Consider the following 114,643-nt stretch of genomic DNA (forward strand, 5'->3'; position numbering starts at 1 on the left):
TCACTCCACCCCGGACCTACGGTCCGACCCTCCCCCTCAAGGGGCGGGTAAGGAAAGTCGGCGCCCGAAGCTACGAGGATGCTGGAGACGCCAAGCAGCAGAAGCGGCGGACGAAGGGCAAGATGGGCCGGCTGGGGCGGTAGGGACCGACATGACGGCTGCGAATAGACGGCGGTCACTCGGCCTCGGGAATCCCGAAAAACACCTCCCCCTTGAGGGGGGAGGTCGCCGCAACGCGGCGGGTGGGGGTGACCCGCCAAAACCTCAAACCATCACCCCACCCCGGACCTTCGGTCCGACCCTCCCCCTCAATGGGAGGGTAAGGAAGGTCAGCGCCGGGAGTTATGAGGATGCAGTTGTAGCCTTGAGGATCAAAAAACCTAAGACTTGCCAAACGTAAGACTCAACTTTAAAGCGAATACGACGATTGGGGGGCTGTTAGTGACGGTAAAGAGATTTAGCGACTACATTAAATCAATAGAGAAATTTAGAGACGAAAGAGATACCGAATTTTGGTACCGAGGGCATAGCTCAACTTCTTATAAGCTTGAACCCTTCACTCATCGCAACAGAACACCGGAAGATAAACCGAAGATCGGGATTGCGGAGCAAGAAACTTATGATGAGTTTGTGCGCCGTTCCCCGCTGTTCGATGGTCAAAGGCGCGATCAGTGGGATCTCTTGTTCCTAATGCAACACTATCGAGCCCCAACCAGGCTCCTCGATTGGACCGCCAGCCCGCTGGTAGCCCTGTATTTTGCGTTGATGACGCCCGACAAGAAAGACCCAGCTGTTGTTTGGTGTTTCGATCCTGCTGCGTGGAATGGCATTGTCCTCAGCGACATCAAGGAGCCTCCTCGTATCTTCACAACTGACGACAGCTTGGTGAAACAATATCATCCCGCTCACAAGGACAAAACTAGTCGCAACGAACCTCTAGCAATTCAAGGGATTATGAATAATCCGCGGATAAATGCACAGAAGGGTCGGTTTGTGATTTTCAGCTCGGAGCCAAAACCACTTGAGGTTTTCGCAACAGATTACAAAGTCAAAGAAAACGGCAAAATCTTGGGTAAGATCGAAGTTTTACCTGAACATAAGGAAAGGCTTCTGAAAGACCTAGAACGGTATGGGATTACTTACTCTACAATTTTCCCAGATCTCGAAGGTCTGGCCTTAGAGATACGCAGACGATTTGGAGCGAACCATGTTTGAGATTCAGCACCAACACTTTAAATCTGCTCGGTATTGGTTTAGCCGTCGCGACCAAATTGACATGAATCCGCCATACCAGCGGAAAGGTAACCTGTGGAAAGTGCAGGACATGCAGTCGTTGATAGATACTATGATCAATGGCTACGACATGCCAAAACTCTATGTGGCTGATTTTACGACGCTCAAATCAGACATGAACAAAGCCGGCATGCGTTACGCCGTGATAGACGGAAAGCAGAGGCTCCAAGCAATCTTCGATTTCTTGTCCAACAAATTCGCCTTGTCTGAAAACTTCATCCTTGAAGAGGATTCCGATGTAGATCTGGCCGGCCTCTACCACAAGGACATTGCAGAAAACTACCCTCTACTCGCCGAGCGAGTCGAGGAGTTCCCAATGCCGATCATCCACGTAGTGACCGACGAGCCGCTCAAAATTAGAGAACTATTCCTTCGCCTCAATAAGGGTGTTGTGCTCACAGGACCGGAAAAGCGCAATGCGATGAAGGGCAACGTACCGGCATCCATTAAAGAGGTGTCTGAGCATGAATTCTTTCAGATCTGCGTATCTTACAAAGACACGAGAGGCGAAAACCAAAACAATGCCGCAAAAATATTATCGTTCGAACTAAATCGTGACGTTACAGAGACGAAAAGAGTTAACTTAGACAAAATGGTGGCCGAGTACGCAGATAAGGCAGGAGAGCTCAACCTTGCAGTTCAATACTGCGATGAAAACCTCAGTAAGATGGCTGTGGTTTTTGGGGAGCGCGACAAGTTACTTAGGTCAGCAGGTAGTGTTCCAGCATTTTATTGGTTCATACGCTCGATCGATGACGACAGGTTAAAATTGACTAGGCCATACCTCGAAATATTTATGAACAAAATTGGTGGAAAACCAGCACCTGCAATTCTAACAACCAATCAGGTTGCACAATACAAAGGGCTTTTACGCAATATCAACGATCGCGGATCGCATGAGGAGCGGGTTAGGATTTTGATAGCCGGGTTCGCTAAATGGATAGAATTGCCTCGAAAGCGAGGGTAGTGAGTGTACTACCATAATGCTTTTTCGATCCGGTGATTTCAGGGCAGGATGGCGAGGCGACGAATGTGCGTCTCGGGCCGCTCAAGGGAAGCGGCGACCGCGTCGAACTCGATGTGTTCTTCCGCAATTTTGGGCCGGTCACGCTGCATTACACGCTCGTGCGCGAAAACGGCGGCTGGAAGGTGGATGACATCGAAAACCGCAAGGGTGAGGTCAAATGGGGCCTGCGCGAGTTGCTCGGCGGCCACTAGATCCGCGCGGGGTTGCAGCGCCAGCCTCCGCCGCCAGCCAAAGCGCCCGCACATCCCCATACACCATCACCACCCGCATTCACCCTCCATCAACCCCTTCCATGCGATACCTTCTTCACAACGAAGATGGAGCACAGCCACGATGATTGGCTTCAAGAACACCCACAATCAGCCCGTTTACGTCAACCAGGCTCAGGTCCTTTACGTCACCACCTATGAGGAAGACGTCTCGGTGATTGCGCTAGCGGTCACGGGTGCCGGTGGCAAACCGGTGACGATCCATGTTCGCGGCAGCGTCGATCTCGTGCAGTCGAAACTGGCCGGCACCGCGCCGCGCTGAGCGGCAGCTTTTCGCGCCGAGGGCGCAACGCCCGCTTTTCCGGTCCTTAGAAGCGCCTCGAGAACAGCGCTTTTGTTTGCGCTGCGGCGGATTTTGGCGCACCGACCTACTAAATTTCAATGACTTAACGCATGTTACATCCTCACGGATTTTTTCCGTGCCTATAATGCTGCGTTCCGTCGCGGATACACCGGGAGGCGTCCCGGCGAGGCGGAACCGGCGCGGGCCATGGGGAAAGGACGCAAAACCCCATGCTCCGGGTCCGCGGAAAATGGTCTCCCTCCGGCGACACGGGGGAAACAGGCGGGTCACGGACCGACCGCCGGTTTCCGATGCCCGAAAGAGCGCGCCGGATGTGCCTGTGCGGCACACAAGGTGGCCCGCCGGGTGGTTTCGCCGGATTCCTGATCCGTCGGAAGCACCGGGAAGCCGGCGGCGGACAACCGCCCGGCCGGGTCATTGCAGAGAGACCGGAGTCGCGGGCAAAAACCGCCGAACGGGGTGCCGAAAGGTGTCACCTACAATTTTCTATATCGAGGCAGCTTCCGGCGCCCCGTCCGAATTTTTCATCCCTCGATCGCCAAGGCACACGTCTGCCCGGCGAGGCGGATCATCCGAAACCGGACAGGAGAAGCACCATGTCTGTCGAAATCACGCATATCGAGACCCATCTGGCATGCTGCACGGCAGAGATACTGGCCTTTCCGCAGGCCTGTCTCCGGCGCGAATGCCGTCGCGCCAACCGATGCTTGCATGTCAATATAGACACCGGCGCCCCTGCCTGTCTGATCAATTTCGGCCCCGACTACCCCGAAAGCTTTACCCTGATCTACCTCATCGCGCTTGCCGCCCGCGCCGATCTCGGCCGGCAGGGCATGATGTTCGCATCGCCCTCCGCCATCGAGCGTGAATTGCAGGATGCCTGTGTCGAGGTCGCCCGAAACGCGCTACCGGACGAGGATGCCAAGCGATGGATGGCGGCCTACCGGGCCCGCGAAAAACTGCCCCCGCCAACCCTGCCATAACGCGGACCGAGGATAGAAAAAGCCCGCCGGGCCGACATAGAGGACAGGAAGCGAAGCTTCTTACAGCGCCCGCTCAATCGCCTTCGCCGCCTGCCAAAGCCCCTCCATCCGCTCCAGCGTCGCAGCCTCCAGCGTCTCGCCTGATTTCTGAAGCACCGTCTCGATATGGCTGAAACGTCTTCGGAATTTCGCATTCGTCCCGCGCAGCGCCGTCTCCGGATCGGCGTCCACATGGCGGCCGATGTTGACGAGGGCAAAGATGAGGTCGCCGAGTTCGTCGGACACTTTTTCGGGCTGCCCGGCCGCCAGGGCCTCGCGCAGTTCGGCAACCTCCTCCTCGATCTTGTCGAGAATCGGGCCCGGTTCCGACCAGTCGAACCCGACGCGGGCGGCCTGCTGTTGCAGCTTCACCGCCTCGCTCAGCGCCGGCTGGGCCCGGTGTACGCTGCCGAGAAAGCCGGATTTGGCAGTCTCCGTCGTGCCGCGCAGCGCCCGCCGCTCGGCCCGTTCGCGCTTCTCCTCGGCCTTGATCGCATCCCACTGCAGCTTCACGGCGCCGGGCGTATCCGCATCGGAGCGTGCAAACACATGCGGATGCCGGCGGATCATTTTGGTGGTGACGGCCTCGACCACGTCGCCGAAGGCGAAGGAACCGGCCTCCTCCGCCATCCGCGCATGAAACACGACCTGCAAAAGCAGGTCGCCCAGTTCCTCGCGCAGATCGTCCATGTCATGCCGCTCGACCGCATCGGCCACCTCGTAGGCCTCCTCGATAGTATAGGGAATGATCGTCTCGAAACTCTGTTCGAGGTCCCACGGGCACCCGGTCACCGGCGTGCGCAGCGCCGCCATGATCTCGATCAGGCGGGAAATATCCTTCGAAGCATGCATGCCGAAATCCTTGGCCTTCAATTGAGCGGTATCGTGTTGTCAGCCTTGCCGGCCTGATAGCTCTGCGACAGCAGCTGGTAACGCTGCCGGATCCGCTCCGCCCGGGCCTTAAGATCGGCCCGAACGACGTCGTCCACCTCGGCCTCGATGAGGTCGGCGATGAAGTAGGAATTCCAGAAGGCGTTGGCGCGACGGTAGCCGCCGGGCTCCAGCCCGAACACCTCCTTCAGAATCTTCAGGTCATGCGGAATGGCGAACGCGTCACGGCTGTCCTCGTGGCTGAAGAACGAGTAGAAATTGTCGAACCCCGCCCAGGTAATCGCCGACATGCACATCGTGCACGGTTCGTGAGTCGAGAGGAAAATCAGATCCTTGGCGGAAAGTCCGGAATCAATCTCGTAGAAGCGCTTCAGCGTGTGCACCTCGCCATGCCAGAGCGGATTTTCCAGCTCGTTATTGGTCTCGGCAATCACCAGCGAAAGATCCGACTTGCGCAGGATCGCCGCTCCGAACACCTTGTTGCCGGCGGCAACGCCCGTTTGGGTCAGAGGCAGGATATCGTGCTCGATGACATCGAGAAGTCGGGAAGCAATGGTCATGGTGCACTCATCTCCAGGTCTGCCGCAGAGCGAACTTGTACGGTTGTAGGGTTATGGCTGTGCAGGGCTGCACACAATGAACGGAAGGTTGGCGGTGGCTTTTGCTCAAGAAGCGAGCGAACGGGAAACAGAAATACCGGGCGCTCCGGCCTTTTGCACATCCATTTCTTCAATTATGCCACCGCATTGTGGATATTCAGGTTCATATGATGCAGGATAATCGCATGTCTCAGAGCCTTCAACGCCTGTCGGTCTTCCCGGCGTTTTTTCGCGTGCGCGGAAAAAACGTTGCCGTATTCGGCAACGGCGACGAGGCCTATGCCAAGGCGCGGTTGATCGCCAACACAGACGCGACGATCGTCGCCTATGCGGATGATCCGCAGGCCGATTATGCCGCATGGCTAGCCCAGAACGGAATAGAACCGATCCGCGAAACCTTTGCCGCCGGTCAGGTCGCAGGCGCCACGCTCGTGTTTGCCGCAACCGGCGATCAGGCGCTCGACCAGACCATCGTCATCGCCGCCCGCGCGCACGGCATTCCGTCCAACGCCGTGGACCAGCCCGATCACTGCGATTTCTTCACGCCGGCACTGGTCAACCGCGCCCCGCTCGCCATCGCCATCGGCACCGAGGGTGCTGGTCCGGTGCTTGCCCAGATGATCCGTGCCCGTATCGATCAGATGCTGTCGCCATCGCTCGGCAAACTTGCCTCGCTTGCGACCGATTACCGCGATGCCGTCGAACGCATGGTGCCACGCGGCGTCTCGCGTCGCATCTTCTGGCACCGGTTCTTCTCCGGCGACGTTGCCGATGCCGTTGACGCCAACGATCATACCGCCGCACGCCGCGCCGCAGATGCTCTTCTGTCAGTGACCGGCAAGGCCGACGGCAAGATCTGGCTGGTGGGTGCCGGTCCTGGCGCCGAGGATCTCCTGACACTGCGGGCCCAGCGCGTGCTGATGGAAGCGGACGCGATCGTCTACGATGCGCTGGTTCCTCAAGCGATCGTCGATATGGGCCGCCGCGATGCGGAACGTCTTTCGGTCGGCAAGCGCAAGAACTGCCATTCCAAGAGCCAGGAAGAGATCAACCGCCTGCTGCTCGATCTCGGTCGCCAGGGCAAGCGCGTCGTGCGCCTGAAAAGCGGCGATCCCTTGGTCTATGGCCGCGCCGGCGAAGAGATGGCTGCCTTGCGCGAAGCCGGCATCGCCTATGAGATCGTGCCCGGCATCACCTCGGCCTTCGCCGCGGCTGCCGATTTTGAACTGCCGCTGACGCTGCGCGGTGTCGCCTCGTCGCTGATCTTCACCACCGGCCATGATCTCACCGGCAAAGCCCTGCCGGATTGGGCAAGCCTTGCGATCTCCGGCGCCACCATCGCCGTCTATATGGGCCGCACGGTCGCAGCATCGGTCGCCGAACGGCTGATGCAGGCCGGCGTATCCCCGCTCACCACCGTCGCCGTCATCGAGAATGCCAGCCGCACCAACCGCAAGCTGTTCCACGGGGTCCTCCAGGAACTGCCGGCGCTGGAGACGCGGGATGATCTCGATGGCCCGGTTATGGTGATTATCGGCGAGGCCGTCGCTGGTGCGAATTTTGAGAAGTCCGAACCGCTTTCCGCCTTTGCAAGGACGGAAGAGCGGACAAGCATTGGAGTGGAATAATGGCCGACAAGGTTCTGACTGCCAACCGCCTGTCCGATGGCATCGCCGTATGGCTCGATGCCGCCGGCCGCTGGACGGAAAACCTGCAGGACGCGCTCGTGGCGCGCCACGCGGAAGCCGTCTCCTCTCTGGAAGCGATCGGCAAGCGTGACTTTGCCGAAAACAAGGTCGTCGACGTCAATGTCATCGATGTCGAGGAAACCGAAGGAAAGTTGTGGCCGACGCGTCTTCGCGAACGCATCCGTGCACAGGGCCCCACAATGGATTACGCCGCCGGCTACAGCCACGCCGATCCGGCATTCATCGCAGTCTGATACCGAGAGTTCAGGAACATCATGTATCGTTACGACGAATTCGACCACGCATTTGTATCAGGCCGCGTGGAGCAGTTCCGCGATCAGGTGGAGCGCCGCCTGTCCGGCGCGCTTGCCGAGGATGCGTTCAAGCCGCTGCGCCTGATGAACGGCGTCTATCTCCAGCTGCATGCCTACATGCTGCGCGTCGCCATCCCCTACGGCACGCTGAATGCAAAGCAGATGCGGATGCTGGCGCATATCGCCCGCAAGTACGACCGCGGCTACGGCCATTTCACCACCAGGCAGAACATCCAGTACAACTGGCCGAAACTGTCCGACACGCCGGATATCCTGGCCGAACTCGCGACTGTCGAAATGCATGCGCTGCAGACGTCCGGCAACTGTATCCGCAACGTCACGGCCGATCATTTCGCAGGCGCTGCAGCCGATGAAGTGGCCGATCCGCGCCCTTACGCGGAAATCCTGCGCCAGTGGTCGTCGGTGCATCCGGAATTCTCGTTCCTGCCCCGCAAGTTCAAGATCGCCGTGACCGGCGCCGAGCGAGACCGCGCCGCGATCCAGGTGCATGACATCGGCCTGCACCTCAAAAAGAACGACAAGGGCGAGATCGGCTTTGCCGTCTATGTGGGCGGCGGACAGGGCCGCACGCCGCTGATCGCCAAGAAGATCCGCGACTTCCTGCCGGAAGAGGATCTCCTCTCCTACACGACCGCCATCATGCGCGTGTACAATCTAAACGGTCGCCGCGACAACAAGTACAAGGCCCGCATCAAGATCCTCGTGCACGAAACCGGCGTCGAGGAACTGACCCGTCAGGTGGAAGAAGAATTCCAGCACCTGCAGGGCACCGAGCTGAAACTGCCGGAACAGGATATCGAGGCGATCACCGCCTATTTCGCACCGCCCGCGTTGGCGAACCGCGCCGAGGGCTGGAAGGAACTCGCCAGCTGGAAGCGGCAGGACGAGAACTTTGCCCGCTGGGTGGATCAGAACGTTCAGCCGCACAAGCATCCGGACTACGGCATGGTCACCATCTCGCTGAAGCCCATCGGCGGCATTCCGGGCGATGCGTCCGACGTGCAGATGGATGCGATGGCCGATCTGGCCGAAGAATTCGGCCATGACGAGATCCGCATCAGCCACGAGCAGAACGTCATCCTGCCGCATGTGGCGCTGGCCGATCTCGAGCCGCTTTATCGCGCCCTCGCCGCCCACAATCTGGCAACGGCAAACTCCAACCTGATTACAGACATGATCGTCTGTCCCGGCTTGGATTACTGTGCTCTGGCGAACGCCCGTTCGATCCCGGTCGCGCAGGAAATCTCCACACGCTTCGGCTCCCCGGAGCGGCAGGCGGAAATCGGTGAGCTGAAGATCAAGATCTCCGGCTGCATCAACGCCTGCGGCCACCACCATGTGGGCCATATCGGCCTTCTGGGCGTCGAAAAGAAGGGCACCGAACTCTATCAGATCACGCTTGGCGGTTCGGCCGACGAGAACACCTCGATCGGCGAAATCATCGGTCGCGGCTTCGAGCCGTCGAAGGTGACGGACGCGATCGAAACCATCGTCAACACCTATCTCGGTCTCCGCCAGGGCCAAGAGGAAACCTTCCTCGCTGCCTATCGCCGGGTTGGGCCGCAGCCCTTCAAGGATGCGCTCTACGGTGATGCGAAGGCGGAGGCGGCGTGATGGCGAAGATCTGGAGAGAAACCGGCTTCGTCGCCAACGACCCCTGGGTCATCGAGACGGAAGAGGTAAAGGCCGAGGGCGAACAGAAGCCGCTGCTTCCGCTTGCCGAATTCATCGAGAAGGCGGAAGCCAGCAACGATGTCGGTCTCGGTGTGCTGATCAAGCCCGCCGACGACGTCCGGAAGCTTGAGCCCTATCTCTACCGCATCGAACTGGTGGCGGTGGAGTTTCCGGCCTTCAGCGATGGCCGCGCCTTCAGCCACGCGTCGCTTTTGCGCGATCGGCTGGCCTACAAGAACGAGTTGCGCGCCGTGGGCGATGTGCTGATCGATCAGGTCCCGCTGATGCTGCGGTGTGGCATCGACAGCTTCGCGGTCACCAACGCAACGGCGCTGCAGCGTCTGGAGGAAGGCCGCCTGCCCGGCATTGACGTCCACTACCAGCCAACGGCCCGTCCTGCGGAGCCAGGCGAAGGCTATAGCTGGCGCCGCCGCTCTGTGCCGGCTTGAAAAGCTGACCTCAGAAGACATATTTTCTAAGCGATCGGCCAGAAAGCGCGGCCGATTGCTTCATAAGCGCGGCTCGATAGTGTATTTCGCTGCTGCGAAACCAATCTGACCGAGTAACGGACGAGACTATGAACGCACCTGCCAAGACCGAAGAGTTTGCCGTGAAGATCCCGGATGGAGTCTACGCCGAAACCGTGCTTTCGGTGGAGCATTTCACGGATCATCTGTTCCGCTTCCGCATGACACGTCCGGCAGGCTTCCGCTTCCGGTCAGGCGAGTTTGCCATGATCGGCCTGATGGTCGGCGACAAGCCGATCTACCGCGCCTATTCGATTGCCAGCCCCTCCTGGGACGAAGAGATCGAAATCTTCTCGATCAAGGTTCCGGATGGCCCGCTGACGTCGCATCTGCAGGCGATCAAGCCGGGCGATACGGTATTGATGCGCAAGAAGCCGACAGGGACGCTGGTGCTCGACGCGCTGACGCCCGGCAAGCGTCTCTACATGTTCTCGACAGGCACAGGCATCGCGCCGTTCGCAAGCCTGATCCGCGATCCGGAAACCTACGAGAAGTTCGATGAGGTGATACTCACCCATACCTGCCGCGAAGTGGCGGAACTGAAATACGGGTTCGACCTGATGGAAGAGATCCGTAATCACGAGTTTCTCTCCGAAGTCGTCGGCACCAAGCTGAAGCACTATCCGACCGTCACCCGCGACGCGGCTTATCCCTATCAGGGCCGCATCACGGACCTGATCGACAACGGCAAGCTGTTCACCGATCTCGGCGTACCGCCGCTCGACCCCGCTGTCGACCGCGGCATGATCTGCGGCTCGGCTGCGATGCTGAAAGACACCAAGGAACGGCTGGAAAATGCCGGCCTGACCGAAGGTGCCAACAACAAACCGAGCGAGTTCGTCATCGAACGTGCATTTGTTGGATGATCTTCTGAGATATCGGTTTAAAAGACAGGCCTAATGATTTGATTATGTATGCCGCGATCCCCGAACTAAGCTGGGAATCGCGGCATCTCTGTTTCAGCCGATCGACTTCTGCGATGGCGCGATTTCCTTGTGGTAGATCGCGAAGACGGCCACGGCGATCAGCGCGACGCCGCCCCCAACGAGATGCGAGACCGCATAGCCTCCCTGGCTAACCACATAGCCGGCAACGACGTTGCTGAGCGATGCGCCGAGGCCCTGGACCGTCATCAAGCTCGCAAAGCCGACATTGAAACGGCCTGTACCCTTGAGGATGCGTTCAACCGCGACCGGTGTGACGATGCCAAGCAGCCCGGCACCGACGCCGTCGAGGATCTGGACGGGCCATACCACCCAGAAACCGTCAAAGCTGCCGGCGATCAACCCGCGGATCGGCAGCGCTGCAAGCCCGATCGCAAGCGTCGCGGCAAGGCCAAGCCTTCGGATCAGGAACGGCGTCACGACCGCGACAGCCACCATCGAAAGCTGGGCGATGCCTGTGATGATCGCCGTGGTCCGGAATGGTGTTCCGAGTTCGATGGCAAACTGCTGGGCGATCAACCGGCTCATCGGCGCGTTGCCGAAGTGGAAGATCATCAGGATCAGTGCAAGCAGAATAAGTCCCCGGCTTTTCAGAAGCACACTAAAACCGGATGGCGCCTCCGCCGCGCTAGCGTCTGCTCCGCTGCCGTCGTCCGCCGCAAGGCCGCGGGCGACCTTGTGATCGATGCGATCAGGATCGATCATTGCGACTGCCGCAAGAGCACCGAACGCCGTCGCGATCATCAGCCAGATCATGCCACCCTGGCCGAACAGCGAGATGATGACGTAGACGGCAAACAGCGAGGCGAAATTGCCTGTGTGGTTCCAGAACTCGTTGCGAGCGATCTGTTGCGAAAACAGCTTCTCGCCGACGAGACCCAGCGTCAGGCCGGCCAGTGCCGGACCGATCACGGCGCCGACGACGGCGGTCCCGATCTGACCGATCCAGACAATTGCCGGATTGGGGGAAAGAAGCGTCACCAGCGCTGCAGCGGTGACCACCACGACCGGAATGGCAACGAGCGCCCGTTTCCACGACGTTCCATCGACCAGCGCCCCACAAAGCGGCGTTGCGGCAAGCCCGATCAAACCACCGACCGTGGCGATCAGGCCGAGTGACATCGATGACCAGCCTTGCGTCGCAAGGAAAGCATCAAGAAACGGCCCGAGCCCATCACGCGCATCGGCTAGAAAGAAATTGAGGAGGCAGAGCGCCGCCAGAGATCGGTCGGAGAAGATGCGCGGTGGATTGCCACCCGCAGATTTGTGAAGAACGGATGATGTCATCAGGAGCGAACCTTAGCTGGAGAGCGCAGCCTAAATGCATCCGCCAAGCTTTGGTTGCTTCCGCCGCCCGTGAATTACGCGTAAACCCTATTTAATACTCAAATATTGTCAGTGTGTTAGCTTCGCGCCACGAAGATGAATACGTATCACAATGGAGCGTTACTGGACTGGCGTTTTCCGACATAGGTTCACAAAGCGAATTACCATCCGTATGGAGGGAAATACGCTCCCGCGAACCTTCGCAGCAGCTACAGGGAATGAAGAAGGAGCGTCTTACCGCTCCCACTCTTCCTTGTCCGGCTTTGCGCCGTTCCCGAGCCTGCGCTCCAGTTCAGAAGCCTGCCGATCCGTGAGTTTGACGACCAGCGTCACCGAGCCGTCCTCATTGTCCTCACGCTCGCTCACCACGGCATTGCCGTAGACCCAGGAGACGAGTGCCAGCTTATCGGCCGGGATCACGATCTCGGCCTCGGTCAGCACGCCGGAAAGCCGGTTCGAGACTTCATCGAGCAGTGCCTCGACGCCTTCGCCTGTGATCGCCGAGACGGCCATGATGTTGGCGCGCCCCTGGGCACGCTCGAACAGCGCGTCGTGGCTTTCCGGGTCGAGCCGGTCGATCTTGTTCCAAACCTCGATGATGCGCTTCTCGCTCTCCTTCTCGTCGATCCCGAGATCGGCGAGGATGCGCAGCACGTCAGCCGACTGGGCGGCATTGTCAGGGTCGGACATGTCGCGCACATGCAGCACGAGATCGGCTTCCAGCACCTCTTCCAGCGTCGCGCGGAAGGCGGCGACAAGGTGGGTCGGAAGATCGGAGATGAACCCGACCGTATCGGACATGATGACGGTGCGGCCATGCGGCAGCTTCATCCGGCGCAGCGTTGGATCGAGCGTCGCAAACAGCATGTCCTCGGCCAGCACACCGGCGCCGGTAATGCGGTTGAACAGCGTCGACTTGCCGGCATTGGTATAGCCGACCAGCGCCACGATCGGATGCGGCACCTTGCGGCGTTTGGCGCGGTGCAGCTGGCGGGTCCGCACGACCTGTTCAAGCTCCCTCTCGAGCTTGATGATCTTGTCCTGCAACTGCCGTCTGTCGGCTTCGATCTGGGTTTCACCGGGACCGCCCATGAAGCCCGCACCACCGCGCTGGCGTTCAAGGTGGGTCCAGGACCGAACGAGGCGGCCCTTCTGGTAATTCAGGTGAGCGAGATCGACCTGCAGCGTGCCTTCCTTGGTGGAGGCACGGCGGCCGAAGATTTCCAGAATGAGGCCGGTGCGGTCGATGACCTTGGCGCCCCATTCCTTCTCGAGATTGCGTTGCTGGACAGGTGTCAGCGGATGATCGACGATGACGAGCCCGGCATCCTTCTCGTCGAGAAGTGCCTTGATCTCTTCGATCTTGCCGGTGCCCATCAGCGTGGCGGGCCGCGGCTGACCGACGGTCACGATCATGCCTTCGGCGATCTCGAGATCGATCGCACGGGCAAGGCCGGTCGCTTCTTCAAGACGGGCTTCGTTGGATCGCTGCGGCGCGGCAGGTCTTGCGGGCGCAGGCGTGGCTGTCGCCTCACCCTGCCCGCTGCGTGCCCGGCTCTGTTTCAGCACAGGCACGATGACGACAGCGCGCATGTCGTCCCGGTGCTTTTCGGCTTCCGGGACTATTGATTCGTTCGAGGTATCGCGATTGGAGATTCTATCGATCCTTAAGCAGCGTTTTCTTCTGTCTCGAACATCTGCATCGGCTGGCCCGGCATGATGGTGGAGATAGCGTGCTTATACACGAGCTGCGAGTGTCCGTCACGGCGTAGAAGCACACAGAAATTGTCGAACGAGGTCACGACGCCCGTGAGCTTCACCCCGTTGATCAGGAATATCGTCAGGGAAATCTTCTGTTTGCGGACTGTGTTGAGAAACAAATCCTGCAGGTTCTGAGAACGTTCCGCCATAGCGTCGCTTCTTTCTTTCTTGCCGGTCATTGCCGGAAGCTGATCAAAATTTCTAGAGTTGAGCGGGAAACGCCCTCGTGTTTCCCTTCCCCTGACAGTCTGGTTATCAAATCGCCGTCTTCTCCGCAATCGCGAAAAAAGCGTCCCTTATATCGCTTGAGACGGTGCCTGGATGGCCGTTCGCGACGGGCTTACCATCGACCTCGACGACCGGAACGCAAATGCCGGTTGCGGATGTCATGAAGGCCTCGCGGGCGCCATGCATTTCGTCCACGGAGAACTCCCGCTCGACAAAAACCAGGCCGAGCTTCGCCGCAACGTCGATCGCCGTGGTGCGGGTAATGCCCTTCAGGATCCCATGCTCCGCCGGCCGCGTGACGAGCTTGCCATCCGGCGTGACGATCCAGGCATTGGCCGACGCACCTTCCAGCACCATGCCGTCGCGCGTCATGAAGATCGCGTCATGGGCACCCGCATCACGGGCCTGCTGCTTGGCAAGAACGTTGGGCAAGAGGCCGACAGTCTTGATGTCGACTCGATCCCAGCGGTTTTCAAGGAGCGTGATCACCTTGATGCCGGTCGCGTATTTCTTGGCAAGCAGAGACGGATCGGTGCTTTTGGCGGTGATCGTGATGGTTGGAGCCGTGCCCTCCGGCGGGAAGAAATGGTCCCGCTTCGCCGCACCGCGCGTCACCTGCATGTAGAAGATGCCGTTGCGAACACGGTTGCGGCGCAGCACCTCCCGGATGACGAGGGTGAGCGCCGCGCGGCTCATCGGCTGGACCATGCGCAACTCGGACAGCGACCGGTCAAGCCGGTTCAGATGCCGCGTCAGGTCAACGATCAGCCCGTCCCGGACCTCGCAGACTTCGTAGACACCATCGGCGAACTGGAAACCGCGGTCCTCGATGTGAACCGCAGCCTCGGAGTGCCTGACATACTGACCGTTGACGTAAGCGATACGCATGCTGATCCCTTACACTCCCAGCGACTTCAGTTTCCGGTGCAACGCCGAGCGCTCCATGCCGACGAATTCCGCGGTACGCGAAATGTTGCCGCCGAAGCGGTTGATCTGCGCGACGAGATAGTCGCGTTCGAACATTTCGCGTGCCTCACGCAGGGGCAGCGTCATGATGTGGACATCGCCCTTCGATGAGACTTTCGGCAGCATGTCGCCGAGATCGGGCGGCAGCATATCCGCAGAGATCGCCGTATCCGGACCGTCGGTGCGGGCAAGGATCATCAGCCGTTCGATATTGTTGCGCAGCTGGCGGATGTTGCCCGGCCAGTCATGCGCCTGCAGGACCGCCATGGCATCGTCACCGATCTTGCGGGCGCGGATGCCCGCCTGCTCGGAGATCTGGCGCATGAACATATCGACGAGGAACGGAATATCCTCCCGCCGTTCGGCCAGCGCCGGCACCTTGACCGGCACGACAGCGAGGCGGTGATAAAGATCTTCGCGAAACGCACCTTCGGCAATCAGGCTCTCGAGATTGAGGGCCGTGGACGAGATGATGCGCACATCCACCTTCACCCGCTTGGAACCGCCGACGCGCTCGAATTGCTGATCAACAAGCACGCGCAGGATCTTGTTCTGCGTCTCGCGCGGCATTTCGCCGATCTCGTCGAGATAGAGAATGCCGCGATGCGCCTCTTCCAGCGCGCCGATCTTGCGCGGCTGGCCCGGCCCGCCCTCGGTCCCGAACAGCGCGATCTCCATGCGGTCAGGCGTGATCGTCGCGGCGTTGAGCGCCACGAAAGGCCCCGTCACGCGCGAGGACTTCTTGTGGATCATCCGTGCCACAAGCTCCTTGCCGGAACCGGAAGGGCCAAGGATCATGATGCGGCTGTTGGTGGGCGAGACCTTCTCGATCGTCTGGCGAAGCTGCGACACGGCAACCGACGTGCCAACCAGTTCGGCAGCATCCCCGGTACGGCGCTTCAGCTCGGTCACTTCGCGCTTCAGCTTGGAGTTTTCGAGCGCCCGCTCGGCAATCAGGATCAGCCGATCGGCTTTGAACGGCTTTTCGATAAAGTCGAAGGCACCGCGCTTGATGGCCGAAACTGCCGTCTCGACATTGCCGTGTCCGGAAATCATGACGACGGGGAGGTCCGGGTGACGGGACTTGATCTCCTCGAGGAGCGCGAGCCCATCGAGCCGTGATCCCTGCATCCAGATATCGAGAAAGACGAGCCGTGGCACACGGTCGGATATCGTCGCAAGCGCGCTGTCCGCATCGTGGGCCGTTCGCGTTTCATGGCCTTCGTCGGACAGGATCCCCGAAACGATGTCACGAATGTCGGCCTCGTCATCGACGACAAGAATATCAGATGCCATATGCCAGTTCCTTATCGTTATTATCTGTGTTGGGCTTTGCCACCCGCTCGACATGCGGCAGCAGCACCCGGATCATGGCGCCCTTGCCATGATCGAAATCGTTGGGAGCATCGTGAAGCTCCAGCTGTCCGCCATGCTCCTCGATGATCTTCTTGACGATCGCGAGGCCAAGGCCCGTGCCCTTCTCGCGCATCGTCATGTATGGCTCCAGAATACGGTGCCGGTTTTCGGTCGGCAGTCCGTTGCCGTTGTCGATGATATCGACGACGAACGTGTCCCGGCCTTTTTCGAGAGCCGCGCGGACCATGATCTTGCGGCCGTCGCGCTCTTGATCGCTCGGCACCGCCTCGATCGCCTCGACTGCATTCTTGACGAGGTTTCCGAAAGCCTGGCCCAACATACGGGCGTCGAACAGACCTTTCAGCGGCTGATCGCCAAGCTCGCGGATGAAGTCCACATGTGTCTCACCCATTTCGCGCAGGAAGATGGCATCGCGCAGGATATCGCGCAGGTCCGCATCTTCCTTGGCCGGCTTCGGCATGCGGGCAAACGAGGAGAATTCGTCGACCATGCGGCCGATATCACCCACCTGGCGCACGATCGTATCGGTGCACTGGTCAAACACAGCCCGGTCGCTGGCGTCGATCTGCTTGCCATAGCGGCGCTTCAGGCGCTCGGCTGAAAGCTGGATCGGGGTGAGCGGGTTCTTGATCTCGTGCGCGATACGCCGCGCCACATCCGCCCAGGCGGTGGAGCGCTGAGCGATCACGAGGTCGGTAATGTCATCCAGAGTGATGACATAGGCATCCTGCGGCGAACGCTGCTCTTCACGGGTGACCTGCACGGACAGCGTCCGCTCGGTGCCGTTGCGCATCAGGTTGACCTGCTTGCGGAAATCCCCACGCGAGCGGGCGGTCGCCTCGGTCAGCACATGGTCGATTTCAGGCGCGACGTCATCCAGCGTCTTGCCCATCAGCTCCTCGGCAGGCGCACCGAGAAAGTCTTCCGCCGTCGGATTGACGATGGTGATGCGGCGGTCGGCCTCGACGCCGATGACGGCAGCGGTCACGCCCGACAGCACGGCCTCGATAAACCGGCGGCGGTCGTCGACCTCGTCCTTGGCCTCGAGAATTTCATCGCGCTGGCTGCGGATCTCGGAAATCATCTTGTTGAACGTGCGCGACAGGCTGCCCACGTCGCCGTCGACAGTGCGAACCGGGACGACCACGTTGAGATTGCCGGTCGCGACGCTGTCTGCCGCACTGATCAGCAGCCGGATCGGCCGCACGATACGGTCGGCGACCGCGATGGCGGCCCAGATGGCGGCCAGAAGCACGATCAGCGCAAACCCGAGATAGAGCACGGCGAAGGCGACCTGCAGCGACATGCGGCCCGCTTCCATCGCCTTGTATTCGGCGGTGTTCTCCTCCATCAGCCGCATCGCGTTCATCACGCGCGGATCGACGGCCCGGATCGTGTAGAGAAAGGCGCCCGGGATCGTATCGATCTTGATGACGGCGCCAACCAGGTTGGTGATGCCGGGCGGGATCAGCGTCGGTTGGCCGGACGCGGCACTTTTCAGCGCATCCTGCGGAATGGCCGGAAGCGGCTTTTCCGTCTTGATGTCGGCTTGCGCGACCGCCTGGCCATCTTCCTGAACCAGGAAGGCGCCGAGCAGACCACGGCCCCGCGCCTGACGGGTCAGCAGATCGATGAAACCGGTGCGGTCGAGATAATACATCGCCCGGTTCCGCTCGAGGTCGTTCGACATCGAGACGGTCTGGCCCTGAAGGTAACTTGCGTTCTCCATCATATAGGCTCGTGCAACGTCCTGCGACGACTGCACGATCGACTGCGTGCGAAGCGAAAACCAGCGATCGAGACCGACGCTCAGCGTCAGGCTGGCGAAAATCGCAACCAGCACGGCGGGCGTGATCGCCACGAACGAGAACAGCACGACGATGCGCACATGCAGACGGGCCGCCGCACGCCCACGACGTCTGGCCTTTACCAGTCGTCCGACCTCTCTGCCGATCAGGTAGACAAGGCCGAGAATGAACAGCGAGTTGATCGCGGCGGACGCGATCACGACATTGGTCGTCGGCGCGACCGGCGTCACGCCCAGCAGCACGAACAGCGTCAGTGTGGCGCAGATCAGTGCACCACCGGCAAGAAGCAGGCCCGGCAGCGCGAAGGATGCACGCCGATCGTGGACCACAGCTGCCGGCTCCGTTTCGGCCGACTGCGTTGCAGCGCCATCCGTCATCGTTAAAACCCCGGCCTTCGTGGCGTGGCCGGTGCGGATATCTCATCCGGACGCAGACGCCAGTCATTCATTTGCAACGAAAACTCGCGCTGCTCGGGCCGAGCCTGGAGGCTCAGCCTGAAGCGTAAATCTGCGTGATGTTTAAGCAACGCTTTGTGGCGAAAATGCAACGATGAAGCAGAAGTGTCAAGCGATTGTGGCGAACGGAAATGACAGGACTACGCGCCGCGGGAGCTGCGATAGACCGAAACGCCCAGTTCGCGGATCTTCTTGCGCAGAGTATTGCGGTTGAGGCCGAGGAGATCTGCTGCCTTGATCTGGTTGCCACGGGTGGCCGTCAGCGCGGCAAGGATCAATGGATACTCCATTTCCGTCAAAACCCGGTCGTAAAGACCTGGCGGCGGCAGGTTTTCGCCGAAACCGGCAAAGTATGACCGCATGTTCTCTTCGACCGCCTGGGCAATGGTGAGAGACCCTGAACGGGCCGTCATCTTGTCGATCGGGCTATCCGGCACATCGGAGCGAAGCTCCGTTTCGATGATCTCGCGGGTGATCACATCCTGTGGATAAAGCGCCATCAGGCGGCGCACGAGGTTTTCCAGCTCGCGGACGTTGCCCGGCCAGGCATAGGCCTTCATCGCATCCAGCGCTTCCGTTTCGAAACGCTTGCCGTCGAGGCCCTCCTTCTCCGCCATCTGCATGAAATGGCGGACAAGATCGGGAATATCTTCGGCGCGATCTCTGAGAGGTGGCAGGCGCAAGGGAACGACGTTGAGGCGATAGTAAAGGTCCTCGCGGAACAGACCCTGGTTGATGAGTTGCTTCAGATCCTTGTTTGTCGCGGCAACAATGCGGACGTCGGTGCGGATCGGCGTTCGGCCACCGACCGTCGTGTATTCACCCTGCTGCAGAACACGAAGAAGCCGTGTCTGAGCATCCATCGGCATGTCGCCGATCTCGTCGAGGAACAGCGTGCCGCCCTCGGCCTGTTCGAAACGGCCGGTGGAGCGGTTCTGTGCGCCGGTGAAGGCTCCCTTCTCGTGGCCGAACAGTTCCGACTCGATCAGATCGCGCGGAATTGCCGCCATGTTGATCGCGACGAACGGGCCGTTGCGGCGCTTGCCGTAGTCATGCAGGGCGCGGGCGACCAGTTCCTTGCCGGTGCCCGACTCGCCGGTAATCATCAGCGTCAGGTCGGTCTGCATCAGACGCGCCAGAACGCGGTAGATTTCCTGCATCGCCGTCGAACGGCCGACCAGCGGCATGCCGTCCTGCGTATCGTCGTCGAGGCGGGCCGGCTTGCGCTTCGGCTCGGCCAGCGCCCGGCCGATGATGGCGATCAGCTCGGTGAGGTCGAACGGCTTCGGCAGATAGTCGTAAGCGCCCTTCTCCGAGGCCTTGATGGCGGTCATGAACGTGTTCTGGGCGCTCATGACCAGTACCGGAAGATCCGGCCTCGCCTTCTTGATGCGCGGCAGGAGGTCGAACGCGTTCTCGTCCGGCATGATCACGTCGGTGACGACAAGATCGCCCTCGCCGGCGGAAATCCAGCGCCATAGCGTTGCGGCATTCGATGTAATGCGGACGTCATAACCGGCGCGGGTTAGCGCCTGGTTGAGAACCGTGCGGATGGCTGCGTCGTCGTCTGCGACAAGGATCGTGGCAGTCATTAATCGCTTCCTGTGAAGTTCAAGGCGCGGCCATCGCCGCCTTCTTCCTTGTGCATGGGCATAAGAACGCGGAATATCGTCCGGCGCGGCTGGCTGTCGCATTCGATGATGCCGCCATGGGCACCAATGATCTTAGCAACCAGCGCCAGACCAAGGCCGGAACCGTTCGTCTTGGTGGTGATGAAGGGGTCAAACAGATGCGGCAGGATATCGGCCGGCACGCCCGGACCGTTGTCGATGACGCAAAATTCCAGCGGCAGCGAGATCTTCTCCCGCGTGCCGGCAACCGACAGGCGGATGCCCGGCCGGTAGGCGGTGGTCAGCATGATCTCCGCATCCGGCTGATCACCCACCGCTTCGGCGGCATTCTTGATGAGGTTCAAAAACACCTGCACCAGCTGGTCGCGGTTCGCATAGACCGGCGGCAGCGACGGATCGTACATTTCCGCGATTTTGATGTCGCGTCCGAACCCGGCCTTGGCGATGGCCTTCACGTGATCGAGCACGGAGTGGATGTTGAGCGCCATCCGGTCGATCGGACGCTCGTCGGAAAACACTTCCATGCGGTCGACCAGCGACACGATGCGGTCGGTCTCGTCGCAGATGAGCCGGGTCAGTGAGCGGTCTTCGTCCGGCACGACCGACTCGAGGAGCTGGGCCGCGCCGCGGATGCCGGATAGCGGGTTCTTGATCTCATGCGCCAGCATCGACGCAAGGCCGGTGACCGATCGCGCCGCAGCCCTATGGGTCAGCTGGCGGTCGATCTTGTCGGCCATCGAGCGTTCCTGGAACACCACGACGACAGACCCCGGTTCGCTGACGACAGGAGCCACATAGAGGTCGACCAGCTTTTCCTGTCCGAGCCGCGGCGACGACAGGTCGACACGGTACTCGTTGACGGGCGCCTTGCGCTCGCGCACCTGATCGATCAGCGCAAGAAGCGGGCTTCCGAACGGAATGAAACTCGAGATCGTGTTCTTGGCCAGATGCGAGGCGCTGGAGCCGAAGAACGACTCGGCTTCCCAGTTGGCAAATGCGACCCTGCCATCGGCATCGACAAGAATGACCGGGTTCTGAACGGAATTGAGAACCGCCATGGCCAGCGCTTGTCCCTGCGCGGCATCGGGTGCGGTAGACTTCGTCATGCTGCCTTCCTTTGTGACGCATCGAACGTCCCATCGAGCAGTGCGGCCGACATCCTCTTCGAAACGTCGGTCGTGTCCTTCGAGATCATGATTGCGCCCTTCTGATCTGCCGGCAGGTTCGGCGCGAACCGGTCGAGATACCAGCCGAGATGTTTCCTCGCGTGCCGAAGCCCGGCCTCGCGGCCGTAAAGCTCCAGCATCGCTTCGTAATGTTCAACGACGATGACAGCCATCTCCTCGCGGCCCGGTGCAGAAGCGCCGGCAAGCCATCCGATATGCCAGGGACGACCCTGTGCGCCACGTCCGACCATGACCGCATCGGCGCCTGAACGCCGGATGATCTCGGCCGCATCTTCCGGCGTCTCGACATCGCCGTTGGCGATCAGCGGGATCTTGATCTCATCGCGAACCGCACGAATGGCATCCCAGTCCGCCTTGCCCTCGTAGAACTGCATGCGGGTGCGGCCATGGATGGTGATCATCCGGGCACCGGCCTGTTCGGCACGGCGCGAAATTTCCGGTGCGTTGATGGTATTCTCGTCCCAGCCGAGCCGCATCTTGACGGTGACAGGCACGCTGACCGCCTTGACGGTCGCCTCGATCATCGACAGCGCGTGATCGGGATCGCGCATCAGCGCGGAACCTGAATAGCCACCGGTCACCTTTTTGGCCGGACAGCCCATGTTGATGTCGATGATATCAGCACCGTTGGCTTCGGCGATCTTTGCCGCCTCCGCCATCCAGTGCGCCTCGCGACCGGCGAGCTGCACCATATGCGGCGTGATCCCCGTTCCCTGCAGGCGCGACCAGGATTCCTCGCGGTTCATCACCAGCTCGCGGCTCGCCACCATCTCGGTCACGACCAGACCCGCACCGTGACGCCAGGCAAGCGTGCGGAACGGGAGATCGGTGACGCCGGACATCGGCGCCAGGACGACCCGATTACGGATGGCGACTGGCCCGATATGAAAAGATGAGGATAGATCAGGGAGCGACAAATGATGATCTTTCGGGCAGATAATTCTTCTGCACTATTTTTATTCAGAAGTCATGCGTTTGCCAAGGGCAATTCACGAGCTGCGTTATTTTTAAGCGACGTGCTGGAATTAAGGCTTTTGGTCCTATAGTTCTGCGGCTGTCAACCTCCCACCAATTTCCGAGGGCTCATGGACGGCGAGATCTTCAAGATAGCCATCGTCATCGTGGCCGCTGGCCGCGGAGAGCGTGCGGGTGCGCCGGGAGACGGGCCAAAACAATATCGCCATATCGGTGGCTTGCCAGTCATTCATCATACGCTGCAGAAATTTCTGACCTGGCCAAAGAGCGGCCCGATCGTCGTGGTCATCCACCCGGAAGACGAGGCGCTCTACGCCGCCTCGACGGACGGACTTGGCGGAGCCGAGAACATCATTGTCACCTTCGGCGGCGATACAAGGCAGCGCTCCGTCTACGAGGGCCTGCGGGCGATTGCGGCAACGGAGGCGACCCACGTGATGATCCATGACGCGGCCCGCCCTTTCGTCGACCACGCACTGCTGGATCGCATTGCAGAGGGCTTTGCCGCGGGCAATGACGGAATCTTGCCGGCGATGGCGGTGACCGATACGCTGAAGCGTGGCGGATCGGACGGGCTGGTGCACGAAACGGTTTCGCGGGCGGGGCTCTATGCGGCCCAGACACCGCAGAGCTTCCGTCTCTCGGAAATCCGCACCGCGCATGAAAAGGCCGCAGCCCTTCGCCACGACGACTTCACCGACGATGCCTCGATCGCCGAATGGGCGGGCCTTGCCGTGACGATTGTGGAAGGCTCCGTCGACAATATCAAACTGACACTGAAGCGGGATATCGACATGGCGGACGAAAAACTCACTCAGGGCAACCCTGCCGAACACTACTTGCCGGATGTTCGCACCGGCAATGGCTACGACGTCCACCAGCTCGTGTCCGGCGACGGCGTGACGCTGTGCGGGATCTTCATTCCGCACGATCAGAAGCTGAGCGGCCATTCGGATGCCGACGTGGCGCTGCATGCGCTCACCGACGCGCTGCTTGCCACTTGCGGCGCCGGCGACATCGGCGACCACTTCCCGCCCTCCGATATGCAGTGGAAGGGCGCGGCCTCACGGATCTTTCTTGAGCACGCCGCGAAGATCGTGCGCGAACACGGCGGCACCATCATGAATGCCGATGTGTCGCTGATCGCGGAAGCCCCCAAGGTCGGTCCGCATCGTCAGGAAATGCGCGAAAAGCTCGCCGAAATCCTCGGCATCTCGCTCGACCGCTGCTCGGTCAAGGCGACGACCAACGAGAAGATCGGATTTGTCGGCCGTGGCGAGGGGATCGCGGCGATTGCCACAGCCACCGTCGTGTTCGGCTCGGTGAAGGCATGAGCCTGTTTCCGGACGATATCGAGGCACAGGCCCGCCGCATCATCGAGACGCTTTCAAAGCGCAAGCTGATGGTCTCGACGGCAGAATCCTGCACAGGCGGCCTGATCGCCGGAGCGCTGACCGAGATCGCCGGGTCGTCGGCGGTCGTTGATCGCGGCTTTGTCACTTATACCAATGACGCGAAGACAGACATGCTGGGAGTGCCCTCGTCGGTGCTTGCAACACACGGCGCCGTCTCAAGGGAAACTGCCCTGTTGATGGCAACTGGCGCCCTGTTCCGCTCCCGCGCCGATCTCGCTGTTGCCGTAACAGGCATAGCAGGCCCCGGCGGCGGCTCGGCCGAAAAGCCAGTCGGGCTGGTCCATCTCGCAGCGCGCGGCCGGAACGGAAAGATCCTGCACCGGGAGATGCGCTATGGCGACATCGGCCGAACCGAGATCCGGATTGCGACCGTCAGGACAGCGCTGGAGATGCTGCTGGAGGCGGCGGCCTGAACCTGACCCCAATCAGGCGTAGATCTTGTCCGCGCGCGCTTCGAACGCTTCAGCAAACATGCGGAAGGCGCGGTCGAACATCGAGCCCATCAGAGCGCCGAGAATCATGCTCTTGAATTCATAGTCGATGAAGAAGGCAACGGTGCAACCGTCGGAACCGTCCGTCGCCGGCTCGAACCGCCAGCGGTTATCGAGATACTTGAACGGACCTTCGATATATTTGACATCGATCGCCTGCTCCGCCGGATGCAGCAGGACCTGGGTCGTAAAAGTCTCACGAATCGCCTTGTAGCCGACGGTCATGTCGGCAAGCAGCAACTCCTTGCCGTCACGTTCCTTGCGGGAACGGATCGACAGCGCTTCACAAAGCGGCAGGAATTCCGGATATTTCTCGATGTCGGCGACCAGCGCGTACATCTTCTCGGGACTATGCTTGACGGGGCGTCGTATTTCGAACTTGGGCATGTCGTGGAGTTAATCGCGCACAGGCAGAAGATCAAGAAGCTGACGCATGTGTCGGTGCGATTTCAACATCAGGCGCGCCCAAATCCTGCGCTCTCGCTGTCGTCCAAAAAAATGGCCCTGCCCTCTGGCGGGTTGTTGCTTCAAGGCATATCTGGGACGTCGCCGCTCGGCTCGATAACGGGACGTCGAAAGATTAAATAATTTTAATGTCTCAGCAATGAAGTTGTAATGATCCGCGGGATCAATCCTGCGTATAACGCTTCACGGGAGATGACTGGCCTTTACCTGTCGGAAAGACGCATTCCATGGATGACTTCACGCAAATGATCAAGCTGCTCGAATCCGCCAAGCAACTGGCCGATATGAACCAGCTCCCCATGCTCGCCTATTTTGTGGAAATGGCGAAAGCCGAGACACGCGGACATCGCACGACGCTGCGCGAGCGCCGCCGCGGGCAGGACAAGAACCAGGATAAGATCGAGAAGATTCAAGCGGCCGAGTGATCGGCCGCCAGACCGCAGAAGTGCGGATTACACCGCTGCTGCGAGCAGCTTGCGGGCGCGATTGGCGCGCAGACGGGCGAAATCATCGCCTGCGTGATGCGACGACCGCGTCAGCGGGCTGGACGCCACCATCAGGAAGCCCTTCGTATAGGCCACGGTCTCGTAGGACTTGAACTCCTCCGGCGTCACGAAACTCATCACCGCATGATGCTTGCGGGTCGGCTGCAGATACTGACCGATCGTCAGGAAGTCGACGTCGGCGGTCCGCAGGTCGTCCATCAGCTGCAGCACTTCGTTGCGCTCTTCGCCGAGGCCGACCATGATGCCCGACTTGGTAAACATCGTCGGATCCAGTTCCTTCACCCGCTGCAGCAGACGAACCGAGTGGAAATACCGCGCACCGGGGCGAACCGTCAGGTAGTTGCCAGGAACCGTCTCCATATTGTGGTTGAAGACGTCAGGCTTTGCGGCAACAACGCGCTCGAGCGCGCCCGGCTTCTTGAGGAAGTCCGGTGTCAGGATTTCGATCGTCGTCAACGGTGACGCCGCACGGATCGCCCAGATTACCTTTTCGAAATGCTCGGCACCGCCATCGGCCAGATCGTCACGATCGACCGAGGTGATGACGACGTGGCTGAGGCCCATCTCTTTGACGGCCTTTGCGACATTCTCGGGCTCTGACAGGTCGAGCGCGTTCGGCTTTCCTGTCGAGACGTTGCAGAACGCGCAGGCGCGCGTGCAGATCTCGCCCATGATCATGAACGTGGCGTGCTTCTTGTCCCAGCACTCGCCGATATTAGGGCAACCCGCTTCTTCACAAACAGTGACGAGCTTGTGCTCCTTCACGATCGAGCGGGTTTCCTGATACCCCTTAGAAACCGGAGCCTTGACACGGATCCATTCGGGCTTGCGCAGCACTTCGGTATCGGGCCGATGCGCCTTTTCCGGATGGCGGACACGCTTCTCATCGCCCGTTGCAGGGGTGATGAGGTTTATCCTGTCGAGAATGGTGACCATAAATTACTGTCCTCAACCGCCTTGAATGCGGGTACCGTCAACGCCTGACGAGTTTTGCGACAAATAGCAAAATGCACGAGCCGACGAAACCCTGCACGAGGTAACCCAGCCAACCGCTGGCGACATGGATGTTGGCCGCATTGAAGATCGCGTTGGCAATCACCGCGCCGACGATGCCGATCACGATATTCATGAAGATGCCGAAGCGCATATCCATCAGCTTGCCGGCAAGCCAGCCTGCCAGGCCTCCGATGATGATTGCTGCAAACCAGCCGACGCCCATGTCTTACTCCGTTCAAACCTCTTCAGCAGATATGGGCGGCGAGCCGCCCATATGCAATCCGGGCTGAGACCTAAGCGTTCAGGACGCGGCCATAGGCATCGAGAACGCTTTCCTTCATCGATTCCGAAATCGTCGGATGCGGGAAGATGGTGTGCATCAGGTCTTCTTCCGTCGTCTCGAGGTTCATGGCGACGACGAAGCCCTGGATCAGTTCGGTCACTTCCGCCCCAACCATATGCGCACCGATCAGCTCGCCGGTCTTCTTGTCGAAGATCGTCTTGACCATGCCCTGGTCCTCGCCGAGCGCCACGGCCTTGCCGTTCGCCGCAAACGAGAAGCGGCCGACACGGATCTCGCGGCCCTGCTCCTTGGCCTTGGCTTCCGTCAGACCAACCGACGCGACCTGCGGATTGCAATAGGTGCAGCCCGGGATCTTGCTCTTGTCCATCGCGTGTACGTTCGGCAGGCCGGCGATCTTCTCGATGCAGACGACGGCTTCATGCTCGGCCTTGTGCGCCAGCAGCGGACCGCCGGCAACATCGCCGATCGCGTAGATACCCTCGACATTGGTCTTGCCGTAGCCGTCGATGACGATGAAGCCACGGTCGGTCTTCACGCCGACAGCCTCAAGGCCGATATTCTCGATATTGGCCTGCACGCCGACAGCCGAGATCATCCGGTCTGCGGTAATCTTTTCCGACGTGCCGTCCTTCTTCTCGATCGTGGCCGTGATCGAGTTTGCACCCTTCTCGACCTTCGAGACCTTGGCTTCGAGGTGGATCTTGATGCCCTGCTTGTCGAACTGCTTCTTGGCGAAGGCCGAAATCTCGGCATCCTCGACCGGCATGACCTGGCTCATGATTTCGACCACGGTCACGTCGACGCCCATGGTGCGGTAGAAAGACGCGAACTCGATGCCGATCGCGCCAGACCCCATGACGAGCAGCGACTTCGGCAACTCTTCCGGCTTCATCGCTTCGAAGTAGGTCCAGATCAGCTTGCCATCGGGCTCGATGCCCGGCAGCGCACGCGGACGGGCGCCCGTGGCGACGATGACGTGCTTGGCGTTGTATGTGCCCTCGCCCAGCGTGTTCTTGGGCACCGGACCCTGCGGCTGCACGATCTCCTTGGTGATCTTGCCGACGACGATTTCGGCCATCTGCGAACCGGATGCCGGCTTGGTGACCTTGGCTTCACCCCAGATGATATCGATCTTGTTCTTCTTGAACAGGAAGCCGACGCCGCTGTTCATGCGGTTGGCAATGCCGCGCGACCGCGCAACGACCGCCTTGACGTCGGGCGTGATCGTGCCTTCCAGCGTCAGGCCGTAATCCTTGGCATGCTGCGCGGTGTGCAGCACGTCGGCGGTTCGCAACAGCGCCTTGGTCGGGATGCAGCCCCAGTTGGAGCAGATGCCGGCCAGATGCTCGCGCTCGACGACGGCAACCTTCATGCCCAGCTGGGATGCACGGATCGCGGCGATATAACCGCCCGGACCGGCGCCGATAACGATGAGATCGTAGGACTGAGCCATTGTTTCCTGCCTTTGTCTTTTTAAGTCTGTGCCTGCGGCGACCATCGATACGCGGCCTGCCGATGTGAATTCTTGGGTCAGATGCCGAGCATCATCCGGACGATCGGCTCAAGGCCGCGGCCGATGGCGCGGGTGTCTTCAGCGGTCAGGTGCACACCGTCGAGCGGGCTGGTCTTTGCGACCGATCCCGCATCGAAGAAGCCGCACCCGAGCTCGTCGGCGAGATCGCGATAGAGCGAGGCGAGCATCGACGACTGCTCGATCCCGCCCTGGAACATCGCCGAAAAGATCGGGTCCCCGGTCTCGCAAAGCGGCGGCGGCGAAACGATCAGCACGTCAGGTGCATCATAGTCGAACGACCATTCGTGATGGCGGATCAGTGCGACCAGCCGCTGGATGCCGGCCCGCGCCGCATGCGCCGTGCCGGCGATCACTGGCTTCATGTCGTTGGTGCCGAGCATGATGACGACCAGATCAAGCGGCATGTGGGTGTGGAGGACGGTCGGAAAATTTCTGACGCCGTTGCGATCGCAATCGGCGAGGTTATCATCATAGCCTGTCGTGCGCCCGTTCAGGCCCTCGGCAATCACCGTGACCTCGTCTCCGAGTGCGGCGCCGAGCACGCTCGTCCAGCGATCCTCGAACGCGTGACGGCCGGGACCGATGGGGTCATATCCCCAGGTGAGACTGTCGCCGAAGCAGAGAACGGTTTTCATAGTGTCCATACGCCCAGTCATTCCCTGCCGACCTGTCTCTGTCGAGCTCAGGTCCCCTTCATCAGCGTCTCGACCTTGCTTTCCAACTCGGATATCCGCTCCTCGAAATCACCGGTCATGAATTTCGAGAGCATCGTATCGGCGGTCAGCGCATTGCGAATACTCTTCTGGCCGATCTCAAGCTTGTGCAATTGCTGTTTTACGGCACCGAGTTCACCGCGTATTTCATGCATTTCACCGCGTATTTCACGCAGCATGGGCATGATCATATCTACCGGTTCATTCGCCATCGACGTGCTCCTGAGCGGGCCGTATTCCGCTCCATCAAATATGGTGGAGCAGCTTACAAATGTCACGCATCAAGCGCATTCGCGGATGGGAACGGCCGCGACATAGGCCGCGGCCGAGAGTTTTTTTAAACCAGCATGCCCATCGGGCTTTCGATGTAGCGCTTGAAGGCCGAGGCCAGCTCTGCGCCGAGCGCGCCGTCGATAACGCGGTGGTCGAAGGCGAAGGTTGCCGTCATCACCGTGCCGACTTCGATCTTGCCGCCACGTACGACCGGCTTTTCGACACCGGCGCCAATGGAGACGATCGAGGCCTGCGGCAGATTGATGATCGACGTGAAGTTGGAGACACCGAACATGCCGAGGTTGGACACCGACGTGGTGCCGCCCTGGTATTCTTCCGGCTTCAGCTTCTTGTCGCGGGCCCGCTTGGCGAGATCCTTGACCTCGTTGGAGATGACCGACAGCGTCTTCGTCTCGGCCTTGCGGACGATCGGCGTGATCAGACCATCCGGGATCGAGACCGCGACGCCGACATCCGCATGCTTGTGCAGGACGCGGGCAGAAGACGTCCAGGAGGCGTTCGCCATCGGAACGTCGCGCAGGGCCAGCGCCATCGCCTTGATGATGAAGTCGTTGACGGAAAGCTTGAAGGCCGGAACCTCACCCTTTTCCGTCTTCTTCACCGGCGCGGACGCATTGATCTCGGCGCGCAGCTTGAGCATGGCATCGAGTTCGCAGTCCATCGAAACGAAATACGACGGAACCGTCTGGGTCGACTCGGTCAGGCGCGAGGCGATCGTCTTGCGCATGCCGTCATGCGGGAGCAGCTCGTAGGAGCCTTCCGCAAACAGCTTCATGATGCTGTCGTCCGACGGACCCTTTGCCATCGGCGCGGCTGCAGCCTGAGCGGCACCAGCCGTTGCCGAAGTCGCTTGAGACGGAGCGGCCTTTGCACCGCCGGAAGCGGCAGCCTTTTCGATATCGGCCTTGACGACACGGCCATGTGGGCCGGTGCCGGTAACGCCGGTGAGATCGAGACCGGCTTCCTTGGCCATGCGACGGGCAAGCGGTGAGGAAAACACGCGCTTGCCATCTTCTGCCTTCGGAGCAGGCGTCGAGGGTGCCGGAGCAGCATCCGTCAGCGGCTTGTCGGCGTTGGCTTCGGACTTCGGTGCTTCGGAAGCCTTATCCGCGGGAGCGGCTTCTGCCTTTGGAGCTTCTGCCTTGGCCGCTTCTGCCTTTGGAGCCTCGCCGCCAGAAGCGGCGGCCGAAACATCTTCGCCATCTACGGCAAGGATGGCGATCAGGGCGTTGACCTTGACGCCTTCGGTGCCGGCCGGAACCACCAGCTTGGCGACAACGCCTTCATCGACGGCTTCGACTTCCATCGTTGCCTTGTCGGTCTCGATTTCGGCGATCACGTCGCCGGACTTGACCGTATCGCCTTCCTTGACCAGCCACTTGGCGAGGTTGCCCTCTTCCATGGTCGGCGACAGGGCAGGCATGGTGATGTTGATAGGCATGTTAATCCTCCGCCCACACAAGTTCAAACTGGGCAAGTTCGTCAGGATGTTCCGTCAGCCGGGTGACGTCCTCAGGCGTCACTTCGATGTAACCGGCAACGTCTTCAAGCCAGCCGTCGACTGCACCAATCACGCCAATCTCTTCGCGCGGGACACCGACGATCACCTCGGTGTCTTCGGTCTTGACCAAGGCCCAGAACACAATTCTTTCAAAGACCGGGTTGTTCTTGGTGCCGATCACTCGGAACCAAGAACCGGAAACCGGCAGAATCTGCTTCACAGAAGATTTCGGCATCACCCGGATCCTTACTTGTAGCAGACGGTCTTCACCGCCTGAACGACTTCACCGACATTCGGCAGCGCCAGCTTTTCAAGGTTGGCGGCGTAAGGCATGGGCACGTCCTTGCCGGCGATCGTCAGGATCGGCGCATCGAGATAGTCGAAGGCCTGCTGCATGACGCGGGTGGCAATCTCGGTACCGACCGAAGACTGCGGATAGCCTTCCTCGACGGTGACCAGACGACCCGTCTTCTTCACCGATTCGATCACGGTCGGCAGGTCCATCGGACGGATGGTGCGAAGATCGATCAGTTCGACATCGATGCCGTCCTTCTCGAGTTCGGCAACCGCCTTCGTGGCATAGGCCATGCCGATACCGAAGGACACGACAGTGACGTCCTTGCCCGTCTTGTGGATACGCGCCTTGCCGATCGGCAGAACGAAATCGTCCAGCTTCGGCACTTCGAACTGCTGTCCGTAGAGGATCTCGTTTTCCAGGAAGATGACCGGGTTCGGATCGCGGATCGCAGCCTTCAAAAGACCCTTCGCATCGGCAGCCGTATAGGGCATGACGACCTTGAGGCCCGGGATCTGGCTGTACCAGGCGGCATAGTCCTGGCTGTGCTGCGCGCCGACGCGGGCAGCGGCACCATTCGGACCACGGAACACGATCGGCGCACCCATCTGGCCGCCGGACATGTAGAGCGTCTTGGCAGCCGAGTTGATGATGTGGTCGATCGCCTGCATGGCGAAGTTGAACGTCATGAACTCGACGATCGGCTTCAGGCCGGCCATTGCAGCACCGACGCCGACGCCGGCAAAGCCGTGTTCGGTGATCGGCGTATCGACGACGCGACGCGCGCCGAATTCCTGCAACAGGCCTTGCGTGATCTTGTAGGCGCCCTGGTATTCGGCGACTTCCTCACCCATCACGAACACATCGCCATCGCGACGCATTTCTTCGGCCATGGCATCGCGAAGCGCTTCGCGAACCGTGGTCATCACCATTTCGGTGCCGGCCGGAATGTCCGGATCGGCAGCAATTTCGATCTTCGGCTGGGCCGGAACCTTGGCGTCAGCAGGTGTCTCGTCCTTGGCTTCGCGGGCCTTGCCGCCGGCCGCATCGGAGGTCGCCGCCGGAGTGTCGGCATCGGCCTTCGGAGCATCCGCCTGGGGCGCGCTTTCCTGTGCAGGCTTGTCAGCCTTCATGTCGTCGGCGGTTTCGCCTTCGCCAAGCAGGATTGCGATCTTGGTGTTGACCTTGACGTTCTCGGTGCCGGCCTCGATCAGCAGCTTGCCGATCACGCCTTCATCCACAGCTTCCACTTCCATGGTCGCCTTGTCGGTCTCGATTTCGGCGATCACGTCGCCGGAGGTGACCTTGTCACCCTCTTTTTTCAGCCACTTGCTGAGCGTGCCTTCTTCCATCGTGGGAGAAAGCGCGGGCATCAGGATATCGATTGGCATTGAGGTTCCCTCCCCGCGATCAGAGCAGAATGTCGGTGTAGAGCTCGGATACATCCGGCTCCGGATCGTTCTGGGCAAAATCTGCAGAATCCGAGACCACGTCACGGATATCCTTGTCGATCGCCTTCAGTTCATCCTCGGTCGCCCAGCCACCGTCGAGGATGCGCAGACGCACCTGTTCGATCGGATCCTGCTCGGAGCGCATCTTCTGCACTTCTTCCTTGGAACGATACTTCGCCGGGTCGGACATCGAGTGACCACGGTAGCGGTAGGTCAGCATTTCGAGAATGATCGGACCCTTGCCGGAACGGCAGTGAGCGAGCGCCTCGTCGCCGGCGGCCTTGACGGCGCGCACATCCATGCCATCCACCTGGATGCCGGGAATGCCGAAGCCGGAGCCGCGCAGCGAATAGTTCGACTGCGCCGTCGCGCGGGCGGTCGATGTGCCCATCGCATAACGGTTGTTCTCGACGATATAGACGATCGGGAGCTTCCAGAGAGCAGCCATGTTGAAGCTCTCGTACACCTGGCCCTGGTTGGCAGCGCCATCGCCGAAATAGGCGACCGATACGCTGTCATTGCCGCGATAGGCATTGGCGAAAGCAAGACCGGTGCCGAGAGACACCTGCGCGCCGACGATGCCGTGGCCGCCATAGAACTGCTTTTCCTTGGAGAACATGTGCATCGAGCCGCCCTTCCCCTTGGAATAGCCGCCGCGACGCCCCGTCAGTTCCGCCATCACACCACGGGCACTCATGCCGGTTGCCAGCATATGGCCGTGGTCACGATAGGCGGTGATGACCTGATCGCCCTCTTTCTGCGCCATCTGCATGCCGACGACGACAGCTTCCTGGCCGATATAGAGGTGACAGAAACCACCGATGAAGCCCATGCCGTAAAGCTGGCCGGCCTTTTCCTCGAAGCGGCGGATGAGCAGCATTTCGCGATACGCGTGCAGCTCGTCATCCTTGCCGAAGTCCGACATATTCTTGCCGGTAAAATCCTTTGAAACGTTCTGGGTTGCAGACTTTGCCGCCGTTTTGCGGCCGGACGTAGACGCGGTTTTAGCTTGCGCCATCGATCCCTCCCTGTGTGCTGCTCTTTGTAAAGGGGACATCATGTCAAAATGACGCACCCTGGTTTCGGAGCGTAACATAGGGAAGAAAGCACGGACCAGCAATGCCATAATTGCATGGCTCACATCCAAATTAAATCACTGATATCGTTGCTGAATTGTGAAATTAACCAGCTTGTGGTTAATTTAGAAGTAGTTGTTGAAGATGACGATCTCGTCGCGCTTGGAGACGTTGAGCTGGTAGCGGGCGATCTCGTCGAGCATGTCCTTCTCGAGAGACCCGTCGCTCATCAGCTGGACCTGACGCTCCAACGCCTTGCGACCGTCGGTCAGCCTTGTCAGTTCGGCAACCCGCTCGATCCGCCGCTTCTCGAATTTCTCCGTCGCGATCAGCCCGAGTTCGCCATGCACGGAATGATATCCGAAATAGGAAACGAATGCGATCGTGATGGCAGGCAGGACGAAACGACCGAATTTTCTTTTCTTGTGATGCTTGGTCCACATGCTCACGAGACGCCTACCCATTACGCTAAACTGGATCAGGATCGATCCGAACTGCGAGAGAGAATCGCAGAACTTGCTTAAGCAATGGTTGACCGGGGAGCCTCGACCGGCGACTTCACCCGCTCGACGTCACCCAGAAATGCGAAAGGCCGGAGCTTTTGGCTCCGGCCTCCGTTTCAATCTGCAACAATCGCTTAGTTGACGGCCTTGTCAACCAGCTTGTTCTTGCCGATCCATGGCATCATGGCGCGAAGCTTGGTGCCGACTTCCTCGATCTGGTGCTTGTCGTTCATACGGCGGATGCCCTTGAAGCGGGCGCCACCGGCACGGTATTCCTGCATCCAGTCGGACGTGAACTTGCCGGTCTGGATATCGGTCAGAACCCGCTTCATCTCGGCCTTTGTCTCGGCGGTGATGATGCGCGGACCGGTGACGTATTCGCCCCACTCGGCCGTGTTGGAGATCGAGTAGTTCATGTTGGCGATACCGCCTTCATAGATCAGGTCGACGATCAGCTTCACTTCGTGCAGGCATTCGAAATAGGCCATCTCAGGCGCATAACCGCCTTCGACCAGCGTTTCGAAACCGGCGCGGATCAGTTCGACGAGACCGCCGCAGAGAACAGCCTGTTCGCCGAACAGATCGGTTTCGCACTCTTCCTTGAACGTGGTCTCGATAATGCCGGACCGGCCGCCGCCAACGCCACAAGCGTAGGAGAGAGCGATCTCAAGCGCATTGCCGGACGCGTTCTGGTCGATGGCAACGAGGCAAGGAACGCCGCCGCCCTTCTGGTATTCGCCACGAACCGTATGGCCCGGGCCCTTTGGTGCGATCATGACGACGTCGACCGAAGCCTTCGGCTCGATCAGGCCGAAATGGACGTTGAGGCCGTGGGCGAAAGCGATGGCAGCGCCGTCGCGAATGTTGCCGGCGATGTCGGCCTTGTAGATGTCTGCCTGCAGCTCGTCGGGAGCCGCCATCATCATCAGATCTGCCCAGGCGGCAGCTTCGGCAACGGTCATGACCTTAAAGCCATCGGCTTCGGCCTTCTTGACGGTCGGCGAATCGGCACGCAGGGCGATGACGACATTGCTGGCACCACTGTCCTTCAGGTTCAGCGCGTGGGCGCGACCCTGCGAACCGTAACCGATGATGGCAACCTTCTTGGACTTGATGAGATTGAGATCAGCATCCCGATCGTAATAAACGCGCATCGTATGTTCCTTCCCTATGAACGTAACTGTTGTTGATGATTAGCGGGCCGCGGAGGTGCGTGACACCTCCAGCGGCTGTTTCTCGGTGCGATACAGCGACAGAAAGGCATCGATGGCTCTTTCCGCCTGACGTGCAGTATCCTTCAGCCCGGGTTCGCCGAGCAGCATGCGGACATGCAGGTCGGAGACGATCAGGCCGTAAAGCGTATGATAGGCGGCATCCGCGTTGTCGAACCGCAGGAGCCCTACCCGTTTGCCCGCATCGATCAGCGCCATGGCGCGACGATCGATCTGGCGGCGGCCGTGCTCGACCAGCAGCTTGCCGAGCTTGGATCCGTTCGGTCCGGCACCCGGTCCCGACTGGCCGATCGCCAGCCGGTTGAGCGCCAGCGACACATCGCCGGATAAAACCTCCAGCAGATCGCGTGCAAAAAGTTCGAGATGATCCCGCAAAAGCTCGGCACTCAGCCGCTCGCCGGACCGCTCGAACGTGCGGACCTTGGCGGCCTGGTGGGCGATCATCGCCGCCAGCAGGCCTTCACGGTCGCCGAACCACTTGTAGAGGCTTTCCTTCGAGCAGCTTGCGGCGCGCGCAAGCCCGGATGTGGTGAGCGCCTTCTCCCCGCCTTCGACGAGCAGACGCAGCGCCTGCTCCAGAACCTCGTTCTGGCGCGGCGAAAAGTCGGGCATGTCTGCGGTTTCGGTTCTCACGGCTCACCTCTGAAGTACCGTACGGTACGGTTCTGCCGGTATAAATGATTTCAGATGCCCGTCAAGTGCTTCTGGCGGGTCCTGTGAATAAGATGCGGGAAGAGTTTGGTCGGCCAAGCCGGGAGAGAACTCTCGCTAATCCGCGTCAGCCGGCGGACGGCTCACGCACTGAGCTGATGTCACGGCTCGGCGACATGCCGTAGAGACGGCCATATTCGCGGCTGAACTGGGACGGGCTCTGGTAACCGACACGGTGGCCGGCATTGCCTGCATCCAGCCCGTCGACCAGCATCAACCGGCGCGCCTCGTGAAGGCGGAGATGCTTCTGGAACTGGACAGGCGTGAGAGCCGTCACGGCCTTAAAGTGATGGTGGAACGAGGACGGGCTCATTCCCACGTGATCCGACAGATCCTCGATCTTGAGCGGACGATGGAAATTTGATCGCAACCAACTGACGGCTCGTGCGATTCTGGAACTCTGCGTTTCCGACATGGCCATATGGACAAGCCTTGGCCCATCGGGCGAGGTCAGCAGGCGGTAGAAGATCTCCTGTTCGATAAGCGGCACCATCGCAGCGATATCGGATGGCGTATCAAGCAACCGCACCAGTCTGGTTGTCGCATCGATCAGATCAGGCGACGCATGGTTGACCGTCAGCCCGCGGTATCCCTCGCTTGCCAGAGAGTCTGGCTGGAAGTTGATACGGTCGAACAATTCGTGCAGCCGCTCCATCTTCAGATCGAGGCAGAGGCAGTAGTAGGGAATATCGCCGCTGGCCTCCACCACCCAGGACGCGACGGGCAGATCGAGCGAGGTCAGCAGATACTGGCCGACGCCATAGCGATACGTCTCACGGCCAAGCGTCAGGCTCTTGGAGCCCTGTAGCACCAGCGTGTAACTGGGAGAATAGGCCGTATGAAGCGGCGCTGTTGGAGCCGAACATCGGTGCAGCCGCAACCCTTCGATCGCAGTCGTGCCGTCATTGCCTTCGACCGCATGCCGGGCAGCGAGTGCCGTCAGTTCCTGATAGGGCATGAAGGAAATTGTCATGAAGTCTCACCACCGTCGCGCGTTCCGGCACTGACATGGCAAATCCATATCAGGCACAAGACAGAGGTAGTATCCGAAAACGGAATTTGTAGGATCGTGCAAGAAGCTTGCAGGATCGATCTAACGCTTGTGACGACAGATCGGCATAGTCCGGCAGTTGATTTCAACTGAAAATGAATGGAGTTTTCCATGGCTATTGCACGAGGCTATGCCGCGACCGACGCCACCAAGCCGCTCACACCGTTTACCTTCGAGCGCCGCGAGCCGAACGAAGATGACGTCGTGATCGATATCAAATTCGCCGGCATCTGCCATTCCGACATCCATACCGTCCGCAACGAATGGAAGAACGCCGTCTACCCGATCGTTCCCGGTCACGAGATCGCCGGCATCGTTACCGCCGTCGGTTCGGCCGTCACCAAATTCAAGGTCGGCGACCGCGTCGGCGTCGGCTGCTTCGTCGATAGCTGCGTCGGCTGCGCAGCGCGTGATGTCGACAACGAGCAGTATATGCCAGGCCTCGTCCAGACCTATAACGATGTCGATACGTTGAACGGCAATGCGGCCACCCAGGGCGGCTATTCCGATCACATCGTCGTCAAGGAAGGCTATGTCCTGTCGATCCCGGAAAATCTTCCGCTCGACGCTGCCGCTCCGCTGCTGTGCGCCGGTATCACGCTCTATTCGCCGCTCCACCATTGGCAGGCTGGCCCTGGCAAGAAGGTCGCGATCGTCGGCATGGGCGGTCTCGGCCATATGGGCGTCAAGATCGGTGCCGCGATGGGCGCTGATATCACCGTCCTCTCGCAGAGCCTCTCCAAGAAGGAAGACGGCCTGAAGCTCGGCGCCAAGGAATATTACGCGACGAGCGACGCGGAAACCTTCACCAAGCTTGCCGGTACCTTCGATCTGATCATCTGCACCGCAGGTGTGGCGATCGACTGGAACGCCTATCTCGGCCTGCTCAAGGTCAACGGCTCGATGGTCATCGTCGGTGCACCGGAGCATGCGATCCCGGTTCATGCCTTCTCGCTGATCCCGGGCCGCAAGAGCCTGTCGGGTTCGATGATCGGCTCGATCAAGGAAACCCAGGACATGCTGGATTTCTGCGGCAAGCACGACATCGTTTCGGAAATCGAGATGATCAAGATCCAGGAAGTCAACGAAGCCTATGAGCGCGTGCTGAAGAGCGACGTGCGCTACCGCTTCGTCATCGACATGGCATCGCTCGACGCCTGATCCGTTTGGTATAGTGCACTGACAGGGGCGGTCTTCGGGCCGCCCTTTGTGTTAGCGAAGATCGCCCGCGTCGAACTTCGACCGTGCCGCCCTGACGTTGGCGTGGTTGCTTGCCGCCCACGCAAGCACTGCCGAGAGTGGTTCAAACAGCGAGTAGCCTAGCGGCGTCATCCGGTATTCGACGCTTGGCGGCTTGGTCGGAAACACCTGCCGATCGATGTAACCGTCGCGCTGCAGATCCCGCAGCGTCTGCGTCAGCATCCGCTGGGAAATATCGGGCACAAGCCGCCGCAGCTCGCCGAACCGGTACGGCTTTTCCGAAAGCGCCTGAAGAATGAGCGTCGACCACTTGCCTGCGATCTGGTTCATCACGTCCCGGACCGGACAGTTCCCGGCATCCCAGGTTGACGTGTCACAGGGTCGCTCAGCCAGCGTCGGCTTGCTTGCGGTAACGGCCATTGCGGTGGTTCCCTTTTGGTAACGATCTCCCTCAAACCTGCCTCCTTTACAGGAGGTCGTCAATTCCTATTCTAGTGTTAGTCTCTTTTTGAGACCAACAAAGATAGGAAACGCAGGATGACCAAACTTCTCGTCACCGGTGCCGCCGGTCAGCTCGGCCGCGCCGTTCTTCATCACCTCCTGGAGACATCGAACGTTTCTGCAGGCGATATCGTTGCCGCCAGCCGTGATCCATCCAAACTGTCGGAGCTTGCGGCCAAGAGTATCGAAACCCGCAAGGCGGATTTCACCGACGAAGCCGGGCTGGTAGAGGCGTTCAAAGGGATCGATCGCGTGCTGATCATCTCGACCGATGATCTCGCCACGCCGGGTGGTCGCCTCAAGCAGCACAAGGCTGCCGTTGCCGCTGCAGATAAGGCCGGCGTAAAGCACATCCTCTACACGTCTATGCCGAACCCGGACAGATCGCTGGTGAGCTTCGCGCCGGATCATCTCGGCACCGAGGAGGCCATCAAGGCGACGGGGCTGTCCTACACGATCCTGCGCAACGCCTGGTACGGCGACAATTATCTGATGTCGATGCCGCATAACCTCGCGACCGGCACCTGGTACACGGCCATGGGCGACGGCAAGCTTTCCAACATCGCGCGCGATGACTGCGCCCGCGCCGCCGCCGCAGCGCTCGCCAATCCCCCGGCCGGCAACAGGACGGTGACATTGACGGGCTCGGAAAGCCTCAGCGCGGACGAGATCGCAGCACTGGTTTCGAAGGTCACAGGCAAGCCGCTTGCGGTCGTCAAAGTCACCGAGGAGCAACTTGCAGGCGGAATGGCCAATGCGGGGCTTCCCGACTTCCTGATCAAGATGCTCGTATCCGCCGACGCCAATATCAAGGCGGGCAACTTTGATCTGGTGACCGACGATTACGAGACGCTGACAGGTGCAAAGCCCCAATCGCTTGCGTCCTATTTAGACAGCCGCAAGGCCGACCTCACCGCGTAAGACAACAGGCGACCTAGTTCCGGTATTTAGTTGACTCAGTCAACTAAATACCGGAACATCTATCCTCCTGGATGGGAGGATCATCATGTCTAGAGCAGAGACCTTCGAGGCAATCCGCGCCTTCAACCGCTTCTACACCAACAAGCTCGGCGTGCTGTCGAAGGGGTACCTCGATACCGACCACACGCTGACGGAAGCGCGTATCCTCTACGAGATCGGCGCGAGCCAAAGAATTTCGGCCACCGAGCTCAACCGTGAACTCGGGCTCGATCCTGCCTATCTCAGCCGCATCCTGAAGAAATTCCGCGAAGCAGGCTTTCTCGAGAGCGAACCCGACCCGTTGGACCGGCGCAGTCAAATCCTGACGATTACCGCGCCGGGGAAAGCGGAATACGAAATGCTCGGCACGCGATCGAGAGCGCAGATCGCCCGCGAGCTTTCCGGCGTCAGCGACGGTGATCGAGACAGATTGGTCACCGCGATGGCTACCATCCACGGCATCCTGGCAACCACAGAGCGCTCCACGGCACCGGTCGTGATCCGTGAACACCGAACCGGCGACATGGGCTGGCTGATTGAGGCGCAGGCGGTTGCCTATACGCGGGAATACGGGTGGAACGACCGGTTCGAAGGTCTCGTTGCCGAGGTGGCGGGACGGTTCATCCAAAACTTCAATCCGGACAGGGAGCGGTGCTGGATTGCCGAGACAGACGGACGCCGCATCGGCTCGGTTCTGGTCGCCGACGCCGGCCAGAACATCGCCAAGCTGCGCGTCCTTTATGTCGATCCTGCAGGCCGTGGCCTCGGCCTTGGCAGGACCCTTGTCGAGCACTGCATCGCCTTCGCGAAGGCGGCAGGCTATACCAAGCTTTCGCTGTGGACCAATGACGTGCTGAAGGCTGCCCTTCACATCTACGAGGCCACCGGCTTCACGCTTGTCGCCGAGGAGAGACATGCGATGTTCGGCCCGGAATGCATTGGCCAGACCTGGGAACTCGATCTGACGGACGTACCACGCGCCGATGTCTGAGATCGTGCTTGGATCCCTGGATCACGCCCGAGGATCCATACCCTGCCAGACGATCAGGACTCGTCCTTCAGCGTTTCCTTCTGGGTGATCAGCCGCGCGCTATGCTGGCCGGACAGATAAATCCACAGCCAGCTCCAGGCGACGGCGGCGCGTGATCTCGTGCCGATCAGGAAGTAGATATGGGCAAGCCCCCAGATCCACCAGGCAAGTCCGCCGGTCAGCTTGAACTTGCCGAAATCGATCACCGCCGCACGCTTGCCGATGGTTGCTAGACTGCCCTGATGGCGATAGTGGAACGCCGCAGGCACAGGCTTGCCGGCGAGCCGCGTCTTGATCACCTTCGAGACGTATTCGCCCTGCTGCTTGGCGGCCGGCGCGATGCCGGGCACCGGCTTGCCGTCGTCCTGCGAGACCAGCGCGGTATCGCCGATGACAAAGATCTCGGGCTGCTCGGGGACTGACAGATCCGGACCGACGACGGCGCGCCCTGCCCGGTCCGCCGACGCGCCGATCCAGCGCGCTGCGGGCGATGCCTGAACACCGGCTGCCCAGATCACCGTCTTGCAGGGAATGAACGCGTCGCCAACGGTGACGCCTTCCTCGGTGATCGCGGTGACGGGCTTGCCGGTATGAACCTCGACGCCGAGCTTTTCGAGCGCCGTCTTCGTGTAAGCCGACAGATCCTCGGTGAAAGCCGGCAGCACGCGTGGACCTGCCTCGATCAGCATCACCCGTGTTCGGGTCGTGTCGATCTTGCGGAATTCCTTCGGCAGCACCTTGTTCGCGAGTTCCGCGATCATGCCGGCCATTTCCACGCCTGTCGGACCGGCGCCGATGATCGCGAATGTCAGCTCGGAATCCAGCTCCGACGTCTTTTCCGCCATCTCTGCCCGCTCGAATGCGAGCAGGATGCGGCGGCGCAATGTCGTCGCATCCTCCAACGTCTTCAGGCCGGGCGCGACACTTTCCCATTCGTCGCGGCCGAAATACGCGTGGCGTGCGCCGGTTGCGAGAACCAGCGTATCATAGGGCACCATACGGCCGGACGCGAGCTTCACCGTCTTCGCACCCTTGTCGATCCCGAGAACTTCATCGAGCACCGTCGTGACATCGCGCCGATCGCGGAACAGCCTGCGGATCGGCCATGCGATTTCCGACGTGGCGAGCACCGTCGTCGCGACCTGATAGAGGAGCGGCTGGAACAGATGATGGTTGCGACGATCGATGAGCGTGATGTCGGCATCGGCACCTTTCAGCCCATGCACCGTCTGCAATCCCCCGAAACCTCCCCCGACGACGACAACTCTATGCTTGCTCACGATGGATGCTTCCCCGAATGACGAATGACAATGAAATGCTGCAGCGCAATATGATGCAGGTCTTAATCAAGTTCTCAGTCAACGGAACTGCGGCACTTTGTCCATCTGCCTTTTGTGCAAGGCAGGGAGCCGCCTGATGCAAGGCATTCAGGCGCTCGATAGCGCCGCTTGGGGGCAGCATCCGACCCGTCGCCTTCACGCGGTTACAAGCCTGCCGTGACGGCACCAGACGTTGACAGCCTCATGGTCGAAGAGAGAGCCGCGGCTGCGGGTTCAGTTAGATCGTCTGACCGCAGGCGCGGCAGAAACGACGCACCGTCTCGGCCATTCCGTATTCCAGCGCATCGGCCGTCAGCCCGTGGCCGATCGAGACTTCGGCAAGCGCCGGAATGCGCTTCACCAGCGCGGGGAGATTGTCGACCGTCAGGTCGTGCCCGGCATTGACGCCAAGGCCTTGCGCCAATGCAGCATCCGCAGTCCTGCCCAACAGCTCGAGAAACTCGATGCCGCGTTCCGGATTGTCGAAACAGCCGCCATAGGGACCGGTATAAAGTTCGATCCGGTCGGCGCCGGTCGCCTTGGCAAGCTTTACTGCCTCGACATCTCCGTCACCATCGGCAAACAGCGAAACGCGCATACCGCCCTTTTTCAAGCGCGCCACGATCGGCTTCAACATTTCGCCTGTCGCACGGAAATCGAAACCGTGGTCGGACGTCGCCTGGGCCGGATCGTCAGGCACCAATGTCACCTGCTCCGGCTGGATACGTTCGCACAGTGCCAGGAAATCCTCGCTCGGATAGCCTTCGATGTTGAATTCCGCATCTGGGAATTCGTCGTCGATCAGGGCGCGCAAAACCGGCAGATCGGAAAAACGGATATGGCGCTGGTCGGGACGCGGATGAACCGTCAGTCCGGATGCCCCGGCCTGCAACGCAATCCGCCCCAAAGCTTCAACGCTCGGCCACGGAAGATCGCGGCGATTGCGGAGCATGGCGACAGCATTGAGATTGACGGAGAGCGTAGTGGTCATGGCAGCGTCCGAAGCGAGAAATGTCAGCCTGCTTTTAGGACATGCGCAGCGTGTTGACCACCGTTTGGGAACATTACGTAGAAAATAGATCTTTCCGATACGTAAGCATATTATAATCTACAAAAATCCGGAGTAGTAATCGTTAAAACTTTACGTACGGTGTCTTCATGCAGAATTCGCCAAGTCGGCAAGATGCGGCACATGAGGCCGGCGAGGCGAATTCTGCTGTCACGATCAATCGGGTCCGCATTCCTTTCACCGAAGATCATCCGCTCATCATGACGCATAAAGCGGCCTGTGGATGCAATCGAGCAGGACCAGCTAGCGACCGAAGGATCCGATGCGAAGCGACCTGTTTGATGCACCGAGCCAGACTTCCCAGCCCTCCTGCCTGTTGTCGCCGGAATTCCTGGCGATCAGATTTTTCCCGCAAATCCAGTTGCCGTTCGAGCTGCCGGATCAGCCTGTGCCGATTGCCGACGTGGCGGACCTGTTCGGCGTAACGCACCGGACACTGCATTTCTACGAGGAAAAAGGGCTGCTGGTCGCAGGCCGTGCAACGGGACGCGGAACGGCCCCGATGCGGGTTTACGCATCAGATCAGATCCGTCGCATGGCAGTTATCACGGCCTGCCGCGAGGTCGGCATCGGCATCGTGATGATCCAGGACCTCCTGTCGGAGCTGGCAGGAGCCGCCAGCCAGGCCAAGGCCGACGACATCTTCAGTACCGCACTTCAACAACGCAAACGGGAGATGACCGCAGAGATCTCCCAGATCCGGCGGCAGATGCAGCAGATCGAGACCCTGGTGTCGCAGGACACCGACGACCGTGCCGAGACCAGCCGGACTGCAGCCTGTCCGCCGCTTGCCGATATCGAACGCCGATGCCTGTCGTTGATGAGCGATGGATATTCCGCATCAAGGATAGCCCGCGAGCTTGAGATTGATCTAGACGAAATGCGCCGAATCGAGATCGCGCTGATCGACAAGTTCGAGGCGAGCAACCGTTTTCAGGCAATCGCCAAGGCACTGGTGGCCGGTGTCGTCCTCAACTGAAGCGCTCTAGCGGACGATCGTCAGCGTTTCGGCAGCACGGGTGATCGCCGTGTAGAGCCAGCGCTCACGCGTATCGCGAAAGGCAAAACTCTCGTCGAACAGAACGACGTTCTGCCACTGTGAACCCTGCGCCTTGTGGACGGTCAGCGCATAGCCGTAATCGAACTCGTCATAGCGTTTGCGTGTCGACCACGGAATTTCCTCGTCGCTCTCAAACGCGGTCTTCAGCAGCTTGATCTTGGCTGCACCGCGATCCATGTCGTCGTCTTCCGGGCGGATCATCAGATTGATACCGGGCTTGACGGTTTCTCGCGATGAACTCATCACCTGCCACAGAGACCCGTTCAAAAGGCCCTTGACCTGATCGTTGCGAAGGCAGACCAGCTTGTCGCCGGACTGCGGGTAATCGGCGGTAAAGCCCTTCAGTTCGCGAAGGCGCTGGTTGTAGCGCTTGCGGGTCCGGTTGGTTCCGACCAGAACCTGGTCGGCCTCCATCACCAGTTCCTGCGTCACCTCGTTGCGGGAAATGACCTTCGCCTTGCCGTAATCGCCACGCATGATCTCCTTGCCTTCGCGCACGGTCATGGCGAGCTGGATGATCGGGTTGTCCTGCGCCTGGCGATGGATATCGGTCAGCAAATAATCCGGTTCCTGTTCGGTAAAGAACCCGCCGCCTGTGACCGGCGGCAGCTGGCCGGGATCACCCAGAACCAGAACAGGCGTGCCGAAGCTTAAGAGGTCACGCCCCAGCTGTTCGTCCACCATCGAGCATTCGTCGATGACGATCAGTGCAGCTTTGGTGAGCGGGCTCTGGCGATTGATTGAGAACATCGGCGACACGGATGTCTTGCCGGTTTCCTCGTTTTCAACCTCTTCCTCGCCCCGGGGGCGATAGATCAGCGAGTGAATGGTTTTGGCATTGCGCGCGCCGCGCGACCGCAGAACCTGCGCCGCCTTGCCGGTAAACGCGGCAAACAGCACGTCGCCATCCACATGCTCGGCGAAATGCTTGGCAAGCGTCGTCTTGCCCGTGCCCGCATACCCGAACAAACGGAAAACCTGGCTACGGCCTTCCTTCAGCCATTTCGAAACAGCCTTCAAGGCCTCGTCTTGTTGCGGCGCAAATTGCATGGCCGCGACTTGGCAGGATTCTGCCTGTCAGCGCAACTGAAAAGAACGAAAGATGAATCGAAGCCGGGGGATGAAGAAGGTGCTTCAGGCGCCCAGCGCGTATTTCCGGACATTGCCCGACTCGGCGGACTCCATCTCATGCTTGGCCGCACGGGCCAGAAAGCCGGATCGGGTAAATCCATTCGCCTCGGCGAAAGCGTCGATCGACGCAAGCATGTCTTCGGGAAGCGTGATGTTGATGCGAACGGCCTTTTTGCCCTCGGTCTTGAGCGAAACAAGGATGGCGACACCGTCCCTGTTGTCCTGGTTTTCCATCACCGCATCAAGCGAAGCCGGTTCCGGAATGGCATCGCCATCTTCCAGCAATCCTTCGACATGCAACGCCAGCGCTTCCTCAGCCATGCGCCGCGCCTCATCCAGATCCCGACCAGCGGTGACAACACCGGGGAAATCCGGGAAGGAAACGCCGAAATCGCTGTCGGCACCCTTATGAATCAGTGCGATATAATTGCGCATGGCTTACCTCAAAGTTAGTCCGGCTTGCTTCTCGATGCTCTTGAGCGTTCCGACTGGAATATCTTGCTTCGGGTGAGGAACAGTTACCCGACCAAGCTTCCTTGGATGCTTGAACTGGACATGACTGCCCTTCCTGGCGACCTCGTACCAGCCATCAGCCTTCAACGCACAGATGATGTCGCCACTCTTCATGGAATATCTATACACACTTGATGTGTATTTTCAAGGTGCCTGTTGTCAACTCTGTCGGTGCGGATCGTTCCTCAGCTCGATCGGCATGCCATGCGGCGTGGCTTCCGCCGCGCGCTGCCAACTCTGCTGCAGGCCAAGGATCGTCGCTTCGTCGGCGACCTGTTTTTCTGCGAGAAGGTCGCAGAGCGCTGCAACCCAGCAGTCGAAATAGTCGCTTCCATCCTCTGCCCTGCCGGGCTGATGGACCTGGCCCGACAATGCCGCTGCCCATTCCGGCCAGGTAAACACGCCGCGCTCGTGCAGATGCACGGTCATCGCGAAGGCTTCAGCCGTCCAGGGCTCGGGGAAGACCGGATCACCCTGCGGTGACACCGGCAAGCCCGGCGAATGCGCAAGGTCGGTTTTGCTATCGCATCGAGTTTCAGAAGCGCTCAAGATAGCTCTCCCAGGCGTCGATGGAGACGGTCAGCGTCGGATCGGCGCCCTCGCCCCAGATTTCTGACGCATCGAAAACGACGGTATAGACCCATTGCGGGTTTTCGCCCTTGCCATGGGCATTGTCATCCGGGAACACGAAAGCGCCCTGCACCGCCTCGACCACGCCGGTCTTGGCGCGTGCGTAACGCGGCAATCGCGTGTGGGTCTCCGGGTTGAAGTTTTTCGTGCGGACACGATCGCCCGCGGCAAAGGCTGGCCTTGTCTCCAGCGGCCGGTCGCACGGCCCGCCTTTGGAAAGCACGCCCGCAACCATCTCGGCTTTCAAGATGCGTTTGGGCACCGCCGGTTCGACCTGTTTTGTGCCCGAGGCAATTTCCGCGCTGGTCGCAAAACCGTGCCGTTCCAGAAGCACTTCCAGCGCCCGGGTCCAGATCTCGTAATAGCTGGCCGAGAGATAGCTCGCCGATGGGATATTCTCGCGCGCATGCCGGCTTTCATCGATGTTCCATGCGCCAAATGCACCGCAGGAGAGCGTCAGGCCCAGCACGCGGCGTTCCCAGTCCGCATGGAAATAGGGCTCGTTGCTGTCAGGTGCCACCAACCCGAAACCCATCTGTCCGCCAAGGTCGTGCGGGCCGTTCATGACGGCACCCCTGCGATCGCGGTACCGATCATCGCGTCACGGCTGACCAGTGCGGCAAGCGCTTGCTCGTCCAGCCCGTCCGTCCCGTCAGGTCGTTCAGGAATGACGAGGTAGCGCAGTTCCGCCGTCGAATCCCAGACGCGGATCTTCGTCTCCTGGGGAAGAGCCAAGCCGAATTCGGCCAGCACGCCGCGTGGATCGATCACCGCACGGGAGCGATAGGCCGGCGCCTTGTACCAGGTCGGCGGCAGGCCAAGCACGGCCCACGGGTAACAGGAGCAGAGCGTGCAGACGATGAGGTTATGGGTCTCCACGGTGTTGAACACGGCGCGCATATGCTCGCCCTGACGACCGGCATAGCCGAGGCTGGCGATCGCCGCCGTCGCATCTGCCTTCAGCCAGTCTGCAAATGCCGGATCGCTCCACGCTTTCGCTACCACGCGGGCGCCGTTCTTCGGCCCGATCTTCGTCTCGTAGGTCTCGACGATCGCATCGACCGCTTTCGGGTCAATCAGGCCCTTTTCGACCAGCACCGTTTCAAGCGCCCTTACCCGCGCCTGCATGTCGGTGTAGCGGTTGTCGTGGTCGTGAAAGTGACCGTGAGCGTGGCCATGGTGGTCGTGGTGATCGGTCTCGTGATCTTCGTGCATGGCGGGACCTCATGATCGCTGCGGGATACCTTTGCCAACGTCCGCATCGAGGAGATGCAAACGTTGTCGTCGTCGGTTCAGCGTATGCGCCTTCCTCATGCCCGGCAAGCCTTTGCCGCCACCGGACGAACCGGAGGCTTGGCATCACGGCAGAGCGCCTTATCTGACATCAGATCACTCATCAGCGAGGTCGAAGATGCCCGATATTCCAACCGTCACCCTGCCCTCGGGCATCTCGGTTCCAGCCCTTGGCCTCGGAACGTGGAAGATGGGCGAGGCCCCGAACGACGCGAAGGCCGAGATCGAAAGTCTGCGCCGCGGGCTCGACCTTGGCATGACACTGATCGACACGGCGGAAATGTATGGAGAAGGCGCTTCGGAAGAGCTCACAGGAAAAGCCATCGACGGCCGACGCGACGAGGTGTTTCTGGTCAGCAAGGTCTATCCCTGGAATGCCAGCCGCCGCGGTGTGATCGAGGCCTGCGAGGCCAGTCTCGAACGCCTGAAAACGGATCGGCTCGACCTCTACCTTCTGCACTGGCGCGGCGAGCATCCGCTCGAAGAAACCGTCGCCGGGTTCGAGGAACTGCGCCGCGACGGCAAGATCGGCGCCTGGGGTGTCTCCAATTTCGACATCGCCGACATGGAGGAACTGATGGCGGTGCCGGATGGACGCAACTGCGCGACCAACCAGGTTCTCTACAATCTGTCGCGCCGCGGCATCGAATACGATCTCTTGCCCTGGTGCCAGGAGCACGAGATTCCGGTCATGGCCTATTCCCCGATCGAACAGGGACGGATCCTGCGCAATGCGGAACTGATCCGCATCGCCAAAGCCTACCAGGCAACGCCGGCACAGGTGGCGCTCGCTTTCCTGCTGGAGCGGGACAAGGTGATCGCGATTCCAAAATCCTCGACGGCGTCGCGCGTCGAGGAAAATGCCGGTGCTGCCGACCTTGAGATCAGCGACGAGGACTGGGAAGCGCTCGATGCCGCCTTCCCGCCGCCGGAACGCAAGCAGCCGCTGGAAATGCTCTAGTCGAGGTCTAGCTGACGACGCTCGGCGACGAGCGTCTCGATCGCGGTAAACACGTCGATTTCGGCAAAGCTCTTCGTGTCGCGATAGACCGGGTAGAGGCCGAAGGCTGCCGCTGCCAGCTGATCGATGGTGGGACGGGCGGTCCGACGAGACAGCGTGGCCTGCGCGCCCTCACCGAGGTGATCTTCGGTCAGGTCCCAGCCCGCATAGAACGGACCGGCATAACACCGCACCGGCTTTTCGCGCAGGAGCGCGTCCAGCCCGAACTGGCTGGAGACTGTCCAGACTTCATCCACCACATCGAGAATGGAGGCAACCGAGACTGCATCCGACAGGAGAATCACGCCGGATGCTTTCGCTGCCAGTTCGGTCAGATAGCCCTTGCGGAAGCCGGCCATCACATCCGGATGGGTGCGCACCACGCATTGAGCACCGCTCGCGATCGCATCCTTGAGCATCCGCGAAAAGCTGTCCGGCGAGCCGCCCGCCATCGGCACCGAAACATCGCCGAACACCTGGTCAACCAGAAGGATGCGCTTTCGCAGCGATCTCTCGAGTTTCAGCTCCCGATGCGGCAGGTTGTTGTATTTCGACAGCTTTTCAGAAACCAGCGCAGTGCGGATATCACTGCCCAGGGATGCAGCATCCCAATCGTCGGCAGCTCCCGCGATTACCTTTTCCAGGCGCGAGGGAACGGCGGCCCTCACCGGCATGCCGAGGTCGTCGATCTGGATCGAAATCGGCAGCGTGTTTTGCTTGCCGAGCCCGACCGAACGCAAAAACCCGTCTTCGAGATACCAGCTCGGCAGGCCGCGCAGCGCAGCAATCAGCCGCGCCGCCTTTGCCGGAGCGCGACCGCCCCACAGAACGATCCCGCCGATTCCCGGCCGAAGCGTCGGTTCAAGCGCCTCGACACCGAAGTAATGCCGCAGGAAGGGCTGCGACTGCCGGACATAGAAGGTCGCACCGATGCGCGTTCCAGGTTTCGGCAGCCAGTCCTTTTGCAATGGAATATCCCCGGCGCGGCGGCCCGACACTTACATGCCCTGCGAGCCGCGGTTCATCGCGGCGATGCCCGTGCGGCAGATCTCGATCAGGCCGAGCGGCCTGATGACCGCAACGAACTGATCGATCTTCGACGACTTGCCGGTGATCTCGAAGATGAAGTGCTCGATCGTCGCGTCCACGACCTTCGCCTGGAACGCGTCGGCGAGACGCAAGGCCTCGGCTCGTTGATCGCCGTGGCCAACCACCTTGAGCAATGCCACTTCACGTTCGATGGGCCGGTCCTGGCCGAGATCGCGCGCTCGGACCGTCAGGTCGAGAACCCGGTGGACAGGCACGATGCGCTCGAGCTGCGCTTTGATCTGCTCAAGCACGGTCGGCGTTCCGTTGGTGACGATCGTGATGCGCGATAGGTGCGCTTCATGCTCGGTCTCCGAAACCGTCAGGCTTTCGATATTGTAGCCGCGGCCGGAGAAAAGCCCGATGACGCGGGCAAGAACCCCCGGCTCGTTGCTGACGAGAACCGAAAGCGTGTGGCTCTCGACCTTGGCGGTCTCGGGCTGGAAGAAGTAGGCAGAACCGGTCGGCTGCAGATGTGCATTCATGGTCTCAGGTCCGTTTCCTCAGAGATAGGTTCAGGACGCCAGCCCTCCGCTGACGCCCCAGATGCGCCGATCAAACCAGCTGACGGCCCTTGGCGTCGATCGCGGTTGCAACAACTTCGTCGGTCGCCTCGTCCGGCAACAGCATCTCGTTATGGGCTTTGCCTGACGGGATCATCGGGAAGCAGTTGGCAAGGTTTGCGACACGGCAGTCGAAGATGACTGGCTGCCGGATTGCGATCATCTCGGCGATCTTGTCGTCCAGCTCCTTCGGATCGTCGCAATACATGCCGACAGCACCGTAAGCTTCCGCGAGTTTGACGAAGTCAGGCATCGCTTCCGTATAGGAGTTCGACAGGCGGTTGCCGTGAAGCAGCTGCTGCCACTGGCGCACCATGCCCATATACTGGTTGTTCAGGATAAAGATCTTGACCGGCAGATCGTGCTGGATCGCGCAGGACATTTCCTGGATGCACATCTGGATCGACGCGTCGCCGGCAATGTCGATGACGAGCGCATCGGGATGCGCGACCTGAACGCCGAGAGCTGCCGGCAGGCCGTAACCCATCGTGCCGAGACCACCCGATGTCATCCAGCGGTTCGGCTCTTCGAAACCGAAGAACTGTGCCGCCCACATCTGGTGCTGGCCGACCTCGGTCGTGATGAAGGTCTTGTGACCCTTCGTCGCCTCGTAGAGACGCTCGACCGCGTATTGCGGCATGATGACGTCGGTCGAGTTCTTGTAGGAAAACGACTTGCGACCCCGCCAGCTCTGGATTTCGCTCCACCAGTCGGAGATCTGCGCCTTGTCCTGCTTTTGCGGCAGGGCGCGCCACAGGCGAACCATCTCTTCCAGAACATGACCGACATCACCGATGATCGGGATCTCGACGCGGACATTCTTGTTGATCGAAGACGGGTCGATATCGATATGGATCTTGCGCGAGTTCGGCGCAAACGCATTCAGGCGTCCGGTGATGCGGTCGTCGAAACGCGCACCGACGCAGACCATGACGTCGCAGTCATGCATCGCCATGTTGGCTTCATAGGAACCGTGCATGCCGAGCATGCCGAGCCAGTTCTTGCCCGATGCCGGATAGGCGCCGAGCCCCATCAGCGTCGAGGTGATCGGGAAATCCGTCAGCTCGATCAGCTCGCGCAGCAAACGCGACGCTTCCGGGCCGGAATTGATGACGCCACCGCCAGTATAAAGGATCGGCCGACGGGCCGAAGCCATCAGTTGAACGGCTGCCTCGATTGCCTGCATATCGCCGGCAAGCTTGGGCGCGTAGCTCTTGTTGGCAGGCGTCGCGCCTGGTGGCGTATAGGTGCCGGTCGCAAACTGGATATCCTTCGGGATATCGACAACGACAGGACCCGGACGGCCCGACTGGGCGATACGGAACGCTTCGTGGATGACACCAGCCAGCTGGTCGACGTCTTTGACGAGCCAGTTGTGCTTGGTGCAGGGGCGCGTGATGCCGACCGTATCGGCTTCCTGGAAGGCATCCGAGCCGATCAGGTTAGTCGGAACCTGGCCGGTCAGACATACGAGCGGGATCGAATCCATCAGCGCGTCCTGCAGCGGTGTAACCGCGTTGGTGGCGCCTGGACCTGAGGTGACGAGCATGACACCAACCTTACCGGTCGAACGGGCATAGCCTTCGGCAGCATGGCCGGCGCCCTGTTCGTGGCGGACGAGGATGTGCTTGATGTCATCCTGCTGGAAGATTTCGTCATAGATCGGCAGGATCGCGCCGCCGGGATAGCCGAAAATATGCTCGACGCCGTTGTCCTTCAGCGCCTTCAGGACGATCTCTGCGCCCGTCATCCTGTTATTCGTATCCGTCATCATCGTCATCCGTTCACTTCTGGATTTACCGGCGGCTCCTCCGAGCCGGTTTGAAGACATAAAAAAAGGCCCCTTGAGGAGCCTGTCTTTCCGCGCATGGGTGGCTATCGCCGGACGGTTACACCGTCCTGCCCATGCGCGTTCCCACCACGATAAGTGCGTTCGAAATCTTCATGGCCGTGAGTGTTAGCCGGATATGCCCCATTCGTCAACGCAGACCGTCAGCAAAAACGTCATCTCATTGAGATCGCTCGCAGTTCACGCCGAAAGTGACGAGGTCCTACACAAGTTGTTAAGCCGGCAAGGCTACAGTCGCAAGATTGGAGGAACCTGATCTCCATATCACCTTTCGATTGCCACCCCATTTGCAGGGCCGTTACTGTTGTTGAACAACGACCTTCACCGTTCGATCTCTGCCGGGGAGCAAGAGCGTCGCGATGCCCAGAAAATCGGTAACCGGATGCTGGGCCGTGTCGTCGCCTGCAACGGCTCGCATGCGACGATCGCAGCTGTCGCCGAGCATGGCGACACCGATCTCACCGAACTCTGGTCCGTCGGCCGGCTGATCTCCATTTCCGTCGGCAGCAACCGCGTCGTCGCGCTTGCCTATTCGATGCAATCTGGCGAACGCCAGTGGGCGGAAGGTGAAGACACGAAATTCCACATCGAAGTCGAGCTGCTCGGCGAGGTCCGTGTCGGGCATGATGGTCGCGAAGAGTTTTCGAGCGGCATTTCCGCCTACCCCTATCTCGGCGCCATTGCCCATCGTATCCGCTCGGCCGACCTTCTGCGCATCTACGATGCCGGCAAGAACGATACGTGCACGATCGGCAAGCTCAGCCAGGATGAAAGCATCGATGCGGCAATCCATGTGCCTTCAATGCTGTCGAAGCATTTCGCCATCGTCGGCTCCACCGGCGTCGGCAAGTCGACAGCCGTTTCGCTTCTCCTGCACAAGGCGATCGAAGCTGACCATCGGCTCCGCGTTCTGATCCTCGATCCGCACAACGAATTTGCGGCAGCCTTTCCCGATCATGCGGTCGTTATCGATACCGACACGCTCGACCTGCCTTTCTGGCTGATGCGCCTTGAGGAATTCTCGGAGGTCATTTTCCGTGGCCGCCCGGCTATCCCCGAAGAGCTCGACATCATGCGCGACCTCATCCCGGAAGCAAAACGCGCTTTCAAGGGCAGCGATTCGGGCCTGATGCGCCGCTCGGCTTCGGAAAAAAGTTCGCTGACCGCCGATACGCCCGTCCCTTACCGCATGGCCGATCTGCTGGCCCTGATCGACGAACGGCTCGGCAGGCTGGAGGGTCGCTCCGACAAGCCGTTCCTGCGCGCTCTGAAAATGCGCATCACGTCGGCGATCAACGATCCGCGCTATCATTTCATGTTCTCCAACAACACGATCCAAGACACGATCATGGAGACGATCGCGCATATCTTCCGCATTCCCGGCGACGACCGGCCGATCTCGACGTTCCAGCTTGCCGGCATCCCATCGGAAGTCGTGAACTCTGTCGCCTCTATCCTCTGCCGCATGGCGTTCGAGCTTGCGCTCTGGAGCAATGGCGCAATTCACATGCTCGTTGTCTGTGAGGAAGCGCACCGCTACGTACCGGCAGACCGGGAGCTCGGGTTTGCACCGACCGTGCAGGCCATCTCCCGCATTGCAAAGGAAGGCCGCAAATACGGCGTTTCCCTTGGCATCATCACGCAGCGCCCAGGCGAGCTTGACCAGACGATCCTGTCCCAGTGTTCGACGCTGTTTGCCATGCGCCTGTCGAATGAGCGGGATCAGGTCATCATCAAGTCGGCGATCCCGAATTCGTCGATCTCGACGACGAGCTTCCTGTCGTCGATCGGCAATGGCGAGGCAATCGCGTTCGGCGAGGCCATCTCGGTTCCCATGCGCATGCGCTTCTCACGCGTCGAGAAACGCTATCTTCCAAAGACCAACAGTCTTGCAAACAAGGGCAGCGAAGAAACGCCCGACACGGTTGATCTGCGTTCGATCGTGTCCCGCATGCGCTCGGTCACAGCGCCGGAAATCTCATCGTTCCAGCAGAGCTATTCCGCCAATCCACCCGCCCCGGAGGCAGGTCTGCCGATCCCGCCCGAAGACAGGCAGGCTGTGCCGTCCGCCGATGACGCGGAACTGAATGACTGGCGGCGTGAAATCGGCAGCGGTATACCGCCGCTCGATGCGCCTGCCCCGCGCTCGCCGGAACCGCCCTCGTTGGCACCCTACAGATCCGACATGCTACCGACCCCGCGTGCAGCGGAGCGGCTTGCACCGCGCTTCCCGGAACGCGACAGGCCGGTTGAGCGCTTTGCCGAGCGTCCCGCGGAGCGTCAGACCGACCGGCTCACGGATCGCCCGCCCGCCATTCACGACCGTTTCGCCGATCTTCGTCGGCAGGTTTCGTCCGAGACCCCTCGACCAGGCTCGCCGTCACTGGAACCGCGTCCGAACGCATTCCTGCGGCGCGAAGCTCCGCCAAGGGAAGGTTCGTTGCGCGATGGCCTTCTCAAGAAGCCGCTGAGCAGTCTCTACGACAAGGACTGATCGCGAGCGAGCGCCCTCACGTTGCGAGGCGCTCCCAGCTTTCGTCCATCTGGTTGCGGAACCAGGTCATCTGACGCTTGGCGTATTGCCGCGTCAGCGCGGAGCCACGCTCGATGACCGCGTCGCGGGTCATCCGTCCCGCGAGCATTTCGCCGATCTCCCGCACGCCGATCGCCTTCATGATCGGCAGGTCCGGGGCCGGATCGCAGGCGAGCAGCGATTCGACCTCCTCGACTGCGCCCCCATCCAGCATCTTGACGAAGCGGGCATTGATACGATCGTGCAGGATCTTTCGATCCGGCAGAACGACGATTTTGCGCGCTCGCAACGGATCGATGATGACCGGGCCTGCCTTGCCCTGAAACTCGGTGATGGATCGGCCTGTTTCTTCCAGCACCTCCAGTGCCCGCAGGATTCGCTGTCCGTCCATCGGCTTCAGATTGGCGGCCACCGCCGCGTCACGTGCCGATAACTCCGAGTGAAGCGCCTGCGGTCCCTCCTCCTTGAGCCGCAAGCGCACACGGCACCGAATATCCTGGGAAATCTCCGGCATGTCCGACAGACCGCCCGTGAGCGCCTTGAAGTACAGCCCCGTGCCGCCGACGAAGACCGGAATCCGCCCCTGTTCTTTCAAGACCGGCATGAGTGCGGATACGTCCCGCTGCCATTCGCCCGTCGAATAGGCGTGCGTCGCCGGCACATGCCCATAGCGGTAATGGGCGATGTCCGCGGTCTCCTCCTCTGACGGACGCGCGGTGATGATCCTGAGCGTGTCGTAAACCTGCATGCTATCGGCGTTGACGACGACGCCGCCGCATTCGCGTGCCATGCGAATGGCAAGCGCCGACTTGCCGCTGGCAGTCGGCCCGGTTATCAGGATCGCATCAGTATTTTGCATAAGGTCGGTCATATGGCTTTCGTTGCCACGCTCATTGCCCATCCGTCAAACCCCGTTCTCACTCCGGCCATCGCCGAACGGGCCGCCGAAGCGGTCAACGCCTCCGGTCTGTACTGGCTGGCAGACGGGATCGCCTGCGATATCGCCCTTCGCGACGGCACCGATCCGTCGGCTGCGGAAGAAACACTCCGCGGCTTGATCGGCGAGGAGCGGATCGATGTTGTGGTGCAGCAGGCGGAAACCCGGCGCAAGTCGTTCCTCATCGCAGACATGGATTCCACCATGATCGGCCAGGAATGCATCGATGAACTCGCCGACGTCGTCGGTTTGAAGGACAAGGTGGCGACGATAACGGCACGTGCCATGAACGGCGAGATCGCATTCGAGCCGGCGTTGAGAGAACGGGTGGCGCTCTTGAAAGGCCTGCCGATCGGCGTCGTCGACGAGGTCATCGAGAAGCGGATCACGCTGACATCGGGTGGACCGGAACTGATCGCGACGATGAAGGCGAAGGGTGGTTACACGGCGCTCGTGTCCGGTGGCTTTACCGTTTTTACGAGCCGCATCGCCGCAATGCTCGACTTCGACATCAACCGCGCCAACATCCTCCTCGAAGAAAACGGCATCCTGACCGGCGAAGTCGCCGAACCCATCCTCGGCAAACAGGCCAAGGTGGATGCATTGGAAGAGATCGCCCGCGAACTCGGCATCACCCCTGATGATACGATTGCTGTCGGCGATGGCGCAAACGACCTTGGCATGCTCGGCATCGCAGGCTCCGGCGTGGCCCTCCACGCCAAGCCCACTGTTGCGGCCCAGGCCAAGATCCGAATCGACCACGGCGACCTGACCGCGCTCCTCTATATCCAGGGCTACCGGAAGACGGATTTCGTCATTCCCGGCTGAGGCTCCACAGAGGGATGAGCAACACCATGCAGCCGCAGCCTATCGCAACCAAGCTCCTTGAAACTTCACGCCTCGTCCTGCGCCGCTGGCTCCCCACGGACCGGGACTTGTTCCGCGAAATCAACGCGGATCCTGACGTGATGGCGTTCTTCCCGTTCCGTCGCAGCCACGACGAATCGGATGCGTTCCTCGGGAAGCTGAACGACATGTTTTCCGAAAACGGGCTTGGCTTTTACGCGCTCGAACTCAGGGAAACCGGCGAGCCACTAGGGTTTTGCGGGCTGACCTATGCCAATATGCCGGGGATTTTTCCGGCCGAAACGGTGGAGATCGGCTGGCGTCTGGCTGCCCGTTACTGGGGCAATGGCTATGTGACGGAAGCGGCAGAAGCGCTTCTCGATTTCGCCTTCGTAGAGAAGGACATCAAGGCCGTCGTCTCGTTCGCCGTAGCGGACAATAACCGCTCGACGGCTGTCATGAAGCGCCTTGGAATGCATCGGGCGGCCGGCATGGATTTCGACCATCCGCGCGTGCCGGAGACGCATCCCCACCTCAAGCGCCATGTCGTCTATGCAATGACACCGGAGGAATGGACAAGGCGGAACGCCCGCCTTGTCGAGGAAGCCTGAACTCTCAGGCTATTCCAGCGGAAGTGCCACGAACCGCAGGTTTCCGGTCTTGTCGGCCACCATGACATGCGCGTTGCGGCGGCCTTCCTTCTTCAGCACGTCGAAGCGCTTGGCGACCTCACCCGGGTTCTCGACGAAGTCCTGGGCGATTTCGACCACCACGTCGCCGGCCTTGAAGCCCTTGGCAGCGGCAACCGAACCAGCCTTCACCTCGGACACCACCACGCCCTCGACGCTTTCCGCGATCCCGAACGTCTTGCGGTGCGCCTCATCCAGCACGCTCAGCGTCATGCCGTAAACCGTAACGGGCTCGCTGCTTTTCTCGCCGGCGTCCGGGGAGCCGCTGTCATTCTTGCCCTGGTCATCCGGGGACTGATCGTCAGGGCTTTGTGCGTCTGGCGACTGTCCATCGGGTGCTGCCGGCTCATCGCCATCTGCGGCATCGGCCGTATCATCGAGTTGCCCGAGCGTGATGCGGACGGTCTGCTCCTTGCCGTCGCGCAGCAAACGCACCTCGACATCCTTGCCCACAGGGCTTTCGGCAACAATCCGCGGCAGATCGCGCATCGAACTGACCGACTGTCCGTCGAAGGCGAGCACGACATCGCCCGACTTGATTTCACCGTTCTTGATCGGACCGTTTTCAACGACGCCGGAAACCAGTGCTCCACGGGCCTTGTCGAGCCCCAGGCTCGCCGCGATATCGTCAGTCACGGGCTGAATGCGGACACCGAGCCAGCCGCGGCGCGTTTCGCCGAACTCGATCAGCTGATGGACGATGTTTTCCGCAAGTTCTGTCGGGACGGCAAAGCCGATCCCGATCGAGCCGCCGGAGGGCGAAATGATCGCCGTGTTGATCCCGATCACCTCGCCGCGCATATTGAACAGCGGTCCGCCGGAATTGCCCTTGTTGATCGCCGCATCCGTCTGAATGAAGTTGTCGTAGGGCCCTGCATTGATGTTTCTGCCGCGTGCGGACACGATGCCGAGCGTCACCGACCCGCCAAGACCAAACGGATTGCCGATTGCCATGACCCAGTCGCCGATCCGGATCTTTTTGGAATCACCGAAGGGAACGGCCTTGAGCGGCGTCTTGGACTCGACCTTCAGCACGGAGAGGTCGGTTTTTGTGTCGGTGCCGACCAGGCGAGCCTTCAGCTTACGGCCATCCGGGAAAATCACCTCGATATCGTCGGCGCCTTCGATAACGTGGTTGTTCGTCACCACATAGCCGGAGGAATCAATCACGAAGCCGGAGCCGAGCGAAGACACCTTCTGGTTTCCGCCCTGATTGTCCTTGTCGTCGAAAAAGTCGTCGAAGAATTCCTGGAAGGGTGAGCCCTCCTGGATCTGCGGCTGCGGGCCGGCACCCTGGTCCTTGACGCTCTGCGACGTCGAGATGTTGACGACGGCGTCGAGCAGGCCTTCCGCCAGATCGGAGATCGGCGCTGGACCGGCGGGCACCGCGGACTGGCTGACCGGAGGTGGCGGATTGAACTTGTTGCCGGCTGGCGCTGGTGGCGCGGGCAGCATGCCGCCGGGCTGAGTGGCCGGCTGGCTGTTAGCCTGTGGAGCCGGCGCCTGTCCCGGAGGTGCCGGGGCTTCCCCCTGCGGAGCGGGCGCCTGTCCCTGAGGCGCTGGCGCCTGTGGACGAGGGGCCGGGGCCTGGACCTGCTGCGGCTGGGCCGGGCCTTGCGCCAGTGCCTGAAGCGGACTGACCATGACGGCAACCACTAGACCGAGGCTCACGGAACCCTTCAAGGACGATAGTTTCGAATGGCCCATTGGCATCCTCGTTTTCTGTCACGGTGTCTGCCGCGGCAGAAAAGCATCCGTGCAACCCACAACGTTACGCATTGATAACTCGCGCCCCGTTCTGAAGAAAGCATAGGGCGGAATAACGGCCGGGAAAATTACCTTTTCGTGAAACCGCGACCATCAGCGAACATGGATGTGGATGACGGGTGAAAAGGGCAGTTGCGAAAAGGGCGGCCATGACAGGCCGCCCTTTTCTTAAGTGCTTAGTTCGTCGGTTGCGCCGGTGCCGGCTGGGCTGGCGTCGGCTGGGCCGGTGCAGGCCGTCCCGCTGCAGGCGGCGTTACCACGCCGTCCGACGAGTTGAAGAACCGGAAGAACTGTGAATCAGGCGAAAGCACCAGGGTCGTATCCTTCCCGGCCATCGAGGCGACATAGGCGCGCATCGACCGGTAGAACTGGAAGAACGACGGATCACGCTGGAACGCTTCCCCAAAGATGCGGTTACGCTCGGCATCGCCCTGACCTCGGATGATTTCCGAATCGCGCTGCGCTTCCGAGACGAACTCGACAACCTGGCGGTCGGCGATAGCACGGCGGCGCTGGCCTTCTTCGCTACCACGGGCGCGGATGAGTTCCGCTTCCGCCAGACGCTCTGCCCGCATGCGAGCAAACGTCTGCTGCGAGACTTCCTGCGTCAGATCGGTTCGACGGATGCGGACATCCTGGATCTTGACGCCAAGCGTTTCGGCGGCAACGTCGAGATCACGCTTGACCTCGGTCATCATCGACGCACGCTCTTCGGAGAGTGCTTCAGTAAAGCTGCGCAGACCGTAGACGCGGCGCAGACCGGCGTCGAGACGCGTGCTGATACGCGATTCGGCAGACACGCGATCGCCCGAAACCGCTTCCCGGAAACGCTGCGGATTTTCGATCCGGTAGATCACGAACGCGTCGACTTCATAGAAGGCGCCGCCGCGGACCTGAACGCGGATATTGTCGAGATCCAGGCGAAGTGCGCGGTCTTCGATATACTGAACGCGATCCGCATCGGCAAAGGCGAAGGGAAGCTTGAAATAGATCCCCGGCTCGTTCTTCACGCTCTGGATTTCACCGAAGCGAAGCACGAGCGCCTGCTGCCGTTCGTTGACGACGAAGACCGACGAGTAGACGAGGAACAGGAGAACGGCGAGACCGATCAGGAAAGCGGGCAATTTGTTCGAGATCATCAGTTGCCCCCCTGTGCGGCTGCCGGCCGGTTGATTTCATTGAGCGGCAGATAAGGGACGACGTTCTGACCCTGCTCGATGATGACCTTGTTGGAGTTCTTCAGAACGTTCTCCATGGTCTCGATGAAGATGCGTTCGCGCGTCACGTCCGGTGCGTTCACATACTGGTCGTAGATCGACACGAAGCGCTGCGCTTCACCCTGAGCTTCGTTGACCGTCTGGTCACGATAGGCGGACGCCTCTTCGCGGACCTGCGCGGCCTGACCGCGGGCGCCACCAAGCTTCTGGTTGGCGTAGCGATTGGCTTCCTCGACGATACGGTCTTCGTCCTGCTCGGCGCGCTGAACCTCTTCGAACGCGTCTGCCACTTCACGCGGCGGCGCTGCATCTTCGATCGGCACGGCGTTGATGGCAATGCCTGCGCCGTAACGGTCCATCGTGCCCTGAATGATGTCGCGCACCTGCGTCGACATGCCTTCACGAGCGTCGCGGAAAATATCCTGAGCCGGACGGCGTCCGACGACTTCGCGCATGGCGCTGTCTGCAACCTGCTGCAGCGTCTGGGCCGGGGCTTCGACGTTAAAGAGATAGGCGCGTGGATCGGTGACGGTGAAGAGGACCGAAAACTGGACGTTGACGATATTCTGGTCGCCGGTCAGCATCCATCCGGCATTCGAATTGGTGGCACTGCTGCGCGCACCGATATTCTGCTGCTGCTCGGTGACCTTGACGATCTCCACCGTTTCGAACGGCCAGAGATGGAAGTGAAGGCCCGGCATGGACAGTTCTTCCTTGGGCTTTCCAAACCGAAGTTCGACGCCCCGCTCGTCCGGCTGAACCGTATAGATCGATTCGAATGCCAGGAATGCGAGAACGGCCAGAAAGACGACCGCGACTGCTCCGCCGTTGAAACCACCAGGCATAAAACCCTTCAGCCGGTCTTGGCTGCGCCGCAGGATGTCTTCGAGGTCAGGCGGTCCGCCATTTCCCCCTCCGCCACCACCGCCGCCGCGCGGACGGTTCGGGCCTTGTCCCCAAGGTCCTTGATTGTTACCGCCGCCGCCGCCGCCGCCCCATGGGCCGCCGCCGCCATTCTGATTGCTCCAGGGCATCAAAACCTCTTTGTTAGTGCTACTCCCTAACCGGTCGCCTGTCCGAGCCGCCTGAAATGCAGCAGCTCGCGGTCCGTGCCCCCGGTCATGCCGTTATAAGTATCGGAAGAGCCGCTTTCAACGCAGCTTCAATAACTTCCCGGTGTTCGGTAACGAATTATGTCACTTTGGCATCGATCGGCGGCTGTAGACAGCAAAACGGGTGGCAAAGCTGTCGCGCTCGCCGGCCGGGACGAGGATCTCCTCGATCTTTTCGTACACGGTTGGATCGATTGCTGGAAACATCGTATCACCGTCTGCAATATCCGCTTCCACATGGGTCACGTAAAGTCGGTCTGCCAGATCGATTGCTTTCGCGTAGATTTCGCCGCCTCCGAGAATGCCGACCTCTCCGGCACCGGTCGCTGCAGCGATCTCCCTCGCCCTAGATATCGCCTGCTCGAGGGACGCCGCCGTCTCCACACCCTCGACCGAGAGATCGCGATTGCGGGTGACCACGACATGCGGGCGGCCGGGCAGCGGCTTGCCGCCGAAGCTGTCGAGCGTCTTTCGTCCCACCACCATCGGCTTGCCGAGCGTCATCGCCTTGAAACGCTTGAGGTCGGTCGACAGCCGCCAGGGCATGTCGCCATCTCTGCCGATGACATTGTTGCGCGACACCGCGACGAAGATTGCGACCGGAACCGCCATCAGACTGCGATCGGTGCTTTGATGCTAGGATCAGCGACGTAATTCTCCAGCGCAAAATCCTCAAAGCGGAAGGAGAAGATGTCCTTCACATCAAGATTGATGCGCAGTGTCGGCAGCGGCTTCGGCTCGCGCGTCATCTGCAGCTGCGCCTGTTCGAAATGATCCGAATAGATATGCGCGTCGCCAAGCGTATGCACGAAATCGCCAAGCTTCAGCCCGGTCACCTGCGCCACCATCATGGTCAGGAGCGCGTAAGAGGCGATGTTGAACGGAACCCCCAAAAATATGTCCGCCGACCGCTGGTAGAGCTGACACGACAGCCGCCCCTCCGACACGTAGAACTGGAACAGGCAATGGCAGGGCGGCAGCGCCATGTCGTCAACCTGTGCAGGATTCCAGGCTGTGACGATGTGCCGGCGCGAGTTCGGGTTGACCTTCAGGTTCTCGATCAGGTTGGCGATCTGATCCACATGACCGCCATCAGGCGTCGGCCATGAGCGCCACTGATATCCGTAAACCGGACCGAGATCGCCTTTTTCGTCTGCCCATTCATCCCAGATGGAGACACCATTTTCCTTGAGATAGGCAATGTTCGTATCGCCCTTCAAAAACCACAAGAGCTCATGGATGATCGAGCGCAGATGCAGCTTCTTGGTGGTGAGGACCGGGAAACCCTCGTTCAGATCGAATCGCATCTGGTAGCCGAAGACCGAGCGGGTACCGGTCCCGGTGCGGTCGCCGCGGTCGGCGCCAGTCTCCATCACGTGCCGGAGAAGGTCGAGATACTGCTTCATAGGTCTTCCGCCGATTGGTCGAGATCGTCCTACATAATAGCACGAAGCCTACTCACCAATCACCTCCCCGTCACCGGCGCGGCTTTTCCAAGCTTTTCACGTTGATGATAGGAATATGACGAGACCTCTTTTCATCCGGTTCGCAAACCCCTATATCACTCGTGCCGGACTTCGGTTCGGATATGGCGATAAACGGTCGATGAAATAAGCCTATTGGACCCGGGGGCGGTACCCGGCGCCTCCACCACAAACCGGTCGGTCAATCTAGACCGGCTTGTGATGGGGGCGAAATAGGATCGACAAGGGTGTAAAGATCGAACTTTTGCTCGGCATGATACCGCCGTTATCGGGTCACAAGTGTAGTTGCAAATGACAACAACGCTAAGGGTTACGCTCTCGCTGCCTAATGGCGGTGCGGGAAACCCGAACTAAGTCCTTACGGTTAGCCCCGTAAGGCGGGGTCCGGAGGCACCTGGCAACAGAAGCCTTCACCTTCGCTCCCCGGTGGAATATCATGACATGACTCGACGCCGAAGCGGACTTCCCCGCGGGCGCGTCTCGTGACATAAGCGGCGTTTGAAGAGCAATAGAAAGACAGGATCGCATGGGGCAGGATCACATCCGCTACGATATTCTGGCACAGGACGCCCTCCGCGGCGTTATCCGCAAGGTTTTGTCCGAGGTCGCGGCAACCGGCAGACTGCCGGGTGACCACCACTTCTTCATCACATTCCTGACCGGCGCACCCGGGGTACGAATCTCTCCGGCGCTGAAGTCGAAATATCCGGAACAGATGACGATCGTCGTCCAGCACCAGTTCTGGGACCTCAAGATCACCGATACGCTGTTTGAAATCGGCCTGTCGTTCAACGATACGCCGGAACGCCTGGTCATCCCGTTCAACACGATCCGCGGCTTCTACGACCCGTCCGTGAATTTCGAACTCGAGTTCGAAGTGCCGATGGTCGAGGAAGGCGAAGTCTCCGCCGAGATCACCGCAATCCCGGTCGATCCCACGCCAAAGGTTGTGGATGCGGATGCCGCCACCGGCGAGGACAAGAAGGAAGGCTCCGTCGTCTCCCTCGATTCGTTCCGCAAGAAGCAGTAGGCAGACCCGATGAGCGCCGAGATCGTCAACCTTCGGCAGTTTCGCAAAGGCAAGGCGCGTTCGCAAAAGGACGCGGCTGCCGAACAGAACCGCATCAGCTTTGGCCGCACCAAGAGTGAAAAGCAGCTGACGACGGCCCTCAACGAAAAAGCGGGGAAAACCCTCGATCAGGGCAAGCTCGAAAAGCCTTCTCCGGAAACGGACGAACGGCGTTAAGGCTTCGTTAGGCTGACTCATGGCAACGGCTTGACCGTGCGCATGCGACATCCTCAATTGCGCTCCATCAATCACCATGAGGGTGACGGGGCCTACACTTGATCCGAAAACATTCTGCGACCCTGCACGGTCATCGAACGAGTTTTTCGCTGGAAGATGAATTCTGGCATGAACTGAAATCCATTGCTGCCAAACGCGGCATCAGTCTGGCCGCCTTGATCGCCGAGGTCGACGACGGTCGTTCGGAAGACAACAATCTTTCCTCTGCACTCCGCCTGCATGTGCTGCGCTGGTTCAAGACCTCGCTGGCAGACTGTCTTGCCGGGCTGCCAGCCAGGCGCTGACGGTCAGCGTCCTCCCGCCCCCCATTTGCTCTGATCAGCGTGCCGCCGCACTCACGGCTGCACGCCCGGCAAACTTGGGTTTGAGGAGCGACCCGTACCCGAAGGCTGCTCCTGGAAAAGGTCGCCGGCGGGTGGCATCGTGAACGGCGCCGGCGCCGATGGCTGCTGGTTCTGCCTTTGGATTTCCCGTTGCCGCTCCTGCTGGAGCCGGGCTGCTTCAGCGCGCCTTGCTGCCTCCTGCCGTTCGGCTTCCTGGCTTCTGCGTTCTGCCTCCGCCGCCTCCTGGCGTGCCCGCTCCTCGGCCTCTGCCGTCACGCGTGCCGCCTCCCGTTCCACGCCACGGAACGTGTAGAGCGCGACTTCGCGGCGCAGCCGCTGTTTCTCGAGCACGCTTGCCTGCAGCGTCTCGACGCGGCGGCGTTCCTGTTCGAAGGCCCGCAGTGACAGGAAGTTTGCCATTGCGGCCATATCGATGCGCTGTTCCGGCTGCTCGAGCGATCCGGAATAACCGAGCGTGACAGTCGGTTCTCCGCCCGCCACAGCCTCTTCACCCGCATCGTAACGGACCGACAGCCCGGCATCGATGCGGCTATCGACAAAGTCGAGCACGCCCTCAGCCGAGACCTGTGCGGCGCCGGCCGTTGCGGTAAAATTCTGAACCCGTGCGGCGCCGCCGGTAATCGTCATCGGAATGGTGACGGACCCGAGCCGGGTTGTCCCTTTCAGGACCTCAGTTGTCACGATCGGTTGAACCGCTGCCTCGTTGACCTCGCCCTGCAGCCTGTCGGCACCGGCAAGTATCGGCGCGAGCGCATCCGGATTGATCCCGGCAATCTCGAAATCCTTGAGGCGCATCTCGCCGGAGCCGCTGACGCCATGCATGAGTTCGTCCATGCTCTTGCCAGTCGCCTCGATGCTGACAGTGCTGTCCAGCTTGCCCGTCGCGACCGGTGTGCCGCCCTTTTGCCAGACGAGCGGTGCGAGATCGGCGTTTTCGACCTGCAGCCTTGCCTGGACGATGCCGGTCGCATCGCCGTTCGACATCATCAGCCGTCCGGACAGATTTCCGCCCTGCCAGGTACCGGAGGCGTTGTCGATCGTCAGACCACCGGCTTTGCCGTTCACCCTGCCCGAAAAACCGGTAATTGTTCCAAGCGCATCCGCCCGGAGCGTTTTTGCCGACAGATTGATGCCGACATCCGTCGATCCAATCAGCGGCGTGGCGAACGGCGTCTTTGATGGGGCGCCTGTCACGCCATTCTCCATCGGCCCGAATACCGCCTCGCCCATCCAGGCAAGATCGATCGCGTCGACAGACATGTCGCCGGTAACAGGCAGGCCGGGAGCGCGGCGATCGGCGGATAGCGATCCACCGACAGTGTTTCCGGCAAGATCGCCACTGAGGCCAGAGACTTTCACGGCATCTGCCGAAAGCTCGACATCAGCCGCGAGATTGACAGGCAGTCCGCTGCCGAACTGCGGCAGGCTGACACCGGTGACCAGCAGATAGGGCTCGATATCGGCGCTCTTGAGCGACACCCGCGCCCGCCCTTCGCCAAATCCGGCATTCTGGATATTCACGTCGCCGGCCATCAGCAGCGACGTCTTGGGCGTCGTGAAGCTCAGTTCGGTGGTGGCCGCGTGCTGTTCCTTTTGCTGCAATGTCAGCGCCAACCGTCCCGCGCCGTCACCATCGAAAGGCAAGGGATCGAGACCGGCTTGACCGAGCAGGACCGTCGCCTTCGGGTTGGCAAGCGATGCAGACAGCGTCATCGCGTTGCCGGCCGTGAGATCGAAGATGCCGGGCAGCTTCAGATCGGCATCGACCGTGCTGCCATTCGCCTTGCCGCGCAGCTTGATATTCGCACCGCCAAGACCGCTACCGCCGAGTGAAATATCGGCGATCAGATCCGAATCCGCATACCAGCTGCCGTTGCGGGCCAACCGGTCGAGCAACGGATGATGCGGCAGCCGATCCCGCAGCATGGTGATGAAAGACGTGGGGTCCGGTGAACGGAAACTGACCGACCCGGTCCCGGCGTAGGAAACCAGCGAGCCCTCGACCCTGCCTTTGGCGGACAGGGTGGCGCCCTCGATATCTCCGACAGTCAGCCGCTCCAGCGACAACACGCCCTCGGCCACGCTAAACGCGGTATCGACCTTGGTTGCGACGACGCCTAGAGCCGTCAGCCGGTCGGCCTTGAGGCTTGCTGCGACCCGGTGGTCGAGCACATCCTGACCGGCATCGTCGCCGGTGACCAGCGACGCGAGCGCGCGCATGGCGTCGATATCGATCTCGTTGCCGGCAAGCGCCATGGAAAGGCTTGGCGCCTGGCCATTCGGCGACTGGCGCTCCAGCCGACCCTTAAGCGTTGCAGGCCCTATCCCAAGTTCCAGAGCTTCGAACCGCTGAAGTTCCGGCGTGAGGTTCACCTTGGCCGAGAAGCCGGCGTTTTTCAGCTGCCGGATCGCAGGATCAACGCTGCCGGACAGCCAGTCGGCAAGGCCGGAGGGCTGTGTCGACGCGACCAGCATGTCGCCGACGAAAGCGGTTCGGTTTGCAAGGTTGAGATTTCCCTTGGCCTCCAGCTGGGTGCGGCCCGGCAGGGTGGCAGTCACGTTGTCGACGGCCCAGCCGCGCCCGGCCGGTCTAACGTCGAGATGGATGTCGCGGATCGTTGTGTCGTTGAAGACGATCGCCGGCAGCTTGAGGTTGACCCTTCCTGGCACCTGCGGGATCGGGATCGACGCGACCATCTGCACGAAGGCATTGAGGCGGCGCTGCGCGGACGCGGCCGGATTGCGACCCGTCTTCGCCTGGGGGCCATCGCTCAGGCGGTTGACGTCGATCTGCTGGCCATCGGCCGTCAGCAGGAATTCTGGCTTCGGCCCTGTATCGAGCGTTGCCTCGCCGGTGACGATGTAAGGGTTTTCCTTCGGACCGACTTCGACCCGGTATTGCGGAATGCGGGCGCGCTCGCCGGTCAGCTCGAAATCGCCGGACACGCGCGGACCGGGCGGCGGCGCCTTGACCGGCTCGGACTCGTCTTCTTCCTGCAGGAAGGCAAGGTTGAACTTGCCGTTGTAGCTGGGCTTGTTGTCGACTGCGGCAAGTTCGCCATCGAAATCGACCACGACCGGATGGGCATCCGGCCAGACGCGCAGCCGCAACGGAATATGCCGTCCCTCGGCCGCGGCTTCACCGCTTGTGAGGCTGAAGCGGGCCTCCTGGCCATCTAGCACCGCATTGCCCTCGCCCCGCCATGGCCCGGCCAGCGTCCCGGCCGACAGGTCGGTGGACAGTCCGGTCATGTGGCGGATCTGGCCGTTGCGATCGTCGATGATCTCGATTTCGCCACCCATGATATGGACGTCTTCGAGAATGACGCTGCGCGCCGCGATCGTCGGGCGACTGCCGCGCAGCCATTCGAACGTGCCGTCCTTCAGAATGCGGAAACGCACCTTTGGCTTCTCGATGCGCATATCGAAAATGCGGGCCTCGCCGGAGAGAAACGGCGCGAGTTCCATATCCATCGAGAATTGCGCCACCTGCACAAGCGGCTGGCCATCGACGTCCTGGCCGACGCGCACGTCATGCAGTGTAACCGACGGAAATGGGAGTATCCGCGCATCGACCGAGCCGTGGACGGCGACCTTCTTGCCGAGCAGACGGCTGGCCTGATCCTCGAAAGCGACGCGGAAGCTCGACCAGTCGACAAAGAAAGGCACCAGCAGCGCCGCAAACAGCGCCGCTACGACCAATCCGCCCAAAGCCAACATGATGCGTCCGAGCACCGGCCTATCTCCCTGTTTCTACGGCAAGAGTAGTTCCACGCGCCGGACTGGCAAGTCAATCATTGGGGAGTGTTATTCCGCGATGCGGAAGATCTTTCCCGGATTGAAGAGGTTTTGCGGATCAAAGCCTTTCTTGATCGACCGCATCAGCTCGACGGCACCGCCCAGTTCCTCGTCGAGATAGGACATCTTGCCCTGCCCGACGCCGTGTTCGCCGGTGCAGGTTCCGTCCATCGCGAGAGCACGGCGGCTCAGGCGTCCCGTAAACGCCTCGACATTGGCAACGGAAGCCGGATCCTTGTCGTCGAAAAGCACGAGGACATGGAAATTGCCATCGCCCGCATGGCCGACGATCGGTGCCAGAAGCCCCGCGTCGCGAATATCGGCCTGGGTCTCGGCGACGCATTCCGCCAGCCGCGAGATCGGCACGCAGACATCGGTGGAAAGGCCGTTGAGCGACGGATCGAGCGCCCGGCCTGCCCAGTAGGCATTGTGGCGGGCGTTCCACAGCTTCGTGCGTTCCTCGGCATTGGCAGTCCAATGGAACTCGTCGCCGCCGCAGTCGGAGGCAATCTCGGCGAACTGTTCCGACTGGATGCGGACCGTTTCTTCTGTGCCGTGAAATTCGAGAAACAATGTCGGCTTCTCGGGGTAGGATAGGCCCGAATAGGCATTGCAGGCGCGGATCTGCACGTCGTCGAGAAGTTCGATACGGGCAACCGGAATGCCCATCTGAATGGTCATGATGACGGCATCGCAGGCGGCCTCGACGCTTGGGAAGGCGCAGACGCCGCCGCCGATCTTTTCCGGAATGCCCTGAAGCTTCAGCGTCACCGAGGTAATCACGCCGAGCGTGCCTTCGGAGCCCACGAATAGCCGGGTCAGATCGTAGCCGGCCGAGGATTTGCGGGCGCGACGCGCGGTGCGGATCTCTTCGCCATCGGCGGTAACCACGGTCAGTGCCAGGACATTGTCCTTCATCGTGCCGTAACGCACCGCGTTGGTACCGGACGCACGGGTCGACGCCATGCCGCCGATCGTTGCGTTGGCACCGGGATCGATCGGAAAGAACAGGCCGGTATCGCGCAGTTCGCGGTTCAGCTCCTCACGCGTCATCCCCGGCTCGACGGTGACGTCGAGATCTTCAGGGCTGATGCGAAGGACTTTGTTCATGCGGCTGAAATCGATCGAAATGCCGCCGGACGGCGCATTGACCTGACCTTCCAGCGAAGAACCGACGCCAAACGGGATCATCGGAACCCGATGCTCGCCGCACACCTTCACCACGGTCTTCACGTCGTCGCTCGTCTCGACGAACACGACGCCATCGGGAAGCTGGCCCGGAAGATAGGTGGTCGTGTGGGCATGCTGTTCGCGGAACGACTGGCCGGTCTGGAACCGCTCGCCGAAAGCCTGTTTCAAGATACCGAGGACCGCGGCAATGCCCTCCTCGTTCCGTTGGCCTGCCTTCACGTCGCGAATTGCCATGCTACGTCTCCTCAAGATGCTAGGGCTTGGTTAGGAGACACGGCAAGGTTTGTCCAGAACGAACAATCCCGCATCGGTACGGTAGCTTATCGCGCGAAGCGGCGAGCCCCGGCGACACAGAGGATGACGGCAAATGTCACGACGATCATCATCGGGCTGATGCTTTCACCGAGCAGCAGGGCGGCAAGCACGAGGCCGAAGAATGGCTGCGTCAGCTGCAACTGGCCGACTGCCGCAATGCCACCCTGCGCCAGCCCGCGATACCAGAAGATGAAGCCGATCAGCATGCTGAAAAGCGAGACATAGCCGAGGCCAAGCCATGCCGGCATGCGGATTGCGGAGAAATCCGGCGGCAGTTGCGTAACCGTGATGACTATCATGACAGGCAGCGACAGAACAAGCGCCCAGCAGATCACCTGCCATCCCCCGAGCGTCCGCGACAGGCGGCCACCTTCCGCATAACCGAGGCCGCAGACGAGAACCGCGGCAAGCATCATGCCGTCGCCAAAGGGTGACGCCATCACACCCTGCGACAGCGCAAAACCGGCAACGCACGAGCTTCCGGCAATCGCGAAGATCCAGAATGCCCGCCTCGGTCTCTCGCCACCGCGAAGAACCGCAAAGCATGCCGTCGCCAAAGGAAGCAGACCGATGAAGACGATCGAATGGGCCGATGTCACGTGCTGGAGTGCCAGCGCAGTGAGAAGCGGAAAGCCCACCACGACGCCGAGCGCGATGACGACAAGAGACACGAGGTCGCGGCGCGACGGCCACGTTTCACGAAAGATGAGGAGGATGCAAAGTGCGAGGAGGCCGGCAATCGCGGCGCGGGCAACGGTAAGAAAAACCGGATCGAACTGCGTGACGGCAACCCTTGTCGCCGGCAGCGAGCCGCTGAAGATGATCACGCCGATCATGCCGTTGATCCAACCTGAAAGAGAACGATCCATAAGCCTGCACACCCCTGCCAAAAACCTTCGACGCTTATGCGCGCAAGCCTCTGGCAGCGACAGCTACACTCAGGTACGATTTGACAAAATTGTAATGGTGCATGAGGCAGTACGGATGGACTTGGGGACGCAAGGTGGGCAGAAGGTCGCAATGGTCGTTTCGACCATCCGGCAACGGATTTCCGGGCGCAGCCTTGTGCCCGGGGCAAAGCTTCCCTCCGTGCGAAGCCTCGCGGCGACGCTGAAAGTGTCCACCTCCACCGTCGTCGATGCCTACGACCGGCTGACGGCAGAGGGCGTGATCACCTCCCGCCCCGGCTCCGGCTTTTACGTTGCCAACCAGACGGCACCCCTGTCGCTCGCGCAGATCGGTCCGAAGCTCGACCGCGCCGTTGATCCCTTGTGGGTGTCGCGGCAATCGCTCGATGTCCGGCGCGATGGCCTGACGCCGGGTTGTGGCTGGCTGCCACCATCCTGGTTACCGGACGAAACCCTGCGGCGATCGCTTCGCACGCTGTCCCGCGGCGATACGGCAACGCTTACGGACTATGGTTCTCCGCTCGGCCTGACACCGCTTCGAAGCCTGATTGCGCGCAGAATGGGAGAGCGCGGCATCGAGGCGTCACCCGACCAGATCGTGCTGTCCGATTCCGGCACCCAGGCAATCGACCTTCTCTGCCGGTTCCTGATCGAGCCCGGAGACACCGTCCTCGTGGACGACCCCTGCTACTTCAATTTCCAGGCGATCCTGCGCGCCCATCGCGCCCGGATCGTCGGCGTGCCCTATACGCCGAACGGGCCTGATCTCGACGCTTTCGCAAACGTCCTCGCTGAGCACCGCCCTCGCCTCTACATCACCAATTCGGCGGTCCACAATCCGACCGGGGCAACGCTTAGTCCCGTCACGGCGCATCGCGTTCTGAAACTTGCCGAACAGTTCGGCCTGACGATCGTCGAGGACGATATCTTTTCGGATTTCGAGCATACGCCGGCACCAAGGCTGGCTGCCTTTGACGGTCTTGACCGGGTCATTCATATCGGCAGCTTTTCGAAAACTCTCTCCGCTTCGGTCCGCTGCGGCTTCATCGCCACCAAGCGGGACTGGATCGAGGGTCTGACCGACCTCAAGATCGCGACCTCGTTCGGCGGGCCATCGCTTGCGTCCGAACTGGTCTACCAGGCGCTGAGCGATGCCAGCTACCGCAAGCATCTGGATACGATCAGGGGGCGGCTCGCCGGCGCAAGGGTCGAGGTATCGGGACGGCTGAAGGCGATCGGCATCGTGCCGTGGATCGAGCCGCAGGCAGGCATGTTTCTGTGGTGCCGGCTGCCCGATGGTCTCGATTCCGCCGACGTCGCACGGGCGGCATTGAAGAACAACATCGTGCTCGCCCCGGGCAATGTCTTCAGCCCGTCGCAATCAGCGACGAGTTCCATGCGCTTCAACGTGTCGCAATCGCTCGATGGACGGATCTACGACGTCCTGAAGCAGATTTTCGCCGACATGCGGAACCCCGAAACCGTTGCCTGAAGGCAAGCCCTTACTCGGCTGCCATCAGCTGCTGCTCTTTCGTATCGTTGGCGCGTCCCTTCCGGGCGCTTTCCAGCTCGTCCTGCAGCCGCTGTTCCTCGTGCACCTGTGGCTTGGAGAAGCGGGCGATCAACAAGTATGCGACAGGGGTGATGTAGAGCGTCACCATGGTTGCCATGCCGAGGCCACCGACGATCACCCAGCCGAGCGCGATACGGGCTTCGGCACCGGCGCCCTTGGCAAGAACAAGAGGCACGCCGCCGATCACGGTGGCGATCATCGTCATCATCACCGGTCGAAGACGGATCGCGCACGCCCGCTCGATCGCCTCGCGGCAGGACGCGCCCTCGTTGCGCAGATGGTTGGCGAACTCGACAATCAGAATGCCGTTTTTCGCCATGACCCCGACAAGCAGCACAAGCCCGATCTGGCTGTAGACGTTGAGACTGGAGCCGGTCAGAACCAAGGCGAAGGCAGCGCAGGCAAGTCCCAGCGGCACCGTGGACATGATGATGATCGAGGACAGGACACTTTCGAACTGCGCCGCAAGCACCAGGAAGATGATGGCGATCGCAAAGCCGAATGTCAGCGCCATGCCGCTCGAGTTTTCCTTGAGTGTCGCAGCCTCTGCCAACGGTATCAGACGTGATCCAGCTGGCAGGAGCGGCTGCGCAAGCTCGGTCGCCGCCTGGACCGCCTGACCGAGCGAGACACCGTCCTTGAGGCTGGCCGAGAAGGAGACTGCCGCAAGCCGCTGTTCGCGGTTGAGCCTCGGCGCCACGGCCCGTTCCTCGAGCGTCGCGACGGTGGAGAGCGGCACCATGCGGCCATCCTTGGCCTTCAGAAAAATGTTCTCGAGATCCGTCGGGTCATCGATCGGACGCGTCGTCGATGTCAGCTTGACCGGCGTCGCCTCGCCGTCGACAAACACGTCCACCACAGATCGGCCTTCGAGAAGAGACTGCAGCGACGTGCCGAGATTGGTGATGTCGATTCCGAGATCCGATGCCCGCTCACGGTTCACCGACACGAAGATCTGGGCCTGCGTCGGCTCGTTGTTGAGACGCGGCGTATCGAACAATCCGCTCGCGCGAAGCTGGTCCACCAGTTTCAGTGCGGCGGCCGTCAGCTCTTCATGATTGGTGCCGACCATCGCCATCTGCAACCCGTTGCCGGCACCGCGGATACGCAGACTGTTCTGCTGCGTCGCGAAGGCGCGAAGCGAGGGCACGGTCGCGGTGGCCGCGTTGATATCGCGCACGATATCGGCCTGGCTGCGCTCCCGCTCGGACCAAGGCGCGAGGGTCAGAACCATGAAACCGTTATTGGTGGCGCCACCCTGCCCCGAGATCGAATAGATGTTCTGGATCTCGCCGGACGCCACGAGCGGCTGCAGTTTCTCTTCGATCTGCTGCAGCTTGTCGCGCATATATTGCAGGCTGATGCCTTCCGGCGCCGTCGCCCGCAGCATGACCATGGCCCGGTCTTCCGGTGGTGTCAGTTCGCTCTTGACCGTCTTGAAGGCCATATAGCCGGCACCGCCAAACAGCAGCGCAAAGACGATGACGATCGCCGGCGCGCCAAGGCAGGCATGCAGCGTCACCCGGTAGAAATTGGCAAACAGGCTACCGAACCGGCCAAGCAGGCCGTCGTTCTTTTCCTGGATCGGTTTCGTCAGCATGCGCGAGGCAAGCATCGGGCAAAGCGTGAGCGCCGTGACCGAAGACAGCGCGACGGCAAACGCCAGAACGAACCCGAACTCGCGGAACAGGCCGCCCATCTGGCCGGGCAGAAACGACAGCGGAATAAACACGGCGGCAAGCGTCGCGGTCGTCGCCAGCACCGCGAAGAAAACCTCCTGGGTGCCGATCACGGCTGCCGCGCGCGGACCCATGCCTTCCGATCGTCGTCGCACGATGTTTTCAAGAACGACGATCGCGTCATCCACCACAAGGCCGGTCGCAAGAACGATCGCCAGCAGCGTCAGAATATTGATCGAGAACCCGACGGCATAGATTGCGACCAGCGTACCGATCAGCGCCACCGGCATGGTAAGCGCCGGGATCAGCGTCGCCTTCCAGTCGCGCAGGAAGAGATAGATGACGGCAATGACGATCGTGCCCGAGAGCGCCAGCGCGATCTCGACCTCGTGCAGCGCGCCTTCGATGAAGACCGCATCGTCACTGGTGATGGCAATGCGCGTGCCCTCGGGCAGCGTCTTCTGAAGATCGGCGACGGCGGCCCGTACACCTTCCGAGATGCTGAGCGTGTTCGATTGCGCCTGGCGCAGCACGCCAAGACCGACGCCCGGAACGCCGTTCGATCGCAACGCCGTCGTGCCGTCGTCCGGCCCGAGCATCACGGTCGCCACATCGCGCAGCCTAACATTGTTGCCCAGCATGACGTTTTCGAAGTCTTCGGGCTTGGTCAGGCTCGCCGTCGCGCGCACGACAATGTCCTGCGTCGAGGATTCCAGCGACCCGGCGGGCACGTCGAGCGCAGCCGTCGATAGCGCCTCCGAGAGATCTGCAATCGTCAGCCCACGACTGGCAAGCGCCGTCTGGTTCACGTCGACGCGGAAGACCTTTTCCTGGTCGCCGTAGAGTTCCACGTCAGCGACGCCGTCAACCGACGCAAGCCGGTCGGACACCTCGTTATCGACGAGAAGCGTCAGGTCTTCCATCGACAACGAGTTGGACGTAACGGCAAGCCGCATGATCGGCTGGCTGTCGGAATCGGCCTTGATGATGCGCGGCTCGTCCACGTCGTCAGGCAACTGGCCGGTGACACGACCAAGCGCATCACGCACGTCGTTGGCGGCCACCGCAAGATCGGCGGTGTCGTTGAATTCCAGCGTGACACGGCTCTGGCCGAACTGCGATTCCGATGAAACGGCCTTGAGGCCGGCGACCCGGGCAACCGCGCCCTCGATGATATCGGTCACTTCCTGGTCCATGGTCTGGGCAGAAGCGCCGTCATAGGTGGTGCGGATGGTGATGACCGGCTGGTCCACATCCGGCAACTCGCGCACCTCGACGCCGGCAAGAGCGGCAAGGCCTGCGACGACGAGGAGCGTGTTGAGAACCGCGGCAAGGACCGGCCGCCGCACAAAGAGCGCGGTAAAGCTGTTCTGCTTTCCGGAAGACTGGCCGGACGACCCGTTGTTATTGGCGTTACCGCTGTGGCTGCTGCTCATCGGCTGGCGACCTCCGGCGGCTTTTCACCGGCAATGCGGACGGCACCATTTTCCCGGACCCGTTGCAACCCTTCGGTTGCCACGACATCGCCATCCTTCAGATTGGCCGAGACGAGGATCGCATCGGGATTGCGCTGGATCACCCTCACCCGCTCCTTGACCGATTTGTGATCGACGATATGCCAGACGAACGAGCCTTTCGCATCCCACTGGACTGCAAGCGGATCGACGCTTGGAAAGGTCTCGCCCGGAAACCGCATCGTCACGCCGAAAGACATGCCGGCGCGGAGTTCGTCGTCAACATTGGGAATTCTGGCACGAATGCGGATCGTACGGCTTGCCGGATCGACCCTGTTGTCGACGGCCTCGACCGAACCCTCGAAGGTGCGGCCTGGACGCGAGACGGAGGCGGCCTCGACCGGCATGCCAGGCTTGACCTGGACCGCGAAACGCTCCGGCGCCCAGAAATCCACCAGCAGCTCGGTACGGTTGTCGATCGTCACGATATTGCTCGCGGTCGTGACGTTGTCACCGATATTGACCGCGACGATGCCGACGATCCCATCGATTGGCGCAACGACCGAGCGACGCTTCACCGCCAGTTCGGCGTTGGTGACCGTCAGCTGCGCCGTTTCGGACGCAATCTGCGCGTCGAGCACGTCGAGACGGGAGAAGCTCTTGAGGTTCCGGTAAGTATCGGATTTCTCGCGGGCACTGCGCAACACCACCTGCGCCTGATCGCGCAGGATGATCTGCTCGTCGTCATCGAGCTGCGCAAGAATCTGGCCCTTTTTGACCATGTCGCCGGATTTGACGAGGATCTCGTTTACGGTGCCCGTCGCCTGCGGCATCACGATAACCGACTGGATCGCCTCGCCGTCACCGATCGCCGACAGTCTGTCGTTGACCACACCGGTTCCGACGGGTCTGGTTGCAACCAACACCACCTGGCTCTCACCGCCGCCCCGCTGCCCGCCGCGCGATGACGAAGCCGGTGCGCCCGCAACCGTTGCGGCCGCCGGCTCGGCGACATCAGGATTGATGGAAGTCACCACTCCTGCGGGAACGCCCATCGAAATCAGTGACCGCCCGGCATCTGCCGACAGGTAGACCCAGAGACAGAGCCCTCCGAGCAGTACCGCAACCGACATCAGAAGCTGGTTCCAGATCCGCATTCATTCCTCGCAAGTCTATCGATAAGTGGTGCAAGTATCCCCGTTTCGCGCCCAACTGGCAAGGTCGAGGAACCTACCTTACTGTTTTGTAACATCACGCGATTTCACGGATGTGTCAGAGCTTCAACGACACGGATCCGGACGATTCCTAGGGGAAACATAGGAATGAAAAGAGAACATCGGCTGGTCTTTCGAGCCCGAATCACTACATTGGCCGGATGAGTAACAGTTACGACGACATCCCTTTCTTCGATGAGGAGCCGGAGCCCGCCCCCCGCAAGGCGCGAGGCGAAGACCAATCGGACCAGCGCCCGGTGCCGGCATCGGCTGGCAACCAAGGTTCTGCTCCTGTTCCTGCTGGTGGTTCCGGTGGTTTGGGGATCGCGGCGCGGGCCATGGCGGCGCGCGGTGGCAACCGGCCCTCACCCGACTATATGACGGGCCTTAACCCGGAACAGCGCGAAGCGGTCGAGACCTTGGATGGTCCCGTTCTGGTTCTGGCCGGCGCCGGAACCGGCAAGACCCGCGTGCTGACCACCCGCATCGCCCACCTGCTGGAGACCGGCCGCGCCTATCCGAGCCAGATTCTCGCCGTGACCTTTACCAACAAGGCTGCGCGCGAGATGAAGGAGCGCATCGGCGTTCTCGTCGGCGGCGCCGTCGAAGGCATGCCGTGGCTCGGCACGTTTCACTCGATCGGCGTCAAGCTGTTGCGGCGCCATTCGGAGCTGGTCGGCCTGCGATCCGATTTCACCATCTTAGACACCGACGACGTCGTGCGCCTGATCAAGCAGCTCATCCAGGCGGAAGGTCTTGACGACAAGCGCTGGCCGGCCAAGCAGTTCGCCGGCATGATCGATGGCTGGAAGAACAAGGGCCTGTTGCCGCCCGACATTCCGGAAGGCGACGCCCGAGCTTTTGCCAACGGCAAGGGCCGCGAACTCTATGCCGCCTATCAGGCCCGCCTGCGCACGCTCAACGCCTGCGATTTCGGCGACCTTTTGCTGCACCCGATCGCCCTGTTCCGCAAGGCACCGGATCTGCTCAAGGAGTATCACCAGCGGTTCCGCTATATCCTCGTCGACGAGTATCAGGACACCAATACGGCCCAGTATATGTGGCTGCGTCTGCTCGCTCAGCGTCCGAAGGACGTGCCGCAAAACGTCTGCTGCGTCGGCGACGACGACCAGTCGATCTATGGTTGGCGCGGTGCCGAAGTGGAAAACATCCTTCGCTTCGACAAGGATTTCCCGGGCGCCAAGGTCATCAAGCTTGAGCGCAACTACCGCTCGACAGAGCACATCCTCGGCGCTGCCGGCCATCTGATCGCCCATAACGAAGGACGCCTCGGCAAGACGCTGTTCACCGACCGGGTCGATCCCGAAGATGAAAAGGTCATCGTCCACGCCGCCTGGGATAGCGAAGAGGAAGCCCGTGCCGTCGGTGAGGAGATCGAGCGGCTGCAGCGCGGCGATGGTCGCAGCGATGCCAAGAAACACGCGCTGAACGACATGGCGATCCTGGTGCGCGCCTCGTTTCAGATGCGCGAGTTCGAAGACCGGTTCGTGACGCTCGGCCTCAACTACCGCGTCATCGGCGGCCCGCGCTTTTACGAGCGGCTCGAGATCCGCGATGCGATGGCCTATTTCCGCATGGTCTGCCAGCCGGCCGACGACCTTGCCTTTGAGCGCATCGTCAACACACCAAAGCGCGGCCTCGGCGACACGACCATACGCTACCTGCATGACAGCGCCCGCGCCCGCGATGTGCCCATGCTTCAGGCCGCAAGCGAAATGATCGAGACCGACGAGCTGAAGCCGAAGGCCCGCAAGGCCCTGTTCGATGTCGTGCAGAATTTCCGCAACTGGCAGGCACGTCTCGAAACCGTGCCGCATACGGAACTGGCCGAGCAGATCCTCGAAGAGTCGGGCTATACCGACATGTGGAAGAACGACAAGACCGCCGAAGCGCCGGGGCGGCTGGAAAACCTCAAGGAACTGATCCGCTCGATGGAGCAGTTCGAGAGCATGCGCGGCTTCCTAGAGCACGTCTCGCTCGTCATGGATGCCGAGACCAACGAGAACCTCGATGCCGTCTCGATCATGACGCTCCACTCGGCCAAGGGTCTGGAATTCGAGACCGTGTTCCTGCCCGGCTGGGAGGAAGGCCTGTTCCCGCACCAGCGCGCGCTGGACGAAGGCGGCCGCTCCGGGCTGGAGGAGGAACGCCGCCTCGCCTATGTCGGCATCACCCGCGCGAAACGCCGCTGCCATATCTGGTTCGTCTCGAACCGGCGTATTCACGGCCTGTGGCAATCCACAATGCCCTCGCGCTTTCTTGATGAACTGCCGCCGAGCCATGTCGATGTCGCGGCATCGGAATCCTCAAGCTTCGGTGGCTATGGCGGCCGCGGCGGCTACGGCCAGTCGCGCTTCGACAAGGCGGATGCCTTCGCCGGCAACTCCTATTCGACGCCCGGCTGGAAACGCGCCCAGGCCAACAAGACAGATGCCACCCGCGACAACTGGGGCAGCCGCTCCGGCCACGCCGTGGAACGCATCGGCTACGGCGAAAGCGGCCCCCGCGGCCGCACGATCGACGGCGAGCTGGTCGCCAAATCGACAACCGACACGCCGTCGAAATTCACCACCGGTGACCGGGTCTTCCACATCAAGTTCGGCAACGGCAATATCACCGCGATCGAAGGCAACAAGCTGACGATCGAGTTCGACAAGGCAGGGCAAAAGCGGGTGCTGGACGGGTTCGTGGAGAAGGCGGGCTGACGAGACGTCTACTCACTCGCAAACGAGGGTCGTGACCATGATGAGGGCTTTAGAATTCGATGAATGACATCTCCCTCAGCAACAGCGACGTCGTCGAACTCACCGCATGGCGCCGCCGGCTTCATACCATGCCTGATGTGTCCGGTGAGGAAGTGGAAACCGCTCGCGAGGTGGTGCGGTTTCTGTCGGAGACCGGTCCGGACGCGATCGTTGAGGGTCTGGGTGGCGCCGGCGTCGCGGTCGTCTACGACAGTGGCCTGCCCGGAATGACGGTGATGCTGCGGGCGGAGCTCGATGCTCTTCCGATCGAGGAACTCGGCGACCCCGAGCACAAGTCGAAGGTATCGGGAAAAAGCCATATGTGCGGCCATGACGGGCATATGGCAACGCTTGCGGCGGTCGGCCGCGCGCTCGGACGTCGGCGGCCAGCGAAGGGTCGTGTCGTTCTCCTGTTCCAGCCGGCGGAGGAAACCGGCGCCGGGGCGGCAGCGGTCCTTGCCGACGACAAGTTTCGGGACCTGACGCCCGATATCAGCCTGTCCCTGCACAACATGCCGGGCATCCCGCTCGGCCACGTTCATCTGAAGGACGGCCCGACCAATTGCGCGTCGCGCGGCATGAAAATCATCCTGACCGGCAAGACTGCCCACGCGGCATGGCCAGAGACCGGGATCTCGCCGGTTTCGGCCGTGGCCAGGCTGCTGCCAGCCCTGAGCGGTATTTCGGCAGGCTCTGTCGAAAACGACGACCTCGTGCGAGCGACCGTGACCCACGTGACGATCGGTGAACTCGCGGCGGGCATTTCACCGGCGCATGGGGAGATCTGGGTGACGCTGCGCACCTCGACGGATGATCAGATGTCGGCGCTTGTCGAACAGGCGGAGACAATGGCGAGAGATGCGGCTGCGGCGGATGGGCTGGCCCTGGCCTTGTCCTATCAGGATGTGTTCGGCCACTGCATCAACCACCCCGCTGCAGCCGACATCCTGAGGGCCGCGATGGATGCCGAGAGCGTGCCGCACGTCGCTGGGCAAGCCTATCGCGCCTCGGAGGATTTCGGTCGCTTCGCTAAGGTCTCGAAATCGGCCATGCTGTTTCTCGGCGCCGGCGAAAGCCACCCTGCCCTGCACAACCCGACTTATGATTATCCCGACGATCTGATTGCGATCGGCGCGCGCATCTTCCTGGCCGCAACGCGGCAGACGCTGGGCTGACAACGAAAAACGGAGCCTAAAAGGCTCCGTTTTTTGTTGAGTTTAATCAGGCGTCTTTGTTGCCGAACAGCTTTGCCATGATGCCGCCGCCGCTTGGGCCGGCGCCGGGGCGCTTGCCATCCCACTTCGGCACGATGATCATGTGGGTGATTTCGCCGCGCTGGAAGGCCTTCAGGAACTTGTCGTAGTCGGCGAAGGCCACGCAACCATGGCTGTCGCCGCGAACGCGAAGCAGGAAGCTGTGGGCGAGAAGACCCGTGCGGCCCTGCGGCGCCTTGCCGTCGGTCGGCGTCAGGCGGATTGCCGCAACACCGTGGAACAGCGATTCGCGCATCGAGAGCTTGTAGGTGCCCGGAGGTGTCGGGCCGCGCATCTTCACATGCGTGAACTTCGGGTTGTCGCGCATGCTGCCGATGCCGGAATGGGCCTCGAGCTTGCTGCCGTTCGGCATGATGACCACGCCGTTGGTGATGTCGTAGATCGCAACCTTGGTCCCAATGCCCGGCCACTTCGGCGAACCCTGCGACGGAGCGAGAGGCTCTTCGCGCATCGGGTTGTTCGGCTTGGCAAAGGCAAGCACGGTCGGCTTGTCGTTATCGTTGTCGCCACGGCCAGGCTTTTGCGGTGCGACGGCTGCGATTGCGGCAAGTGCATTCGGCTTTTCAGGCTTGACGGAAGCGACGGCCATGGAAGCGCTGGTGGTGGCCGCACCGGGACGCAGGACCGGCAGTGGTCCGGCTTTCGGCAGCGCCTGGGCGAGAGATGTCGGCGCAGGTGAAGGTAGCGGCGTCGCCTGTTCGGCAATCGCCACCGTATCCTCCGACATGCTTTCCGGCAGATCGCTTTCGAGCGACGCCAGTTCCACCGGCTTCATCGTGTTGAGTTCCGCCACCTCTGTCGCCGGCTGAACCTCCTGGAGAATGTCGGGCATTGCGCCCAGAGCTTCGCTACCGCGTGGCGCTACGACCACAAGACTTTCCATGGCAGAACCGAGAGCGGACTTGATCTGGTCGGAGCCGGGCCGCAGCTTGCCAAGGGCCGCAAACTGCTGTTCGGTTTCGGCGTGACGGGCAGCCTTTGCCATCGCGAGATGCATCGACTGACGAACGCTTGCGTCATCCGGACGCTGTGAAGAGAGAGCAGCAAGCTGCGCTCCTTCCAGACGACCGCGCTTCGGCTCGGCCGGCGCGCTGCCTGGAAGGCGAGAGAATTTCGAAATATCGAGATTGCGGTCCGCAGTGCGCGCCGATGCAGCCACGAGATGCTCGCGCGCCGTTGGTGGCGCAAGCAGGGCCGTTTCGAACCTGATGCTGGGGGCAGACTTGACCGAGGTCGCGACCGTGACCATCGAGGCACCAACCAGCGCCGCTACGGTAAAGCCGACGCCAAGCGCCATATTCGTCATGAGTGAGCGGGACTTCTTGCGGCGCGCCTGCGCCGAGGATGCTTTCGATGCCGCTTTGCGACCGTTCTGCTTCGAAGCTTTGGATTCCAACTGACGCGCCATTACTCGTTACCCGAACCGTTACTCACACCGGCAAGAACCGCTTTCGCAGTCTTGCCCGCAAGATCAAAGCGGACTGAGAAAGCAGACAGGATCTGCTCATCGCCGCCAATCGACTGCATATGAGAATGAACGATTATGGTAACCAATGTCTTTACGCCGCCCCGATTTGGTTTCGGTGGTGCACTTAAAAGCGCATACCGCCGGAAGTTAAGCAGAAATGCGGCAAAGGGGTGTTCGACCCTGCCCGCAAGTCCGGTGTCTAGCTCGTCGACTGTTGCTGTTTAGCGACAAAAGTTAACAAACTCAAGGCTTACACCGGTTTTTAACTGGTGCGACATTTGAGGTACGAAATCGCACCCGCAATTTTGAGGGGGTAAGATGCGGCAAGCCAGAGCCGAAGTGTGGCGACACTCTGTCTGAACCCACATGCGAAAATGGGCGCCTCTGTGGAGGCGCCCATGGATCGTGGAGTTTTGAAGGGATGCGGTGAACGGCTCAACCGTCGGCCCGGCGAATGGACCGACCTTCCATGAAGAAGAAAGGCCGCAATTTCACACCCAGCACATTTCCGGCAAACGCCGCGACTGCCCAGAGATAACCATGCAGGCTGCCGGACGCGATGCCGGAGAAATAGGCTCCGATATTGCAGCCATAGGCGATTCGCGCACCGTAGCCGAGCAGCAGACCGCCGACGACGGCCGCAAGGATCGAACGCAGCGGAATGTCGAGGCTGGGAGCAAACTTTCCGGCCAGCGCCGCCGCCAGCATGGCGCCCGCGATGAGGCCGAAATCCATGACGGATGTGACATCGGCAAACACGCTTCCGGCCAGAGCCTTGGCATTCCCCGGCTGCTGCCAGTAGGCCCAGGCTGTCGGATCAAAGCCGATCGCCTGCGCGCCCTTCGCACCCCAGAGCGCGAAGGCGGACGTGATCCCCCAGGGACGGCCGGCGATTGCGAGCGTCGCGAAATTGAGGATGACGAGTGCAATCGCGCCAGCCACCAGCGGCCACGGACCACGCAGATAGCGGGCAAGACCATGCCGTGGCGAAGGTGGTGCCTGTTCAAGTGCGCCGTTGCGCCGCTTCTCGACGACCACAGTGATCGCGGCGATCGCCGCAAAGATGGCAAGCGATACCGCAATGCCGCCAAATGCACCGAAGGTCTGGAACAGAGACGTCGGCGGCAGCGAAGGAAGACTGACCCACCAGTCGAAGTGGATGGTGGCGAGAACCGAACCGACGATGAAGAAGAACAGGGTCACCAGCATGCGCGCATTGCCACCACCGGCGGTAAACAGCGTGCCGGATGCACAACCGCCGCCAAGCTGCATCCCGATGCCGAACATGAAGGCGCCGACGATCACGCCGATACCGGCCGGCGAAATATTGCCACGCACCTCGGTGCCGAACAGCACGCCGTTGGATAGAGCCGGGAAAAACAGGATGACGGCAAGCGCCAGAAGAATCATCTGAACGCGAAGACCCCGGCCCCGGCCCTCCGCAATGAAGACACGCCAGGCAGACGTGAACCCAAAGGCCGCGTGATAGAGCGCGATGCCAAGCCCGCCTCCGATGAGGAAGAGCGCACCTTGGGCTGGACCATAAGCGAGGCCGAGCGCAACGGTGCCGACAACAAGCACGATGAGAGCGCCGAGACCGGGAAAACCGATCGGCGGCAGGCCTTCAGCCCGCGTTTCTAGCGAAGACGACAGTGACATGGGAGGAACTCCGTGAAGATGACCTCTAGATAGGGTTGTGGTCCGCATCCGACGAGGAATCACGTTTCAACATTCGGCTCGAAACCGGATTGAGATTTCAGATCCGTCAGCAAAAGCGATCGAGTCATCTTCAGACATCCTAGAAACCGCGGAGATCAGATGACCGCAGAACCTGCCACCAAGGCCGACCGTTTCGTCACAAATGATTTGGAGCGACGATCGTGTTGGGCAGAAGAGGCTTGATCGATGCCGCCATGCTTGGCATCTTCGTGTGACAAGGAAGAACCACTCGTGAGGACGATCTATGAAAGCGCTGCTCCTGATCGACATCCAGAATGGCTTCTGCCCTGGCGGCAACCTCGCTGTTGCCCACGGTGACGACATCGTGCCGATCGCAAACAGCCTCATTTCCGACGGCGGTTACGATGTGATCGTCGCCTCGCAGGACTGGCATCCCGCCAATCACGGCAGCTTCGCCTCCCAGCATCCGGGCAAGAAACCATTCGACATGGGCGAGCTCTCGGGCCAGCCGCAGGTCATGTGGCCGGATCACTGCGTGCAGGAAACACCGGATGCGGAATTCCATCCGGATCTCGATATCGGCGCAGTCGATTATATCCAGCAGAAGGGCGAAAACCCTGCAGTCGACAGCTATTCCGCCTTTCGCGACAACGACCAGGCCGCCCTTACCGGCCTTGCCGGTTACCTCCGGGCACAGCAGATTACGGAGCTTGACGTTTGCGGTCTCGCCACGGACTACTGCGTGAAGTTTTCAGCCTTGGACGCTGTCGAAATGCTGCCGGACGTCAAAGTGCGCTTCATCGAGGATGCGAGCCGCGGCATAACACCCGAGGGCGTCAGGGCTGCCATCGAGGAGATGCGCGCCAACGGCGTCGGCATTATCAAGAGCAGCGAGATTCTCGCGGACTGACGCACTCCGCGCCGCCGATCGTTCAGCAAAATCGATACACGCATCAACGCAATTCGATTGTCACCGGGCGCTCACGTGCATAAACGAAGCATTGCACGCGCACGCATCGGAAGACTCATGAGTTTCAGCGAACCGATCACCACAAGCGGCCAGATCAGGAACGGATTGAAGAAGGGCTTCGTCATCGTCCTCTCCTCAGCCCCGTTCGGCATCCTGTTCGGAGCGATCGCCATCGACAACGGTTTCAGCATGGCGGAAGCGGCGCTGATGAGCGCGTTTGTTTTCGGCGGTGCGAGCCAGTTGGTCGGGATCGAACTGTTCGGCCACCATGTCGCGGCCTGGATGATCGTGCTCTCGGTGCTCGCCGTCAATTTCCGCCACGTTCTCTATTCCGCGGCAGTATCGCCGATCCTCGGCCGTTTTCCGCTGCTAAAACGCGGGCTTTCCTTTTTTCTGCTGACCGATCCGCAATTTGCCGAGACGGAGAAACGTGAAGAACAGACCCCGGTTACCTTCGCCTGGTACATCGCCATGGGCGGCGTGGTATGGATTGGATGGGTCGGCAATACCATTGTCGGCGCGCTGTTCGGCAGCCTGATCGGCGACCCGAAGGCGATCGGCATCGATGTCCTCCTGCCCGTCTACTTTCTCGGTCTGGTGATGGGCTTTCGCAAACGGCACAATTTTCTACCCGTCCTCGTCGCCGGAGCAGTCGGATCGGTTGTCGCCTACTGGGTCGTCGGGTCACCCTGGCATATCAGTGTGGGGGCAGCGCTCGGGATCGTCGTCGCGGCCATCCTGCCTCCTCCCGGAGCCTCGGATCACGACGTGAAAGACCCGGCCCTTGAAACGGAGGCTGCGTGATGGAAACCGGCATGAGCGCCTTCTCCGTCGATAGCCAGACCGCCACCCTGATCCTGATGGCGGCAATTGCGACATACGCCACGCGGCTCGGCGGCTACATCCTTGTCAACAGCTTGAAACGCATACCGCCACGGGTGGAATCGGCCCTCAACGCCGTGCCGGCCGCCGTTCTGGTGACACTCGTCGCTCCACCCTTCGTCAACAGCGGCTGGGACGTGCGCATTGCGATGATCGCGGCGCTGGTGTTCGGCCTGCGTTTTCCGGGCCTCATGGTCCTCGTCGTCGGCTGGGCGGCAGTCATGGCCGCCCGGCACGGTTTCGGTATCGGGATGTAATCCGGCTCAGCCGGAGATCGGCGCCGTCGCTGCAGTGAGCCAGGTCTTGACCGAATCTTTGTCGATCAGCGGCATCAGCTTCTCACGAACCTCTGCGTGATAGTCGTTCAGCCACTGCAGTTCTTCCGAGGTCATCAGCGAGGGGACCACAAGGCGGCGATCGATCGGGCACCAGGTCAGCGTCTCGAACGACAGAACCGGCATGTCCCCATCCTCGACAGGTGCGGCATCGTTCACGAAGATCAGGTTTTCGATCCGGATCCCGAAGGCGCCGGGGCGATAATAGCCGGGCTCGTTCGAAAGGATCATGCCGGGCAGAAGCTCCTGCGTCGACATCCGCGAGATACGCTGCGGCCCCTCATGCACGGAGAGATAGGACCCGACGCCGTGTCCCGTGCCATGCGCAAAATCCGCCCCCGCCTTCCACAGCGCGATACGCGCCAGCGGATCGAGATCGCAGCCACGCGTTCCCTTCGGAAACTTCGCCGTGCTGATGGCGATCATGCCCTTCAGAACCAGCGTGAAGAAGCGCTTGCGATCCTCGGAAACCGAGCCGACCGCAACCGTGCGGGTGATATCCGTCGTTCCGTTGACATACTGCGCGCCCGAATCGATCAGGAACAGTTCGCCGGGCAGGATCTGCCGGTTGCTTTCGGACGTCACCCGGTAATGCATGATCGCAGCATGCTCGCCGGCACCGGAAATCGTATCGAAGGAAACGTCCTTCAGCGGGTTCTGCATGCTCTGGCCGACGCGGGCCCGGGTCGCTTCCAGCGTCTTTACCGCATCGATCTCGGTGATTGAGCCCGGCGTCTGGCCATCCAACCAGCACAGAAACTCGACGACAGCCGCGCCATCCTGCAGATGCGCCTTCGCCGATCCATCGAGTTCCGCCGAATTCTTGCAGGCGCGCGGCAGCTTTGCCGGATCGATCCCCTCGATCACCTCGCCGCCAGCTGCGACGATTGCAGCCGTCAGCGCGAGCGGTGTCAGATCCGGATCGATCAGGATGCGGGCGCCGTCTTTTGAAACCTCAGCAAGACGCCCGAGGAACTCGGAGGGATCCCGCCGGAGGGCGAGAGCGTCCAGGTAAACCGCCTCTTCGCTCCCGAGCTTTGCCGCATCGATGAAGAGTTCTGCCTTGCCGTTTGCAAAGACGATCGCGCGCGCCAGCGGGTGTGGCGTGTGCGGCACGTCAGCCCCGCGAACATTGAAGATCCAGGCGACGGAGGACGGATCCGTGATCAGTACCGCAGACAGTCCCTTCGCTTCGGTCTGGCGCGCGATCTCGCTCAGCTTGTCGCCGGCCGGCTTTCCGGCAAACTCTTCTCTCTGGATGGTCAACGCGCCAACCGGTTCCGCAGGGCGATCGCTCCAGATCGCATCGAGCGGATTGTGGGCCAGCGAAACCAGCGTGCCGCCGATCTCCGCAAGCGCCTTTTCCAGCTTGCGCACTTCCGCACCGGCATGCAGCCAAGGGTCGATGCCGAGGCGGAACCCTTTCGGCGCATGTTTCGCAATCCAGGCATGCGGCGGCTCGCCGACCAGATCGCCGCCGGAAAACACAGTTCCGTCAACCTGTTCGGCCAGTTGCGTCACGTAACGCCCGTCAACGAAGACGATCGCTTCACGCTGCGTGATGAGCGCCATGCCGGCAGATCCGGTAAAGCCGGTCAACCACGACAGGCGCTCGGCCGACTCAGGCACATACTCGCCCTGATACTCGTCGGCGCGGGGCACGAGAAACCCGTCGATGCCGAGTTCGGCAAAGCCGTCACGCAGGGCAGTCACCCTTTCGCGGCCGAACTGCGGGGCGGACTTGGTCTCGAACGATTGAAACATGAGTGAATTCCGGCTGGTTTGATTCCGACTGATGGCCGCCATGTTAGAACATTTCCCCGGCCCGCCGCCAGTATCCTATGCAGATACGTGACAGGGCAGTCAGGGTCAGGGACCTATCCATGCAGCCGACGCATGCCACACATGATGCAGACCCACTGCCTGCCTCATTTTTTATCATCTAAGGTGTCGTCAATGTTCGATGACCTCTGGGGTCATCACTTTGAAAAGGACGAACACGATGGCCAACTCATTTCTCCGCAATGCAATGAACCGCGTGGTCGAAGCCCGTCAGCGTCAGGTCTCCCGTTACGTCAACGGCGCAATGCTTGGCCTTGATGATGCGACGCTAAAGAGCCTCGGCACGACGCGCGAAGAACTTCAGCGCCAGGGTGCGACCCGTTACATCTTCTGATCTGAGGACGACGCGATACCCGGCACGCAACTCGGTGTGCCGGCAAGCCTACAAAACCTGACAGGCCAGCCCATGGCCCGTCACATGCCTCGCACGAAATGCATGGTCACCCAGCCGTTGCGCCAGATCGTGCGCACATGCCGGCAGCGGGCTCCTGCATAAGCGGAAATCACCTTCCAGCGCTGCTCGGCTAGAATACCGGACAGGATCACCGATCCGCCCGGTGTCAGATGCGTCACCAGCTGCGGCGCCATCTTGATCAACGGCCGCGCCAGAATATTGGCGATGATGAGGTCGAACGGACCGTCCTGGCGAAAGGCCGAGGAGTGGAAACCCGGTGCCGTCTCCAGCCGCAGTCCGCTGGCAATGCCGTTGCGGCGAACATTCTCCTTGGCAACCCGAACGGCGACCGGATCGATGTCCGTTGCAAGAACCGGGATGTTGCGCAACTTGCGCACCGCAATCGCCAGAACGCCGCTGCCCGTTCCCAGATCGAGCGCATTTCTCGGCTCGGTTGCTCGAACGACCGTGTCGATCACCTCGAGGCACCCCGCCGTTGTCCCATGATGGCCGGTCCCGAACGCCTGTCCAGCATCGATCTCTATGGCAATGTCGTTGATCTTGACCTTGTCGCGGTCATGCGAGCCATGAACCAGAAACCGCCCTGCCCTGACAGGCTTGAGCCCTTCGAGCGATTTGGCAATCCAGTCGACATCCGGGATAACCTCCATCGCAATCGAAAGATCGGGAAAATCCTCGCTGATCGCCTTTGCAATCCGTTCCCTGAAGACCTCCTCGTCGTCCGCCATCATGTAGACGGAGGCTTCCCAGATATCCTTCTTCTCGTCCACCTCGGTCGTGGCAATCGCCACGTCCTCTTCGCCGAACTCCAGCGACAGGAGGTCGAGGATCTCGGCCGAACCGATTTCGGTGGATGTCACGTAAAGCCGGATTTCACTCAAAGGAAGTCGCCTTTCATAATCTTCGCGGCAAGCTTTGCCACGAATAAGGCATCCGCCTCAAGCGACTTATCCCTTGTTCAGGTTCTCGAGCTTCTTCGCCGCCGCTGCAGGATCCTCGCCGTAAGCGATCGTTCCGGCAAAACGGCCGCCGTCCTTCAGGAGGAAAATCGATGCCGTATGGTCCATCGTGTAATCGCCGCCAGGGTTTTTCTCATCCACCGGCACCTTGCGGGCAAGCACGCGAAACCCTTTGACCATCTCCATCACCTTGGCAGGCGGGCCTGAAATACCGCGAATACGGTCGGAGACATTCGAGACATACTGTCCCATCAGCTCCGGCGTATCGCGCTCCGGGTCGACGCTCACAAAGTAAGCGTTGAGCTTGGTGCCATCGGGATCGACCTGATGCAGCCAGGTGTTCAGCTCGAACAGCGTTGTCGGGCAGACTTCCGGGCAATGGGTAAAGCCGAAGAACACGGCCGTCGGTTTGTCGCGGAACGCTGCTTCGGTGATCGGGCTGCCGTCCTGCGCCACAAGTTCGAACGGGACACCGAACGGCCCTTCGGCCACCTGCTGCTTCGAACGCGTGACCTCCAGGGTCAGCCAGGCCAGAACACCGGCCAGAATGACGACGGCGAGCCAAAGTACAATTCGGAAAGTCTTCATCGTAGTTTGCCTGCTGCATCATCAGTTGAGATCGTGACCGCTGATAGCCGCAGACGACGATTGTTGCAAATCACCACCACGTTTTCACAGACGTGGCCGTCACATGCACCAGGAGAGCGTTCCCTCGGCCATCGCGAGGAAGATGGAAGAACCGTGCTGCGCCCAACCAACAAAAGCGAGGACGCCGATCAGCATCGCGGCAAGCGCGGCGATCAGAAAAACCGGAAGTCGAAGCGATGGAGCGATCGGTTGCATGACCCACTATAGCATCGTCGACCGGCCTGGAAATAGAACAAAAAGCGCGTTGTGGCGGCAAAGATTAGGGGAAGTTTAACGGGGACGTGAGACCTTCAAAAAAACGACATCAGGATGATCGACATGAGTAACGCCATCAAGCAGTCGGGAGCCTATCTCGAAATCGTCTCCTTCCATCTGGGAGACCAGGAATTCTGCATCGACATCATGGCGATCCGCGAAATTCGCGGTTGGGCGCCGGTCACTCCGATGCCGCATACTCCGCCTTACGTGCTTGGCCTCATCAACCTGCGCGGCGCGGTGATCCCGGTCATCGACATGGCCTGCCGCCTCGGCATGAAGATGACCGAACCGTCCGAGCGTTCGGCGATCATCGTCACCGACATCGCCGGCAAGCTGGTCGGCCTTCTGGTCGAACAGGTCTCCGACATGATGACGATCAGAAGCGAAGATCTGCAGCCGGCACCGGAAATCATTCCGGAAGCCCAGCGCGATTTCTGCCGCGGCATCGTTGCTCTCGAAAAGACCATGGTCTGCTTCCTGAACCTCGACACCGTCATTGCAGACGAACTGTCGCGCGAAGCCGCCTGATCTGAAGGCATAGAACTGCCCTTGCTGAAACCGGGTTCTGAAAAGAGCCCGGTTTTCTTATGTCAGGACGTAAAGCGGATCAGGGTTTGCCCTTTTCCCAGGTCACCGGCTGGTTGAACAGCGGCACGCTGGAGATCGCCATCTTCGCCGATCCTTCGACAACCTGTCGCGAATGGGCAAGGTAGATCAGCGTATCGTTCGGCTTGTCGTAGATCCGCTTGACCAGAAGGTCTTTCCAGATCAGCGACCGACCCTGGCGAAACACTTCCTCGCCACCGTCGTCGAGCTCGATGTCACCAATCTCGATCGGCCCGGTCTGGCGGCAGGAGATGGAATTGTTGGACGGGTCCTCGAACCACTTGCCGTTCTTCAGCCTGTCGATGACGCTGCGATCAAAATACGTGACGTGGCAGGTGACACCCTTCACCTTCGGGTCCTGCACCGCCTCGACGATGATGTCGTTGCCGATCCAGTCGACGCCGACCTTGCCGACCACCTGGGCAAGAGCGGGAACGGCAAGACCGCCGAGGATAGCGGCGGTCGCGAGAACGGCAAGGCGGCGGCTCGAACGAGTCATAGTGGCAAAATCTCCAGTCAACGATACGTGATCAGAGATAAGCTTCGGCAGCGGGGTTACAAGTGATCACTGCTTGCGCAATGTGCAGGCATCATAGCCACCGGAAAACAACCGCCCTGCCCGCATGCCGATCGCGGTCGGAATATCGTGGATATGCATGACCTCAAGCGACCGTGCAATCGCGATCGAGGCTTCGGCACAGACCGCCGCATCCTCTGCCGCATTGTGATGCAGGAAGCTCAGCCCCAGGTGCTGCGCGAGGATATTGAGCTTGGGCGAGATCAGGTGCGGCCAGACTTTTTGCGCCATCTTGACGCTGCAGAGATAAGACAGTTCCGGATAGGACTGCCGGTACTGGTCGAGACAGGCCCGCCAGACGCTGAAATCGAAGGCGGCATTATGGGCGATCATCGTCGCGCCACGAAAATCGTCGATGAACTCGTCCATCACTTCGGGAAACTCGCCGGCATCCTCGACATGGTCGGGCCGGATCCCATGGATGGCGATGTTGAAAGACGAAAACCGCATATCCCGCGGCCGGATCAGCCGTTCCTCGACCCGCACCACACGACCGTCCTCGATCCACGCAAGACCCACCGAGCAGGCGCTGCCGCGCTGTTCGTTGGCGGTTTCGAAATCGATCGCAATGGTCTTCAAGGTCGCGTCCTAATCTTCGGTCATCGGACTTTTATGCCGGATGGAGCGATTCGGCAAAGCGCATCCCCGCCTGCATCTTGACCTCCACATCATTGTCAGGCCCAATGTGATCCATGATCAACGCTATCGCCCTTACCCGTCTTACCATGACCATCCGCCTTGCAGGGCGTGTGGCGGGTTTGGCGCGTTAGTCGATCATCCGTCCACCACCCTGCCGAAACTGGCAGGGATCGGCTGGTCCGCTCTGCCTCGGTGATCCCAAGGAGAGCAAGAGTGACTTCAAGCGAAGAGATCAAGGAAAAGCCACCGCGAGCCGAACGGCTGGACGGTTACGTGATCAGGTCGTCTACACCCGACGATGCGGCGGCCATCACGGTCCTCGCCAATCTTCCCGGATATCGCTACGGCACGCTGAGACTGCCATATCAGACCGTAGCGGAAACCCGTCAATACCTGGAAAATCCGGCGCCCAGCACAAAGAAGCTCGTGGCGGACATGGACGGCGTCATCATCGGCGACATCTTCCTCGGTCCCCTACAGGGCCGCCGCCGGCATGTCGGGACGATCGGCATGGGCGTGCACGACGATTTCGTCGGCCGCGGCGTCGGCTCGGCCTTGATGAAGGCCGCGATCGACCTTGCCGACAACTGGCTGAACCTGCACCGCTTGGAACTCGACGTCTTTACCGACAACCACGACGCCATCAGGCTCTACGAGCGCTACGGCTTTGTCATCGAAGGGCATCTCAGGGACGACGCCTTTCGAGACGGTCGTTACGTCGACGCCTATGCGATGGCGCGGCTGAAAACCTGATGCTCAGCCCCCGATAAACGACAGCCACTCGTCTTCCGTCATCACCTCGACGCCGAGTCCTCTTGCCTTGTCGAGCTTGGAACCGGCGCCGGGGCCGGCAACGACATAGTCGGTCTTCTTGGAGACCGATCCCGCCACCTTGGCGCCGAGCCCTTCGGCTCGGGCCTTGGCCTCATCGCGGGTGAACCGCTCCAGAGAGCCGGTGAAGACGACCGTCTTACCGGCGACCGGGCTGTTCGAGGCCGCGATCTGTTCCGCCGCCTGCGGCGTCACCTCGGTGAGGAGACGCGTCACGACGTCGAGGTTGCGCGGCTCCTTGAAGAACTCGACGATGGCACGGGCGACGATCTCACCGATGCCCTCGATATTGTTGAGGTCAGCCCAGGCATCCCCGGAGAGACTGGCCGCTTCCTTCATGGCCTCGGCAAACGCCTCGTAGGTGCCGTAGTGGCGCGCCAGAAGCTTCGCTGTCGTCTCGCCCACATGGCGGATGCCGAGGGCGTAGATGAAGCGGTTGAGCGCGATCGAGCGCCGCTCGTCGATCGCGTCGAACAGCTTCCGGACGCTGATCCTGCCGAACCCGTCGATGTTTTCGAGCTTCAGCAGTTTCGATGTTTCCTGACGCTTTTTCAGCGTGAAAATGTCGGGCGCAGTGCGGATCTGCAGCGCCGGGTCTTCCGCCTCGAAGAAGAAGTCGACCTGCTTTGCCCCAAGCCCTTCGATGTCATAGGCATTGCGTGAGACGAAATGCTTCAGGTGTTCGGTCGCCTGCGCACGGCAGACGAAGCCACCGGTGCAGCGGGTGACCGAATCGAGCTTGCCGGTCTTCTCGTTCTTCTCGCGCACCGCATGACTGCCGCAGACCGGGCATTTCTTCGGAAACTCATAGGCCTTGGCATCCGCCGGCCGCTTTTCCATGACCACGTCGAGAACCTGCGGGATGACGTCGCCGGCACGCTGCACGATGACCGTGTCGCCGATGCGGATGTCGTGATCGTCTTCGCGGATCCGCTCGCCGGAATTGCCGATGCCCTTGATATAATCCTCGTTATGCAGCGTCGCGTTGGTAACGACCACGCCGCCGACGGTGATCGGGGTCAATCGCGCCACCGGTGTCAGCGCGCCGGTGCGGCCGACCTGGATGTCGATATTCTCGACCGTCGTGAACGCCTGCTCGGCGGGGAATTTGTGGGCCGTCGCCCAGCGCGGAGAGCGCGAGCGGAAACCGAGGCGCGCCTGCAGATCGAGCCGGTCGACCTTGTAGACGACACCGTCGATATCATAGTCGAGTTCGGGACGCTCGAGGCCGATCTCGCGGTAATGGCCGAGAATATCCTCGAGCGAATTCAGCCGCTTCATCAGCGGATTGACCGGGAAACCCCAGTCCTTGAAGGTCTGCACCATCTCGTATTGCGTGCCCGGCAACTCGTTCGGCTCGGAAATCTCGCCCCAGGCATAGGCGAAGAATTTCAGCTTGCGGCTTGCCGTCACCTTGGCATCGAGCTGCCGCAGTGAGCCTGCCGCCGTGTTGCGCGGATTGACGTAGAGCTGCTTGCCCTTCGCTTCCATCTCCGCATTGAGCGCCAGGAAATCGCTCTTGCCCATATAGACTTCGCCGCGCACCTCAACGACCGCAGGAACGCCCTTCGGAAGCTTGTTGGGGATTTCCTTGATCGTCTTGATATTGGCAGTGACGTTTTCACCCGTCGTGCCATCGCCGCGCGTCGCGGCATTGACGAGGATCCCGTTCTCGTAGCGGATCGACATCGACAAGCCGTCGATCTTCGGTTCCGCCGTGAACGCGATCGAACCGTCCGGCAACTGGCCTAGAAAGCGGTAGACGGAGTTGACGAAGTCGCGCACGTCGTCGTCGGCAAAGGCGTTGTCGAGCGAGAGCATGGGTCGCGAATGGGTGATCTGCGCAAAGGTCGGCAGAGGTGCCGCACCGACCTTGATGGACGGCGAATCGGCCCGGATCAACTGCGGGAAACGGTCTTCGATCGCCGCATTACGCTTCTTCAGCGCGTCGTAATCGGCATCGGAAATCTCCGGCGCGTCCTTGGCATGGTAGAGCTCGTCGTGATGGGAAAGTTCACGCGCCAGTCGCTCCAGCTCGTCAGCAGCTGCCTGTTCGGTCAAGTCATCAACAGGGGTCTCGGTCGGGGTCTGGTCGGCGGCCATGCGGGAATCTCCATCTTCAACGGCATTTCTAGTGCAATTTGAGAAGATTGGAAGAAGCAGCGCCCATCTCGCCTGTGACTGGACACCACGAGATACAGCATCGTTTCGGGATACGGGATTGCGTTACGCCCTGTCCGGGTGAGCCTGCCCGCACGCTCCCGCGACTGCCGGATAACCGTTTAGCCGTTGCCCGCAAGCAGGCTTCTGGCGGCCGCCCTCGCCTCGTCCGTTACCGAAGCGCCGGCCAGCATGCGGGCAATTTCCTCAGTGCGGTTTTCAGGCGCCATAGTCGCCACCCGTGTGGCAATCTTGTCGGAACCGTCGCCGGCCGGACCCTTGGAGATCAGAAGATGCGTCGCAGCACGGGCCGCCACCTGCGGCGCGTGGGTGACCGAGAGCACCTGCACAGTGCCCGACAGACGCTTCAGCCGCTGGCCGATCGCATCCGCCACCGCGCCGCCGACACCTGTGTCGATTTCGTCGAAGACGAGCGTCGGTGCCGAGCCGCGATCGGCAAGGGCGACCTTGAGCGCCAGCAGGAAGCGCGACAGCTCGCCGCCGGAGGCGACCTTCATGATCGGACCGGGGCGTGTGCCCGGATTGGTCTGGACATGGAATTCGACCGTATCGATACCCTCGGCAGCCGCAGCCTCCGGATTGGCGGTCACCTCGACCATGAAGCGCGCCCGTTCCAGCTTCAGCGCCGGCAGTTCCTGCATCACCGCTTCCGCCAGCGTCTCCGCGCCCGCTTTACGTTTGTCCGAGAGAACAAGTGCCGCCCGATCGAATTCCTCTTTCGCAGCGGCCGCGATCTTTTCCAGCTCACCCAGCCGTTCCTCGCCGGCATCGAGATCGGCAAGGTCCGCCACCATCTTTTCGGCAAGCGCCGGAAGATCGACGACGGCGACCGAATATTTGCGGCCGGCGGCACGCAGGGCGAACAGCCGTTCCTCGACCCGTTCCAATTCGCGCGGATCGAACTCGGTCCGGCGAAGCGCCGTTTCGACTTCCATCTGTGCGTTCGACAGATGGTTGAGCGCCTGATCCAGCAGTTCGACAGTTTCCTCCAGCAGCCCAGGCGCCTCGTGGCTCTTGCGCTCGAGGCGGCGCACCATGGAGGCAATTAGCGGTACAGGCGAACCGTTGCCGTTGAGAAATTCCGATGCTTCCGAAATATCACCGGCAATGCGCTCGGACTTCTGCATTTTCGAGCGCTGCTCGGCCAGCTCCTCCTCCTCGCCGTCGCGGGGCGAGAGGGCTTCCAGTTCCTCGACCGAGGCCCTGATATAATCGGCTTCGCGCGCAGCGGCCTCCACCTTGGCGCGATGCGTCTTCAGGGTCCGGTCGGCATCCCGCCAGGCCTTGTAGAGGTGGGAAACCGAGAGAACCTCATCGTTGAGGCCTGCAAACGCATCGACAAGAGTGCGGTGGGCGCCGGTATCGATCAGCGCGCGATCGTCGTGCTGGCCGTGGATCTCGACCAGAACCTGTCCCGCCTGGCGCATCATCTGCACACTGACCGGCTGGTCGTTGATCGAAGCGCGGGTGCGCCCGTCGGCCGACTGGATACGCCGGAAGATCAGATCGCCGTCGTCGTCTATGCCGTTGTCGCGCAGAAGCTTGCGGGCGGAATGGTTCATCGGCACGTCAAAGACCGCCGTCACCTGACCCTTGTCCTCGCCATGGCGCACGAGACCACCGTCGCCGCGGCCGCCAAGCGCCAGAGAAAGACTGTCGAGAAGGATGGATTTGCCTGCACCGGTCTCGCCGGTCAGCACGGAAAGGCCCGCTTCGAAGGCAAGGTCCAGCTTCTCGATCAGAACGATGTCGCGGATCGAAAGCTGGATCAGCATGCGGCCTCGCCTATCCTGTCAGGCACTTGGTTGAAAGGTCTCAGGCGCCGACGAGCTTTGCGCCGGCACGCGCAATCCACGAGCCCTTGTTCTCGCGCGGCTGAACACCGCCGGACTGAAGCAGCTTGTAGGAGTCTGCGTACCACTGGCTGTCCGGATAGTTGCGGCCAAGCACGGCTGCGGCGGTCTGCGCCTCTTCGACGATGCCCATCGCGTAATAGGTTTCCGTCAGACGCGCGAGGGCTTCTTCAACCTGGTTGGTATTGGAAAAGGTCTCGACGACCCTGCGGAAGCGCGAGATGGCGGCAAGATATTCCTTGCGCTCGAGATAGTATCGCCCGACCTGCATTTCCTTGCCGGCAAGCTGGTCACGCGCAAAGCGGATCTTCGCCTGCGCATCCTCGACATATTCCGAATCGGGATAATCGCGGACGACCTTGGTCATCGCATCGATCGTGTTGTTGGCGGCCTTCTGGTCCTGCGTGACGTCGGCGACCTGCTTGGAATAGGCAAGGCCGACCAGATACTGCACGTAGGCCGAATCTGCGGAGCGCGGGTATTGGTTGAGATAGCGGTTACCGACCGTGATCGCTTCGTCGTTGCGGCCCATGCGATACTTGCTGAACGTGCTCATGACGAGCGCCTTGCGGCCCCACTCGGTGAACGGGTTCTGCTTCTCGATGGCGTCGAACTTGCGGCTCGCTTCGACGATATTGCCCGCCTTCATGTTGGCAAGGCCCTGATTGTAGAGGGCCTCGGGCGACTCGCTTTCGAAACCGAGCTTGGTGATGTCGATGTCTTTGTCCGACTGGCATGCGGTAAGGCCGAGACCGGCACCCGCAAACACCAACGATACAAGTGCGATCCTTGCCGCTCTACGCATTTCTACAGCCTTCGCATACGCCATTCGACAATTCCCGATGTCCCGCCCGTTTTGCCCTGCTGCCCGAAAGCAGGTCGTTCTAGCCATAAAAGTATTGGCAGAGCAACGCAATGCTCACCCATTAACGCATTTTTGTGGCACCGACCGCAGCACACATGGCTATTCAAAAGAAAAGCCGCTTCCAACGGAAGCGGCCAAGTCGACTGGAGTTGTTATTCAAGCAAAAGACGGCGCCAGTTCACTGACGCTGACCGGAACGAAATCTCCGGCCCTCACGCGCGCAACCCGCGACGATGGCGCTTCGACGATTTCATAAGCCGTCGGATCGTTGAGCAGAGCTTTCAGCGCATTGGCGTTCATCTTGTGGCCGCCGCGATAGGAGCGGTAGCAGCCAATGAACTGAGCGCCGGCAAGCGCAAGATCGCCAACCGCGTCCAGCGTCTTGTGGCGCACGAATTCGTCCTGGTAACGAAGACCCTCGACGTTCACGACCGTTTCGTCATCGGAAATGACGACGGAATTCTCAAGCGACGAACCGAGAGCGTAGCCAGCAGCCCAAAGGCGCTCGACGTCACGCATGAAGCCGAATGTACGAGCCCGTGAAAGATCCTGCTTGAACCGCGCTGCGGTCAGTTCACCGTTCCAGCTCTGACGGCCGATCAGCGGAGATGCGAAATCGATCTCGACTTCAAAGCGGGTACCATCATGCGGCCGGAACTCGGACCAGGACGCGCCCGATTCGATTCGGACCGGCTTGATGACACGGATGTAGCGACGCTTCACATTGAGATTGACGATGCCGACCTGTTCGATCGCATCAATGAAAGGATAGGAGCTGCCGTCCATGATCGGCATTTCGGCGCCATCGACATCGACAGTCACGTTGTCGATCCCGAGCGCGTAGAGTGCTGCCATCACGTGTTCGATCGTGGCAACCCAGGTGGCCGGCGACGAACCAAGGATCGTGCAGAGATCGGTCGGACCAACCTGAGAGGAGACGGCGCGGTATTCGGCAGAAGACCCGTCATCAAACTGACGCGCGAAGATGATACCGGAATTGGATTCAGCAGGCTGGAATGTGATGCTGACCGGAGACCCCGAATGCACGCCAATACCGGTCAAAGAAACCGGGGCCGCGATGGTGGTCTGGAAACCGAGCAATCCGATGGTCATTCCTAATGCCTTCTCTCAAGACCCCTAGTCTGGGATCGAGCTTGGTTAGATACCGGCGACAACGCCTCTCAAACGTTCATGTCAGCATCACTTATCGTCTTACATACGCAGGCGTCTTTAACATTCCAAATCACTGTTCGTATCGGATTGTTACGCCACTAACCCGCAGAATGCCGCGGTGTTAGGACTCAAGGCACAAACGCGGACGTCTACCGGTTAACAACTTGAATTAAGGCAGCTTTCCCAGAGGTTCAGGACAAAATCCTTAACGCCTCAGACGTCCGGATACACAAAGCCCGGGTGCAACGACCCGGGCTCTGCAGACATTTGTTGAACGCCGCGCGCTGACGCTGCGACGCTCCCACAAATCAGTTCGACTGACGTCGAAGGAATGCCGGAATTTCGAGCTGATCGTCGTCATGCTGCGAGCTCTGCGGAACCGAACGACCGTGATCGTCGAGGTTGCCACGACGCGGTGCGTAGAGGCTTGCCTCAGGCGACAGCGGACGGCGCTGCTGTTGAACCGGAGCCGGTGCGGCGGCTGGTTCGACGTGCTCTTCTTCGTCGCGACGGCCAAGCGAATTGGTGATTCGCTTCAGAAGCCCCATCGGGCCGCGCTCTTCCTGCACATGGCTGGCAGGCTGCGTGCGGTGATCCATCTCGGCCTTAACGACCGGCGGGAAATCCTCGACCTTCGGCATGCGGACCGGTTCCATGACAGGTTCGCGGTAGACAGGTTCCTGCTGAACCGGCTGTGTCATGCGCGGTGCTGGCTGCTGCGTCATCTGCGGAGCCGGGCGCGAAACCTGCGGAGCGGCTTCAACCGGTGCAGACTGTGCAAACAGACGGCTCTGCGGACGGAAAGCCTCTTCGGCCGGCGGCTGCTGCTGCATGACAGGCTGCGGCGCGGGCGCTGCAGGCTGCTGCAAGACCGGCTGTGGGATAGCCAGTTCGCGTTCCATGTCGGCTTCGGCCTGGCGGATGGTCTCGGCGATCGGATCGACTGCCTTCGGAGCCATTGGCGCAGGCGCTGCGGCCTGAACCGGTGCCTGCATCATGACAGGCTGCTGTGCGGCCGGAGCCGGAGCAACGGCCGCCGAAGGACGGATAATCGGCTTCTGGGCTGCGCGCATTTCAGCGGCACGCAGGTCGATTTCGCCATGGGCGCGGTCGATGCCGGTGGCAACGACGGAGACGCGGATGATGCCTTCCAGCGCTTCGTCGAAGGTTGCGCCGAGAATGATGTTGGCGTCCGGATCGACTTCTTCGCGGATGCGGGTTGCCGCTTCGTCGACTTCGAACAGTGTGAGGTCGCGACCACCGGTGATGGAGATCAGCAGGCCCTGTGCACCCTTCATCGAGGTCTCGTCGAGCAGCGGGTTGGCGATAGCAGCTTCCGCTGCCTGCATCGCACGGCCCGAACCCGAAGCTTCGCCGGTGCCCATCATCGCACGGCCCATTTCGCGCATCACGGAACGAACGTCCGCGAAGTCGAGGTTGATGAGGCCTTCCTTGACCATCAGGTCGGTGATGCAGGCAACGCCCGAATAGAGAACCTGGTCGGCCATGGCGAAGGCGTCGGCAAACGTCGTCTTGTCGTTGGCGATGCGGAATAGGTTCTGGTTCGGAATGACGATCAGCGTGTCGACCGACTTCTGCAGTTCCTGGATGCCCTGTTCGGCGAGCCGCATGCGGCGACCGCCTTCGAAGTGGAACGGCTTGGTAACAACGCCAACCGTGAGGATACCCTTGTTGCGGGCAGCCTGTGCAACGACTGGAGCAGCACCGGTGCCGGTGCCGCCGCCCATGCCGGCGGTGACGAAGCACATATGCGTTCCGTTAAGATGATCGATGATCTCGTCGAGGCATTCCTCAGCGGCAGCGCGACCGACTTCCGGCTGCGAACCTGCGCCGAGACCTTCGGTGACCTGCACACCCATCTGGATGATCCGCTCGGCCTTGGTCATGGTCAGCGCCTGGGCATCGGTATTGGCAACGACGAAATCGACGCCTTCCAGCCCTGCGGTGATCATGTTGTTGACGGCATTGCCGCCGCCGCCGCCGACGCCGAAAACGGTGATCCGAGGCTTCAGCTCGGTAATATCAGGCTTTTGAAGCTTGATCGTCATTGTACCTGTCCTTCTTCTCGTGGCCGCATTGCCGAGCTGGCCAATTCATTGCAACTTCTCTGATCCGGGAGCAGAGCCCGGGTCAAAAACTTTCCTTGAGCCATTGCCCGACGCGGGCGAGACGGCCGTTTCCATTTCCGAGCGAGCCGATCAGGCCGCTCTGGGATGCATGTGTTTCGAGGTCCGCGACCTGCGGGTAGATCATCAGTCCGACGGCAGTCGAAAAAGCCGGGCCCTTGGCAGCAGCCGGCAGGCCGGAAATGCCCATCGGACGACCAATACGAACATTGCGGGCCAGAATGTGACGGGCCGTCTCGGACAGGCCGGTCAACTGGCTGGCACCGCCCGTCAGAACCACGCGCTTGCCGACGATCGGGCTGAAACCGGATTTCTGGATCCGGTCACGGATCAGTTCCAGCGTTTCTTCGATGCGGGCCTTGACGATCCGGGTGACGAGCGAGCGTGGAACCTGGGTCGGCTGGTCGCGGTCGTCCTCGCCGATCGGCGGAACCGAAATCATGTCGCGGTCGTCTGCGCCGTTGGAGACGGCCGAGCCATGCACGACCTTCATCCGCTCGGCATCCTCGATCCGGGTCGAAAGACCACGTGCAAGGTCCGTGGTGACGTGATGGCCACCGAGGCCGATCGCATCCGTATGAACGAGCTTGCCTTCGGCAAACACTGAAATTGTCGTGGTGCCGCCGCCCATGTCGATCGCCGCACAACCCAGTTCGACTTCGTCGTCGACAAGTGCTGCAAGGCCGCTGGCATAAGGCGTTGCCACCATGCCCTCGACGGACAGATGCGCACGGTTGATGCAGAGCTCGAGGTTACGCAGCATCACGCGCTCGGCGGTGACGACATGCATATCGACGCCCAGCATATCGCCGTACATCGCCAGCGGATCGCGGATCCCGACTTCGCCATCCAGCGTGAAGCCGGTCGGCAGCGAGTGAAGGATTGCGCGGTCCTGGCGAGCCGACTTCTGGCTGGCTGCGACGAGAACACGCTTCAGATCGGCCGATTCGACTTCCTGTCCACCGAGGTCGATCGATGCCGTATAGACGTCGCTGGTCAGACGACCGGCAGAAACATTGACGATGAGGCTGTCGACCGTGAGGCCGGCCATGCGCTCTGCAGCGTCAACCGCGAGACGGACGACGCTTTCCGCCGCATCGAGATCGCCGATGACGCCGGACTTGACGCCGCGCGAACGCTGGTGGCCGATGCCGATGATCTCGACATGATGGGTCCGACCCGGCAGGATCTGGCTTTCCTGCTTCGGCGTCAGCCGGGCGATCATGCAGACGACCTTGGTCGAGCCGATGTCGAGCACCGAAACGATGTGGCTGCGCTTGGAAGACAGTGGCTTCATATGCGGAAGCCCGTAATTGGAAGAACCGAATACACTCACGTCTCTCCTGCCTTCTTCAACGCCTTCGTGCGTGCCTCGACTGCCTCGTTGCGGCGTTCGGTGGCGGCAGAAGTAAGTTCAACGGTTGTGCGGTCGTGCAGGCGAAGATCGACGGCAGCGATGTCACGCTCCAGGATCCGCTCTTCCTTTTCCAGACGAGCCAGCACGCTGAGCGCGGTCTCGACCTGGGTTTCCGGCAGCTTCAGGACAACGCCGTTGTCGATGTGCAAATCCCAGCGACGACCGGCGACGCGGACGTACGCCTTTACCCGCGAGCGAAGCTCCGGCCACGCAGCCATCTGATCGACAAAAGCGGATGCGGCCTTGTCTGCTTCACGACCCACGAACAGCGGCAGGGAAGCGAACTTGCTGTCCCGCAGCGGCGCGATGATGGAACCGTTCTTTTCGATCAGAGCGAGATCCGACCCGTTCTGCCAGATCCCGAAAGCCTCGCGCTCCTTGAGCATCACTTCGATCGTGCGCGGATAGACTTTGCGGACTTCGGCATAGCGAACCCAGGGAAGCTCGGACAGCTTGCGGCGCGCCTGATCGACATCGAGAGCGACCAGCGAGGTCGTGCCATCGAGACCGAGAAGCTGAAGGATATCGATCTCCGACGTCTGGTCATTGCCCGAGACGCGAACGTCCTCGATGGCGAAACCGACGGCCGCTGTCGTCGCCTGAGCAACCGTCTGGGCATGACCGCCAAGCGACATTCCGTAGAGGCCGACGACTGCGAAGAAACCGAATGTCGCAAACGTGCCAGTATGATCAGGAATATGGATGCGGCCCGTCGCAAGGCTCAAGCCGAAGCGGACGACGCGGCGCAGTGGACGCGGCAGTACACGACGCTCTTCAGCGCCGAGATAGTTTGCCCGGCCGTGATCGTCAGCTTTTTTGCTATTCAACGCAAACACGACGCGTCCTCCACCATCCAACGGACGAGACCACCAAAAGTATGACCAGCATGAACAGCCATCTCAGGCACAAGCGAGGTCGGCGTCATCCCGGGCTGGGTGTTGATTTCGAGCCAGATGACTTCGCCGTCTTCGGAAAACCGGTCGTCGAAGCGAAAGTCCGAACGACTGACGCCACGGCACCCCATTGCCCGATGCGCCTCAAGCGCCAAGGATTGAATTTTTTGGTAAATATTTGGTGAAATTTGTGCGGGAATGACGTGGCTCGAACCACCGACGGCATATTTCGCATCGTAGTCGTAGAACGCATCACCGTTCGGGATGACTTCCGTCACACCCAGCGCCACGTCGCCCAGGACGCCGCAGGTCAGCTCGCGGCCATAGACATAACGCTCGACCATCACCTGGCTGCCGTATTTCCATTCCGGCGAGGTAATGATCTGCGGCGGGTGAGACTGGCCTTCCTTGACGATGACGACGCCGAAGGACGAGCCTTCGCGCACCGGCTTGACGACGTAAGGCGTGGCGATCGGATGCTCATTGGTAAACTCATGGCGATCCATGACCTTGGCTTCAGCAACAGGAATACCGGCAGCCTTAGCCACGTGCTTTGCCTGCTGCTTGTCCATCGCGAGAGCGGAGGCCAGAACGCCGGAATGCGTATAGGGGATCTCGAGATATTCGAGCACGCCCTGGATGGTGCCATCTTCACCGAAGGGACCATGCAGCGCATTGAAGGCGACATCCGGGCGCAGGCTGGCAAGAACCGCTGCGACATCACGATCGACATCAACCCGCGTCACCTTGTAACCCTCGCCTTCCAAAGCCTCAGCACAGGCGTTGCCGGAAGACAGGCTGACCGGCCGCTCGGAGGAAAACCCTCCCATCAATACAGCCACATGCATGTCGTTCATCAACCACTCCCGGAAAAGGGCTTTAGGCTTAAGCGACATCGCTTGCGCCAAACTTGTACGACCAACGATTCTTTCTCAGATCTGATCGCCAGGCTATTGGTGCACCAAAATGGTTAACAAATCGTTTACTTTCCTTAATGGGAGAACCCAACAGGCTGAAATTGAAGCACAAATTAGATTTTGAAATGGTTAATGCAGGACTTGAGGTCGCATGGTACCGCACGGGACATGGAGCTCGAACAGCTGCTCGAGCGCGGTAAGATCGCAATGGATCAGGGGTGAAAACGTGCCGTTTATTGCGCGTTTTTTGTTTTACTCGTCAGAAAACTGCTGTATGTCGCAGCCGGTACTCATAGAGAGCCGCATATTTAAATCTCCTGAATTGGAATCAGTATGACAAACGCGACGCCTCCCGCTTCGCCGTCAGCTGAGCCGTTAGCGCATGTTGCAATGAATTCTCCTGCACGCGTCCTGACGGCCAGCCTGGTCGGCACGACGATCGAGTTCTTCGATTTCTACGTTTACGCGACGGCTGCGGTCCTCGTCTTCCCGGCGCTGTTCTTCCCCAACAGCGATCCGACGACCGCACTGCTTGCCTCATTCGCAACCTTCTCGATCGCATTTTTTGCCCGCCCGCTCGGTGCCGTCGTGTTCGGCCATTTCGGTGACCGGATCGGACGCAAGACAACGCTGGTTGCCGCACTTTTGACCATGGGCATTTCCACCGTGATCATCGGCCTGCTGCCGACCTATGAGACGATCGGCGTGGCAGCACCGCTGCTTCTGGCGCTTTGCCGTTTCGGCCAGGGCTTTGGCCTCGGCGGCGAATGGGGCGGTGCTGTTCTGCTCGCGACCGAAAACGCACCTCCGGGTAAGCGCACCTGGTACGGCATGTTCCCGCAGCTTGGCGCTCCTGTCGGCCTGTTCCTGTCTTCGGGCGTGTTCTGGATCCTGCTGCACTTCATGTCGCAGGACGCGCTTCTATCCTGGGGCTGGCGCATTCCGTTCATTGCATCGATCCTGCTGATTGCCGTTGGCCTTTGGGTACGCCTCTCGATCACCGAGACGCCAGCCTTCCAGAAGACGATCGACAAGCAGGAGCGGGTCGAGATCCCGGTCGTGGAACTGTTCCGCACGCACAAGCGCAGCCTGGCGCTTGGCACTTTCGTGGCGCTTGCAACCTTCGTGCTGTTCTACATCGGCTCGGCCTATCTTCTGTCCTACAACGTCAAGATCCTGAAGATGCCGTTCCTCGATGCGCTCGAGGTGCAGTTGCTCGGCTCGATCGTGTTCGGCATTTTCATTCCGATCGTTGGCAAGCTGGGTGACCGCTACGGACGCCGCGAGATGCTGATCGTGACGACGGTGCTGATCGGGCTGTTCTCGTTTGTCCTGCCGGCACTGATGACCAATGGCGAAGGCATGATCTTCCTGTTCGTCGTACTGGCGATGGTGCTGATGGGCATGACCTACGGCCTGATCGGAACGGCACTGGCCGCGCCCTTCCCGACCGCGGTCCGCTATACGGGCTCGTCGATAACCTTCAACCTCGCCGGCATCTTCGGCGCGTCGCTTGCGCCCTATATCGCAACCTACCTGCAGGCCAATTACGGCATGGCCTATGTCGGCTACTATCTCGGCATCGCGGCCGTGATCACGCTGGTCTGCATCCTCCTGTCGGGCAAGGACGAAGTCTGAGCCACGGCGGAATCAAACTGACAAAAAAGCCCGCGAAGTCTATGACTTCGCGGGCTTTTTTGTGTGAACTGTCACTCTCCTGGATGTAGCCGCTGCTTGCGGCGGCTGCTTCGCTCCGCAAGCAAGACGGCAACCCAGCCCGCGCCAGCGATCACAAAGGGCAGGACATACAGGAAGAAGAAAGTGGGTGCGTTCATGAGATCAACTCTCCAAGAGCACGTCTTGCACCCCAATGTAGTAGCAAACCGCCGGAAATCCAAGCCAGCGTCGAAAGGGCGATAGAAAGCGAGATACCAGCCGACGCTGCTCCGTTGGAAAGCGAGACAGCCGGAGCTATGAAACCTGCCGCCACACAAGCTGTGGAAAGCCTGTCCAGCGAATTCGCCAGAAGTTTGGTTCGCTCGTTGTGTATCAGCGTCATTCGCCCATCCTTGAAGAGGGACTAGTTATAGCTACTCCGTCGTCGCACCTTGGAAGGGTCGCACTTCCCTACCCGGCATGAAGATACCGAGTCGCTTGATCTCCCATTCCAGCTTGATGCCGGATTTGTCGAACACGCGCTGGCGCACCATCTCGCCGAGATATTCGAGATCATAGCCGGTGGCATGGCCAATATTGATCATGAAGTTGCAATGCAGCGACGACATCTGGGCGCCACCGTTCATCAGACCGCGGCCGCCGGCCTCGTCGATAAGGCTCCAGGCGGAATGGCCTTCCGGGTTCTTGAAGGTAGAGCCGCCGGTCTTTTCCTTGACCGGCTGCACGGTCTCGCGGTGCTGGCGAACAGCGTCCATGTCGGCGCGGATCTTGGCACGGTCCTCCGGGTACCCTTCGAACACCGCATGGGTGAAGATCAGGTCCTTGGAAGCCGATGAATGGCGGTAGCTGTATCCCATGTCCTCGTTGGAAAGCACATGCTCGTTGCCCTCGCGATCGACGGCATGGACTTCGACCAGCCGCTCGGCAGTCTCCCCGCCATTGGCGCCGGCGTTCATCCGCAGCGCCCCGCCAATCGAACCCGGTATGCCGTAGTAGAAGGCAAACCCGCCGATACCATTGTCCATCGCCATCGCAGCGAGGTGCTTGTCCGGGCAGATCGCACCGGCCTTGATCCGGTTGTCACCCATGAGATCGAGCTGGCCGAACCCCTTGGCAGAGAGACGGACCACAACGCCCGGAATACCGCCATCGCGCACCAGCAGATTGGAGCCGACGCCGACGACCGTAAGCGGAACGTCTTGCGGCAGCATCTTGAGGAAAGTCGCGAGATCCTCGGCGTCATGCGGCTGGAACATCAGCTCGGCAAGTCCGCCCGCCTGGAACCACGTGACACGGTCCATCGGTGCATTCGGCGTCAGACGACCACGCAGGTTCTTGACGCCGTCCCCGAGTGACGTCAGCAGCTTTTCCCCATTCACTTGTTTCATTCTACTGTCCCGAAAATCTCTCAAGTTCCTTCGGCAACGACGCAGCCCATTGCGTGATGTTGCCTGCCCCCAGAAGCACCACGAAATCCCCCGGCTTCGCAATGCCGGAGACGATCGAAGCCAGTTCGCTCGGAGAGGTCATGTAACGCGCGTCGCGGTGGCCGCTCGATTTGATCCGCGACACCAGCGATTCTGAATTGACCCCTTCGATCGGATCTTCCCCCGCGGCATACACCGGCGCAAGGATGATACTGTCGGCATCGTTAAAACAATTCGCAAAATCGTCAAACAGGCTCGACAACCGGGAGAAACGGTGCGGCTGGTGGACGGCGATGACACGCCCCTGGCATGCCTCGCGCGCTGCCTTCAGCACGGCCTTGATCTCGACCGGATGGTGACCGTAATCGTCGAAGATGGAAACGCCGTCGACAGTGCCGGTCAGGGTGAAGCGGCGCTTGACGCCGGAGAAATTCGCAAGACCCTTGCGGATATTCTCTTCCGATATCCCGAGCCGGTTTGCGACGGCAATCGCAGCCGTTGCGTTGGAGATGTTGTGGCGGCCCGGCATCGGCAACACCAGATCCTTGAAGGTGAAGATCCGACCGGTGCGACGGCGACGGATTTCCACGTCGAAGATCGACTTGGTACCCTCCATGCGGATGTTCGAAAACCGCGCATCGGCCTGCGGGTTCTCCCCGTAGGTCACGACCTTGCGGTCCTCGATCTTGCCCACCAGAGCCTGCACTTCCGGGTGATCGAGGCAGAGAACGCCGAAGCCGTAGAAGGGCACGTTCTCGACGAATTGCCGGAAGGCCGCTCGCACCGCGTCAAAATTGCCGTAGTGGTCCAGATGCTCGGGATCGATATTCGTCACAACCGCGACGTCGGCCGGCAGCTTCAGGAAGGTACCGTCCGATTCGTCGGCTTCCACCACCATCCACTCGCCCTCGCCCATGCGGGCGTTGGTGCCGTAGGCGTTGATGATGCCGCCGTTGATGACGGTCGGATCGAGATTGCCGGCTTCGAGCAATGCCGCGACCATCGAGGTCGTGGTGGTCTTGCCATGCGTGCCGCCGATCGCGATCGCATTGCGGAAGCGCATCAGTTCCGCCAGCATTTCCGCGCGCCGGACGATCGGCAGCGATTTTTCGCGCGCAGCAACCAGTTCCGGGTTGTTCTTCTTGATCGCTGTCGAAACGACCACGACTTCCGCATCGCCGAGGTTTTCGGCGGTATGGCCAACGAAAACCGGGATACCCTTGTCGCGCAGGCGCTGCACGTTGGCGCTATCGGCCTGGTCGGAGCCCTGAACGTTGTGGCCGAGATTGTGCAGCACTTCGGCGATACCGCTCATGCCGATCCCGCCGATGCCGATGAAATGAACGAGGCCAATAGCCTTCGGCATCTTCATGCCCGTACTCCCTTGAATTCTGCAATATTTTTACGTTCAGCAACCGCGGTGACGAGGTCTGCGAGTGCGATCGCCGCATTGGGCCGACCTGCCCGCTTGGCGGCTGCCGCCGTCTGTTCCAGCCGCTCCGGCTCATTCATGGCAGACGATATCATCGCCGAGAGGCGTTCCGGCGAAAGCTCGGACTGCGCCACGACCTCGGCTCCGCCGGTCGCAACGAGCGCCGCCGCATTGGCCGCCTGGTCGTGATCCAGAGCATAGGGATAGGGCACCAGAATGGCCGGTCTGCCGATCACCGAGATCTCCGATACCGTCGATGCACCCGAGCGGCACACCACGAGATGCGCCGCCGCAAGACGCTCGGCCATATCGGGGAAGAACGGCGAGATTTCTACCTTTGAATTCAGCTTGCCGAAGCACGAGCCGACACGGCCCTGATCCTCGGGGCGTGCCTGCTGTGTAACAACCAGCCTGTCCCGCTCGGATTGATCGAGAAGGCTCAAGGCTGTGGGCACGGCAGACGAGAAGAACTGAGCGCCCTGGCTACCACCGAACACGACGAGCCGGAACGGATCAGTTCCCCGCGACGCGACGTAGGGCACGTTTGCGGCTTCCAGAACCGCGGGACGCACGGGATTGCCGGTCGTTACGGTCTTTGGCGCGTATGTGCCGGTCGTTTCGGGAAGAAACCCGCCAGCGATCGCCTGCACCCTCGAAGCCAGCGCCTTGTTGGCGCGGCCCATCACCGCATTTTGCTCGTGGATGATCGTCGGCACACCCATGCCGGTCGAGGCCATCAATGGCGGGACTGTTGGATAGCCACCGAAGCCGACGACCGCGATCGGCCGCAAACGCGATATCAGCTTGCGCGCGGCGCGAAGACCGGTCCAGAGCTTCCAGGCAGTCCGCGCCATCGCGATCGGATTTTTCGATCCGAACGTCGCCGACGGTACGACATGAATCTCATCAGCCGGAAACTTGCCCGCAAAACGCTCGGCGCGGCTGTCGGTCACCAGATGCACGGAAAAGCCCCGTGCTTTCAGCTCGTGACCCAATGCTTCCGCAGGAAAAAGATGACCGCCGGTTCCCCCGGCGGCTAACAGAATAATGCCCTTGCTCATATACCTACTCCGCGGGAACTCCGGACGCGACGCGGAACAAGCTGCGTTCCTGCGCGCGCCGTTCCGGCCGGTGACGTGTGAGTGCCAGAATAAAACCAGCTGTCACACATATGGCGATCATCGACGATCCGCCATAGGAGATCAACGGAAGCGTCATTCCCTTGGCCGGCATCAACTCGAGATTGACGCCGATGTTGATCATCGACTGTATACCGATCTGCAGCACCAGACCGGCGACGGCAAAGCGGTTGAAGTCGTTGCGCTCGTTGAAGGCATGCTTGAGGCCGCGCAGCACGATGAAGGCGAAGATTGCAACGAGCGCCATGCAGAAGATGATGCCGAATTCCTCGGCCGCGACGGAGAACACGAAGTCGGTGTGACTGTCGGGCAGGATCCGCTTGACGATGCCCTCGCCCGGTCCCTGACCGAACCAGTTGCCACGCACGATCGCCTCATGCGCGGTTTCCACCTGGAAGCGGTCGCCTTCGCCGGTCAGGAACTTGTCGAAACGGGCCGTCACGTGCGGCAGCATGTAATAGGCCGCCAGAAGACCGCCGACACCGACACCGCCGAGCAGAACGATCCAGAGCCACGGCATGCCGGCCATGAAGAACATGCCGCCCCACACGATGCTGGTCAGGATCGTCTGCCCAAGGTCGGGCTGCGCGACAAGAAGGGCCGCGACGATGCCGAACAGGATGATGGCGAAGAGATTGCCCGGAATTTCAGGCTGCCGTGCGTGCTCTGAAAACAGCCAGGCGCAGACCACCACGAAGGCGGGCTTCATGAATTCGGAGGGCTGAATGGACAGCGCGCCGACACCGATCCAGCGCCGCGCCCCCTTGACCTCGACGCCGAAGAACAACGCCAGAACCATCGCGGCCAGCGAAAGAGCAAGAAGCACGATTGCGGTCCTTCGTACCTGACGCGGGGTCAGGAACGACAGGCCAATCATGATGGCGAGTGACGGAATGAGGAAAACCGCATGGCGTTCGACGAAGTGGAAGTCTGAGAGACCGATGCGCTGGGCAACGGCTGGCGATGCCGCAAACGACAACATGAACCCGATGCCCATCAGCATGATAAAGGCCGCCAGGAAAAAACGGTCGATCGTCCAGAACCAGTCTGCGAGCGGTCCACGGTCTGCGCGGCTTACCATATTCAGTTTCCTTTTCCGGTATCGACCAGCATGTCCACACTGTCGAGAGCTGCGACGAGTGCGACAAACGCATCGCCGCGCACTTCGAAATTCTTAAACTGATCAAAGCTGGCGCATGCCGGCGACAACATCACTGCCGACGAAACAGTGTCGGCTGCCGCATCTGCGGCTGCATGGGTAACGGCCCGTTCGAGCGTGCCCGAAATTTCGTAAGGGACCGTGTCTCCAAGAGTTGCTGCGAATGCCGGTGCTGCTTCTCCGATCAAATAGACTTTTGTTATATTCTGGAAGAGTGGTGCGAGGCTTGCGATGCCGCCTTCCTTGGGAAGACCGCCCGCAATCCAGTAGATCCGCTCATAGCTGGAAAGCGCAGGGGCCGCGGCTTCGGCGTTCGTTGCCTTCGAATCATTGACGAAAACAACATGGTCCCGTCTCCCGACCGGCTGCATGCGGTGCTTGAGGCCCGGGAATGACCGCAGACCGGCGCGGATGTCATCCGCAGAGACGCCGACCGCCAGGCAGGCAGCAATCGCCGCCGCCGCATTCTGAGCGTTGTGGCTGCCCTTCAACGTCGGGATGCCATCGAGGTCGACGAGCGCAGACGAAACGCCGCCATTCATCTCGATGAGGCGGGTTGTCTCGGCATAGATACCATCGGCGACCGCATTACGCTTGGAAATGCGACGAACCTTGACGCCTGTGCGCTCGACCCGGTCGGCGATCAGCGTCGAATAGCTGTCGTCGACGCCGATGACGGCGGTCTTCGCCCCAGCAACCAATCGCTCCTTGATGTCGGCATAATGCTGCATCGTGCCGTGACGGTCGAGATGATCGGGCGTGAGGTTAAGCAATATGCCGGCCGTGGGATTGAGCGTCGGGGCCAGATCGATCTGGTAGGACGAGCATTCGACGACGTAATACCGTTCGGCCTTCGGCGGATCGAGCGTCAGGATCGCCGTCCCGATATTGCCGCCCAGTTGCGTGTCGCGCCCGCTTGAGCGCAGGATATGCGCAATCAGCGCCGTCGTGGTCGACTTGCCGTTGGTGCCGGTGATGGCGATGAACGGGCAATCCGGCGCATGCGCCCGGCGCTCGCGCACGAAAAGCTCCACATCGCCGATGATCTCGACGCCGGCAGCACGCCCCAGATCTGCGCTCCAATGCGGCTTTGGATGGGTCAGCGGAACACCCGGAGACAGGACGAAGGCCGCCTGCGCGCTCCAGTCGATGGTTCTCAGGTCCGCCGTCTCGATGCCGGCAACGTTTGCCTTGGCGACGCTGTCAGGATTGTCGTCCCAGGCCAGAACCGTGGCACCGCCGGCAACCAGCGCCTGCGCGGTCGCCAGCCCCGAACCACCGAGACCGAATAGTGCGACACGTTTTCCGCTTAACGTCGTGACCGGGATCATCGGATCACCGCAGCTTGAGGGTCGAGAGGCCGAGCATGGCGAGGCCGACGGCGATGATCCAGAACCGGATCACGACCTGGCTTTCGGTCCAGCCAAGCTTTTCGAAATGGTGATGGATCGGCGCCATCAGGAACACACGCCGGCCGGTCATCTTGAAGAAGCCGACCTGAATGATCACGGACATCGTTTCCATCACGAACAGGCCGCCGATGATCGCCATGACGATCTCGTGCTTGGTGGCGACGGCAACCGAACCGATCAGGCCGCCGAGTGCCAGCGAACCGGTATCGCCCATGAAGATCGCAGCCGGCGGGGCGTTGAACCAGAGAAAGCCGAGGCCAGCCCCGATCACCGCGCCCATGATGACGGCGAGCTCACCGGTTCCGGGGACAAAATTGATCTGCAGATAGCCTGCAAAGACGGCGTTACCGACCAGATAGGCAATCACCCCGAACGACGCGGCGGCAATCATGACCGGCACGATCGCCAACCCGTCGAGACCGTCAGTCAGGTTGACCGCATTGCCGGCGCCGACGATGACGAAGCCACCGAACAGGATGAAGAAATAGCCGATATTGATCAGGAAATCCTTGGCGAAGGGAAAGGCGACCGAGGTTGCCAGATGCGGGTTTCCCGCAGGCTCCGTCACCATCGCTAGTCGCATCATGAAGAACACTGCGATGCCGGCGATGAGGAACTCGATGCCGAGGCGCGCCTTGCCGGAAAAGCCCTTGTCGGTCTGCTTGGTGACCTTAAGATAGTCGTCATAAAAACCGATCGCGCCGAATCCGAGCGTCACGAGCAGCGTGGCGACCACGTAGATGTTGGAAAGATCGGCCCAGAGCAGCGATCCGCCGACGATGCCGGCGAGAATCATCAGCCCGCCCATGGTCGGCGTACCGGCCTTCTTGAAATGGGTCTGCGGTCCGTCGGCGCGGATCGGCTGACCCTTGCCCTGACGGATTCGGAGTGAATTGATCATCCGTGGCCCGAACATGAAGACGATGAACGCCGAGGTGAAGAGCGCTGCTCCCGTCCTGAACGTGATGTATCGGAACAGGTTGAAGAACTGAATCTTGTCTGCCAGTTCCACGAGCCAGATCAGCATAAAGGGCCCTTTCAAAAAAGCCGCGTCGTCTTAAGGTTGGCGGTCCGTGTCGGAAAAAGCCGGGTAGTTGTCAAGCAGCGCGGCAACGATCTTGCCGAAACCAAGCCCAAGTGACGACTTCACCATCAGCACGTCGCCGGGAATGACGGAGCGCACGACGTATTCAGTCAGTGCGTCCGTCGTTTCGAAATACTGTACGTCGACACTATCAGGCAGCGCATCCCGCAGAGCGGCCATTTCCTTGCCGGCGAGCCAGACGTGCTCGATCCCGGAGGCGAGCAATGGCCCGCCCAGCTCTTCGTGCACCTGGGCCGAGAACTCGCCCATTTCCAGCATGTCGCCGAGGACGGCAATGCGGCGACCGGTGAGTTCCGGTGCTGTCGCTGCGAGCAGGGAGATCGCGGCCCGAACGGAGGCAGGATTAGCGTTGTAGCTCTCGTCGATCAGCGTCAGATGGCCTTCGCCAATACCGAGACGATGGCGCTGTCCCCTGCCCTTGACGGCCTTGAGTTCGGCCAGCGCCTGCCCCACCGAGCCCATTTCGGCACCGAGGAGGAGCGCCGCTCCTAAAACTGCCATGGCATTTTCGGCGATGTGGCGGCCAGGTGCGCCGATCACAAACTCCTTCGTCTCGCCATTGAGAACGGCCCAGATAACGGAGCTCTCGGCATTGCCCTCGAAATCGGCAAGGCGATAGTCGGCCTTTGCATGCTGGCCGAAGGTCATGACATGGCTGACGCCCAACTCGTGGGCTTTCTGTTCCAGCAGCGCAAACTGTGCATTGTCGTGGTTGAGGATGGCAGCCCCGCCGGGCTCGATACCCTCAAGGATCTCGGCTTTGGCAGCCGCGATCTCTTCGAGACTGTTGAAATGCCCGAGATGGGCGGCAGCAATCGTCGTGATGATCGCCACATGCGGGCGCACCATTTTGACCAGCGGCCGGATTTCGTCGGCATGGTTCATGCCGATCTCGAACACGCCGAAATCCGTATCGGACGGCATGCGTGCGAGCGTCAGCGGGACGCCCCAGTGATTGTTGAACGAGGCCACGGCCGCATGCACCTTGCCGGACGGGGCAAGCGCATGGCGCAGCATTTCCTTGGTCGTCGTCTTGCCGACCGAACCGGTCACGGCAACGATACGGGCGCGACTGCGGTCACGTGCCGCGATCCCGAGCTTGACGAGTGCGGCCAGCACGTCCTCGACGACGATCATCGGGATCGTCAGACGGCCCATTGCCGGCAGCTTCGCTTCTGAAACGACGATCAGCGATGCACCGTTGGCAATCGCCATGCTGGCATAGTCATGCCCGTCGACCCGGTCACCCTTGATGGCGAAAAACGCTTCACCCTCGGTGATTCCGCGGCTGTCGATCGAAA

107 protein-coding genes and 1 other RNA gene (1 of these 108 only partly in view) are annotated in these 114,643 nt (G+C 60.8%); 35 read left to right on the forward strand and 73 right to left on the reverse strand.

From position 1 onward, the window contains the following. Positions 1–441 precede the first annotated feature (441 nt). The 5 genes from ASF70_RS15755 to ASF70_RS15775 all read left to right on the forward strand — a co-directional run bounded on the left by ASF70_RS15755 (position 442) and on the right by ASF70_RS15775 (position 3,876). Complete coding sequence (locus ASF70_RS15755) at positions 442–1,215, forward strand: FRG domain-containing protein (protein ID WP_162237990.1); 774 nt, start codon at positions 442–444, stop codon at positions 1,213–1,215. Then, a complete protein-coding gene (locus ASF70_RS15760; RefSeq protein WP_062580957.1) occupies positions 1,208–2,260 on the forward strand; it encodes a DUF262 domain-containing protein in 1,053 nt (350 codons plus the stop codon). Before ASF70_RS15755 ends, ASF70_RS15760 begins: the two co-directional genes overlap by 8 nt. Before the next feature lie 65 nt (positions 2,261–2,325). Next, entirely contained in the window at positions 2,326–2,511 is a 186-nt protein-coding gene (locus tag ASF70_RS15765; RefSeq protein ID WP_156461852.1) for a hypothetical protein, read from the forward strand. Positions 2,512–2,653: 142 nt separating this feature from the next. Continuing rightward, the gene (locus ASF70_RS15770) at positions 2,654–2,851 is read left to right on the forward strand and encodes a hypothetical protein (RefSeq protein ID WP_062456430.1); all 198 of its coding nucleotides are present in this window, start codon (positions 2,654–2,656) and stop codon (positions 2,849–2,851) included. A gap of 638 nt (positions 2,852–3,489) precedes the next feature. After that, positions 3,490–3,876, forward strand: coding sequence for a hypothetical protein (locus ASF70_RS15775; protein ID WP_062580960.1), 387 nt, complete (start codon positions 3,490–3,492; stop codon positions 3,874–3,876). 60 nt (positions 3,877–3,936) lie between these two features. On the opposite strand, the gene mazG is transcribed toward ASF70_RS15775, so the two are convergent. Further along, positions 3,937–4,767 (reverse strand): nucleoside triphosphate pyrophosphohydrolase, encoded by an 831-nt coding sequence (gene mazG / locus ASF70_RS15780; protein ID WP_062581443.1) that lies wholly within the window; start codon positions 4,765–4,767, stop codon positions 3,937–3,939. 17 nt (positions 4,768–4,784) lie between these two features. Next, positions 4,785–5,366: a nucleoside deaminase gene (locus ASF70_RS15785; RefSeq protein ID WP_062580962.1), complete on the reverse strand. Its 582-nt coding sequence runs from the start codon at positions 5,364–5,366 to the stop codon at positions 4,785–4,787. 224 nt (positions 5,367–5,590) lie between these two features. Between ASF70_RS15785 and cysG the strand changes: the two genes are divergently transcribed. From cysG to ASF70_RS15810, 5 genes are all read left to right on the forward strand, one after another. Next, a complete protein-coding gene (cysG, locus tag ASF70_RS15790; RefSeq protein ID WP_062581445.1) occupies positions 5,591–7,033 on the forward strand; it encodes a siroheme synthase CysG in 1,443 nt (480 codons plus the stop codon). Next, positions 7,033–7,347 carry a DUF2849 domain-containing protein gene (locus ASF70_RS15795; protein ID WP_062580964.1) on the forward strand — a complete coding sequence of 105 codons (315 nt, stop codon included), beginning with the start codon at positions 7,033–7,035 and terminating at the stop codon, positions 7,345–7,347. The genes cysG and ASF70_RS15795 overlap by 1 nt, the downstream gene beginning before the upstream one ends. Before the next feature lie 21 nt (positions 7,348–7,368). Beyond that, entirely contained in the window at positions 7,369–9,042 is a 1,674-nt protein-coding gene (locus tag ASF70_RS15800; RefSeq protein ID WP_062580966.1) for a nitrite/sulfite reductase, read from the forward strand. Continuing rightward, a complete protein-coding gene (locus tag ASF70_RS15805) occupies positions 9,042–9,551 on the forward strand; it encodes a DUF934 domain-containing protein (protein WP_062580968.1) in 510 nt (169 codons plus the stop codon). The genes ASF70_RS15800 and ASF70_RS15805 overlap by 1 nt, the downstream gene beginning before the upstream one ends. A 128-nt stretch (positions 9,552–9,679) precedes the next feature. Then, complete coding sequence (locus tag ASF70_RS15810; RefSeq protein ID WP_062580970.1) at positions 9,680–10,495, forward strand: ferredoxin--NADP reductase; 816 nt, start codon at positions 9,680–9,682, stop codon at positions 10,493–10,495. Between the two features lie 93 nt (positions 10,496–10,588). On the opposite strand, the gene ASF70_RS15815 is transcribed toward ASF70_RS15810, so the two are convergent. From ASF70_RS15815 to dusB, 9 genes are all read right to left on the reverse strand, one after another. Next, the gene (locus tag ASF70_RS15815) at positions 10,589–11,860 is read right to left on the reverse strand and encodes an MFS transporter (RefSeq protein WP_062580972.1); all 1,272 of its coding nucleotides are present in this window, start codon (positions 11,858–11,860) and stop codon (positions 10,589–10,591) included. A 273-nt stretch (positions 11,861–12,133) separates the two neighbouring features. Continuing rightward, positions 12,134–13,564 carry a GTPase HflX gene (hflX, locus tag ASF70_RS15820; protein ID WP_156461853.1) on the reverse strand — a complete coding sequence of 477 codons (1,431 nt, stop codon included), beginning with the start codon at positions 13,562–13,564 and terminating at the stop codon, positions 12,134–12,136. A 2-nt stretch (positions 13,565–13,566) separates the two neighbouring features. Further along, positions 13,567–13,809, reverse strand: coding sequence for an RNA chaperone Hfq (hfq, locus tag ASF70_RS15825; RefSeq protein WP_007757453.1), 243 nt, complete (start codon positions 13,807–13,809; stop codon positions 13,567–13,569). 106 nt (positions 13,810–13,915) lie between these two features. After that, positions 13,916–14,776, reverse strand: coding sequence for a D-amino-acid transaminase (locus ASF70_RS15830; RefSeq protein ID WP_062580975.1), 861 nt, complete (start codon positions 14,774–14,776; stop codon positions 13,916–13,918). Positions 14,777–14,785: 9 nt separating this feature from the next. Further along, entirely contained in the window at positions 14,786–16,150 is a 1,365-nt protein-coding gene (locus ASF70_RS15835; RefSeq protein ID WP_062456399.1) for a sigma-54 dependent transcriptional regulator, read from the reverse strand. Further along, positions 16,140–18,416, reverse strand: a complete 2,277-nt coding sequence (locus ASF70_RS15840) for a PAS domain-containing sensor histidine kinase (protein ID WP_062580977.1) — start codon at positions 18,414–18,416, stop codon at positions 16,140–16,142. The genes ASF70_RS15835 and ASF70_RS15840 overlap by 11 nt, the downstream gene beginning before the upstream one ends. Positions 18,417–18,634: 218 nt before the next feature. Further along, positions 18,635–20,086: a nitrogen regulation protein NR(I) gene (ntrC, locus tag ASF70_RS15845; RefSeq protein WP_062456396.1), complete on the reverse strand. Its 1,452-nt coding sequence runs from the start codon at positions 20,084–20,086 to the stop codon at positions 18,635–18,637. Further along, positions 20,086–21,231 carry a nitrogen regulation protein NR(II) gene (locus ASF70_RS15850; protein WP_062580979.1) on the reverse strand — a complete coding sequence of 382 codons (1,146 nt, stop codon included), beginning with the start codon at positions 21,229–21,231 and terminating at the stop codon, positions 20,086–20,088. Before ASF70_RS15850 ends, ntrC begins: the two co-directional genes overlap by 1 nt. Further along, positions 21,228–22,250, reverse strand: coding sequence for a tRNA dihydrouridine synthase DusB (dusB, locus tag ASF70_RS15855; RefSeq protein ID WP_200943553.1), 1,023 nt, complete (start codon positions 22,248–22,250; stop codon positions 21,228–21,230). Before dusB ends, ASF70_RS15850 begins: the two co-directional genes overlap by 4 nt. A gap of 147 nt (positions 22,251–22,397) precedes the next feature. Here dusB and ASF70_RS15860 point away from each other — a divergent pair, with 147 nt between their 5' ends. Together ASF70_RS15860 and ASF70_RS15865 are read left to right on the forward strand one after the other, a co-directional pair. Then, positions 22,398–23,621, forward strand: a complete 1,224-nt coding sequence (locus tag ASF70_RS15860) for a bifunctional 2-C-methyl-D-erythritol 4-phosphate cytidylyltransferase/2-C-methyl-D-erythritol 2,4-cyclodiphosphate synthase (RefSeq protein ID WP_062580983.1) — start codon at positions 22,398–22,400, stop codon at positions 23,619–23,621. Continuing rightward, positions 23,618–24,115 carry a CinA family protein gene (locus ASF70_RS15865; protein WP_062580985.1) on the forward strand — a complete coding sequence of 166 codons (498 nt, stop codon included), beginning with the start codon at positions 23,618–23,620 and terminating at the stop codon, positions 24,113–24,115. The genes ASF70_RS15860 and ASF70_RS15865 overlap by 4 nt, the downstream gene beginning before the upstream one ends. A gap of 12 nt (positions 24,116–24,127) precedes the next feature. Here the strand turns inward: ASF70_RS15865 and ASF70_RS15870 are convergent, their stop codons facing one another. After that, entirely contained in the window at positions 24,128–24,580 is a 453-nt protein-coding gene (locus ASF70_RS15870) for a type II toxin-antitoxin system RatA family toxin (protein WP_062456381.1), read from the reverse strand. Between the two features lie 305 nt (positions 24,581–24,885). Between ASF70_RS15870 and ASF70_RS15875 the strand changes: the two genes are divergently transcribed. Next, positions 24,886–25,083, forward strand: a complete 198-nt coding sequence (locus tag ASF70_RS15875) for a hypothetical protein (protein WP_062580987.1) — start codon at positions 24,886–24,888, stop codon at positions 25,081–25,083. 27 nt (positions 25,084–25,110) lie between these two features. Here ASF70_RS15875 and lipA read toward each other — a convergent pair whose 3' ends face one another. The 13 genes from lipA to ASF70_RS15940 all read right to left on the reverse strand — a co-directional run bounded on the left by lipA (position 25,111) and on the right by ASF70_RS15940 (position 36,747). Continuing rightward, entirely contained in the window at positions 25,111–26,100 is a 990-nt protein-coding gene (gene lipA, locus ASF70_RS15880; RefSeq protein ID WP_062580989.1) for a lipoyl synthase, read from the reverse strand. 37 nt (positions 26,101–26,137) lie between these two features. Continuing rightward, positions 26,138–26,383 carry a GlsB/YeaQ/YmgE family stress response membrane protein gene (locus ASF70_RS15885; RefSeq protein ID WP_062456372.1) on the reverse strand — a complete coding sequence of 82 codons (246 nt, stop codon included), beginning with the start codon at positions 26,381–26,383 and terminating at the stop codon, positions 26,138–26,140. A gap of 70 nt (positions 26,384–26,453) precedes the next feature. Beyond that, on the reverse strand, positions 26,454–27,917 hold the full coding sequence (gene lpdA / locus ASF70_RS15890) for a dihydrolipoyl dehydrogenase (protein WP_062580991.1): 1,464 nt from the start codon (positions 27,915–27,917) through the stop codon (positions 26,454–26,456). Positions 27,918–27,994: 77 nt separating this feature from the next. After that, positions 27,995–28,633, reverse strand: a complete 639-nt coding sequence (locus tag ASF70_RS15895; RefSeq protein WP_062580993.1) for an SGNH/GDSL hydrolase family protein — start codon at positions 28,631–28,633, stop codon at positions 27,995–27,997. A 47-nt stretch (positions 28,634–28,680) separates the two neighbouring features. Continuing rightward, the gene (locus tag ASF70_RS15900) at positions 28,681–28,923 is read right to left on the reverse strand and encodes a hypothetical protein (RefSeq protein ID WP_062456364.1); all 243 of its coding nucleotides are present in this window, start codon (positions 28,921–28,923) and stop codon (positions 28,681–28,683) included. A 125-nt stretch (positions 28,924–29,048) separates the two neighbouring features. After that, positions 29,049–30,446 carry a pyruvate dehydrogenase complex dihydrolipoamide acetyltransferase gene (locus ASF70_RS15905; RefSeq protein WP_062580995.1) on the reverse strand — a complete coding sequence of 466 codons (1,398 nt, stop codon included), beginning with the start codon at positions 30,444–30,446 and terminating at the stop codon, positions 29,049–29,051. Position 30,447: 1 nt separating this feature from the next. After that, positions 30,448–30,741: a hypothetical protein gene (locus ASF70_RS15910; protein WP_062580997.1), complete on the reverse strand. Its 294-nt coding sequence runs from the start codon at positions 30,739–30,741 to the stop codon at positions 30,448–30,450. A gap of 11 nt (positions 30,742–30,752) precedes the next feature. Further along, complete coding sequence (locus tag ASF70_RS15915; protein WP_062581004.1) at positions 30,753–32,192, reverse strand: pyruvate dehydrogenase complex E1 component subunit beta; 1,440 nt, start codon at positions 32,190–32,192, stop codon at positions 30,753–30,755. Between the two features lie 19 nt (positions 32,193–32,211). Beyond that, the gene (gene pdhA, locus ASF70_RS15920; protein ID WP_062456352.1) at positions 32,212–33,270 is read right to left on the reverse strand and encodes a pyruvate dehydrogenase (acetyl-transferring) E1 component subunit alpha; all 1,059 of its coding nucleotides are present in this window, start codon (positions 33,268–33,270) and stop codon (positions 32,212–32,214) included. 183 nt (positions 33,271–33,453) lie between these two features. After that, entirely contained in the window at positions 33,454–33,771 is a 318-nt protein-coding gene (locus ASF70_RS15925) for a septum formation initiator family protein (RefSeq protein ID WP_062581006.1), read from the reverse strand. Between the two features lie 194 nt (positions 33,772–33,965). Then, positions 33,966–34,985 carry a ketol-acid reductoisomerase gene (ilvC, locus tag ASF70_RS15930; protein ID WP_062456348.1) on the reverse strand — a complete coding sequence of 340 codons (1,020 nt, stop codon included), beginning with the start codon at positions 34,983–34,985 and terminating at the stop codon, positions 33,966–33,968. A 39-nt stretch (positions 34,986–35,024) separates the two neighbouring features. Next, the gene (locus ASF70_RS15935) at positions 35,025–35,675 is read right to left on the reverse strand and encodes a TetR/AcrR family transcriptional regulator (protein WP_062581008.1); all 651 of its coding nucleotides are present in this window, start codon (positions 35,673–35,675) and stop codon (positions 35,025–35,027) included. 166 nt (positions 35,676–35,841) lie between these two features. After that, positions 35,842–36,747: an AraC family transcriptional regulator gene (locus tag ASF70_RS15940; protein WP_062581010.1), complete on the reverse strand. Its 906-nt coding sequence runs from the start codon at positions 36,745–36,747 to the stop codon at positions 35,842–35,844. A 189-nt stretch (positions 36,748–36,936) separates the two neighbouring features. Between ASF70_RS15940 and ASF70_RS15945 the strand changes: the two genes are divergently transcribed. Then, positions 36,937–37,986, forward strand: a complete 1,050-nt coding sequence (locus tag ASF70_RS15945; RefSeq protein ID WP_062581447.1) for an NAD(P)-dependent alcohol dehydrogenase — start codon at positions 36,937–36,939, stop codon at positions 37,984–37,986. A gap of 51 nt (positions 37,987–38,037) precedes the next feature. On the opposite strand, the gene ASF70_RS15950 is transcribed toward ASF70_RS15945, so the two are convergent. After that, positions 38,038–38,445 carry a helix-turn-helix domain-containing protein gene (locus tag ASF70_RS15950; protein ID WP_062581012.1) on the reverse strand — a complete coding sequence of 136 codons (408 nt, stop codon included), beginning with the start codon at positions 38,443–38,445 and terminating at the stop codon, positions 38,038–38,040. Positions 38,446–38,562: 117 nt separating this feature from the next. On the opposite strand from ASF70_RS15950, the gene ASF70_RS15955 reads away from it, so the two are divergent. Continuing rightward, positions 38,563–39,447, forward strand: a complete 885-nt coding sequence (locus ASF70_RS15955; RefSeq protein ID WP_062581013.1) for an SDR family oxidoreductase — start codon at positions 38,563–38,565, stop codon at positions 39,445–39,447. Positions 39,448–39,532: 85 nt separating this feature from the next. Then, positions 39,533–40,477: a helix-turn-helix domain-containing GNAT family N-acetyltransferase gene (locus tag ASF70_RS15960; RefSeq protein WP_062581015.1), complete on the forward strand. Its 945-nt coding sequence runs from the start codon at positions 39,533–39,535 to the stop codon at positions 40,475–40,477. 53 nt (positions 40,478–40,530) lie between these two features. Here the strand turns inward: ASF70_RS15960 and ASF70_RS15965 are convergent, their stop codons facing one another. Next, positions 40,531–41,799 (reverse strand): NAD(P)/FAD-dependent oxidoreductase, encoded by a 1,269-nt coding sequence (locus ASF70_RS15965; protein WP_244474072.1) that lies wholly within the window; start codon positions 41,797–41,799, stop codon positions 40,531–40,533. 274 nt (positions 41,800–42,073) lie between these two features. After that, the gene (locus ASF70_RS15970; protein ID WP_062581017.1) at positions 42,074–42,826 is read right to left on the reverse strand and encodes a pyridoxine 5'-phosphate synthase; all 753 of its coding nucleotides are present in this window, start codon (positions 42,824–42,826) and stop codon (positions 42,074–42,076) included. A gap of 340 nt (positions 42,827–43,166) precedes the next feature. On the opposite strand from ASF70_RS15970, the gene ASF70_RS15975 reads away from it, so the two are divergent. Next, positions 43,167–43,883, forward strand: coding sequence for a MerR family transcriptional regulator (locus ASF70_RS15975; protein ID WP_082471931.1), 717 nt, complete (start codon positions 43,167–43,169; stop codon positions 43,881–43,883). 6 nt (positions 43,884–43,889) lie between these two features. Here the strand turns inward: ASF70_RS15975 and ASF70_RS15980 are convergent, their stop codons facing one another. From ASF70_RS15980 to nthA, 6 genes are all read right to left on the reverse strand, one after another. Beyond that, positions 43,890–45,014 (reverse strand): ATP-dependent RecD-like DNA helicase, encoded by a 1,125-nt coding sequence (locus ASF70_RS15980; protein WP_062581019.1) that lies wholly within the window; start codon positions 45,012–45,014, stop codon positions 43,890–43,892. Positions 45,015–45,098: 84 nt separating this feature from the next. Next, on the reverse strand, positions 45,099–45,530 hold the full coding sequence (locus ASF70_RS15985; protein ID WP_062581021.1) for a type II toxin-antitoxin system HicB family antitoxin: 432 nt from the start codon (positions 45,528–45,530) through the stop codon (positions 45,099–45,101). A 3-nt stretch (positions 45,531–45,533) separates the two neighbouring features. Beyond that, on the reverse strand, positions 45,534–45,722 hold the full coding sequence (locus ASF70_RS15990) for a type II toxin-antitoxin system HicA family toxin (RefSeq protein ID WP_062581023.1): 189 nt from the start codon (positions 45,720–45,722) through the stop codon (positions 45,534–45,536). Positions 45,723–45,767: 45 nt separating this feature from the next. Then, a complete protein-coding gene (locus tag ASF70_RS15995; protein ID WP_062581025.1) occupies positions 45,768–46,157 on the reverse strand; it encodes a nitrile hydratase accessory protein in 390 nt (129 codons plus the stop codon). Next, positions 46,144–46,803: a nitrile hydratase subunit beta gene (nthB, locus tag ASF70_RS16000; protein WP_062581027.1), complete on the reverse strand. Its 660-nt coding sequence runs from the start codon at positions 46,801–46,803 to the stop codon at positions 46,144–46,146. Before nthB ends, ASF70_RS15995 begins: the two co-directional genes overlap by 14 nt. Beyond that, on the reverse strand, positions 46,800–47,453 hold the full coding sequence (gene nthA / locus ASF70_RS16005) for a nitrile hydratase subunit alpha (RefSeq protein ID WP_062581028.1): 654 nt from the start codon (positions 47,451–47,453) through the stop codon (positions 46,800–46,802). Before nthA ends, nthB begins: the two co-directional genes overlap by 4 nt. 196 nt (positions 47,454–47,649) lie before the next feature. Between nthA and ASF70_RS16010 the strand changes: the two genes are divergently transcribed. Continuing rightward, the gene (locus ASF70_RS16010) at positions 47,650–48,492 is read left to right on the forward strand and encodes an aldo/keto reductase (RefSeq protein WP_062581030.1); all 843 of its coding nucleotides are present in this window, start codon (positions 47,650–47,652) and stop codon (positions 48,490–48,492) included. On the opposite strand, the gene ASF70_RS16015 is transcribed toward ASF70_RS16010, so the two are convergent. From ASF70_RS16015 to ASF70_RS16025, 3 genes are all read right to left on the reverse strand, one after another. Further along, positions 48,489–49,499, reverse strand: coding sequence for a capsular biosynthesis protein (locus ASF70_RS16015; protein ID WP_062581032.1), 1,011 nt, complete (start codon positions 49,497–49,499; stop codon positions 48,489–48,491). The two genes, ASF70_RS16010 and ASF70_RS16015, sit on opposite strands and share 4 nt — an antisense overlap. A gap of 30 nt (positions 49,500–49,529) precedes the next feature. Then, entirely contained in the window at positions 49,530–50,102 is a 573-nt protein-coding gene (gene ilvN, locus ASF70_RS16020; RefSeq protein ID WP_062581033.1) for an acetolactate synthase small subunit, read from the reverse strand. Between the two features lie 70 nt (positions 50,103–50,172). Continuing rightward, positions 50,173–51,951: an acetolactate synthase 3 large subunit gene (locus tag ASF70_RS16025; protein ID WP_082471955.1), complete on the reverse strand. Its 1,779-nt coding sequence runs from the start codon at positions 51,949–51,951 to the stop codon at positions 50,173–50,175. A 382-nt stretch (positions 51,952–52,333) separates the two neighbouring features. On the opposite strand from ASF70_RS16025, the gene ASF70_RS16030 reads away from it, so the two are divergent. After that, the gene (locus ASF70_RS16030; protein WP_062581035.1) at positions 52,334–54,523 is read left to right on the forward strand and encodes a DUF87 domain-containing protein; all 2,190 of its coding nucleotides are present in this window, start codon (positions 52,334–52,336) and stop codon (positions 54,521–54,523) included. A 16-nt stretch (positions 54,524–54,539) separates the two neighbouring features. On the opposite strand, the gene miaA is transcribed toward ASF70_RS16030, so the two are convergent. Continuing rightward, the gene (gene miaA, locus ASF70_RS16035) at positions 54,540–55,433 is read right to left on the reverse strand and encodes a tRNA (adenosine(37)-N6)-dimethylallyltransferase MiaA (protein ID WP_062581452.1); all 894 of its coding nucleotides are present in this window, start codon (positions 55,431–55,433) and stop codon (positions 54,540–54,542) included. Here miaA and serB point away from each other — a divergent pair, their 5' ends adjacent. Then, on the forward strand, positions 55,434–56,327 hold the full coding sequence (gene serB / locus ASF70_RS16040; RefSeq protein ID WP_062581037.1) for a phosphoserine phosphatase SerB: 894 nt from the start codon (positions 55,434–55,436) through the stop codon (positions 56,325–56,327). A gap of 26 nt (positions 56,328–56,353) precedes the next feature. Beyond that, positions 56,354–56,956, forward strand: coding sequence for a GNAT family N-acetyltransferase (locus ASF70_RS16045; RefSeq protein ID WP_062581454.1), 603 nt, complete (start codon positions 56,354–56,356; stop codon positions 56,954–56,956). A 9-nt stretch (positions 56,957–56,965) separates the two neighbouring features. On the opposite strand, the gene ASF70_RS16050 is transcribed toward ASF70_RS16045, so the two are convergent. The 5 genes from ASF70_RS16050 to ASF70_RS16070 form a co-directional block, all read right to left on the reverse strand. Then, positions 56,966–58,705: a Do family serine endopeptidase gene (locus ASF70_RS16050; RefSeq protein WP_244474050.1), complete on the reverse strand. Its 1,740-nt coding sequence runs from the start codon at positions 58,703–58,705 to the stop codon at positions 56,966–56,968. Between the two features lie 272 nt (positions 58,706–58,977). Continuing rightward, complete coding sequence (locus tag ASF70_RS16055; RefSeq protein WP_062581041.1) at positions 58,978–59,940, reverse strand: protease modulator HflC; 963 nt, start codon at positions 59,938–59,940, stop codon at positions 58,978–58,980. Next, positions 59,940–61,052: an FtsH protease activity modulator HflK gene (gene hflK, locus ASF70_RS16060; protein WP_062581043.1), complete on the reverse strand. Its 1,113-nt coding sequence runs from the start codon at positions 61,050–61,052 to the stop codon at positions 59,940–59,942. Before hflK ends, ASF70_RS16055 begins: the two co-directional genes overlap by 1 nt. 162 nt (positions 61,053–61,214) lie before the next feature. Then, entirely contained in the window at positions 61,215–61,742 is a 528-nt protein-coding gene (locus tag ASF70_RS16065) for a dihydrofolate reductase (RefSeq protein ID WP_062581045.1), read from the reverse strand. Further along, on the reverse strand, positions 61,742–62,536 hold the full coding sequence (locus ASF70_RS16070; RefSeq protein ID WP_062581048.1) for a thymidylate synthase: 795 nt from the start codon (positions 62,534–62,536) through the stop codon (positions 61,742–61,744). Before ASF70_RS16070 ends, ASF70_RS16065 begins: the two co-directional genes overlap by 1 nt. A 124-nt stretch (positions 62,537–62,660) precedes the next feature. On the opposite strand from ASF70_RS16070, the gene ssrA reads away from it, so the two are divergent. From ssrA to ASF70_RS16090, 4 genes are all read left to right on the forward strand, one after another. Beyond that, positions 62,661–63,029, forward strand: a transfer-messenger RNA (tmRNA) gene (ssrA, locus tag ASF70_RS16075). Positions 63,030–63,140: 111 nt separating this feature from the next. Next, positions 63,141–63,644, forward strand: a complete 504-nt coding sequence (locus ASF70_RS16080; RefSeq protein WP_062581050.1) for an SspB family protein — start codon at positions 63,141–63,143, stop codon at positions 63,642–63,644. A gap of 9 nt (positions 63,645–63,653) precedes the next feature. Continuing rightward, the gene (locus ASF70_RS16085) at positions 63,654–63,860 is read left to right on the forward strand and encodes a DUF4169 family protein (protein WP_062581052.1); all 207 of its coding nucleotides are present in this window, start codon (positions 63,654–63,656) and stop codon (positions 63,858–63,860) included. Positions 63,861–63,958: 98 nt separating this feature from the next. Continuing rightward, a complete protein-coding gene (locus ASF70_RS16090; protein WP_062456265.1) occupies positions 63,959–64,204 on the forward strand; it encodes a ribbon-helix-helix domain-containing protein in 246 nt (81 codons plus the stop codon). A gap of 51 nt (positions 64,205–64,255) precedes the next feature. On the opposite strand, the gene ASF70_RS16095 is transcribed toward ASF70_RS16090, so the two are convergent. From ASF70_RS16095 to ASF70_RS16105, 3 genes are all read right to left on the reverse strand, one after another. Beyond that, positions 64,256–67,984 carry an AsmA-like C-terminal region-containing protein gene (locus tag ASF70_RS16095; protein ID WP_244474051.1) on the reverse strand — a complete coding sequence of 1,243 codons (3,729 nt, stop codon included), beginning with the start codon at positions 67,982–67,984 and terminating at the stop codon, positions 64,256–64,258. 87 nt (positions 67,985–68,071) lie between these two features. Beyond that, entirely contained in the window at positions 68,072–69,487 is a 1,416-nt protein-coding gene (locus ASF70_RS16100; protein WP_062581056.1) for an FAD-linked oxidase C-terminal domain-containing protein, read from the reverse strand. Positions 69,488–69,573: 86 nt separating this feature from the next. Then, entirely contained in the window at positions 69,574–70,437 is an 864-nt protein-coding gene (locus ASF70_RS16105; RefSeq protein ID WP_062581058.1) for a DMT family transporter, read from the reverse strand. A 94-nt stretch (positions 70,438–70,531) separates the two neighbouring features. Between ASF70_RS16105 and ASF70_RS16110 the strand changes: the two genes are divergently transcribed. Next, complete coding sequence (locus tag ASF70_RS16110) at positions 70,532–71,968, forward strand: PLP-dependent aminotransferase family protein (RefSeq protein WP_062581060.1); 1,437 nt, start codon at positions 70,532–70,534, stop codon at positions 71,966–71,968. A gap of 10 nt (positions 71,969–71,978) precedes the next feature. Here ASF70_RS16110 and ASF70_RS16115 read toward each other — a convergent pair whose 3' ends face one another. Both ASF70_RS16115 and ASF70_RS16120 read right to left on the reverse strand, forming a co-directional pair. Continuing rightward, positions 71,979–75,164 (reverse strand): efflux RND transporter permease subunit, encoded by a 3,186-nt coding sequence (locus tag ASF70_RS16115; RefSeq protein ID WP_062581061.1) that lies wholly within the window; start codon positions 75,162–75,164, stop codon positions 71,979–71,981. After that, positions 75,161–76,339, reverse strand: a complete 1,179-nt coding sequence (locus ASF70_RS16120) for an efflux RND transporter periplasmic adaptor subunit (protein ID WP_062581063.1) — start codon at positions 76,337–76,339, stop codon at positions 75,161–75,163. Before ASF70_RS16120 ends, ASF70_RS16115 begins: the two co-directional genes overlap by 4 nt. Positions 76,340–76,557: 218 nt before the next feature. On the opposite strand from ASF70_RS16120, the gene ASF70_RS16125 reads away from it, so the two are divergent. Continuing rightward, a complete protein-coding gene (locus tag ASF70_RS16125) occupies positions 76,558–79,122 on the forward strand; it encodes a UvrD-helicase domain-containing protein (protein WP_062581065.1) in 2,565 nt (854 codons plus the stop codon). A 68-nt stretch (positions 79,123–79,190) separates the two neighbouring features. Continuing rightward, entirely contained in the window at positions 79,191–80,336 is a 1,146-nt protein-coding gene (locus ASF70_RS16130) for an amidohydrolase (protein ID WP_062581456.1), read from the forward strand. 46 nt (positions 80,337–80,382) lie between these two features. Here the strand turns inward: ASF70_RS16130 and ASF70_RS16135 are convergent, their stop codons facing one another. Both ASF70_RS16135 and ASF70_RS16140 read right to left on the reverse strand, forming a co-directional pair. Next, positions 80,383–81,831, reverse strand: coding sequence for a DUF2778 domain-containing protein (locus tag ASF70_RS16135; protein WP_162237991.1), 1,449 nt, complete (start codon positions 81,829–81,831; stop codon positions 80,383–80,385). A 507-nt stretch (positions 81,832–82,338) separates the two neighbouring features. Continuing rightward, positions 82,339–83,562 (reverse strand): YeeE/YedE family protein, encoded by a 1,224-nt coding sequence (locus ASF70_RS16140; protein WP_062581070.1) that lies wholly within the window; start codon positions 83,560–83,562, stop codon positions 82,339–82,341. A gap of 304 nt (positions 83,563–83,866) precedes the next feature. Between ASF70_RS16140 and pncA the strand changes: the two genes are divergently transcribed. The 3 genes from pncA to ASF70_RS16155 all read left to right on the forward strand — a co-directional run bounded on the left by pncA (position 83,867) and on the right by ASF70_RS16155 (position 85,692). Next, positions 83,867–84,493, forward strand: a complete 627-nt coding sequence (gene pncA / locus ASF70_RS16145; RefSeq protein WP_062456237.1) for a bifunctional nicotinamidase/pyrazinamidase — start codon at positions 83,867–83,869, stop codon at positions 84,491–84,493. Between the two features lie 117 nt (positions 84,494–84,610). Then, positions 84,611–85,357, forward strand: a complete 747-nt coding sequence (locus tag ASF70_RS16150) for an AzlC family ABC transporter permease (RefSeq protein ID WP_062581072.1) — start codon at positions 84,611–84,613, stop codon at positions 85,355–85,357. Between the two features lie 11 nt (positions 85,358–85,368). Beyond that, positions 85,369–85,692 (forward strand): AzlD family protein, encoded by a 324-nt coding sequence (locus tag ASF70_RS16155; protein ID WP_062581458.1) that lies wholly within the window; start codon positions 85,369–85,371, stop codon positions 85,690–85,692. A gap of 6 nt (positions 85,693–85,698) precedes the next feature. On the opposite strand, the gene ASF70_RS16160 is transcribed toward ASF70_RS16155, so the two are convergent. After that, positions 85,699–87,534, reverse strand: a complete 1,836-nt coding sequence (locus ASF70_RS16160; protein WP_062581074.1) for an aminopeptidase P family protein — start codon at positions 87,532–87,534, stop codon at positions 85,699–85,701. A 238-nt stretch (positions 87,535–87,772) separates the two neighbouring features. Here ASF70_RS16160 and ASF70_RS24350 point away from each other — a divergent pair, with 238 nt between their 5' ends. Beyond that, positions 87,773–87,946: a hypothetical protein gene (locus ASF70_RS24350; protein ID WP_062456227.1), complete on the forward strand. Its 174-nt coding sequence runs from the start codon at positions 87,773–87,775 to the stop codon at positions 87,944–87,946. An 80-nt stretch (positions 87,947–88,026) separates the two neighbouring features. Here the strand turns inward: ASF70_RS24350 and ASF70_RS16170 are convergent, their stop codons facing one another. The 3 genes from ASF70_RS16170 to ASF70_RS24355 all read right to left on the reverse strand — a co-directional run bounded on the left by ASF70_RS16170 (position 88,027) and on the right by ASF70_RS24355 (position 89,829). Further along, positions 88,027–88,908 carry a 50S ribosomal protein L11 methyltransferase gene (locus ASF70_RS16170; RefSeq protein ID WP_062456224.1) on the reverse strand — a complete coding sequence of 294 codons (882 nt, stop codon included), beginning with the start codon at positions 88,906–88,908 and terminating at the stop codon, positions 88,027–88,029. 66 nt (positions 88,909–88,974) lie between these two features. Continuing rightward, positions 88,975–89,574 carry an SCO family protein gene (locus ASF70_RS16175; RefSeq protein WP_062581076.1) on the reverse strand — a complete coding sequence of 200 codons (600 nt, stop codon included), beginning with the start codon at positions 89,572–89,574 and terminating at the stop codon, positions 88,975–88,977. A 99-nt stretch (positions 89,575–89,673) separates the two neighbouring features. Beyond that, entirely contained in the window at positions 89,674–89,829 is a 156-nt protein-coding gene (locus ASF70_RS24355; protein WP_165699872.1) for a hypothetical protein, read from the reverse strand. A gap of 123 nt (positions 89,830–89,952) precedes the next feature. Between ASF70_RS24355 and ASF70_RS16180 the strand changes: the two genes are divergently transcribed. After that, complete coding sequence (locus tag ASF70_RS16180; RefSeq protein WP_062457968.1) at positions 89,953–90,420, forward strand: chemotaxis protein CheW; 468 nt, start codon at positions 89,953–89,955, stop codon at positions 90,418–90,420. A 79-nt stretch (positions 90,421–90,499) separates the two neighbouring features. On the opposite strand, the gene ASF70_RS16185 is transcribed toward ASF70_RS16180, so the two are convergent. Next, a complete protein-coding gene (locus ASF70_RS16185; protein ID WP_062581078.1) occupies positions 90,500–90,997 on the reverse strand; it encodes a CreA family protein in 498 nt (165 codons plus the stop codon). Positions 90,998–91,063: 66 nt separating this feature from the next. Beyond that, positions 91,064–91,654 carry a 3'-5' exonuclease gene (locus ASF70_RS16190; RefSeq protein ID WP_062581080.1) on the reverse strand — a complete coding sequence of 197 codons (591 nt, stop codon included), beginning with the start codon at positions 91,652–91,654 and terminating at the stop codon, positions 91,064–91,066. Positions 91,655–91,927: 273 nt separating this feature from the next. On the opposite strand from ASF70_RS16190, the gene ASF70_RS16195 reads away from it, so the two are divergent. Beyond that, positions 91,928–92,467, forward strand: coding sequence for a GNAT family N-acetyltransferase (locus ASF70_RS16195; RefSeq protein WP_244474052.1), 540 nt, complete (start codon positions 91,928–91,930; stop codon positions 92,465–92,467). Between the two features lie 3 nt (positions 92,468–92,470). Here the strand turns inward: ASF70_RS16195 and ligA are convergent, their stop codons facing one another. The 8 genes from ligA to ASF70_RS16235 form a co-directional block, all read right to left on the reverse strand. After that, positions 92,471–94,648, reverse strand: coding sequence for an NAD-dependent DNA ligase LigA (gene ligA / locus ASF70_RS16200; protein WP_062581082.1), 2,178 nt, complete (start codon positions 94,646–94,648; stop codon positions 92,471–92,473). Between the two features lie 179 nt (positions 94,649–94,827). Next, positions 94,828–96,501 carry a DNA repair protein RecN gene (recN, locus tag ASF70_RS16205; protein WP_062581085.1) on the reverse strand — a complete coding sequence of 558 codons (1,674 nt, stop codon included), beginning with the start codon at positions 96,499–96,501 and terminating at the stop codon, positions 94,828–94,830. A 40-nt stretch (positions 96,502–96,541) separates the two neighbouring features. After that, complete coding sequence (locus ASF70_RS16210; protein WP_062456202.1) at positions 96,542–97,408, reverse strand: outer membrane protein assembly factor BamD; 867 nt, start codon at positions 97,406–97,408, stop codon at positions 96,542–96,544. A gap of 192 nt (positions 97,409–97,600) precedes the next feature. Next, positions 97,601–98,557, reverse strand: a complete 957-nt coding sequence (gene lpxC, locus ASF70_RS16215) for a UDP-3-O-acyl-N-acetylglucosamine deacetylase (RefSeq protein WP_062581087.1) — start codon at positions 98,555–98,557, stop codon at positions 97,601–97,603. A 368-nt stretch (positions 98,558–98,925) separates the two neighbouring features. After that, positions 98,926–100,686, reverse strand: coding sequence for a cell division protein FtsZ (ftsZ, locus tag ASF70_RS16220; protein ID WP_062581089.1), 1,761 nt, complete (start codon positions 100,684–100,686; stop codon positions 98,926–98,928). Between the two features lie 82 nt (positions 100,687–100,768). Then, a complete protein-coding gene (gene ftsA, locus ASF70_RS16225; RefSeq protein ID WP_062581091.1) occupies positions 100,769–102,100 on the reverse strand; it encodes a cell division protein FtsA in 1,332 nt (443 codons plus the stop codon). Then, positions 102,097–103,017, reverse strand: coding sequence for a cell division protein FtsQ/DivIB (locus tag ASF70_RS16230; protein ID WP_062456190.1), 921 nt, complete (start codon positions 103,015–103,017; stop codon positions 102,097–102,099). The genes ftsA and ASF70_RS16230 overlap by 4 nt, the downstream gene beginning before the upstream one ends. Beyond that, on the reverse strand, positions 103,005–103,931 hold the full coding sequence (locus tag ASF70_RS16235) for a D-alanine--D-alanine ligase (RefSeq protein WP_062581094.1): 927 nt from the start codon (positions 103,929–103,931) through the stop codon (positions 103,005–103,007). The genes ASF70_RS16230 and ASF70_RS16235 overlap by 13 nt, the downstream gene beginning before the upstream one ends. Before the next feature lie 393 nt (positions 103,932–104,324). Between ASF70_RS16235 and ASF70_RS16240 the strand changes: the two genes are divergently transcribed. Further along, a complete protein-coding gene (locus ASF70_RS16240) occupies positions 104,325–105,629 on the forward strand; it encodes an MFS transporter (protein WP_062581096.1) in 1,305 nt (434 codons plus the stop codon). A 71-nt stretch (positions 105,630–105,700) separates the two neighbouring features. Here the strand turns inward: ASF70_RS16240 and ASF70_RS24770 are convergent, their stop codons facing one another. The 9 genes in view from ASF70_RS24770 to ASF70_RS16275 are tightly spaced (at most 31 nt apart) and all read right to left on the reverse strand, a layout consistent with a single transcriptional unit that may run on beyond the window. Further along, positions 105,701–105,826: a hypothetical protein gene (locus tag ASF70_RS24770; RefSeq protein ID WP_280136594.1), complete on the reverse strand. Its 126-nt coding sequence runs from the start codon at positions 105,824–105,826 to the stop codon at positions 105,701–105,703. Further along, entirely contained in the window at positions 105,823–106,050 is a 228-nt protein-coding gene (locus ASF70_RS23680) for a hypothetical protein (RefSeq protein WP_113167596.1), read from the reverse strand. Before ASF70_RS23680 ends, ASF70_RS24770 begins: the two co-directional genes overlap by 4 nt. A 31-nt stretch (positions 106,051–106,081) precedes the next feature. Then, positions 106,082–107,056 (reverse strand): UDP-N-acetylmuramate dehydrogenase, encoded by a 975-nt coding sequence (gene murB / locus ASF70_RS16245; protein ID WP_062581097.1) that lies wholly within the window; start codon positions 107,054–107,056, stop codon positions 106,082–106,084. Between the two features lies 1 nt (position 107,057). Then, entirely contained in the window at positions 107,058–108,467 is a 1,410-nt protein-coding gene (gene murC / locus ASF70_RS16250) for a UDP-N-acetylmuramate--L-alanine ligase (RefSeq protein WP_062581099.1), read from the reverse strand. Beyond that, entirely contained in the window at positions 108,464–109,588 is a 1,125-nt protein-coding gene (murG, locus tag ASF70_RS16255; protein ID WP_062581100.1) for an undecaprenyldiphospho-muramoylpentapeptide beta-N-acetylglucosaminyltransferase, read from the reverse strand. Before murG ends, murC begins: the two co-directional genes overlap by 4 nt. Before the next feature lie 4 nt (positions 109,589–109,592). Then, positions 109,593–110,747 carry a putative lipid II flippase FtsW gene (gene ftsW / locus ASF70_RS16260; RefSeq protein WP_062456173.1) on the reverse strand — a complete coding sequence of 385 codons (1,155 nt, stop codon included), beginning with the start codon at positions 110,745–110,747 and terminating at the stop codon, positions 109,593–109,595. Positions 110,748–110,749: 2 nt separating this feature from the next. Further along, positions 110,750–112,156, reverse strand: a complete 1,407-nt coding sequence (gene murD / locus ASF70_RS16265) for a UDP-N-acetylmuramoyl-L-alanine--D-glutamate ligase (RefSeq protein WP_062581103.1) — start codon at positions 112,154–112,156, stop codon at positions 110,750–110,752. A gap of 4 nt (positions 112,157–112,160) precedes the next feature. After that, complete coding sequence (mraY, locus tag ASF70_RS16270) at positions 112,161–113,264, reverse strand: phospho-N-acetylmuramoyl-pentapeptide-transferase (RefSeq protein WP_062456167.1); 1,104 nt, start codon at positions 113,262–113,264, stop codon at positions 112,161–112,163. Between the two features lie 30 nt (positions 113,265–113,294). After that, positions 113,295–114,643, reverse strand: the 3' portion of a protein-coding gene (locus tag ASF70_RS16275; RefSeq protein WP_062581105.1) for a UDP-N-acetylmuramoylalanyl-D-glutamyl-2,6-diaminopimelate--D-alanyl-D-alanine ligase. The gene runs 85 nt beyond the window's last position; the window shows 1,349 of its 1,434 coding nt (coding positions 86–1,434); the start codon falls outside the window, past its right edge — the gene reads right to left on this strand; its stop codon occupies positions 113,295–113,297.

This window comes from Rhizobium sp. Leaf321 (assembly GCF_001423215.1).
GTDB classification, from domain to species: domain Bacteria; phylum Pseudomonadota; class Alphaproteobacteria; order Rhizobiales; family Rhizobiaceae; genus Neorhizobium; species Neorhizobium soli.

Excerpts from the sequence above, each read along its gene's own strand:
- ASF70_RS15760 (WP_062580957.1), top strand. The coding sequence starts at position 1,208 with ATGTTTGAGATTCAGCACCAACACTTTAAATCTGCTCGGTATTGGTTT.
- ASF70_RS15770 (WP_062456430.1), top strand. The coding sequence starts at position 2,654 with ATGATTGGCTTCAAGAACACCCACAATCAGCCCGTTTACGTCAACCAG.
- ASF70_RS15775 (WP_062580960.1), top strand. The coding sequence starts at position 3,490 with ATGTCTGTCGAAATCACGCATATCGAGACCCATCTGGCATGCTGCACG.
- mazG (WP_062581443.1), bottom strand. The coding sequence starts at position 4,767 with ATGCATGCTTCGAAGGATATTTCCCGCCTGATCGAGATCATGGCGGCG.
- ASF70_RS15785 (WP_062580962.1), bottom strand. The coding sequence starts at position 5,366 with ATGACCATTGCTTCCCGACTTCTCGATGTCATCGAGCACGATATCCTG.
- cysG (WP_062581445.1), top strand. The coding sequence starts at position 5,591 with ATGTCTCAGAGCCTTCAACGCCTGTCGGTCTTCCCGGCGTTTTTTCGC.
- ASF70_RS15795 (WP_062580964.1), top strand. The coding sequence starts at position 7,033 with ATGGCCGACAAGGTTCTGACTGCCAACCGCCTGTCCGATGGCATCGCC.
- ASF70_RS15800 (WP_062580966.1), top strand. The coding sequence starts at position 7,369 with ATGTATCGTTACGACGAATTCGACCACGCATTTGTATCAGGCCGCGTG.
- ASF70_RS15805 (WP_062580968.1), top strand. The coding sequence starts at position 9,042 with ATGGCGAAGATCTGGAGAGAAACCGGCTTCGTCGCCAACGACCCCTGG.
- ASF70_RS15810 (WP_062580970.1), top strand. The coding sequence starts at position 9,680 with ATGAACGCACCTGCCAAGACCGAAGAGTTTGCCGTGAAGATCCCGGAT.
- ASF70_RS15815 (WP_062580972.1), bottom strand. The coding sequence starts at position 11,860 with ATGACATCATCCGTTCTTCACAAATCTGCGGGTGGCAATCCACCGCGC.
- hfq (WP_007757453.1), bottom strand. The coding sequence starts at position 13,809 with ATGGCGGAACGTTCTCAGAACCTGCAGGATTTGTTTCTCAACACAGTC.
- ASF70_RS15830 (WP_062580975.1), bottom strand. The coding sequence starts at position 14,776 with ATGCGTATCGCTTACGTCAACGGTCAGTATGTCAGGCACTCCGAGGCT.
- ASF70_RS15835 (WP_062456399.1), bottom strand. The coding sequence starts at position 16,150 with ATGGCATCTGATATTCTTGTCGTCGATGACGAGGCCGACATTCGTGAC.
- ASF70_RS15840 (WP_062580977.1), bottom strand. The coding sequence starts at position 18,416 with ATGACGGATGGCGCTGCAACGCAGTCGGCCGAAACGGAGCCGGCAGCT.
- ntrC (WP_062456396.1), bottom strand. The coding sequence starts at position 20,086 with ATGACTGCCACGATCCTTGTCGCAGACGACGACGCAGCCATCCGCACG.
- ASF70_RS15850 (WP_062580979.1), bottom strand. The coding sequence starts at position 21,231 with ATGACGAAGTCTACCGCACCCGATGCCGCGCAGGGACAAGCGCTGGCC.
- ASF70_RS15860 (WP_062580983.1), top strand. The coding sequence starts at position 22,398 with ATGGACGGCGAGATCTTCAAGATAGCCATCGTCATCGTGGCCGCTGGC.
- ASF70_RS15865 (WP_062580985.1), top strand. The coding sequence starts at position 23,618 with ATGAGCCTGTTTCCGGACGATATCGAGGCACAGGCCCGCCGCATCATC.
- ASF70_RS15870 (WP_062456381.1), bottom strand. The coding sequence starts at position 24,580 with ATGCCCAAGTTCGAAATACGACGCCCCGTCAAGCATAGTCCCGAGAAG.
- ASF70_RS15875 (WP_062580987.1), top strand. The coding sequence starts at position 24,886 with ATGGATGACTTCACGCAAATGATCAAGCTGCTCGAATCCGCCAAGCAA.
- lipA (WP_062580989.1), bottom strand. The coding sequence starts at position 26,100 with ATGGTCACCATTCTCGACAGGATAAACCTCATCACCCCTGCAACGGGC.
- ASF70_RS15885 (WP_062456372.1), bottom strand. The coding sequence starts at position 26,383 with ATGGGCGTCGGCTGGTTTGCAGCAATCATCATCGGAGGCCTGGCAGGC.
- lpdA (WP_062580991.1), bottom strand. The coding sequence starts at position 27,917 with ATGGCTCAGTCCTACGATCTCATCGTTATCGGCGCCGGTCCGGGCGGT.
- ASF70_RS15895 (WP_062580993.1), bottom strand. The coding sequence starts at position 28,633 with ATGAAAACCGTTCTCTGCTTCGGCGACAGTCTCACCTGGGGATATGAC.
- ASF70_RS15900 (WP_062456364.1), bottom strand. The coding sequence starts at position 28,923 with ATGGCGAATGAACCGGTAGATATGATCATGCCCATGCTGCGTGAAATA.
- ASF70_RS15905 (WP_062580995.1), bottom strand. The coding sequence starts at position 30,446 with ATGCCTATCAACATCACCATGCCTGCCCTGTCGCCGACCATGGAAGAG.
- ASF70_RS15910 (WP_062580997.1), bottom strand. The coding sequence starts at position 30,741 with ATGCCGAAATCTTCTGTGAAGCAGATTCTGCCGGTTTCCGGTTCTTGG.
- ASF70_RS15915 (WP_062581004.1), bottom strand. The coding sequence starts at position 32,192 with ATGCCAATCGATATCCTGATGCCCGCGCTTTCTCCCACGATGGAAGAA.
- pdhA (WP_062456352.1), bottom strand. The coding sequence starts at position 33,270 with ATGGCGCAAGCTAAAACCGCGTCTACGTCCGGCCGCAAAACGGCGGCA.
- ASF70_RS15925 (WP_062581006.1), bottom strand. The coding sequence starts at position 33,771 with ATGTGGACCAAGCATCACAAGAAAAGAAAATTCGGTCGTTTCGTCCTG.
- ilvC (WP_062456348.1), bottom strand. The coding sequence starts at position 34,985 with ATGCGCGTTTATTACGATCGGGATGCTGATCTCAATCTCATCAAGTCC.
- ASF70_RS15935 (WP_062581008.1), bottom strand. The coding sequence starts at position 35,675 with ATGCCCGACTTTTCGCCGCGCCAGAACGAGGTTCTGGAGCAGGCGCTG.
- ASF70_RS15940 (WP_062581010.1), bottom strand. The coding sequence starts at position 36,747 with ATGACAATTTCCTTCATGCCCTATCAGGAACTGACGGCACTCGCTGCC.
- ASF70_RS15945 (WP_062581447.1), top strand. The coding sequence starts at position 36,937 with ATGGCTATTGCACGAGGCTATGCCGCGACCGACGCCACCAAGCCGCTC.
- ASF70_RS15950 (WP_062581012.1), bottom strand. The coding sequence starts at position 38,445 with ATGGCCGTTACCGCAAGCAAGCCGACGCTGGCTGAGCGACCCTGTGAC.
- ASF70_RS15955 (WP_062581013.1), top strand. The coding sequence starts at position 38,563 with ATGACCAAACTTCTCGTCACCGGTGCCGCCGGTCAGCTCGGCCGCGCC.
- ASF70_RS15960 (WP_062581015.1), top strand. The coding sequence starts at position 39,533 with ATGTCTAGAGCAGAGACCTTCGAGGCAATCCGCGCCTTCAACCGCTTC.
- ASF70_RS15970 (WP_062581017.1), bottom strand. The coding sequence starts at position 42,826 with ATGACCACTACGCTCTCCGTCAATCTCAATGCTGTCGCCATGCTCCGC.
- ASF70_RS15975 (WP_082471931.1), top strand. The coding sequence starts at position 43,167 with ATGCGAAGCGACCTGTTTGATGCACCGAGCCAGACTTCCCAGCCCTCC.
- ASF70_RS15980 (WP_062581019.1), bottom strand. The coding sequence starts at position 45,014 with ATGCAATTTGCGCCGCAACAAGACGAGGCCTTGAAGGCTGTTTCGAAA.
- ASF70_RS15985 (WP_062581021.1), bottom strand. The coding sequence starts at position 45,530 with ATGCGCAATTATATCGCACTGATTCATAAGGGTGCCGACAGCGATTTC.
- ASF70_RS15990 (WP_062581023.1), bottom strand. The coding sequence starts at position 45,722 with ATGAAGAGTGGCGACATCATCTGTGCGTTGAAGGCTGATGGCTGGTAC.
- nthB (WP_062581027.1), bottom strand. The coding sequence starts at position 46,803 with ATGAACGGCCCGCACGACCTTGGCGGACAGATGGGTTTCGGGTTGGTG.
- nthA (WP_062581028.1), bottom strand. The coding sequence starts at position 47,453 with ATGCACGAAGATCACGAGACCGATCACCACGACCACCATGGCCACGCT.
- ASF70_RS16010 (WP_062581030.1), top strand. The coding sequence starts at position 47,650 with ATGCCCGATATTCCAACCGTCACCCTGCCCTCGGGCATCTCGGTTCCA.
- ilvN (WP_062581033.1), bottom strand. The coding sequence starts at position 50,102 with ATGAATGCACATCTGCAGCCGACCGGTTCTGCCTACTTCTTCCAGCCC.
- ASF70_RS16025 (WP_082471955.1), bottom strand. The coding sequence starts at position 51,951 with ATGACGGATACGAATAACAGGATGACGGGCGCAGAGATCGTCCTGAAG.
- miaA (WP_062581452.1), bottom strand. The coding sequence starts at position 55,433 with ATGACCGACCTTATGCAAAATACTGATGCGATCCTGATAACCGGGCCG.
- serB (WP_062581037.1), top strand. The coding sequence starts at position 55,434 with ATGGCTTTCGTTGCCACGCTCATTGCCCATCCGTCAAACCCCGTTCTC.
- ASF70_RS16045 (WP_062581454.1), top strand. The coding sequence starts at position 56,354 with ATGCAGCCGCAGCCTATCGCAACCAAGCTCCTTGAAACTTCACGCCTC.
- ASF70_RS16055 (WP_062581041.1), bottom strand. The coding sequence starts at position 59,940 with ATGATCTCGAACAAATTGCCCGCTTTCCTGATCGGTCTCGCCGTTCTC.
- hflK (WP_062581043.1), bottom strand. The coding sequence starts at position 61,052 with ATGCCCTGGAGCAATCAGAATGGCGGCGGCGGCCCATGGGGCGGCGGC.
- ASF70_RS16065 (WP_062581045.1), bottom strand. The coding sequence starts at position 61,742 with ATGGCGGTTCCGGTCGCAATCTTCGTCGCGGTGTCGCGCAACAATGTC.
- ASF70_RS16070 (WP_062581048.1), bottom strand. The coding sequence starts at position 62,536 with ATGAAGCAGTATCTCGACCTTCTCCGGCACGTGATGGAGACTGGCGCC.
- ASF70_RS16080 (WP_062581050.1), top strand. The coding sequence starts at position 63,141 with ATGGGGCAGGATCACATCCGCTACGATATTCTGGCACAGGACGCCCTC.
- ASF70_RS16085 (WP_062581052.1), top strand. The coding sequence starts at position 63,654 with ATGAGCGCCGAGATCGTCAACCTTCGGCAGTTTCGCAAAGGCAAGGCG.
- ASF70_RS16095 (WP_244474051.1), bottom strand. The coding sequence starts at position 67,984 with ATGTTGGCTTTGGGCGGATTGGTCGTAGCGGCGCTGTTTGCGGCGCTG.
- ASF70_RS16100 (WP_062581056.1), bottom strand. The coding sequence starts at position 69,487 with ATGGCAATTCGCGACGTGAAGGCAGGCCAACGGAACGAGGAGGGCATT.
- ASF70_RS16105 (WP_062581058.1), bottom strand. The coding sequence starts at position 70,437 with ATGGATCGTTCTCTTTCAGGTTGGATCAACGGCATGATCGGCGTGATC.
- ASF70_RS16110 (WP_062581060.1), top strand. The coding sequence starts at position 70,532 with ATGGTGCATGAGGCAGTACGGATGGACTTGGGGACGCAAGGTGGGCAG.
- ASF70_RS16115 (WP_062581061.1), bottom strand. The coding sequence starts at position 75,164 with ATGAGCAGCAGCCACAGCGGTAACGCCAATAACAACGGGTCGTCCGGC.
- ASF70_RS16120 (WP_062581063.1), bottom strand. The coding sequence starts at position 76,339 with ATGCGGATCTGGAACCAGCTTCTGATGTCGGTTGCGGTACTGCTCGGA.
- ASF70_RS16125 (WP_062581065.1), top strand. The coding sequence starts at position 76,558 with ATGAGTAACAGTTACGACGACATCCCTTTCTTCGATGAGGAGCCGGAG.
- ASF70_RS16140 (WP_062581070.1), bottom strand. The coding sequence starts at position 83,562 with ATGTCACTGTCGTCTTCGCTAGAAACGCGGGCTGAAGGCCTGCCGCCG.
- pncA (WP_062456237.1), top strand. The coding sequence starts at position 83,867 with ATGAAAGCGCTGCTCCTGATCGACATCCAGAATGGCTTCTGCCCTGGC.
- ASF70_RS16150 (WP_062581072.1), top strand. The coding sequence starts at position 84,611 with ATGAGTTTCAGCGAACCGATCACCACAAGCGGCCAGATCAGGAACGGA.
- ASF70_RS16155 (WP_062581458.1), top strand. The coding sequence starts at position 85,369 with ATGAGCGCCTTCTCCGTCGATAGCCAGACCGCCACCCTGATCCTGATG.
- ASF70_RS16160 (WP_062581074.1), bottom strand. The coding sequence starts at position 87,534 with ATGTTTCAATCGTTCGAGACCAAGTCCGCCCCGCAGTTCGGCCGCGAA.
- ASF70_RS24350 (WP_062456227.1), top strand. The coding sequence starts at position 87,773 with ATGGCCAACTCATTTCTCCGCAATGCAATGAACCGCGTGGTCGAAGCC.
- ASF70_RS16175 (WP_062581076.1), bottom strand. The coding sequence starts at position 89,574 with ATGAAGACTTTCCGAATTGTACTTTGGCTCGCCGTCGTCATTCTGGCC.
- ASF70_RS24355 (WP_165699872.1), bottom strand. The coding sequence starts at position 89,829 with ATGCAACCGATCGCTCCATCGCTTCGACTTCCGGTTTTTCTGATCGCC.
- ASF70_RS16180 (WP_062457968.1), top strand. The coding sequence starts at position 89,953 with ATGAGTAACGCCATCAAGCAGTCGGGAGCCTATCTCGAAATCGTCTCC.
- ASF70_RS16185 (WP_062581078.1), bottom strand. The coding sequence starts at position 90,997 with ATGACTCGTTCGAGCCGCCGCCTTGCCGTTCTCGCGACCGCCGCTATC.
- ligA (WP_062581082.1), bottom strand. The coding sequence starts at position 94,648 with ATGGCCGCCGACCAGACCCCGACCGAGACCCCTGTTGATGACTTGACC.
- recN (WP_062581085.1), bottom strand. The coding sequence starts at position 96,501 with ATGCTGATCCAGCTTTCGATCCGCGACATCGTTCTGATCGAGAAGCTG.
- ASF70_RS16210 (WP_062456202.1), bottom strand. The coding sequence starts at position 97,408 with ATGGCGTATGCGAAGGCTGTAGAAATGCGTAGAGCGGCAAGGATCGCA.
- lpxC (WP_062581087.1), bottom strand. The coding sequence starts at position 98,557 with ATGACCATCGGATTGCTCGGTTTCCAGACCACCATCGCGGCCCCGGTT.
- ftsZ (WP_062581089.1), bottom strand. The coding sequence starts at position 100,686 with ATGACGATCAAGCTTCAAAAGCCTGATATTACCGAGCTGAAGCCTCGG.
- ASF70_RS16235 (WP_062581094.1), bottom strand. The coding sequence starts at position 103,931 with ATGAACGACATGCATGTGGCTGTATTGATGGGAGGGTTTTCCTCCGAG.
- ASF70_RS16240 (WP_062581096.1), top strand. The coding sequence starts at position 104,325 with ATGACAAACGCGACGCCTCCCGCTTCGCCGTCAGCTGAGCCGTTAGCG.
- ASF70_RS24770 (WP_280136594.1), bottom strand. The coding sequence starts at position 105,826 with ATGAACGCACCCACTTTCTTCTTCCTGTATGTCCTGCCCTTTGTGATC.
- ASF70_RS23680 (WP_113167596.1), bottom strand. The coding sequence starts at position 106,050 with ATGACGCTGATACACAACGAGCGAACCAAACTTCTGGCGAATTCGCTG.
- murB (WP_062581097.1), bottom strand. The coding sequence starts at position 107,056 with ATGAAACAAGTGAATGGGGAAAAGCTGCTGACGTCACTCGGGGACGGC.
- murC (WP_062581099.1), bottom strand. The coding sequence starts at position 108,467 with ATGAAGATGCCGAAGGCTATTGGCCTCGTTCATTTCATCGGCATCGGC.
- murG (WP_062581100.1), bottom strand. The coding sequence starts at position 109,588 with ATGAGCAAGGGCATTATTCTGTTAGCCGCCGGGGGAACCGGCGGTCAT.
- ftsW (WP_062456173.1), bottom strand. The coding sequence starts at position 110,747 with ATGGTAAGCCGCGCAGACCGTGGACCGCTCGCAGACTGGTTCTGGACG.
- murD (WP_062581103.1), bottom strand. The coding sequence starts at position 112,156 with ATGATCCCGGTCACGACGTTAAGCGGAAAACGTGTCGCACTATTCGGT.
- mraY (WP_062456167.1), bottom strand. The coding sequence starts at position 113,264 with ATGCTGATCTGGCTCGTGGAACTGGCAGACAAGATTCAGTTCTTCAAC.